The following is a 93,345-nucleotide window of genomic DNA, read 5'->3' as shown; positions in this document are numbered from 1 at the left end:
GTGTTGTACTAATGCTTTGCAGACATGTACCCACCCATCGCGCTCTTCTCGCCCATTTAACCATGTTGCTCCAATCAGAAGTAATTCCCTCAACGGCAAGCTCTCAGGCAGGGCTTCTCGCTGTTCCAATAAGGCTTTCCAGACAAAACTCCACCCGACGTGATCTTCACGTCCAATTAACCAAGTTTTCGCCAATTCGATAAGCTGAGTTGCGGTTGAACTATTAGGTTCAACTAACCGGAGAAGGTCTTGCATCACATAAGCCCATACGTGATCATCCTGTTTTCCGTGCAAGCGTCGGATTCCCAAAACTAAAACAGGATTTTGCTCCCAATCAGGCTCGACATTTTCAGGTAATAATTTTTCAGGTAATAATTTTCGCCAAACGAAATGCCAATCAGGGCGAAATAAAGATTGTTGCAACCACTCTAGGCCGATTTTGTGCCAAATATCAAAACTATTGGAGTCATGTTGTAAACAGAATTCCCACACAAAAGACCAAGTTGGGTGTTTTATGAATAAAGGATCAGGCAAGTGGGCTTCGGCCCAGGAAAACAGTTCTTCATCTTTGGGGTAGTGATCAGCAAGGTTTTGCCAACAGATAGACCATGCCTTGTAAGCAGTTCCTAAATGAGAGAGGGCTGTAGACAAAATGTTCTTATTGAATGTGCTGGTAATTTCCGGTGCGGTTGTTGCCCAGCAGGCCCAGCTAGTGGCCATATCAGCCAAATTATCTGCATCAAATATAATTGATGAATGTTTGTGCCAGTGCTTCGCACATTTTATTGCCAAATTAGGAAGTTTTATGATTCTTAACCTTTCTGTCGCCATACCTTGCACGCGTCCTGAGTACAAGCGAAGAAGTTGAGACACCAAGCCTGTGTTTTGTTCTGTTAAAGCTCGGTGAAATGTATCGACCAAATCGTTAGTGTAGGCTTCACTGTTGGCTGGTTTACGTAGAGCAAGGTACAAGGCATTTGCCAGATGCGGATGAGTAAGGCGAACTATTTGTCCTTCGTCAGCAGTTTCTAGTAAATTGAAATCGCCTTCATGATTGAGTGTATCTAGCTTTTCATGCTCCTCTTTCGTCAGCCAATCGTAGGGGGCACGCAAATACAACCTGTTTAGTGCCAAAGGGAGACATAGCGCTTTGTTTAAGTCGTTGAGTTCCACTCGTTTAGCAAAGCGTTGCGCAAAAGTTTTTAGATCACCGTGTGCAAGCTCAACTGCTAATGAGATAAACAAACCATTATCTTCGTCTGCCGCTTGATTAAATGCAGAACCTTTTAGTGGAAGCTTACCTGTACGTTTTTGATACCAAACCTCTAATTCTTCTGCTTCTTTAGCCGCAAGAGGGGCTATTTGGTAGCGATTCAGATTAAAACCTCGAAAAATCGCATCCTCTTCGAAAGAATCCGCAAATTCTGTTGGGCCACAGGTTAGGATTATTGGCCAATTTTGGTTCTCACTCTCATCGATAAACTCGCCTAAGCGGTTTAAATCAATACGGTTTCGTGCATCATGGTCATATAAGTCGTCTATGGCAATAAAATCAGGTTGGTCTTGCTTATGGGCCTCTTTAAAAGCGCGTAGAGCAGGTTCAAGTGACTCTGAATTTCCCTTTAGCCACAGAACGTTAAAGCCTTCGTGAACAAGTTGTTCAAGAGTTTGTAGAAGTAGCACACTCTTGCCTGCACCTGAACGACCACTAAGCCAGAATACTTGAACAATACTAGAGAGTTCTCTATGTGCAGCATCCTTGTATTCAAGTAAATTAGCATATAGAGAATTTAGGCGTTGGGTTTGTGCCATGTACTGATGATCTCGAAGTCGAGCTAATGTAATTTCATGCCCAACTTGCAAATTTGTGCTGGGCTCCACTTTCAGCTGGAAATCCGCTTGTGTTAGGGGTTGTCCCAATGATTTTTTTTCTAAAAGGCCTTGCTTAAAACGCTCACATATTTCGTCACGAATACGCTGTGCATCAGTGGGTGAAGGCCCCCTGCTTATGGCTCTTTCGAGAGCAAAGCGCATAAAGCCGTAAGGGTCTTTCAAATGCGGCCATACTGTAGCAATTGCACGCCACCAAGGATCAGGTTCTATGCGGGGTGATAAAAGTCGCTTTTCTGTGAGAAGTTGGCTGATGATGGAGTAGGTTTTGTGTGTTGCTGGTATATCGCTCCATTGAATATCTGAACTGCCTTGCGAGGCAACTAGGTTAAACTTTACCTTACCAAGCATATTGGGGTACTGTTCTTTTAGGAATTGGTCTACGGCTAGCACCTCTGACGCGGCATCCTTCAATGACGCAAGTGTTAAGGTTCGTTTCACTTGGATACATACTAAATGGCCATTATCATCTTGCTTGGCTACATCTGAAAGAGCTTCAAGAAAAACTCCACCAGCGATCTCTAAATCATTAGCTTGGTTGGTGAGAGATTCGACAAAGTTGGCCAGATAGAAACGCAATTGATAGTCAAAGCCAGCCAAAGCATATATCCCACCCAATGCCCTCCGTTTTTCCTGTTTCTCATACGCAGTGAGAATTGAAGTTATGGAACTCTCCGTTTCAACCATGAAAAACTCCTGTTTCCACATGAGGTATTGAAATTAGAAAATGCAGTTTCATGCCCAAACAGGGAGAGCCACATTGATGAATTGTAAATAAAGGCATATTGATGATGATTTCGCCTTGATAAAACGTCCTTGAACACAGCTAAAATATATCAGTATTAAAAGCTTATGTTAAGAGAGATAAATTCCTAGACAGATATTAATTAACGGAAGTGTTGATTGAGTAAAAGCATGATTTATCATCATTTAAGCGACTCGTTTGGTGGCCTAGATTCAGCCTTCCTATGTGCTTCTGAATCATTGAAAGTTCAAAGCGCTATTACAGACTAAAATCGTTGTACAACGATATGTTGCTAGTTAGAGCCAAGGTTAACGTACTGACCTGAGGTCAGATTGCTAGTTTATGTCAAAGCTCATTACTTTGATAACTTTTATTAGTTCACAATTGTGTTGTGTATGGAAAGTAATGATGACTCTATAATTGAGACTGCTCTGATTGTGTAGGGAATTGAAAGAAAATTTGCATGTTCTAGTGGCTATTATTACTTAAAATCGTTGTACAACGATTTGTAGCTAAGTTAAAACCGAAGCTATAGTTGTGACCCTAGGTCACAAGGATATTTCAAATTCCAACTCAAAGTTGTATTAATTTTGATTACTTTTCTGGTGTGCTTGAATAGTTAGGCCGCGATCAATTACTTTTATTCCCAATTCCCGAGGCAATTTTGGCCGAAGGCCTATATGCCTCGGTCAAATGCGAAGCATTTGTCCTAATACACAGAAAGTTCTATGAATTGATCACAATAGTAGTCTTTGATGAGCTTCGCTCTTCAAAGACATGCCATCTTGCTGCGCAAGCTGTCATGGTAAGTTTTTTATTTTTCATTCAATGATCGCTGGTTGGATCATAAGTATTTAGGCAACACTCACCCAAAGCCAACCTGTTGCTAGGTTAGCTTTAGTCTTACCAAAAACATTTGAATTATTATCAAATAGTATTCGGGCTATGCCACGACACTAACTGTCTGCATAACTGTAAGGCTTATCGGTAGTAAGTTAGCCAAACTTACTTGTTAGTCCCGCCTATCTGCGATGCCTCACCGCTAAAAGTCTATATCCAAACTGAAGGGTTATCATAAACATTGCCCAATCAGATCCAACTTTTTATTGCGACTCATCTCACTGCTGCTATAGATAGATCCCCTTGTTGATATTCAATGCTCGAATATCAGCTGCTTTAAGCAGCACAGCATTTGCACTCTCATGGGCAAGCGTCTCTTGTCCTACCATCCCCATGACAGCCCGTTTATTCTGAGACGTATCTGGCTCAGAACCGGAAGGCTAAATATTATGAGGTTTCTCTTCTCAAATCTCATTCTTGCTTTTAAGTATACGAAAATAAGTACAGAGCTCAAGTGGTTAATTTTATTGTAAAAATACTGATCTTTGTTTCTCCCTCTAACGCAGGGGATTTTGCTAAATATCAAAATAATAGGTTAGTTTTTTTATTTAAGGAGTTTAAAATTGTTATGTCTGATGGACTAATGCTTCTTAGTATCGTCAGCCACCCAAAAGGCAACTGACCTACTATCTAGCTATGTGTTTACTTTACACCATTCTTCTTTAGCTTTAGCCCTTTGAGCATCAATATACTCAGCTAGATCATTTAAGTGAATGTAATATGGCGCTTTTGCCGAGCTTCCTATTTTAAATGTAGGAATTGGCAGTTCTTCTGCTTTGGCTTTGTTCATAGCTGTACGGAGCGAACAACCAAAATACTCATCACAAATCTTGCCCAAAGGGATAATGGTTTCTTCAAATTGAGCAAGTAGCATAAATACTGTATTCATAACCTTTCCTAAATCGTTAAAGCTCTCAATGAGCCAAATCAAAACTAAGAGTTTTGTAGTCAAAGGAAAGTGCTAGACAGGTATGTTGAAGGAGGCTAATGAATCTCAGGTTATCGCAACACAATCTGGGTTACGGCCTATATGACTGGAGAAACATTCACCAAGTCGAATTTCTAAGAAATGCGTCAACTTTGGCTACGGGTTAATAGTATATCTGTATAGATGGTTATATCAACTGAATCATAGCATTACCATTTAAAATACAGTCACCAGTAAAGTGATGGGGCTTTTTATAAAACTAATAAAAACATGCTTAACTATTAATTTTTTACAGCTATAAGCTAAAGAACTGAAATTATTTTTAGCTTTTTCTAAGTGTTTTATATTTAACGTAATTGACTGCGCTGCAGCTTATTACAGTATAAATGAAACTAAAAATGTCGTTTTTTATCATATAGTTAAATTGAATCTGTAGTTGTGGGTAAGTGAGTCTGTGTGCTAATTTTAAAGGGTTATGTGTATAAATTTAGTTTTTCATAAAGCAAAAGGCTAGTTATCTGCGTGTAGCATTAGTGGTTAGGAAAGGGGGGAGTTCCTAGTCAAATATTAACTCATATTTAAGGTAAGTAGTAATGCACTCTAATTCGTTACAGAAAGACATGAATCAAACAATGCTACTCGAACTTGAGGCAGCTCTTATTGGTGAAGATAAAGCTGTGGCAATTTTAAAATCGGCTAAAGATTTTGTTGAATCTGGTGTATGTGATAACCCGTTGAAAGCGCTATTGGGACATCATTACAGAAATTCTAAAAAAGCGTTTCAAGAATACCTTATTGATAAAGCTGGTGGCAATTCAGCAAAAGTTGGGACGGCAAGAGTAAAGGCATCAATGCTAAATAAGGCCAGTGAGGCGCTAATTCCGATTAAGCATAAATTTGCTAGGTTTAACTCTCAAAGCATTTTAAAGGCGGCGGCTATAGAGCCTATAAATATTGATGAGCTTAAAAAGCTCACAGAGCTTCATGATATATATAATGCGTTAGGGGAACACTACTTTCCGGATTTAACATATCGGGACAAGGACGCTGCTTTTTCTGTTATCACACAGGATTGTCTTTCGAAAAACCATTTTGCTCGAGTTCGTGAAAAAAGAATTAAAAATTTTACTACTAAAACACATGGTAAAGCAGCTGAGAATATTATTAATGGATGGGCTAAGGTAGAGGCGCATTTCACGCTGCCAGAGGGGCTTATTACTCGCTTCATACCTAAAATGATCCATATATCACAACGCAAGTCTTGTCCCAATGGAACGAAGAAGCCGAGTGAGTTATTAGACTTAGGGAAAAACGCTGAAAAACACTTTATGACTTTAGCTAGCTATTTCATGCAACCAATGACAGTTGATGAGATTCTTGAAACCCACCATCATATGCAACTAGCGAATAACTTTTTAAGCACCGCTCAGTTCAAATCACCTAAGAAGTATTGGAGTACTAATGGTCGTGGAGATACGCCGACGGTTGAGATTTGGCGCAATATCTTGCGTAATTTTTCGACTACGTTTGTTAAGTGCGGGCTAATACAGTCAATAGAAGAATTTGATTTATCCATGCTATTGAACGGGCGTAATTTGCAGCTTTTTTATGATTACCATACTAATGGCGTCTGGGTTAATAGCCATAATGATATTATTAATCAAGCTGAGTATAACCAGCGCCGTGCTCTCAAGGTAAAGGGTATAGTAGAGTATGAATTTCTAGGCGGTGACAATCATAAGCAAGCAAAGAAATGCCTAATGAAGCTGCTGGTATTAATTAAATCTCCAAATATTTCGTTAGTCCCTTACTTACCAATGTTCTACTTTATCCCGAACTCTCCAGCTAAAACTTTACAAGAATACTGTTTTGATATTAGTAAACTGGTAAGTAAAGTGGAGGGCTTGATAACACTAGTTAATTCTAGTGGCGAGGCTAACCCTAGTGACGGGAATCGTAATATCAAATGGTTAATCGATACGAATTACCGTGCTAATAAAGGCCTTCAAGGCGGCGTTGAAGATGGGGTCATAGAATATCAAAAAATAGTTAGAAAGTTTGAAGAGTTAGCTTATGAACCATGTAGTAATGGGGACGACCGACTAAGGTATTTGTCTATTGCATTAGCGATGAGGATTGCTTTGGTTAATCCACTTAGAATTAGTAATTTTGAAGACTTAATCGCTGAACCATACAGAACAGTTGAAGAAGCTGCCAATTCTAAAGCCGCTGCTCTGATATCAAATGCCGATGGTAGTTATAGTACCTTTATTCCTTTGCCGCTCGTTAAAAATAGAGCTCACCTTGGCAAACATGCTAAAGGCATTGAAAACAAATTACCTATAGCGCTAAGCGACAAAATTAATGAGTTCATTGAGCAAAGAACGCTTCATTACCATGGTATGGACAATAGGTTATTTATCTGGAATGGCATAAACAGCCGTGGCGGCTTACGAGTTAATATGTCGGAACAGACTTATCGTGTAATTCAGTTAATATGGCCTGAACGGGACTGGATCGTAAAGGGGATTAACCCTCATGCTTTAAGGCATTTTGCTGCGACTTATTATTTATCTAAAAATCGCCAAGACTACGCTGGGTTATCAATATTATTAAATGATAAGGAAGAAACGGTACGTAGCGTCTACGCAAAGTTAGACCTTCACTCGATTCAAGAAGATATCATGAGGCATGGGGAAGCGTGCTGTAATTTCTAACATATACTCTATGGTCATAGCAAGGTGATTCTTTCAGTAATCAGAGCAAGTAAGTACTTGCTCTGTTGAAAGCTAGTTGCACGAAAAGAAACTGATTGAAAGGGTCGCTTTTCGTTTTAATAAAGCCCTACGCTACTGAGCTGATTTTTTCCTGAGTGTTATGCCTAAGCATGTGCTCGATAAGAATAACAAGCAATAGCGTACCTCTAATGTTTTGAGGCAAGCTTTCGCCCTCATCCAGCTGCGTTTTGTACCGCCAAGCAATTTTATTAGCAGCATCTTCTGCGTTCTCAGTAAAGCGTATGGGTAGTGATTCATCTCTTTTTAAAAAGGAGAGTTGGGTTCTTTTTACAAGACTGTATAGATATTCGTTTGTCTGATTCTCAGTCAATGGGAAAGGAGTTTCGGCGAATGTTATTATGTCATTAAACGCGATAACTGCATCCGACAACCAACGATTTCGGCTAATACCCGAATCTTGCACACTTTGTTCAACATACTGTAATATGAATTCTGGTACGCGTATAGTAATTCTATCTGAGTAGAGTTTGGGTACTTGCCCCTCGAGCATTTTTTTTCTGCTGCGTCGCATTTTTTATCCTTTTTTCGTTTTATAAATCGCGAGCAACAGAGACAGCGATACCCTGCGCTCACAACATATGTGATTGCACTGAATATTTCTTTAGTCTCGATTAAGATAAATAGTATGATTGAGGAGTAAGAGTTTGTAAATGGTCGCATAGCATTCTAAACAAGTGACGAATCTCTCTGCTGAAACCATTCATTCATAGATTTTTGATCGGTGACGCATTAACGTTAAATTTTAACTCCGCATCCTTGCGTCCATCTAGTGCTGTAATTACTCGAGTCTGAACCACTACATATCCCTATGTAAGTTTTCAGGATTTAGTGCTGTATAGACATTCCATAATACTTTTAAGTCTTTATGACCTGTCACTTGAGCGACCTCTTCAATACGGTAGCCTCTCTCAAATAGACGACTTGCTCCCTCTCGCCTTAAATCATGATAAGTTAGCTCTTTGATACCTAGCTTCTTTCGAACGTTGCGAAAACCTGAACCAATAGATTTTGGGTTGTAAGGGAAAATTAATTCTCCTTTTTTGGGCTGTCTAATTGCTATGCTATAGGCTTCGCCTAAAAGGGGGACTCGCATATGATTACCCTCTTTTTTGCGAGGATCTTTTCGATCTCTACACAAAATAGTTCTTGTATCGTTATCTAAATCGTCCCATTTCAGGCTGGTTACTTCGCCTAAACGCATGCAAGTTAAAATACTGAATTGAAATATATCGACAAAAGGAATATGTGCAGAGCGGTGCTCTTCTCTGATCTTTAAGCCTTGTTCAAGCGCCTCATATTCACCTTTCTTTAAACGACGTGTCCTTCTTTGGCTTTTTCCAATTAAGTTCATCTGCTCTAAAATAGGTTTCGCATCAACATAAGGCTGTTCAGTGATCTCCATACCCCAGAAAGGTTTTGCAGCTTTAAAGACTGACTTTAAATAAAAGTAGTCATGGGCAACAGTTGCAGGCTTGGCACCAGAACTTATTCGCTGATGACAATGCTCAATAACATCTGATGATTTAAGGTCATGAGCATATAGCTTAGCAATGCCGTAGCTTTTAAGCATGGTTAGGCAAGCACCCTTAGTCCGCTTTACGTTGGGTGCTATTTTTGGATCTGTTAAGTAACGATCGATAAGGTCGTTAATTTTTATGTACTCTATGGGTCTGGAAAGGCCATTTAAATCTATTTCATTAGAGCGACGTTTTCCCCACGTATCAGCACTGGCTTTTTTATCAAAAGTTTTACTTTCCTGATGTATAACTTTGCCTTTTTCTTTTACTACAACCTTGCAACGGTACTTCGTTGTTCCATCGGCGCGCTTTCGTTTTTCAACGTAATGTGAGGACATAATATTACCTATAAAATTATCTTTGCCTGACAAGCCGATTGTTCATGATCAATTGGTTGGTTTTTTATATAATAAACATTCATTGTGCAGGTGCCTTAATTCGTTCTTTACTCGGTTCCTTGGGAGACCATAGGGAGACCGAACTTGTTAAAATATCTAAATAACGTGAAGAATAATGAAAGATAACCAACCTGTTATCAAGCTTTAAATTGTTGATGTATAAGGTAAATTAATGAAAAACCCTGCGCCGCAGTCGAATACATTAGATAGAAAATTTTCCGTGGCACCCATGTTAGATTGGACTGATCGTCACTGTCGAACCTTTCACCGCAAAATGACTAAGCATGCTGTGCTTTACACTGAGATGGTGACAACCGGCGCTATATTATTTGGTAAGGGCGATTACTTACATTTTAATGAGCATGAAGGCCCAGTGGCATTGCAACTTGGTGGCTCAGATCCTGAAGCGTTGGCTAAGTGTGCAAAGTTAGCAGCAGAGCGCGGTTATCATGAAGTAAATTTAAATGTTGGCTGTCCGTCTGACCGTGTGCAAAATGGTCGTTTTGGTGCTTGTTTAATGGCTGAGCCTAAACTGGTTGCTGACTGCGTTGCTGCAATGAAGGCCGAAGTGACTATTCCTGTTACAGTTAAAACGCGCATTGGTATTGATGAGCAAGACTCGTATGAGTTTTTATGTGCTTTAATTGAAGCGAGTCATGATGTTGGTTGCGATGACTTTATTATTCATGCGCGTAAAGCGTGGTTAAATGGCTTAAGCCCAAAAGAGAATCGTGAGATCCCACCTCTGGATTACCCGCGCGTTTATCAGTTGAAGAAAGATTATCCGCAACTGCACTTAAGCTTAAATGGTGGCGTGAAAACAATTGCTGATAGTGTGGCTCACCTTGATTATGTTGATGGCATCATGATTGGTCGTGAGGCGTATAGTAATCCGTTTATTTTGTCTGAGGTCGACGAAAATATTTATGGTGATGAAGCCTTTACGCTAAGTCGTCATCAGGTTGTACGCTCGATGTATGACTATATTGAAGATGAAATGAGCAAAGGCGCTAACTTTTGGCATATTGCTCGCCATATGTTGGGGATTTTCCAAGGCCAACCTGGTGCGCGTGGTTTCAGACGCCACCTTTCAGAAAAAGGCCATGGTAAAGCGGCCGATTTATCTGTTATGGATAAAGCTTTAAGTTTTGTCCCAGAAGCCTAATCACAAAGCCTATTAAAAATAGCCTATTTAAAAGCCACATTTTGTGGCTTTTTTTGATCCTAAAATTTAGTGAAAAAGTTAATTATTTAGTCAAATTAGTTATTTTTCATTCAGTCACTAGTCAGCCTGAATCTAAATTTAATTAATCTAACTAATTGTATATAAATAATAAATTTATTTTATTCGTTAGTTGGCACAAGAATTGGAATCTCCTAGCTGTATTAACCCAATAATCAACAGGAGAGTCACATGGGTGTATTAAATCGTGTAAATGACATTATTCAGGCAAACCTTTCTGCAGCATTAGACAAAGCTGAAGATCCTGAAAAGTTACTTAATCTACTCGTGCAAGAAATGCAGGATGCCCTGACAGAATGCCGTGCAACCGCTGCAACATTTTTAACGCAAGAAAAACAAATGAAGCGTGAAATTGCAGCGAAACAAGCGAAAGTAGCAGATTGGCAAGCGAAAGCAGAAAAAGCGTTGAGTAAAGATCGTGATGATCTTGCCAAAGCAGCATTAGTTGAAAAGCAGCGTTTAACGACAGAAATCGAAGCACAACAAGCTGAAATGGATAAAGTGGCAGATTCACTCGCTAAATTGACAGAGGATTGTCAGCGTTTACAAAACAAGCTTGCAGATGCAAAAGCCAAACAGCTGACTTACATGCAAAAAGAACGCGTTGTTACAGCACGCTTAAAAGTAAAAGAGCAGCTGCATAGCAGTAAAGTTGAAGATGCATTAGCACGTTTTGACTACTTAGAGCAGCGCGTTGAAAACATTGAGTCGCAAGTGGAAGCGTATGAACTTACACAAGGTGATGCTGCAAATTCAACAGCAGCACAAATCGCAGCCCTTGAGAAAGATGAGGCTATCGATAAAGAGCTTGCAGATTTAAAAGCAACGATGAAGCAGTCGGCTTAGGAGGTTAATGATGAATACTTATCACACATCGACACGTTGGTACCGTGATCTAAGTAACAAAAAGATCTCGGGTGTGTGTAGCGGACTCGCTGCGCGCTTGGGATTCCCGGTATGGTCAACACGCTTGGTCATGATCATATTACTTATTCAAATGCCGCTGTTAATCGGCGTGGGTTATTTAGTGGCTCATTGCACTTTACCAGTGAAAGGTTACTAGGAGTAGAGCATGAAAACGTTAGCTATCATCATTTTGGCAATGTTATTACTATGCACTGATGCAGTTTCATTTGTATCCTTTGACTCATGGCAATTACCATTGTCAATTGCTGACATGAGTTGGGCTGGGCTTGAAGTCATCGGTGCAATAGTGGCAGTCATTGCCGTTGTTGCAGGTGTGGCGCTATTTACCATTGGCCTACTTGGTGCGGGTGTTGTTGCTCTGATTGGTGTTGTACTTGCGTTTTTGTTTGGCTCAGTAATGATTGCATGGCCACTTTTACTTATCGCGGCATTATGCTGGTTGATTGCCGATAACAAAAAATCGCCAGCTTAAGGTACGAATAAACTGCCTTAATACATAAAATATGCTAAATTTAGCGGGTAAGTTAATGTCTTAACAAGGATTAAAACATAATGAAACTGTGGCCCGCATTCTCTTTTCTTACCGCAAGCTTATTCTTTAGTACTTTTTCATCTGCCCATAGTGGTCATGACCACAGCGATGTTGCCGAAGTTACTGTAAGTAACGCGCAGGTACGTGAATTTTTACCAGCCAGTAAAGCAAGTGTTGCTTATTTGACCATTACTAACCCAAGTGAACACGCAGCAGTGTTAACTAAAGCAGAGCTTGATGGTTTAGGTCGTGTTGAAATTCATCAACATACTCATGTTGATGGCATGATGAAAATGGAACAGGTTTTATCATTAAAAATTGATGGTCACAGCAGTGTTGAATTTAAACCAGGTGGTTATCACTTAATGGTGTTTGAACCTGAAGAGCAGCTAAAAGCAGGGCAAGAGCGCAAACTCACGCTATATTTTAATGACGGCAATCGAGTTTTTACTCAAGCTAAAGTTGTGTCTTTACAAGAAATGTCTGAACAGGCATCACAAAAAAGTAAAGGGCACTCACATCACTAGGAGATATTATGTCTGAGCATAAAGGAAAAATAGCCAGTGCATTACTTATTATATTAATTATTTTTTACGCGATTGCTGTTTACTGGAGTAGTGAACCAGCTCGTATGGATGTTGTAAGTAAGGCTAAACAAGAAGCGCAGATGCGTGGTGAAAAGTTTGTAACAGGCTATACAACAACCACAACGTTGATCAATGTAGCAAGTACATTATTAAATAAGCCTGGCGGCTATTTATCTAACGATATGATGCCACCGAGCGTAATGATGGATAACATGCCTGCGTGGGAATATGGCGCGCTTGAAATGACCCGCGATTTAGTCTTGTCGATGCGTAAAGATTTCAGCCGTTCGCAGTCTCAATCAACTGAACACGAAGCGTTAAAAAAAGCACAACCGCAATTTAATATTAGCTCGGTAGCATGGGCATGGCCAAGTGCTGAAACTGAGTATCAAAAAGGCATTGATTTACTCGTTGTGTACCGCACTCAAATTGCCGATCAGAACGATCGTGATAGTCAATTTTATGCGCGTGCAGATAACTTACGTGGCTGGCTAAAAGAAGCAGAAAAACGTCTTGGCAGCTTGAGCCAGCGTTTAAGTGCAAGTGTTGGTCAAGATCGTTTGAATACAGATTTAGCAGGTGATACCGCGGCTCATCAAGCAACTTATGCTCCTTTACAGAACCAAGTGAAAACATCTTGGTGGCAAATTGATGATGTGTTTTATGAATCGCGTGGTGCAACGTGGGCATTACTACACTTTTTGCAAGCGGTTGAATATGATTTTGCCGATGTCTTAGAAAAGAAAAACGCTCGTGTTAGTCTGCAACAAATTATTCGTGAATTAGAGGCTACGCAAGAAACAGTGTGGAGCCCAATGATCTTAAATGGCAGTGGCTTTGGCTTTGTAGCTAACCACTCACTGGTCATGGCGAATTATATTTCTCGAGCCAATGCGGCTCTAATTGAACTTAGCGAACTTTTAGCGCAAGGATAAAATGATGAAAAAGTACTGTTTAGCAGCTGCCCTTTCAATGGCCTGTTTAGCTCCAACAGCACAAGCTGATACATTATTAGGTTTATACCTAGGTGTTGATGGTTGGCAATCAGATAACAGTGGTAGTTTTGCTCAAGATGGAAATCTACAAAGCTTTAAATTTGATGATGAAACGTTCACGAGCTACTACGCAGCACTTGAGCACCCAGTGCCGTTAATACCAAACATTAAACTAAAATACACTGAACTTGAGTTAAATGGTGATACAACACTTGATGAAACGTTTAGTTTTGGTGGTTCTGATTACGTTGTAGGCACACAAGTAGGCACTGTGAGTGATTTATCGCATGTCGACTACATTCTATACTACGAAATCTTTGATAATGATTTGGTTTCAATTGATTTAGGTGTAAATGCTAAACAATTTGATGGTGAAATTGTTGTGACTGGTACATCTCAAGAAGGTGGCCAAAACACGACTGAGCGTGTTGATTTTTCTGGTTTCGTACCTTTAGTGTATGGCCGTGCTGAAGTTGGTTTACCATTAACGGGTTTAAGCGTTTTCTTTGAAGGTAGCCTACTGGCTATCGACGATAGTAAAGTCCAAGATTACCAAGCGGGTATTGCATACGCTTTACTTGATAACTTAGCAATCGATATGGATATTAAAGCGGGTTACCGCTCAATGACGTTAGAGCTTGATGATATTGATGATATCTACACAGATTTAGATGCATCGGGCCCGTTTGCAGGTATTCAAGTTCATTTCTAATCGAATTTTTCGATTTATTTTTAGCTGGCGGCTTTACTTTAAAGCTTGCCAGCTAACTTCAAATTCATCTTCTAATGATGTTGCCAGTATTTGCTTATAAGCTTTGTTTATTGGTGATGCGATTAGCTTTCTTAACTCGTCACCAGTCTGGGTAAATTTATAGTAACTGAGTACTAAGTCATTACTTTTTGCTTTTAAAACCAAGCGTTGATTCATAAAGCTCAGTATTAGTTCTTGACCAGCTTTTAAAACCGCCGATTCGATTTCTTTTCGATACAGTAAGTTAATATCCATTAGGGTCAGAATGTCAGGAAAGCTAACAGGGGTTTTCCCTAAGTTAAATGACACCTTATTACCTTTTCTAAGTAAATCAAACAGCGAGGGTTTCTTGTAAAAGCCGAGTAAAATTAAGTGGCTGTTGTCTTTTTCGTTGAATCCACACAATGATGTACAGCGCTGAAGAGCATCAGCTTCACGTTGAGTCATGTGTTTAAGGGTTTGTAGGCTTTTAATCGAAAAGGTGCCTGGCGATACTGTTTCACCTGCTAAAATTTTTGCCCACAGCTTTTGCATTGAGGAATTAGCTGTGTCTTCACATAAACTTATAAATCGCTCTATCCAATCAAAATCGGGCTGTTGTTGACCCGTGACATCCGGGCAAAACGCCATAGCCATCGCCATGATGGTTTCAATGTTTTCTTGGCGTTTAATAAATTGAATTTCTTGGCGAGTGTGGGCGCGCTCCAATAAGCTTGCTTGCGCTTTAATCTGATAGGCTAATTGCTGCTGACCTTGTGCCGAGTAGCTATCATCGCTCGCATGGTTAATCTTAGCCGATGATGCCTTATGAATCGGGTAGCCAAGTTGATTTTCTATAATATTAGCAAGATTAACTCTCGCTTGAGCCGCTTTCACTGTCATTGGGAGCAATAGCCTTGTTTGTTGTTGCTAACTGCGCATGGGTTTTGATGTTATTGAGCGCCAGTTTAACTGTGTTGTTGAGAATATACTGGCTTAATAATGCAAGGTAGCCACCAATGATAGGAGTATTTACTTCACCTTGTAACGAGCACTCAATATTTATTTCATTACCAGCACCTGTAAATTGGATCGTTCCTTGGGCTATATGCTCTTTATTAAATAAAATATTAAAAGTAAGTTGTTCATTATTCTGTTGTGTTATTGTCATTTCGCCATCGCCGAAACGGCTTTGCCAAAATTGGTGTGCCCCAACGCCTTGGCTTGGCTCTAAAACCGTAAACTTGATGCTGGGATCTACGCTTTTCCATGGTTGCCATTTATGCCATTGATTAAAGTCACCGACTAGTTTCGCTATTTCTGAGCTGCTAGCAGTGACCTGTATTGATTTATGAACCGTATAGCGTTGAGAAAGTAATAGCCCAACGACAAGCATAACTAGCGCACTGAGAAATAGGGCTTTTAGAGTTAAAATAAAAAATTTTATCATTTTACCTCGGGCAATAGTTTTATATCTTTCATAACATTATACGTAACCTAGGCTATAATTTATCTGATATGACTATATATGTTCTGATAAATGTATCATAGTTAAGTGACTGAGAGAATTTTATGCATCACTGTAAAATGTTGGTATTTTTACTAGGGTTGCTCTAAGGAATTATTAATGGCATCAGAAAGTAACGACTTTTTGTTTAGTGACCAAGATGAGGAGCAGCTTGTTGAAGAGACTGTCTCTGAGTTTTGGGACGTATTAATAGTCGACGACGATCCTGAGATACATTCAGTGACTAAGTTAGCGCTTTCTGGCGTTGAGTTCTGGGATAAAGGCTTACGATTCCACCACGCCTATTCAGGTTCAGAAGCGCTCGAATTACTTAAAAGTAACCATTCCATTTCGGTAATTTTACTTGATGTGGTTATGGAATCAGATGATGCTGGCCTGCAAGTTGTAAAGCAGGTACGAGAGTGCCTCAATAATCACAATGTGCGGATTATTTTACGTACCGGTCAACCAGGCTATGCACCTGAAGAAAAAGTGATCCGTGAATACGATATCAACGACTACAAAACAAAAACAGAACTAACACGTAGTAAACTTATCACAGCCCTAGTAACAGCAATTCGCTCTTATGAACAAGTTTGTCAGCTCGAATTTCAAAGCCGTGCTTTAAATAATATTTTGTATGCATCTAAGGCAATTCTTGGTTTTACTGATATTAAAGCGTTTTCGATGGCGGTTATTAAGCAGCTTTCGATTATTTTAGATTGCGAACCACAAGGGCTATTGTGCGGCTCAATTGAAGATGACAATCAGGTTTATGTGCTAGGTGGCTGCGCTGAATACAATGAGTTTATAGGTCAAGGCATTGAACAACTTGATGATGGCCGTATTATCATGCAAGTCAATAACTGCCTAGCCCAAGGTGAACATCAGCATACAGATGTAGACAGTACGTATTTATTAAAAAGCAAAAACCGCCAAGCAGCTATTTACCTTGAAACTGAGCACACGCCAAGTCCTTCACAACTGCAATTTGCAGAGATATTCTTAACGAACGTCAGTGTAGGTCTTGATAATGTTCGATTATTCAACCGTTTACGTGATGCAGCTTATAAAGATGTATTAACTGGTTTATCGAATCGTAACGATTTTATGAATAAGGTGGAGCGCTATTACCAGCCGGGCAAAAATGACTTTGTCTTTTTACTAATTGATGTTTCGCAATTCTCTGATATCAACAATGGCTTAGGGCAAGAAATCGGTAATTTATTACTAAATGCAATTGTTGATAGGCTACAACAAGAATACCCTAATGCAGAGCTTATCTCGCGCATTGGTGCAGATGTTTTCGGTTTGTTGTTGGCTGCTGATAAATGCGATATTGAGTTACTTCGTGAGCATTTAAGTTTACCATTTAATGCTGGCGAGCATATTTTGCCAATCAACTTTAACATTGGCTTATGTTATCAAGGTGACTTTCAGCAAGCAGGGATCGAGACTTTAAAACTAGGTTACATTGCTTTAAACCAAGCTAAAAAACAATCTGCTGAAACGGTGGTGACTTATACCCCAGACATGGAAGAGAAAATGGCTTGGCGTTTAGGGATCATTAGACAGCTTCGTCAAGACTTCGAACAACGTAAATTAGAGGTTTGGTTTCAGCCGCAACTTGATTTAAATACTCTAGAAATCATAGGTTGTGAAGCGCTACTGCGTTGGCCATCAGGTAATGGTCAGTATATTTCACCAGCGATTTTCGTTCCGATGGCTGAAGATGCTGGTTTAATTGTTGATATAGGGCAATGGGTGCTAGAGCAAGCATGTATGCAGCAAAAGCGCCTTGAAGCAATGGGCTTTGCAATCAGTATTGCCGTAAATGTTTCAGTACCGCAGTTTAAAGTTAAAGGCTATGCTCAACAAGTAAAAGACACGCTTATTAAATACGATGTAAAACCGCAGTTTATTGAACTCGAAGTGACCGAAAGCGTGGTTATGGATGAGCTAGCTAATGTGATCACCACATTAAAAGAACTTAAAGAGTTTGGTATTGAGATTGCAATTGATGACTTTGGTACTGGCTTCTCGTCGTTAAGCTATTTGCAAAAACTACCATTAGACAGACTAAAAATTGATCGCGACTTTATCAAAGATTTACCTGGTCAAGATTGTCAGGCGATTGCTGCGTTAATTATTTCTCTTGGCGCAAGGTTAGGCTTAAAAACCATTGCAGAAGGGGTTGAAACACAAGCGCAAGCAGATTATTTAGCTCAGCTTGGCTGTGATGAAGTGCAAGGCTTCATGTACGCTAAGCCTATGCCAGAAAAAGAGTTAATTACTTACCTGCAAGCTAAGCAATAGCCAGTTCCAGTCAGTGCATACAAATTAAACAGCGCCCTCCCATGTGAAGGGCGTTTTGTTTTCTATAATAATCTATAAGACTGAGGTATAATTCGCCCCTTTGTTAGCAGAGTACACTTTATGAGCGCATTAAAAGCCGAGCGAGGCCTGTTTTCTTACCCTAAATATTGGGCTGAATGCTATGGCACGGCGCCATTTTTACCAACCACTCGTGCAGAAATGGACGCGTTAGGCTGGGATAGCTGTGACGTGATCATTGTAAGTGGTGATGCGTATGTAGATCACCCAAGCTTCGGTATGGCTGTGATTGGGCGTATGCTTGAGTCACAGGGTTTTCGTGTGGGTATTATTGCGCAGCCTGACTGGAACTCAAAAGATGCCTTTATGGCGTTAGGTAAGCCTAACTTATTCTTTGGTGTTACAGCGGGTAATATGGACTCGATGATCAACCGTTATACTGCTGAAAAGCGTATGCGTCATGATGACGCTTATACGCCGGGTAACATAGGCGGTAAACGTCCTGACCGTGCGGTAGTTGTATACAGCCAACGCTGTCGCGAAGCTTATAAAGATGTGCCACTGATCATTGGTGGTATTGAGGCGAGTTTACGCCGTATTGCTCATTATGATTATTGGCAAGAAAAAGTACGCCGTAGTGTATTGTTTGATGCTAAAGCTGACATTTTAATTTACGGTAACGCTGAGCGCCCACTTGTTGAAGTTGCCCACCGTATTGCTGCGGGTGAGTCGGTTGAGACAATTCAAGATATTCGTGGTACTGCGGTTATTCGTAAAGAACCATTACCGGGTTGGCGTGGTAGTGACTCAACTGCAATAGATAAAATCGGTAAGATTGATCCAATTCCAAACCCGTATGGCGCAGATGATGTGGGTTGTAGTAAATCTGAATTTAAAAAAGCAGGTATTGATTTAAGTGCCGAGGCGGCTAAGCCAATCACGATTCAGCCTGCTCGTCCTAAGCCATGGGAAAAGACCTACGTTAAGCTACCAGCATATGAGCAAGTAAGTGTGAATAAACCGCTTTATGCTCACGCCTCGCGTATTTTGCACCAAGAAACAAACCCAGGTTGTGCGCGTGCGTTATTTCAACGCCATGGCGACCGCTCTATTTGGGTAAATCCGCCTGCATTTCCGCTTGAAACTGAAGAAATGGATGGCGTATTTGGTTTGCCATATCAGCGTATTCCGCACCCAAGCTACGGCGATGAAAAAATCCCAGCTTATGAAATGATTAAAACCTCGGTGAACATCATGCGAGGCTGCTTTGGTGGTTGTTCTTTCTGTTCAATAACAGAACATGAAGGACGTATTATTCAAAGCCGTTCTGAGCAATCAATTATTGATGAAATTGAGCAAATTCGTGACAGAGTACCGGGCTTCACTGGGGTTATTTCTGACTTAGGCGGACCGACCGCGAATATGTATAAGTTGCGCTGTAAGAGCAAAAAGGCAGAGAGCACGTGTCGTCGTTTATCATGTGTTTATCCTGATATCTGTAAGCACATGGACACGGATCACACCCCAACGATTGAGCTTTATAAAAAAGCTCGAGATGTAAAAGGTGTGAAGAAAATCTTGATCGCGTCTGGCGTACGTTATGACTTAGCCGTAGAAGACCCTCGCTACGTAAAAGAGTTGGTTACCCATCACGTAGGCGGGTACTTAAAAATTGCCCCTGAGCACACTGAAGATGGTCCATTATCTAAGATGATGAAGCCGGGCATGGGAGCTTACGATAAGTTTAAAGAGCTATTTGATAAATACTCAAAAGAAGCGGGTAAAAAGCAGTATTTGATCCCGTATTTTATTTCTGCTCACCCAGGAACGAAAGACGAAGACATGGTGAATATGGCGCTATGGTTAAAGGCTCATGACTTTAAGCTTGATCAAGTACAAAACTTTTATCCATCGCCGATGGCCAATGCAACCACAATTTATCACACTGAGATGAACTCGCTGCGCAATATTAAGAACAATACTGAGCAAGTGCCTGTTCCAAAAGGCGCACGCCAGCGTCGCTTACACAAAGCGATTTTACGATACCACGATCCTGCTGGTTGGCCGATGATTCGTGAAGCACTAAGAAAAATGGGCAAAGCGAATTTAATTGGTAAAGGGCCGAATTGTTTGGTTCCTGAAGAAGGTCGAAACGAGAAAACTGCTAAAGGTAAGGGCGGTAAAGGCCGTGCAGCTCTGACTCGTCATACCGGTTTTAGCCAGTTTAAAAAGGCCAATACCAAACCTAGAGTAGGTAAAAATAAGCAGCGTGCAAAGTAAAAGATATAAATACGGCCCATAAAGGGCCGTTTTTATTTATACCAATTCGCTTAATTAAGTATTATTGTGAATTGGTATCAGATCAATAGCCAGGTTGCGGTGCCTAAAAAGGCAAAGATACCGACAATATCCGTTACTGTTGTCAGTACCACACTGCCGGCGAGGGCAGGGTCAATTTTCATTTTCTTAAGAATTAATGGAATGCTTGCACCTGCAATACCTGCGGCAACAAGGTTCATAAACATTGCAAAGGCCAGCACTGCGCCGAGCTTAAAGTCCCACTGCCATAGGGCAACCACACCAGCAATTAATATCGACCAAATAATGCCATTCAGTGCGCCAATTGCTAACTCCTTAAGTAATAAGAAGCGTTGGTTGGTTTGGTTGATATGACCAACCGCTATACCACGAATAACCAGAGTTAGGGTTTGGCTACCCGCAACACCCCCCATTGAAGGAACGATACCATTGAGTACCGCTAAAATAGGTAAGATTGCTAAGGTGTTTTCGAAAAAGCTTGCCACAATTGCTGCTAGCAATGCGGTTAATAAGTTAACCCCAAGCCAAATAGAGCGACGCTGCGAGCTTTTGAGTACTGGCGCAAAGGTATCTTCTTCGTCGTCAAGACCAGCAAGGCTTAGCATGCTGTGTTCAGCATCTTCACGGATTACGTCAACGATATCATCGATGGTAATACGACCAAGCAAGTGAGCGTTATCATCTACAACAGGGGCTGAAATCCAGTTGTGACGCTCGAACAGTTGCGCTACATCACTTTCATCCATAGAGATTAGGATTGACTCACAGTCTTCATCCATTAAATCACGAACAACTTTATCAGAAGGACTTGTCAGTAGCGTGGTTAACGAAAGCGCCCCTAAAAAGCAGTTATGTTTATCAACTACATATAAATCATCGGTACCCTCTGGTAACTCACCTCGTAAGCGTAAATAGCGTAAAACTACATCTAGGGTAACATCTGGACGAATGGTTACCGTATCGCTGTTCATCAGGGCACCGGCTGAGCGCTCTTGATAAGAAAGCGCTTGAGTTGCCCTTTCTCTATCTTGCGAGTCCATCGCGCTAACAACGTCTTGATATACGGTATCAGGAAGACTACGTAAAACCTCACCTAAGTCATCGTCGTCCATATCTTCTGTAGCAGCAGCAATGTGCTCAGGCTCCATCTGGGCAATAATGCCAAGACGTACATCTTCAGAGAGTTCCTCTAGAACATCACCACGGACATCTGGGTCAACCAGCTGCCAAAGCATACGACGAATTTTATGGGGAGAAGACTCAAGTAAAAGGGCTGTATCACAAGGTGCCGTTTTGGCTAACATGCCGCGCACTTGAACAAATTGACCACTATTGAGTGACTTGGTCACTTGTTTGAGTTGTTGTAGTGGGTAATCTTGTTCAAAGGCTTCTGGCATTGGCGTCCTTACAACTGAAAAAAGTTTAAATAGGCTATGCAAATACAGCATAGTTGCTTTGTAGTGTATTTGCAGAGATATCGTCGCACTGCGATAAATTTATTAAGAGTTTTGTAATTTAGAAAAGCGAGCGATATAAAAGTAGGATATTTAAAGGGAATTTTAAATATCCGAAGTAAGTTTACCGTAAACCTTGAAGTCTTAGCAAATGCTATTCTTGCTCGTGAAAGCGTTGCGCAATTAATTCGCCGATTGCCGTTAATGCAGCGTCAGCGTCAGGACCTTCGCATACAACACGAACCTCTTTTCCTTGACTACTTTCAAGGAGCATTAACGCTAACACGCTGTCGCCTTCAGCTTCTTTCTCATCTTGAAAAAGTGTAATTTTGGCATCAAATTGCAGTGCTAGTTGCGCTAAAACAGTCGCAGCGCGAGCATGTAAGCCAAGTTTGTTTTGAATTAAAAAGGTATCTTCAGCGTGCATTGTTGGTGCCTAGTTAGATATCTTGTTCGCGGTGGCGAATTTTTACATTAGCATGAGTTTTAGAAAAGCTTTCACCAATTGTTTGCGCTAAGTAAACAGAACGGTGTTGGCCTCCTGTACAACCAATTGCAATGGTTAGGTAACTGCGGTTGTTGCGCTCTAGATGTGGCAACCAAGTCTGTACAAAGGTTTGAATCTGCCAAGTGAATTTTTGCACTATGCTGTGGCTAGCTAAATAATCCCTGACAGGCTGATCGAGGCCGGTTAGTGGCTTTAAATCAGGCTCCCAGTGTGGGTTCGGTAAAAAGCGTGCATCAAAAACGTAGTCAGCTTCTTTTGGAATGCCATGCTTAAAACCAAACGACATAAACGTAATAATCAGTTTTTTATCTTTCTTACCTAAAATCTTTTCACGAATTGATTCTGCTAACTGATGAACACTCAAATCAGTGGTATCAATCATAAAGTCAGCGCGGGTGATCAGCACATCAAGCAGGATTTTTTCTTGTTTAATGGCAAGATCAAGCGGTAAAGAATCAATCGATAATGGATGCAAACGGCGAGTTTCAGAAAAGCGCTTAATTAGGGTTTGGTCATCACTATCTAGGTAGAATAGTGTTGGGTTTGCAAAACCTGGCAGGTACTCAAGAATATCATTAAACTCTTGCTGCTCTTTCGGTAAGTTACGTACGTCGATACTGACGGCAATTTTGTCATAATTATCAGAAACACTTCGCACGAGCGAAGGCAGTAGGTTGACAGGAATATTATCAACACAGTAGTAGCCTAAGTCTTCAAGAACTCGTAAAGCGACCGATTTCCCCGAGCCTGAGCGACCGCTGATAATTATTAATTCCATTTATGCCTCTGATGCAATTACTTGAAATAGTTGCTGATCGCTTGTAGCACTTCGCAACTGTTTACAAAAATCTTTATCTTTAAGTCTATCAGCAATTGTTGACAAGGTCTTCAAGTGCAACTGGCAATCGCCATCTGGTACGATGAGTGCCACAAAAATATCAACGGGACGATTGTCTATCGCATCAAAATTGATGGGAGATTCACTGACAATAATAAATGCATGAGGTTCATCAGCACCACTCATTCGACCGTGGGGAATAGCTATTCCTCGGCCGATACCTGTACTACCTAACTTTTCCCTGTTCAGAAAAGCATCTAGGATATCTTGTTGAGATAAATGAGGAAACTGCTGGTGAGCTAACTCGCTAATATACTCAAGAATTCTTTTTTTGCTATTAAAAAGGACCGCAGCTTTGCTGCAGTCCTGATTAGTAAGTGAACTAAGTTTCATAATTTAATGTCGAGCTAATTTCTCTTTATGCTTAATGACTTGGCGATCAAGTTTATCGATCAATGAGTCAATTGCTGCGTACATATCTTGATGTTCTGTAGAAGCGAACAGCTCGCCTCCGTTTACATGTAAAGTTGCTTCTGCTTTTTGGCTTAATTTTTCTACATCTAAAATGACATGAACATTATTAATATGATCAAAATGCCTTTCTAGTTTTGCGAACTTAGTGTTTACATAGTCTCTTAATGAATCAGTGACTTCTACGTGACGACCAGTTAAATTTAGTTGCATAAGCATTTTCCTTCTATGTAAAACGTCTAAATCAGACTTTTACGCTGATTAGACGGAGGTATTGCTAGAGACTCACGATATTTTGCAATTGTACGTCTAGCTACTTTAATTCCTTGCTCAGCCAATATATCTGCAATTTTGCTATCACTCAATGGTTTAACCGAGTTTTCTGCAGCAACTAACTTCTTGATTAAAGCGCGAATTGCTGTAGAAGAACACTCACCACCATTTTCGGTGCTGACATGGCTTGAGAAGAAATATTTCAACTCAAAAATTCCCCTTGGGGTATGCATATATTTTTGTGTTGTAACCCGAGAAATCGTCGATTCATGCATTTCGACCATTTCAGCGACATCGTTTAGCACCATTGGCTTCATTGCTTCTGGGCCATGTTCAAAGAAAGCTTGCTGTTGTTGCACGATACAGTTGGTCACTTTTAGTAAAGTATCGTTACGGCTTTCTAAGCTCTTAATAAACCACTTTGCTTCTTGTAAGTGAGAACGAATAAATTGGCTGTCGCTACTTGATTTAACAGAGCGAGACATCGCTGCATATTGGCTATTCACTCTAATTTTTGGCATACAATCTGGGTTTAACTCGACTACCCAGCGGCCTTTCACTTTTTTCACTGATACATCGGGTATGACGTACTCAGATTCTTCGCGTACTATGCTATCCGCAGGCTTAGGATTTAAGCTGTGAATGAGCGTCATCACTTCTTTAAGCTCGTTTTCTTTAAGCTTAGTCTTTTTCATTAAAGTGCGATAGTCGCGACTTGCTAATAATTCGATATGCTCAGATAAAACCATTTTAGTTTCAGCTAAATATGGCGTATTGGCATCGAATTGACGAAGTTGTATACACAGGCACTCTTGTAAACTTCGCGCGCCGATACCAACTGGATCGAATAACTGTATTCTTTTTAAGACAGCTTCAACTTCATCGAGTTCGATTTCTTCTTCATCATTATTTTGATTAAAGCTTTCGACAATATCTTCGCAGCTAACCGTTAAAATACCTGAGTCATCGATAGCTTCAACGATGGCAACGGCAATCGCTTCATCGGTAGGACTAAATGGTGTGAGCTGTAGTTGCCACATTAAATATTCTTGCAGTGTTTCTGTTGAAGCACCTTGGTAAATAGACTCGTCTTCAGGCATTGGCCCAGACGATGTTGATGGGGCGGCACTCATGTACTCATCCCACGTAACATCCATAGCTAAGTCATCGCTAACCGTATCCTTACTCAGAGCATCACTGCTTTCTTGCTCGAATTCGCTAGGTGCTTCGTCGGCAGACGCGCTGACTTGTACATCGTCAGACTCCGCTTTTTGCTCATTCTTACCGATGCTTTCTTCGTTGTAATCCGCTTCTTCCACTTCAAGCAGAGGATTACTATCAAGCGCTTCTTGAATTTCTTGCTGGAGATCCAATGTACTGAGCTGCAACAAGCGAATGGCTTGTTGCAGTTGTGGAGTCATTGTAAGTTGCTGGCCCATGCGCAGCTGTAATGATTGCCTCATGTATCCCTAACAATCCTTTTTAAGTTATCGGTAACGGTGAAGACACTGTTATCGATTTTTTGTCATTGTATAAGTCTAGCAGATGCTCTAGTCGGTGGCGTAATGGTTACAGCCTGAATTGCTCGCCTAGATAAACATCACGTACAGTTTGGTCAGCTAATACGTGCTCAGGTGTCCCTGATGCAATTAGCTCCCCATGAGAAACAATGTAGGCTTTTTCACAAACATCAAGGGTTTCTCGAACATTATGGTCAGTAATAAGTACACCAATACCACGATTTTTTAGGTGCTCAATAATTTTCTTTATATCTAACACCGAAATAGGATCAACACCAGCAAAAGGCTCATCTAAAAGGATAAATTTAGGATTAGCGGCTAATGCACGTGCAATTTCAACGCGGCGTCGTTCACCACCTGACAGTGCCATACCTTGGCTATCGCGAATATGTTGAATGCTAAATTCATCTAATAAGTTGTTAAGCGTCTCTTCGCGCGTTGTTTTGTTAAGATCTTTGCGGGTCTCTAATATGGCCATCAAGTTTTGGTAAACTGTTAATTTTCGAAAAATAGACGACTCTTGTGGTAGATAACCAATACCTAAGCGCGCACGGCTGTGCATTGGCAAAAGCGTGATATCGTTATCATCGATGCTTATTTTTCCTTTGTCGCTTGGTACGAGGCCTACAATCATATAGAAGGTCGTTGTTTTACCTGCACCATTTGGCCCTAACAAGCCAACAATACTGCCCGCTTCAACTTCAAGACCGACATTTTTAACCACTTGGCGGCCTTTGTAGCTTTTAGCTAAAAGCTCTGCTTTTAATGTGCTCATGGTTGGCCTTTATCGTCTTTTTTATTTTCTACAGGCACTAAAATAGTGTGTACACGATCTGTTGAGTTTTCGTCTTTTTCTGCGCTGATCAGCTGTTGAGCCATATCATAGGTAATGCTTTTTGCCGTTACTTTTTGACCCGCTTGAGTGACTTCAGCTTCGCCATTGAGTGTTAAGAAGCGTTTCGCAACATCATAACGAACTTCTTCGGCGCTGGCGCTCATCACGGTACCATCAGCTTGCTTTTCTTCGAAGTAAGCTGGTTTGCCTGTAGCGATAATTAATTCGACTGTACCTTCGGTGTCACCGCCATGTGCCTCAAGTCGCTCTGCTGTAATGCGACGATCACCATGCACGATCTCTACGTTACCTTCGAATATGCCAACGCCATCTTTTAGTTTACCGACTTGGCGATCTGAGCTAATGCTAATTTGAGCGCCTGTTTGCTCGGCAGCTGCGCCCGAAAAGGCAATCAATAAGCTTGGGATCAGGAGTAATTTCTTCAGTTTATTGGTCATAGTATATGGTTCGTGTATGGTTAGTTAACTCAACAATTTCGGCTTTTAAATCGGCTTTTAAGCCTTTACCGGTAATTTTTAAATTCGGTCCTGTTAGTGTTACAGGTTGCTTTGAAAACATCGTCATTTTATCAATGTCGACATTAATATTTTCTGCTTTTATGTCTTCGATCATACCGTTATGGGTTAAGTTTTTAGCAACTACATCCCCTTCAAAAATCAGCTGATCATTTTCGTATAAAGTAGCTTCTTTGGCTCTTACTTGCCAAACTTGCTGATCGCTATAAATAGTAAAAATAGGTTGTTCAAAAAAGGTAAACCCTAATTGTTGATACAACTCCATTTTTGCAGCTGCCACTTTATGACTAATTTTACCTTGCTCGTCATAAGCTGTTTGCTTTAGAGCAACGGCAGTGTAATCAGGTGTTGCGATGATCTCGTCTTCACTAGTTATTGTATCAGTTGACTGGTTAAAGTACGGGTACCATAACCACACCATGCAACAGACAAAAACAATACTCAGTAAAATACGGGCTATATTCATGCGCTGGTTCCATCGCTAGTTAACGGCTTGCCGTTTTCTAACATCAGTAAATCAGTTAATTCTCGCACGGCTCCAAAGCCACCCGGTAATAATGTGGTGTAATGAGCCAGCTTCTTGATAAGCGGGTGTGCATCGTTTACTGCGACAGCAAAGCCAACTTTTTCCATAACTGGTAAGTCTGGACCATCATCACCAATATAGGCAATCTGTTCATCTGTCAGCCCCAGTTTATCCTTTAACTCTTGATAAGCAATCAGCTTATCTTCTTGTCCCTGATAAATGTGCTGAACTGTTAGGCTAGTCATTCGCTGCTGAACTATTTGTGAATGGCGGCCAGTAATCACTGCCACTTCAAAGCCACTATTAATGAGTGCTTTAATACCAAAACCATCTTTAGTATTGAATGCTTTAAGCTCTTCGCCATTATTACCCAAATAAATTCGACCATCAGAAAAAACACCATCAATATCACAGATTAATAGTTTTATTTTTTGAGCACGCTGACTCACATCAGGGCTCAGGGGCTGGTATAGTTCGGCGAATGTCATTGCTTAGAGAACTCCTGCTTTTAATAAGTCTTGCATATTAAGGGCACCAATTGGTGTGTTGCTTTGATCCACCACAATTAAACCATTAATACGTTTATGCTCCATAATATTTAAAGCTTCAGCCGCAAGCATGTCAGGGCGAGCCGTTGTGCATGAACGGGTCATCACTTGGCTAATTGCCGTGTTATGGATATCGATGCGCTGTTCTAAAATACGGCGTAAGTCACCATCAGTGAATAACCCGGCTAACTTTTCATCTGCACTAATCACTGCGGTCATACCAAGGCCCTTGGCTGACATTTCAATCAATGCATCTTTGATGCTTTGGGTTTCGCTAACGATTGGCGTTGCGTCGCCTGCGTGCATCACATCATCTAATGTAAGTAATAAACGTTTACCTAAGCTGCCACCAGGGTGCGAAAGTGCAAAATCGTCGGCAGTGAAACCTCGGGTTTCTAGTAGCGCAACCGCCATTGCATCGCCCATAACCAAGGTTGCAGTGGTGCTTGCCGTTGGGGCAAGGCCTAACGGACACGCTTCTTGGCTAACTTTGATGCACACATGAACATCAGACAGTTTTGCCATTGTTGAGTCTGGGTTGCCTGTTAATGAAATCATTTTTGCGCCAATGCGCTTAATAACAGGGATAATACTGAGTACTTCGCTGGTCTCACCTGAATTTGAAATACACATCACCACATCGTCGCGGGTGATCATTCCTAAATCACCGTGGCTAGCTTCGCCAGGATGAACAAAAAATGCCGGAGTGCCAGTACTTGCAAGGGTTGCAGCAATTTTATTACCTACATGGCCAGACTTGCCCATACCAATCACAATAATACGACCTGTACATTGGAACATTAATTGGCAAGCATTATCGAAATCTTGATTTATATATTGCTCAATTTCTTGTAAAGCTTGTGCTTCAATTTCGAGTACGCGCTTACCCTGCGCGATAAAGCTAGGTTGTGTCATTAATTATCCTACTTGGCTGAAAATATAGCCCTGATATGCAATAAATGCGACTAACAGTAAGCCACCTTCTACTCTATTGATACGACGAGCACCTTTAAAGTTCAATGACATGGCAATCAATACAACGGTTGCTGCAATCATGATAAGTGCATCGCGGTTTGCCGCAGAAGGGTCAATAATTGAAGGGTTGATAATACCCGCAAGAGGTAATACGGCGAGTAAATTGAAAATATTTGAGCCAACGATATTACCAAGTGCTAAGTCGTCTTCGTTTTTTAAAACCCCTGCAATACAAGCCGCTAGCTCTGGTAAGCTGGTACCAATAGCAATTATGGTTAAGCCGATAACAAGGTCAGATAGACCAAAATATTTTGCGATATCAACGGCTGATTCAACTAAAAAGTGTGAACTGACTGGTAATAAAATCATACCGATGATTAACCAGAATATGGCTGATTTGGTACTGACATCGTTCGGAACGTCTTCACACGCTTCGCTGACAAATGGGTCATCTTGGTTTTTAGCACGCAGAGACACAATAACTAAGCCACCAATGAACACCGCAAAGGCAATCATCAATGCAATGCCTTCAGCGAACGAAAAATAGTTATCTGAGAACACATACCAAGCGGCTACTGAGATTAACAGTACCAGCGGCATTTCGCGTTTGAGTGTCATTGAAGATACTGAAAGAGGGCGCAGTAAAGCTGTGACACCAAGTACAAGTAAGATGTTAGTAATGTTAGAGCCGACCGCATTACCTACCGCAGTATCTGTTTTACCGGCAAGTGCCGCTGATGCAGATACCATCATTTCAGGGGCTGATGAGCCCATAGCAACAACGGTTAAACCAATGATTAGGGTGGGGATCCCCATATTTTTTGCCAGTGCAGCCGCCCCATAAACAAACCGATCAGCACTCCAGACGAGTGCAGCAAAGCCAATAATTAAAATGACAAAAGAAGTCACCATTGTGATACGCCAACATTACTTATACAGATGACTGCAAATAGTAACAAAAGCGAGCCTGAAAGTATAAGTAAAAGAATGGGCTGGCAAGCATAAAGCGTGCTTGGTAAGGAAACTAAATTTCAGGTGTCGTTAAGCTCTTTACAGCTAGCTTTAGAATTTATTGATAGAAAATATTACAAAATTTTACGATTTGTTTTTTCCATCTTGACTAAAAAACCCTTAAAATGGCAAAACTAGTGAAAAACGTTATGGAGAGCGACTTGTCGCAATCAATAGTAGAAATCAAGGATGTAACCTTTTCACGGGGCGATAGAATCATATATAAAAATATGAGTTTTAACATTCCGAAAGGCAAGATTACCGCTATCATGGGACCGAGCGGCATTGGTAAAACCACCATGTTACGCTTAATTGGCGGTCAGCTGAAGCCTGACTCTGGTGACATTTTATTTGAAGGCAAAAGCATTCCTAGCATGACTCGCAAGGAACTTTACGCCGCCCGTACCAAAATGAGCATGCTGTTTCAAAGCGGCGCTTTATTTACCGATATGTCAGTGTTTGACAATATCGCCTTTCCTTTGCGCGAACATACTCAGCTTAGCGAAGATTTAATCCGCCTTGTTGTTTTAATGAAATTACAAGCTGTTGGTCTGCGTGGTGCACAAGATTTAATGCCGTCTGAGCTTTCGGGTGGTATGGCTCGTCGTGCTGCTTTAGCGCGTTCAATTGCCCTTGATCCAGAACTTATCATGTATGATGAGCCTTTTGCTGGTCAAGATCCTATTTCCATGGGTGTGCTTGTTAAACTTATTAAGTCATTGAATGAGGTTTTAGGTTTATCATCACTGATCGTAACTCATGATGTAACAGAAGTTATGAGTATTGCCGACCACGTGATCATCATTGCTGATCAAGGAGTGATAGGCGAAGGGTCACCTGAGCAAATGCAAAACCATGAATCTGAGCTTGTGCAACAGTTCTTAAATGGTTTATCGGATGGCCCTGTGCCATTCCATTTCCCAGCTCCTGTGTATGATGATGAATTACTAGGAGTGCATAATGCTTGATCTATTCCAGAAGTTAGGTCACAAAACGCTAGGGCGCTTTGCCGCGCTTGGTCGTTCTACTCAAATGCTGTTTGGTGCACTCGTTAATGTGCCAAACTTTAAAAAAGGCACACCTTTACTTGTTCGCCAATTATATATGGTGGGCTCGCAATCTCTTTTGATCATCATGGTGTCAGGCCTATTTATCGGTATGGTGCTCGCTCTGCAAGGTTACACCGTATTAGTAGGCTATGGTGCTGAAGATAGCTTAGGACCCTTAGTGGCATTGAGCTTATTACGTGAGTTAGGCCCTGTAGTAACAGCATTACTGTTTGCTGGTCGCGCGGGTAGTGCGCTTACTGCTGAAATTGGGTTAATGAAAGCGACTGAACAATTATCAAGTTTAGAAATGATGGCGATCGATCCACTTAAACGCATTATTGCACCGCGCTTTTGGGCTGGTTTTATCAGTATGCCATTGCTTGCACTAATATTTTCTGCGGTTGCTATTATTGGCGCTCATTTAGTGGGGGTTGATTGGCTTGGTGTTGACTCAGGAAGCTTCTGGTCAATCATGCAAGCGCAAGTGTCGTTTCAACAAGATATTGTGAACGGCATGATTAAGAGTTTTGTATTCGCCATGATTGTGACTTGGATTGCACTTTACAAAGGCTATGACTGTGTTCCTACATCTGAGGGGATCAGTAAGGCCACAACAGAAACCGTTGTGCACTCGTCATTGGCAGTATTAGGTTTTGACTTTATTTTAACAGCGGTAATGTTTACCAGCTAATTAGGGTATTAAGATGAATTCACGGAAATTAGAAATATTAGTTGGCTTTTTTGTAGCCCTTGGTATAGCTGCATTTGCATTATTAGCATTTAAAGTTGCGAATGCTGGCATTAGTGGGAGTGGTGAAACTTACCAACTTAACGCAAAGTTTGAGAATATTGGTTCTTTAAAAGCAAGAGCGCCTATCAAAGTAGGTGGTGTGGTTGTTGGTCGAGTTGAATCTATTTTTATCCATCCAAAAGAGTTTGTGCCGGTGGTTAATATGGCGATTGATGCTAATTACTTATGTAAGTTTTCAGACACAACCTCAATCTCTATTTTAACGTCAGGTATTTTAGGTGAACAGTATTTAGGTATTAACCCTGTTATTGCCCCAGAATCTGCTGAGCAGCGTTGTATGGGCAATGAAGTGACTGTTAATGAACAAGATGCTGGCTTAGATGAGCTGTTTGGTGTTGAAAGTAAGGCTCTTGCCAATGGTGACTACATTACCGACACAAAATCAGCATTAGTTTTAGAAGAATTGATAGGTCAGTTCTTATTCAACCAAGGAAGTGAATAATTATGTTTAAGAAGTTTTTAGTATGTTTGGGCATGCTGTTGACGTTAAATGTCAATGCAGCTGATGCAAATATTGATTTAAAAGATCCTTATAAAATGGTGCGTAAAGTATCTGATCATACGTTTGCGCGTATTTCTAAAGATCAGCCTCTAATTGCGAAAGATAAAGAGCATTTACGCGTTATCGTTGAAGAAGAGCTGATGCCTTACATAGACTACAAATATGCTGCACTGCGCGTATTAGGTAATCATGTATCAAAGGTGCGCGCTATCGAAGATAAAGAAGAAAAAGCGAAAGCAATTAAAGAGTTGCAGCGCTTTATTGATGTATTTCAAAAATATTTAATCGCCACTTACGCTGGCGTGTTTACACAGTACACTAATCAAAGCGTTGAGTTCGCACCTGCGCAGCCTTTCAAAGGCCAAGATGTCGTAGTAGTGAAAACAAAAATTGTTGAGCCGGGTAAGCCAGATATTAAAATCGATTTTAAGGTACGCGAGGATCGTGATGGTGATTGGCGAGCCTATGACATGATTGCGGAAGGTATTAGCTTATTAGATGCTAAACAAAGTGAATTACAAGGTATTTTACGCCAACAAGGTATAGAATATGTGAGTGATTTATTGGAGCAGAAGAGCCAGTTGCCAGTTCAGTTCAGAGGTGAAGGTGGCAATGAGTAAAGTCGAGATTACTCAACTTGAAGAGAACCAGTTTCGAGTCAGTGGCGAACTGACTCGAAATTCAATTGGTCGTGAACGGCTTCTGAACGTTAAGCCAGATACTAAGCATAAAACATGGTATTTTGACCTTTCTGGGCTTTCTAGGGTTGACACGGCGGGCTTAGCTTGGTTAATTCACTCTTTCGCAGAATTAAAGCAGCAAGGCATTCACCTTGAACTGCAAAATAGCCCTGAGCAATTGCAAAACTTAATGCAGTTGGGTCAGGTCACAAACTTATTTGAGTGAGATTTATGGAAACGAGCCAAGTCGAAACGTTATTACGCGACGAATTAAAACTAGATGAAGTGATTGTTAAAGCAAATGGTAGCCACTACGAAGTGATTGCTGTTGGTGAGTGTTTTGATGGTTTATCTCGCGTGAAGAAGCAACAGTTGGTTTATGCTCCGTTAATGTCAACAATCTCAGACGGTACAATCCACGCTGTATCTATCAAAGCGTTCACACCGACTGAATGGAAACGCGAACAAAAATTTATTTTACCTCAATAGTCGCAGGGCCTCCTAATGGATCAATTTGTTATTCAAGGTGGCACCTCGCTGGCAGGTGAAGTCACTATTTCTGGCGCTAAAAATGCCGCTCTTCCAATTCTTTTTGCTGCGCTTTTAGGGCAGGGCAAAAGTACCTTTAGTAATGTTCCTCGTTTACGCGATATCGGCACCACAGAAGCCTTGTTAAAAACGCTGGGTGCAAATGTCGAATGGCAGCAAGACAAACTAATCATTGATGGTGCGACGGTTGATAAAACGCTTGCACCGTACGAGCTGGTAAAGCAAATGCGTGCCTCTGTGCTTGCATTAGGCCCTTTAGTTGCCCGTTTTGGCCAAGCGCAAGTATCACTGCCAGGTGGTTGTGCGATTGGTGCCCGCCCAGTTGATATCCATATTCAAGGCCTCGAGCGCATGGGCGCTATCATCAAGGTTGAAAATGGTTACATCAACGCTAAGGTTGATGGTCGCTTAAAAGGTGCTGAAATCTTTATGGAGATGGTCAGTGTTGGCGCAACAGAAAACTTACTAATGGCAGCAACGCTGGCTGATGGTAAAACTGTACTTGAAAATGCCGCTCGCGAACCTGAAATTACCGATCTTGCTAATTGCTTAATTGCGATGGGTGCGAAGATCAGCGGTGCAGGCACTAGCCGTATCGAAATTGAAGGGGTTGAGTCACTATCGGGTTGTGAGTACAGCATTCTTCCTGATCGCATTGAAACAGGTACCTTCTTGGTTGCGGCGGCAATGGCTGGCGGTGAAGTGCTTTGTAAAAATACCGACCACCATAGTCTTGATCCTGTGATTGAAAAACTACGCGCTACCAATGCCTTGGTTGAAGTCACTGATAACAGCATTTATCTTGATATGCGTGGCCGCGAATTAAAAGCAGTTAATATTAAGACTATGCCACACCCGGGTTTCCCTACCGATATGCAAGCGCAGTTTACAGCTTTAAATGTGGTAGCTAAAGGCAGTGCAACCATCACAGAAACGATTTTTGAAAACCGTTTTATGCACGTACCAGAGTTACAGCGTATGGGCGCAAACATTCGCTTAGAAGGTAATACGGCAATTTGTGGGGATACAGAAAGCCTATCAGGCGCGCAAGTGATGGCAACTGATTTACGTGCTTCAGCGAGCCTTATTTTGACAGGGATCGTTGCTCAAGGTGAGACTATTGTTGACCGCATCTATCACGTAGACCGTGGTTATCAACGCATTGAAGATAAGCTGAGTGCGCTAGGTGCTAATATCAAGCGCCGTTCAAGCTAATCGCTAAGACTTCCAAAAAAGGCCTAACACTTGTTAGGCCTTTTTTGTATCTGTATTACCTAAGTAACTACTGCTCGTCTTCGAGTTCTGCAACAGTCACCATTACTTTTAAGATTTTGCCATTGCGATATACTTCAAACTCAAGTTCTTTTCCTGGCTCTGTATTGGCCAGTTTCTCGAGTACTTGTTGTGGGTTTGCTACTGAAATACCGCCAATTTTAACTACAATATCTGTTTCTCTAATACCTGCTTTCCAGGCTGGGCCAAATGGATCAAGTTGAGAAATACGCATACCTGCAACAGGCGTAAAGTTATCGCTAACATCTTTACCTGTACTATCAATGCCGGTGCCACTAAAGCCTAAATAGCCACGTACGACACGGCCATGCTTTATTAGTTTATCCATCACATCTTTGGCAATCGAGTAAGGCACCGCAAAGAAAATACCCTGAATATCGAGATTTTCATGAGTTTTAAATTGTGCCGAGGTAATACCGACTAAGTCACCTCTTGAATTGACTAACGCGCCACCTGAGTTGCCCACGTTAATCGCAGCATCCATCTGTAATAGGCTGCTGTAAGGGCTATCGATTAAGTTTTGTTTACCCGTCGCACTGATAATACCTTGGGTAATGGTTTGACCTAAGTTAAGCGGGTTACCTATCGCTAAAACAACATCACCTACACGTGGTTTAAATTTATCGTTCACTGGAATTTTTGGCAAATGCTCAGCGCTGATCTTTAACAGTGCTAAATCTGTTTGAGTATCAAAACCAATCACTTGTACATCATAAAAACGACGGCCATCAGCGAGCGTAACAATAATGAGGTCGGCATTTTTGATTACATGGTAGTTAGTCAAGATATAGCCGTCTTGGGTCATGATCACACCAGAGCCAAGAGCTTGAACGGTGTTTTGACGTTTATAGCGCGGTTGATTGGAAATGCTTTCTGAAAAAATAGTAACAACCGACGGCGCTGCTTTTTGTACTGCATCAGCAAAGCTCATATGTTCAGAGGATATCGCTGCAGGTAAATTCATATCTGGTAACAGTGTGCTACGAAGGCTTGGGCTAAATAAAACCACTAAAAAGGCAATGCCTAAACCAGTGAAAAGCGGTGGAAGGATAAATTTTAAAAGTTTCAGCACAGTATTCTTATTATCAGTGAGCAATCCCTTAATGATGGCACAAAAAAAATAACAGCGGCAAGCACCGCTGTTATTTTTTCATGATTTATCAACTAGGTTTACTGAATAAGTACGAAAATAAGCTCCCTACCTCGTTTAACACCTAGTACGATGTTACCTTTGGTATTTTCGATGATCTTATTCATGTCGCGGATTGTTTCAACGCGTTGACGGTTCACTTGCATGATCACATCACCTTCTTCAAGGCCGACACGAGCAGCTGGAGAACGCGCTTGTACGCCGGTTACTTCAACACCCTTACCATCACTCTTCTGGGTATTTTCTAATGTCGCTCCTTGGAAAGCTGGGTGCGTTTCTTCGCCAGCAGCAGTCGTTGCTGATGCACCATCTAATGTGACATTAACGGTTTTGATTTTGCCATCTCGGTAAATGCCCAGTTTTACTTTTTTGCCTTCGCCAAGGGTAGCAATTTTACTGCGTAATTCATGGAAACCACTAATTTCAGTACCATCAACGCTAATGATTACATCACCCGCTTTGATACCCGCTTTACTTGCTGCTGTATCATCCATTACTTGCATAACGTAAGCGCCTTGTTTTACGTCTAGCTGTTGTGCTTTAGCGAGGCCTGCATCAAGTGGTCGACCTGAAATACCCAGCGAGCCACGACGCACTTCACCGTGTTCGATGATCTGGTCAACAAGGTTTTTCATCATGGTAGATGGAATGGCAAAACCAATCCCCACATTACCACCTGATGCACCTAAGATAGCGGTGTTGATACCAATCAGTTCACCATTAAGGTTCACTAAAGCGCCGCCTGAGTTGCCTTGATTGATAGCTGCATCGGTTTGAATAAAGTCTTCATAGCCCTCTATATTTAAACCGCTACGGCCAAGGGCACTGACGATACCTGATGTTACAGTGTGACTTAGACCAAATGGATTACCAATGGCAACTGCGAAGTCTCCTACACGTAATTGATCTGAATCGGCAATTTTAAGCGCTGTTAAGTCTTCAGCATCAATTTGCAGCAAGGCAATATCTGACTCTTTATCACTACCAATTTTGGTCGCGTCATATTCGCGGCCATCTTCTAAGGTCACCACCATTTTTTCGGCATCTTCGATAACATGGTTATTAGTAACCACGTACCCTTCGTCTGCATCAATGATCACACCTGAGCCTAGGCCACTAAATTCACGCTTTTGACTGCCACCACGAGGAACACCAAAAAAGTCATCAAAAGGAGTCGCACGGCGGCGAACTTCTTTAGAGCCTGACACTTGAATACTCACCACACCCGGTGTGATCTGTTCAAGCATAGGCGCGAGGGTTGGCAATTGTTGACCATTTACAGCAACAGGAAGTTTTGCCATTGAAATTGCAGGGCTTAATAATAAGCTAGAAGATAAAATAGCAGCACTGATAACAGATAATTTCATTTTCATAGTCTGGGTTTACTCCACTTCAGAGATAAAGCAAAAACTAAAAAGGGCTGCTTAAGCAGCCCTTTTCTTGGTTTAGATATAAAGCTGTTATATCTAATGACTATGGGGTCAAAAAAAAGTTCATCAAGAGGCTTTAGAATGTTCTGAAACTTTCTCTGAGCCAGTGAACAAGCCCGTTTCACCAACAACATAGTCAGCAGGCTGAGCTTCAGCACTTGAACGATCGCCTCTGCGGTCTTGTAATGAGTTTTGTAATTGCTCAGTTGTTTCTTTAGAAAAGAACGGCTCATTTGGGTGCTGTTTTTTATCAGCAAGTAGCAGTTTATTTGTTTCTTCTACATGGTTCAGTAGCTGGTCGTAGTTATCTTTCATTTTAGATACTAGCTTACCTGTGCTCGCTAGATGATCAGCTACATCTTGACGATATTGTTCAAGTGCATTGTTAGCTTGCTCGACTTGTTGTTCTAGTTCGTCTTGCTTAAATTGTTTTTTGGTTACAAAAGCACCAATGAAGAATGCTGAAATTGCAACGATGATTAGAATACCTATCCAGGTAATTGTGCCCATAAATCTACCCCTTTGGGAAAAAATAACAAAAACAAATGCTTTAAAAGCATTTATAGTCCAATCATTATTAAAATATGCTTAATTTGATTGTGAAATCATACTGCGGGCTAATATACCCTGAGATACGATGCGTGTTAATATACTGTGCAAATTTAACTGTGTTTTATTGTAACGACCTATGACTCCTTGGCAGAAATACCAACAAGATTTACAACGTGAAGACTTTGTTCATGATGCAGCGCAAGAAAATGCAGTGCGCCATTTGCAAAGACTCTATGATGACCTAACGGCAGACAAACCGGCCGCGAAGGGGTGGTTTGCCAAACTATTCTCTAAAGATAGCACGCCAAGTATAAAAGGGCTGTATTTTTGGGGCGGAGTAGGTAGAGGTAAGACCTATTTAGTTGATACGTTCTACGAAGCTTTACCTACTGATCGTAAGATGCGTGTGCACTTTCACCGTTTTATGCATCGCGTGCATGATGAGCTGAAAAAGTTAAAAAATACCAGTAATCCATTAAATGTGGTTGCAGATATCTTTAAATCAGAAACAGATATTATCTGTTTTGATGAATTTTTTGTGCAAGATATCACTGATGCAATGCTGCTAGGTGGTTTGATGGAAGCCTTATTTGAGTGCGGCATTGTGCTGGTAGCTACGTCAAACATCGTGCCTGATGAGCTGTATCGAAACGGTTTGCAACGTGCACGTTTCTTACCAGCAATTGAGTTGGTAAAAGCCAACACCGAAATTGTTAATGTAGACTCGGGGGTTGATTATCGCTTACGTACCCTTGAGCAAGCCGAAATTTTCCATAGTCCGCTTGATAAGCAAGCTGATGATAATTTATTTGAATACTTCGATAAGTTGTCACCTGAGCCGGGTGTGCTCGATAAAGAAATTGAAATTGAAGGGCGGATGATCAAAACCCGTAAAGTGTCTGACTGTATTGCTATGTTTGAGTTTAGTGAACTATGTGAAACAGCCCGCAGCCAAGTTGATTACATGGAAATAAGCCGACTTTATAACACGGTGATTTTGTCGAACGTAAAAGCTCTTGGGCAAGCCAATGATGATGCCGCACGTCGTTTTATCGCGTTAGTGGATGAATTCTACGAGCGTCATGTTACGCTGATTATCTCTGCTGAAAAGCCAATAACCGAGCTATATAGCGAAGGTAACTTAAATTTTGAATTTAAGCGCTGTATTAGCCGACTACAAGAAATGCAATCGTTAGAATACTTAGCAAAAGAGCATTTAGCGTAGTAGAGCTGTCAGCTTTCAGCCGAACGGTGTTGAATGTAAGGCGCGCCAAGCAAGCGTGACGCCTACGATTGATGTAGGCGTGAAATTTATTTCGCGCGCACTTAGCTGATAGCCGATTTTCTCGAATAAAAAACAACCATCATATAGCAATGTGGTTCAAGTGCTGGTATACTCCCGCGTCTGCCACGTTGCGTTCTATTGCCAGATATTAGTTTAGCCTCTAATTGATGGCTCAAAGTCTTAAACTCGAAGGGGTTAAAGCATTCAACTTAGAGCGGTAATTAATAATAATTACCTGTGGTTTTAATTAAAAAACATTGGATTTTAATAAATGAAAACGTTTGTTGCTAAGCCAGAAACAGTAAAACGTGACTGGTACGTAGTTGACGCTGAAGGTAAAACTTTAGGTCGCATCGCTACTGAAATCGCTCGTCGCCTACGCGGTAAGCATAAAGCTGAATACACTCCTCACGTAGATACTGGTGATTACATCATCGTTATCAACGCTGAGAAAGTTACTGTTACTGGTAATAAAGCAAAAGACAAAATGTACCACGCACACACTGGTTTCCCAGGTGGTCTTAAGTCTACTACTTTCGACAAGCTTCAAGCTGCAAAGCCTGAAATGATCATCGAAAAAGCTGTTAAAGGCATGTTGCCACGTGGTCCTTTAGGCCGCGCAATGTACCGTAAACTTAAAGTTTACTCAGGTACTGAGCACAACCATGCTGCACAACAGCCTCAGGTTCTAGACATTTAAGGAGCACTATCATGGCAAATCAATACTACGGTACAGGTCGTCGTAAAAGTTCAAGTGCTCGCGTATTCTTACGCCCAGGCACTGGTAACATCGTAATCAACAAGCGCTCTCTAGAAGAGTACTTCGGTCGTGAGACTGCTCGCATGGTTGTTCGTCAAGCACTAGAGCACGTAGAAATGACTGAAAAGTTTGACCTACACATCACTGTTTCAGGTGGTGGTACAACTGGTCAAGCTGGTGCTATCCGTCACGGTATCACTCGTGCACTTATGGAGTTTGACGAGTCTCTACGTCCTACACTTCGTAAAGCAGGTTTCGTTACACGTGATGCACGTAAAGTTGAGCGTAAGAAAGTGGGTCTTAAGAAAGCACGTAAGCGTCCACAATTCTCAAAACGTTAATATTTACGTTTATCAGAATACCAAAAACCCAGCTTCGGCTGGGTTTTTTGTTTTTGGAGCTGTCAGCTTTCAGACGTCAGTTTTTAGCAGATCGAGAGGGGGTTCCATTATTTATGCTTTTAAACAACAATAGCTTTACATTCATTTCTCGGGTTTTAAGCTTTTGATAGCTGAAGTACAAAAACCTACCTTTTTTCGTTCGATATTTAACCGCTGTTAATAATTAGTGCGTATTACAGTAAAAAAACTTCAAGATTTAGCAAAATTAGCTTAAATCCATCAGTTAATTGATGAAATTTTTTGCTACAATTGGGGGGCAAGTAATGTGAGTGAGTTCAACAACAGCTAATGCAGAATTCTGTTTCCTCTTAGTGAGGTTGATCTTGGTCAGTATATTGTTTTTTTATATGCGTTATCATAACCAGCGGCTTCATACTCGAGCTAACCTAAATTAATAATTCATTAAATAGGGTTTATTCGAGCATGAGACTGTGAATAACCTTGTTTTAATCAAGGGTTTTAATTATGATCGCGTCTATTTTGAAATTTCTAAAAATTAACCTGCTGTAACTGATGTTCTCAATATGGCAAGTGTTGGGAATCATAGTGGAGATAAGTGGATGAGCAATGCGCCTGTAGACAATGGCCGACGTCGCTTTTTAACCATAGCTACCTCTGTTGTTGGTGGTGTTGGTGCGGCTGGGGCTGCTGTTCCTTTTATTGCGTCTTGGAATCCAAGTGAGCGAGCTAAATCTGCGGGTGCGCCTGTAGAAGTAGATATCAGCAAGCTTGAGCCAGGACAATTAATACGTGTTGAGTGGCGAGGAAAACCTGTTTGGGTTATTAATCGTACACCAAGAATGCTTGAACAGATGAAAGAACATGAAGGTCAACTTCGTGATCCTGCGTCTGAAGAGCCTCAACAACCTGAATCATCAACCAATGAATATCGTTCGCAACGTCCTGAGATCTTCGTTGCTGTTGGTATTTGTACGCACTTAGGTTGTTCTCCTAGCTTCCTACAAGGTGGCTTTGGTGAGAAAGTAGAGGGCACAGATGACGGTTTCTTCTGTCCGTGTCACGGTTCTAAATTTGATATGGCTGGTCGTGTATTCCAATCTGTACCTGCACCATTAAATCTAGAAATTCCTCCGTATACCTTCCTTGATGACACGACTATTCTAGTCGGTGAAGAAAAAGGAGTGGCGTAATGTTTGGTAAAATTATTGGTTGGATCGACGATCGTATTCCAATGACACGTGTTTGGAACATGCATATTGCACAGTATCCAGCACCAAAAAACTTTAACTTCTGGTACTTCTTTGGCTCTCTAGCCATGTTAGTACTTGTTAACCAAATCGTAACTGGTATCTGGTTAACAATGAACTTCGTACCATCTGCTGAAGGTGCTTTCGCATCGGTAGAATACATCATGCGTGATGTTGAATACGGTTGGTTACTTCGTTACCTTCACTCAACAGGTGCATCAGCGTTCTTTATCGTTGTATACCTGCACATGTTCCGTGGCATGATCTACGGTTCTTACCAAAAACCACGTGAATTACTGTGGTTATTCGGTATGTTCATCTTCTTAGCGCTTATGGCTGAAGCTTTCATGGGTTACTTACTTCCTTGGGGACAAATGTCTTTCTGGGGTGCACAGGTAATCATTTCACTATTCGGTGCGATTCCGGTTATTGGTGATGATTTAACGCTTTGGATCCGTGGTGACTACGTAATTTCTGGTGCTACGCTTAACCGCTTCTTTGCACTACACGTAATTGCATTACCTTTAGTAATCGTTATCTTAGTATTCTTACACATTGTTGCACTACACGAAGTGGGTTCAAACAACCCAGATGGTGTTGAAATCAAGCGTAAGAAAGGCACTGTAGCTGAAGAAGATAAGCCTAAATTCAAATTCCACGAGTATTACACCAACAAGAAAGACATTGTTGATGCAATCCCGTTCCACCCTTACTACACAGTAAAAGATATTGTGGGTGTGGTTGGTTTCTTAATCTTATTCTGTTGGGTTGTATTCTTTATGCCTGCGATGAATGGTTTCTTCTTAGAAGCGCCAAACTTCGAAGCAGCTAACCCTCTGAAAACACCAGAGCACATTTTCCCAGTTTGGTACTTTACGCCATTCTACGCAATCCTACGTGCAATCCCTAACAAGTTAATGGGGGTTGTGGCGATGGGTGCATCTATCGTAGTGCTTGCGTTACTACCTTGGATTGACCGTGGTTCGGTTCGCTCTATTCGTTATCGTTGTGGCTTACACAAGTTAAACATCGCACAATTCGTGGTAACTTTCGTTATCTTGGGTTGGGTTGGTGCTACACCACAAACTGATTTCAAAACGCTGTTATCGCAAATCACGACTGTGACATACTTCATGTTCTTCGTATTGTTATTTGTTTACAGCAAGAATGAGAAAACTAAGCCATTACCAACGAGGTTGACGAAATGATGAAAAAGCTAATTATCGGTTTATTCGCATTGTTGCCATCGTTGACAATGGCAGCAGGTCCTTCGGTTCCTTTAATGGATGCGAACATTGACCTTAAAGATAACGCATCTTTACAGCGCGGTGCTAAATTGTTCATGAACTACTGTCTTGGTTGTCACCAAATGCAGTATCAACGTTATGAGCGTACGTTCCGCGATATCGGTATTCCTACTGAGATTGGTCAAGAGCAACTAATTTTTGATGGCTCAAAAGTAGGTAGCCACATCAAAAATGCGATTGATAAAGATGACGCAGCTAAATGGTTTGGCGCAGCGCCACCGGATCTTACGCTTGTAGCGCGAGTTCGTGGTACTGACTGGATCTATACTTACCTGAAGTCATTCTATAAAGATGAATCTCGTCCGTTTGGCGTAAACAACGTTGTTTTCCCATCGGTAGGTATGCCACACGTTCTTCAAGAACTACAAGGCTTACCAACACCAATCACTGAAGAAGTGGAAGAACATGGTCACACAGTGACTAAAGTTGTTGGCGTTGAGACAGATGGTTCTGGTGAAATGAGTGTTGACGAGTACGATCGTGCTGCTCGTGACTTAACTAACTTCTTAGCTTACGTTGGCGAGCCGTCACGTTTAGAGTCAGAAGCGTTAGGTCTAAAGGTAATTGGTTTCCTAGTGATTCTATTTATCTTGGCATTCATGCTGAAGAAAGAATACTGGAGAGATGTTCACTAATCCTGGGCATTTTGAAAGGTAGTTTTGTGATAGGGGCTTAAGCCCCTATTGCTGTTTTTGTAATATAATGGAGGTAGGCATGGCCGTAGCTGCCAATAAGCGCCCTGTAATGACCCTGTTTTCTGGTGCTAACTGTATGTATAGCCATCAAGTACGTATCGTACTTGCTGAAAAAGGTGTAAGTGTTGACATTCACCTGGCTGAAAAGGATAACCTGCCAGAAGCACTTCATGAGATTAACCCTTACGGTACAGTACCAACACTGATCGATCGTGAGCTTGGTTTATATCAGGCAAACATCATCATGGAATACCTTGATGAACGTTTCCCTCATCCTCCACTAATGCCAGTTTATCCGGTTATGCGTGGCCGTAGTCGTCTGATGATGCATCGTATCGACACGGATTGGTATAGCCTAGCTAACAAAATCACTAGCGGTAGCAGCGAAGCTGCGCAAGCACGTAAAGAGCTGACAGAAGCGTTACTTGCAATTGCACCAATCTTCTCTGAAGCACCTTACTTCATGAGCGAAGAGTTCAGCTTAGTTGATTGTTACTTAGCACCACTACTTTGGCGTTTACCTGAGCTTGGCATTGAGCTTAATGGTGCAGGCGCGAAAGAGCTTAAAGAATACATGTTGCGTTTATTTGAGCGTGAATCATTCCAAGCTTCACTAACTGAAGCAGAGCGTGAGATCCGTTTATAATGACGCCTAATCGTCCTTATTTACTACGCGCTTTCTTTGATTGGATTGTTGATAATCAGTGCACACCACACTTAGTGGTTAACGCTGATTTTCCTGCTGTACAAGTACCAACACAGTTTGTGCAAGACGGTCAGATCGTTTTGAACATTAGCCCATCAGCGGTAACACAATTTGCAATGGACAACCAACAGCTTAGCTTTAATGCGCGCTTTGGTGGCCAACCAATGCAAGTGTACGTACCTATGGGTGCTGTGCTCGCAATTTATGCACGTGAGAATGGTGAAGGGACTGTATTTACTGCAGAAGAATTCATCGAGGACGAAGACGATTTTGCTCCGGTATTAGAAAGTGTTGAAACACCTGACGATATTACGCCAGATGATGAACCACCTGCTAAACCAGAGAAGAAAAAAGGTGCTCACTTACGAGTGATTAAGTAACCTTAGTCAGACAAAAGAAAACCCGCTATTTAGCGGGTTTTTTATTATTAATTAACTATTTAGCGTTACAGATATTCAAACACTTTAATAACACGTTCAACGCCTGATACGTTACGTGCTACATCAACCGCCAAATTCGCTTCAGAATCGCTCACTAAGCCCATTAAAAAGACTTCGCCATTCTCTGTTACTACTTTGATGTTATTGCTACTGATGCTTTCTGTGGTGAGCAATTGCGTTTTCACTTTAGAAGTTAACCAAGAGTCGTGCGTTTGCGTACTCATACCAATATTTGAACCAATGCGAATTTGGTTGTGGATTTTACGAATGCCATCAACGCCTTCAATAGCGCGTTGTGCTTCGTCTTTCATTTCTGGGTTAGCAACTTGGCCAATCATAAGCACAATGCCATTAACGCTAATGACGTTAACGTTGGCAAATTTATGTAGTCGCTCATTTTCGCTAATAGCGATAGAGCTTTTAATTTCGATGTTGTTATCGTCGATTTGTGAACCGATTGTGCGGCGATCATTCGCGGCAGTTACAGCGCCCGCTGTACCGGCGACAACGGCAGCTGCACAGCCTTGCAGCAATAAAACGGTACTAATAACAATTAAAGACTGTTTAAACATTAATTTTCTTCCTGTGGGAATAAGGTTAAATCGATAAGTTCACTGAGGCAGTGCAAATTCACTAAATGCGACTCAACGATACGGCTTGGGCGCTTTGATGGCACACGAATTTCAACGTCATTTGGGCCAAGTAAGCCAACTAATTCACCACCGTCATCACCAACAAGCACAATCACTTTCATATCACGAGTCAGTGCCGCTTCAACTGCTGAGATAATTTGCTTTTCATTACCATTGACTGCAATTGCTAATAAAAGGTCGCCTTGCTGAGCAAATGCACGAATTTGTCGTGCAAAGGTTTCGTGCTCATCGTTATTGGCTGCTGCGCCTAAGTTAACTTGATCTTGTGCAAGCGCAACTGCGGGTAGGCAAGGGCGCTCGGTTTCATAAAAGTTAATTAATAGCCCTGCCATGTGCTGTGCCAACATATGACAGCTAGGAGTGCCACAACATAGCAGCTTATTGCCGTTAATGAGGCTTTGTGCAATGGTGAATGCTGCTGATTCAAGTGCGCTTGGCAGTACTTCACCTGCCGCTATTTGAACTTGAATATTTTCAGTAAAGATTTTTTTTATCGTTTCTTGCATAACCTACCAAATTAAGCCGACGCCAAACGGCGTTAGTAAACATTTTTAAACCAGTTTAGGGTGCTGTTAAGCTCACCTGTTATAGCGACATAATCTATCCGCATAGACTGGTTTGAGATTTTTTTCTCGGCAAGATAATGGCTAATCGTGCGCCTTAATCGTTGCTGCTTTTGTTTGCTGAGCGCATAGTTTGCGCCACCACGCAAGGCGTTTTTTCTAAATTTTACTTCTACAAATACCAGCGTTTGCCCGTCACGCATTATTAGGTCTAGCTCACCGTATTTACATAAGTAATTGCGTTCAATGGCTTTTAAACCATGTTGTATTAAATATTGTTCAGCCTGTTTTTCGTAATACAGGCCTTTTTCGCGGCTATTTTGCCATAATTGCTTAAACCAAGACATAGCTTCATCCTTGAGCTATTACTACGTTTTAAAAAGATTATTCAGCAGCGTTAATTCCAAAGGCAGATTGCATAAATAATGGAATTGGTTGCTCAGTCGCTAAATCAACCGCAATAATTTGTTTATTCTTGTACTGTGCCCAATCTAAAGTGCGCGTAACATAGCCATTGCTGGCAATGCTCAGTTGACCACTGATACCACTAAAGCGTTTACCTTGCACCATGCTTAATTGCTTCACATCACCTAGCATACTGGCTGCATCGAATGCCATGGCAAATAAGCGCTGGCTTATATCTGCGTTTTCTGGCCATAAACTTTCGTATTGCTGGCGTAAATTGTGTTGTTGAATTTGACCATCAAGCATCCAAGGTAGTTCCGTAAAATAAAGGCCATCTAAATCGCCTTTGTCGGTTCTATCGATTTGCTTACTGTGGCTTTTTGAGCTGGCATAAAGCGGAATACGCTCAGCAAAAGTACTTACGTTTACGTCTAAATAGGGCTTGATTAAACGCGTTTCAGTAGCATCACCTAAAATATAAATCACATCAATATCGCTGCGCGAGCGAGTTTCACTTTCAACTTCTTGCTTGAATAACGATTTGGCAACTTTAATACGCTCTTTGCTTTGGTCTACTTCAAGTAAGCCAGTGATTGTTTTCGGCATGTCGTCTTTACCAGAGTAAAGCCCAATTTGAGGTTTAACTTCGCTGTAGCGTTGCCACTGCGTATTGAAGTATTCAACTAGGCGTTGGCCGTTACTATTATTTGGTGCTAGCAGCATCGGCTTTTGATAGCCCGCTGTTAAAAATCGCTCCAGTGCTTGCTGAACTTCATGTTCAGGACTTAAAGCAAAGAAAAAGTGCTGCTGTGAAATTCGCTCACCATCAAAGGTGTTTAAATGCATCACTGGGTAATCAACTAGTGTTTGAGCGTTGGTTAGCTTTTCGATATTAGTTTTTAATAAAGGGCCGATAACAAAATCAGCATTAAATTCGCTGAGTTTAAGTGTAATTTCAGCGGCTGATAGCGACTCATCAATAAATAATGTTTGTTCTAATGATTTTCCATCTAAGGCAGCAAGCACACCTGCTTTTAGTGCATCACCTAATCGCTCATTGGCGCCTGATTGAGGGAGTAGTACTGCGAGGCGGTTTACATTTAAAGGTTCAATTTGTACTAGCTCTGTTACCTTTTTAGGCAGCACCTCAGCTGCTGGGTGACCCGGGTAGCGACGCAGCCAGTTGTTCATTGCTTGATGAAGCTCAACAGGCGCACCTAAATACACTTGATGATAAAGCGCTAAATTGACCCAACCTTGTTGCACCACAGAGCCACGATTAAAACGCTCAAGTGCGTACGATGAAAGCTGGGTTAGGCTTTGCCATAAATCTTTGTTTAGATTGGCAACGATAAAATTGTTTTCGCTGCTAAGTGTTGATGCTTTAAAAAAGAAAGGCATTGCCCGTTTTGGCATACCTTGCGATGCATAAACGCGCGCAGTTAAATATTGGTGCCATGCTTGATGTTCAGGCTGGCTTAACTGCGGCTCGAGCTGCTGTAACTGAGCTAAAGCTAAATCACTTTTGCCTTGATGCTCTTGTGCAAGAGCAATGTAAAGTTTGTTTTGAATTTGGTCTACACTTGGGGTCGCTTCTAGTTCAAGGCAGACTTTTTCTAGTAGTGCCCAGCGCTCCTCACTGATAGCCGCATCACGCGCAGTGTATAAAAGCTGTATTTTATCTGCGCCTTGACGATTTAGCGCTGCTTGGTACATAGATTGTGCGTCGGTTAGCTGTGATAGGGCAATACTCGATTGGCCCGATTGATTTTCTGCACTATTTCGAGGTTTTTCGGTTGTGCTACAAGCCGATAACCCTGACAATACAATTAATAGACTAACAAGTTTAAGTCGCACAATGATTTCCCGATACGTTAACGCGATTTGCTTATATTACTGACTGACGCAGGAGACCTCAATGTTAAATGAGGACAATTCAGATAAAATCGGCACTCTTTACATTGTTGCCACGCCTATTGGTAACTTTGATGACATCAGCCAGCGTGCCATCCAAACCCTATCTGAGGTTGACTTAATAGCCGCTGAAGATACTCGTCACACAGGAAAGTTGTTAAGCCATTTTAATATCAAAGCAAAAACCTTTGCTTTACATGACCATAATGAGAAACAAAAAGCGCAACAAATTGTAGATTGGTTAGAGCAAGGAATGAATATTGCGCTGGTATCTGACGCCGGCACGCCACTTATTAGCGACCCAGGTTATGCGGTGGTTAATTTATGCCGTGAACAAGGCGCGCACGTCACGCCGGTGCCGGGGGCATGTGCTGCAATTACCGCGGTGTGTTGTTCTGGTTTACCAACAGATCGTTTTCAGTTTATTGGTTTTACACCTGCAAAGAGTAAAGCAAGGCAGACCTTTTTCATTGAAGCGGTAAACTCAGGCATTACTAGCATTATGTATGAAAGCACCCACCGTATCATGGCGAGCCTTGATGATTTAGAAATAGCACTTGGTGCAGAGCAGCCAGTGGTGTTCGCCAAAGAGCTCACCAAAACCTTCGAAACCTTTTTCAATGGCACGGTTGCCGAGTTAAAACAGTTTTTAACGGATGATCCCACTAAGCAGCGCGGTGAAATCGTATTGATGTTACCGGGTAAAGCGAAGCAAAGTGACGATATTCCAGAAGATGCGCGCCGTATGCTCGGTTTACTTGAAGCCGAAATGCCACTGAAAAAAGCCTGTGGTGTTGTGGCTGAGTATTTTGGTTTGAAGAAAAATGCACTTTATAAAGCAATTATTGACGAAAAAGACTAATTCTTTACTGCATAGACGTGCGCGCTCAGGTATACTGCGCGCCGAGTCAGCCGAGATAATCGCTGCCTGCAACGAAAATGCGCAGGGGGAGGAAAGTCCGGGCTCCACAGGGCAGGGTGCCAGCTAACGGCTGGGGGGCGCGAGCCTACGACAAGTGCAGCAGAGAGGAGACCGCCAACTTCGGTTGGTAAGGGTGAAAGGGTGCGGTAAGAGCGCACCGGGCCACTGGTAACAGTTGGTTGCAAGGTAAACTCCACCCGGAGCAAGACCAAATAGGGTTCTATCATTTTAAATAATGAACGCGTGGCCCACGTGAGAACCGGGTAGGTTGCTTGAGCCATAGAGCAATTTATGGCCTAGACGAATGATTATCCACGACAGAACCCGGCTTATTGGCTGACTCACCAAATCATATTAAAGCCCGTAGTGAATGCTACGGGCTTTTTTCTTTCTATATCTTTACGTAATTAAGAAAACCCACTCCGCGCATACAAAACAGCGGCTTATTGGCTGACTCACCAAATTTAAAGAAAGCCCACAGTGAAAACTGTGGGCTTTTTGCTTTTTGAGCGGAGAAAAACCACTCCGCTCAATATTCAAAATGAATCATCATTCTTTGCTCTTTAATCTCGATTGCCCCTTTAAGTTGTTTAACCATTCTCTGCAATCTAGGAATATTTCTTAGGCTTACTAAGAAAGTCACTCATTATCATAACGGCTTGTTCTTCATATCCTTTAAGTCTGATTTACTTTTGCTTAAAGGATTGAAAGTGAGTGTTATTGAGGGCAGTACTAAGGAATTTGGCAATACGACTATTCTACTTCATAGCTTGGGTTCTTCTTGTTATAGAATCGAATGGTATAGCCGGATGACGGGCGCATCGACGAGTTTAGCGAGGCTCACGCAAGGCAAGTACGTTGTTATTCGTAAATGGGCGCAAGTTAAAAATATGGCCGATGTTTCGAGTGAATTTAGTAGTCGAAATAGTGCGTTGATACACTTTTTAAATAACGTTGATATTGTTAAATCCCATGATGACTGGATCAGTGCCGCTAAGCAGCATTGTCTAAATTTGTTTGTTGAAAATGAAGGGCTAAAACCAGTTACTAAAGCGAGTTTCCCTAAACCGAGGTTGCAAGGAGCAATAAGGAAAAGAAGTTGTTGTGAAATCGAAATTGGGTGAAAGGGAAATTGCTCAGGGCTTACTATTGCAGCTAGTTGGTAACCAGGCCGAAATTCAATTAACTAACTCAAAAAAGAAATATTTTTCAAATCAAGTGTATATAAGGTAGGTATTAAGCTGGTAGTTTAACTACCAGCTAATAAAACTTGAACTACAACCAAATCTTTTGTAACTCTGGCCATTGCTTTTCAAATTGTGCACTGGGTTTTGCTTTAAAGTCGCTGCGCACGAATTGGTTCATCTTACCTTCTACATAGGCGAGTAAGAAGTTGGCTAGGGTGCTTTCGTCTGACTGAAATGCTTTACCTTCGCGCAGTTTGCGCTCGCGTAGCACTTGCTTGAACTGAGTTTCTAGCTTTTCAAATAAGCCTTGTACACGCTCACGTAAACGCTCTTGCTCACCTTGTAAGGCATCACCGGTCAAAATGCGGGTAATGCCCGGGTTTTTCTCGGCGAAGGCTAACAATAACAGCAAAATATTGTAGACACGTGTTTGGCTTTCTTTCTCATTTTCTAAAATGAGGTTAATGCGTGATAACAGGGTATCTTCAATAAACTCGATTAGGCCCTCAAACATCCGTGCTTTACTCGGAAAATGACGATATAACGCAGCTTCAGACACACCTACCTCAGCCGCGAGCTTTGCGGTGGTGATACGTTGACCTGGGCTGGTTTCTAACATTTGTGCGAGTGCTTGCAGAATCTGCTCTTTGCGATTACTTCTTTTTGTCGCAGGCATGACCATTCCTTTCTTATAATTTATTACTTGCGCTGTTGGGAGTCAGACAAGCCATTTTTTGTGCAAATGAGTGGCTTATGTTAATGTTTTATTCAGTTTCTTTCCAGCATTTTTACAAACGCTTGGCAAGCTCAGTCATTACGCTCATGGCTAAATCTTTTTTACTTCCCATTGCTAAATCTAGCTGCTCATTGTGCCAGAAGAGTGTTAAAGCATTATGATCAGAATTAAAGCCAAGGCCTTCTTTTGATACGTCATTTGCGCAGATCATATCGAGATTTTTGTTCTTTAACTTACCTTGTGCATAGCTTGCAACATCTTGAGTTTCTGCCGCAAAGCCAACGGTATAAGGGCGGTTTTCTCTAAGTGTTGCGACATTAGCGATGACATCTGGGTTCTTAACTAAAGTAAGGGTTAGTTCATCGCCTTGCTTTTTCATCTTTTGCTCATGAATTGCAGCTGCACGGTAATCAGCCACTGCTGCACAGCCGATAAAAGCATCCGATTGCGCGGCCAGTTCCATTGAGGCGGTAAGTAATTGCTCAGCACTTTCTATATTAGTAAGCAGGGCATTAGCAGGTGCTTTAATTGTTACGGGGCCTGAAATCAGATTTACCTTTGCACCTAGCGCAAGTGCAGCTTCTGCAAGGGCATAACCCATTTTGCCTGAGCTGTGGTTAGAGATATAACGAACCGGGTCGAGGGCTTCTCGGGTTGGTCCTGCAGTAATCGTGATGGTTTTGCCTGCAAGTAATGGCTCTACTTCAGGTTGTGTACAAAGCGCGACTAACTCATGAGGCTCTAACATGCGTCCTGCGCCTACATCACCACAGGCTTGCTCGCCTTTACCTGGGCCCCAAATAGCCACGCCACGCTCATTAAGTGTGGCAAGGTTTGCTTGTGTAGCAGGGTGGGCATACATTTGTTGGTTCATGGCAGGTGCAACCGCCACTTTTGCAGGGGTAGCCAGTAGTAGGGTCGTCAGTAAGTCATCTGCAATACCCATGGCCATTTTCGCTAAAATATTACTGGTTGCAGGGGCGACTAAAATAAGGTCTGCCCATTTGGCAAATTCGATATGACCCATTGCGGCTTCTGCTGCTGGGTCGAGTAATGAATCAGAAACAATCTCACCGCTTACCGCTTGCATTGTTAAAGGAGTAATAAAGTGTTTGGCTGAGTCGGTCATGACGACTTTTACTTCACAGCCTTGATCTTTTAAACGGCGAACAAGTTCTGCGCATTTATAGGCTGCAATACCACCACTCATACCTAACAGGATTTTTTTATTTACTGATTTTGTCATTACGTGAAATTTAACCTTTGTCGATATGGGCTAACGATAGCAAATCTTTACCGATAGCATGAAGTTTTCTTTTCTACAGACAGGAAAAAACTAAATTTTATAGTACAGTTTAATATATGGAATAGTTGTTTTAAGGATGAAGCAATGCCATTAACCGATTTACCTTTATCAGCAAGGCCGCGGGAGAAGTTACTTGCCCAAGGTGCCAAAGCACTCTCAGATGCAGAGTTATTAGCAATATTCTTACGAACCGGTGTGCCGGGCATGAATGCCATTGAACTGGCTGAGCATCTGCTCGATATTAATAGTACGCTGCATGACTTATTTAATGCATCTGAACAAGAGTTTTGCGCTCAAAAGGGTTTAGGGGCTGCTAAGTATGTGCAGCTTCAAGCAGTGCTTGAATTAAGCCGGCGCTATATGCTTGAGCAATGTAAGCGCGAGGCGTTATTTACTTCGCCACAAGCCGTGTATGACTATTTAACTATTCAGTTACGTGGCTTACAGCAGGAAGTATTTATGGTGCTGTACTTAGATAGTCAAAACCAGTTGATTAAAGACGAAGTACTTTTTTACGGCACTATTAATGCCGCGTCTGTGTACCCCCGTGAAGTGGTTAAAGCAGCGCTGCGTAATAATGCGGCGGCACTAATACTTGCTCATAACCACCCAAGTGGAGTTGCTGAACCTAGTCAGGCCGATAAATTGATCACCACTAAATTGCAGCAAGCTTTAGCCTTAGTCGATATAAATGTGCTGGATCACATCATAGTGGGTGGTGAAAATTGTGTTTCGTTTGCCGAAAGAGGGCTTATATAGAGCCAACTGTATTAGAGAGTGTGTTAAAAATGAGCAGTTTAGGGCGATTTTAGAAATTAGTTTAATTTAAATGCAGTTTTTACTTTCCCTAAGGGCATTCGATCTTTATAATTAGCCGCTATCAAATTTACACATGAGCTGATTGGATAAGATCTGTTACTTGATCTTTGCCTGTATAAGCTGTATAAAGAGCGCCCTTCGATTTATCCCGGGGCACAAATACTGGCCTAAGGGAAAATTAAGCTCGAGCGAAGTTATTGGAGATATATAGACATGTCTAAAGTATGTCAAGTTACAGGTAAGCGTCCAGCGGTTGGTAATCACCGTTCACACGCGAGAAACGCGACTAAACGTCGTTTCCTACCTAACCTACAAACTCACCGTTTTTGGGTTGAAAGTGAAAAACGTTTTGTAACACTACGCACTACTACTAAAGGTATGCGTATTATCGATAAAAAAGGCATCGACGCGGTTCTTACAGAAATCCGTGCTCGTGGCGAAAAAGTTTAAGGAACTGAATCATGCGCGATAAGATCCGTTTAGTTTCAACTGCTGGTACTGGTTTTTTCTACACTACCGACAAGAACAAGCGTAACATGCCTGAAAAAATGGAAATCAAAAAATACGATCCTAAAGCTCGTAAACACGTGATTTTCAAAGAAGCTAAAATCAAGTAATTTTAGTTTTCAGAATATCAAAAACCCAGCCTCGGCTGGGTTTTTTGTTTTTAGCGTTTAGAAAATCTTAATAGGGCACAATAATCTAGCTTGGCTTGCTGTTTTATCTTGCTTAATTATCAATCTAAGCGTAAAATGCGCGCTCATTTCGGCTTATTAAATTTAATTCCTTGCCTTAAACCGACTGGCCGAAACGGTAGAAGGCTCTATTAACCGTAAGGAATATCCATGCGTCATTACGAAATCGTATTCATGGTTCACCCTGATCAGAGTGAGCAAGTACCTGGTATGATCGAACGTTATACTGGTTCTATCACTGAAGCTGGTGGTACTATCCACCGTCTTGAAGACTGGGGCCGTCGTCAATTGGCTTACCCAATCGACAAGCTTCACAAAGCTCATTATGTTCTTATGAACGTTGAAGCACCTACTGAAGTAATCAGCGAGCTAGAAACTACTTTCCGCTACAACGATGCAGTGCTTCGTAACTTAGTTATGCGTACTAAAGACGCTGTAACTGAAGCATCTCCTCTTGCGAAAGAAGAGAAGAAAGAAGCACCAGCTGCTTAATCGTTTTGAGTTCAAGCATGGCGCTTGCAGTTGAGACAAAAAGATGAGCCAACCGCTTAATCCTTATATGAATCAGCTGACACTATCTGGGGTTGTTTGTAAAACACCTAAATATAGTCAAAGCCCTGCTGGTATACCGCATTGTATTTTTGTTCTTGAACATAAATCGATGCAAGTTGAAGCAGACCTTAACCGTAATAGTTATGTCAGGCTTCAAGTTGTTGCCAGCGGCACGCCAATGCAACAACAAACTCAACAATTGCACGTTGGGCAACAAGTGCAAGTGACGGGGTTTTTAAACCGTCACGAGGGCCGAAACGGCTTAAGCCAATTGGTCTTGCATGCTCAACATATAGAAAGAATTTTTTGAGGAATTTTACTCATGGCACGTTATTTCAGACGTCGTAAGTTCTGCCGCTTCAAAGCGGAAGGCGTACAACAAATCGATTATAAAGATCTAGCTACTCTTAGAAACTATGTTACAGAAAGTGGCAAAATCGTACCTAGCCGTATCACAGGTACTAGCGCTAAATATCAGCGTCAGCTAGCAACTGCTATCAAGCGTGCTCGCTACTTAGCCCTTCTTCCATACACTGACTTACATAAGTAAGCAGCGGATTAACAGTTTTTAAAAGGTGTAGAGACATGCAAGTTATTCTACTAGACAAGATCGCAAACCTAGGTGGCCTAGGTGACCAGGTTGTAGTTAAATCTGGCTTCGCACGTAACTTCCTTTTCCCACAAGGTAAGGCAGTTCCTGCAACTAAAGCTAACATCGAAACTTTCGAAGCACGTCGTGCTGATTTAGAAGCTAAGATCGCTGAAGATCTAGCTGCTGCTCAAGCTCGCGCTGACAAGTTAGAAGCATTAGCTGAAGTTACACTAGTTTCTAAAGCTGGTGACGAAGGCAAGTTATTCGGTTCTATCGGTACTCGCGACATCGCTGAAGCTATTTCAGCTGTTGGCGTTGAAGTTGCTAAATCAGAAGTTCGTTTACCTCTAGGTACTATCCGTGAGACTGGCGAATTTGACGTAGCAATCGCGGTACACTCAGACGTATCGGCTACTATCAAAGTAATCGTTATCGCTGAAGCTTAATAGCAATATTAAGTAAAAAAAGCCGCACTTAGGTGCGGCTTTTTTGTGCCTGAAATTTATAAATTGTAGCATTTTGTACCGCTATTGCTTCTTCAGTTATCATCCAATAGTATTGGTTTCTATATTTTAAACAGATAAATACCAATCCTATAATCTTACCTATTTCACAAACATACGTTCTTTTTTCTTAATTTTATTTTTCTTATTAGTATAATCGAATGAGTAAAAGTAAATTGGTTAAAATTGACACTGACAACGCTGTCATTTATATTGTGCTGGTTAAAAAGTATTAAGGGGTTGAGGTTGAAAAGTGCATTAGTACCACATGGAATAGGTAAACAAACAGGATTTACATTAGTAGAAATTCTTATCGTGATCGCTATTTTAGGGATTCTGTATAGCGTAGCACTGCCTGCTTACACTGAGCACATGCAACGTAGTCGCCGTGCTGATATTCAACAAGAGTTACTGCAATACAGCGCCAGTCTTGAACGAATTTATTCACGAAATGGCGGCTACCCCAATGCATTTGCAACTCAAAATACTGACTATTACACCCTTACTTACACAGCAACAGATAAAGTATCAGGTGCTGTAAGCGATTTTAAAAATCGTGGCTACAGTTTAAAAGCCGCTCCTAAATCGGGTTCGGCGCAAGCGAGTGATCGCTGTGGTGACTTAACCGTTAAACATGATGGTAGTTATAGCGCTTCATTTAGTGATTGCTGGGAGTAACACAATTGCGTCGAATTGCAGGGTTTACCTTAATTGAGTTAATGGTTGTGCTGAGTGTTATTGGCATTATGGCAGCCCTTGCTTTCCCGTCTTTTAGTCAGCAAATTTTGCAAGATCGCGTCGTAACTACTGCAAATCAATTAAATAGTGCTTATAAATTTGCACGCAGTGAAGCGGTCAAACGCGACAAACCTATTAACCTAGTTGTTAGTAATAATAGTTGGCAAGTGACCCTCAACGAGGGCGGCGTAGACACGGTTTTAAAAGAATTTTCGGTCACAAAAAGCGGCGTTGCCGTCAATTTAGTCGCATTGGCCATTAGTGCCAGTGGCGAAGTTGATAAACAAGCTGAAATTTTAGTGAAAGATGAGCACACAAATACCACTGATTACGTGATGTGTGTGCTTAAAAGTGGCCAAAACTGGTTAGTAGAAAATTCACAGCGAGGATGTGCATGAATAAGCAGGCAGGCTTTTCATTATTAGAAGTGATGATTTCAGTGGTGATCGCTGGCATCGCATTATTAGGCTTGGCGGCAGCGCAGCTAAAATCGCTGCAATATGCAACCAATAGTTTTGATTACACTGTGTCACTTATTCAAGGGCAAAACACCATTGAGCGTTTGTGGCCGCGTATTTGTGAAATTCAAAAAACCAATACCGCACTTTTTCAAGACGCGATATTTAGAGCTTCGCTCGCGCCACAAGTGAGTGATTATCAGCTGACGATCCCAGCTACTTACAGTGATGACATGCAAATTAATGTGGCTTGGGTTGATAAACGCATGACAGACAATGCAGAAAATCAAATTAGTCTAAATGCCAGTTTTCCTGATTTAACGGCGGTGTGCTCATGAATAAACGCGTTCAGGGTTTTACCTTAGTTGAACTGATGGTGGCATTGGCAGCTGGCGCTTTTTTATTAGCGGGAGTGAGCTTGTCTTACTCGGCGATTAAAAGCACGATTGAGGTGAGTAAAGAGCTTGAAAACGCTCAAGAAGTGATTCGCTATACCAGTAAAGTATTCCACCGCAGCATAAAGCAGACACAACTAACACCGACCATCAGTGCAGATAAAAGCACGATTACCATTACTCAACCTAGCGGGGTGATTGCTTGTGATGGCTCTGCGACAACTGCGCAGGTAGTTGAAGTATATAGCTTAAATGGTAGCAACTTAATGTGTTCACTCGATGGTGCTGCCTCAGAGCGATTACTGACAGGAATCGAAGCTTTGTCATTTGATATCGCCGGTGAGCTTGTCACAGTCACTGTAAAGCCAAATGATTTACCAGCTCAGTTCGGTAATGGTATTAACATTGATATTGCCTTAACTAATGCAATATTAGTCAAAGCATACGGAGCTGGCAGTGTATAACAAGCAAAATGGTTTTACCCTAATTACAGTGTTGATCTTGACCAGTATGGCTAGCATAGTGGTGCTTAGTTCGCTACGTGAAAACGTTGTTCAAGAACGTTTAAGTGGCAACTTTCAAAAGAAATTAAACAGCCGCTTAATGGCTGAAAAAGGTGTGTTTGAACAAGCTAAGTTACTGCAACAAACCTTGAATGATGAAGGTGTATTAGCGGTTGAAGATTTGATCAGTAAAACCAGTAACGCATCGGGCTCTGGTGTTATTGCTGATGATGCCATTTTTAATGCCAGTTTAAGTCAAAACGCTGCTGGTGAGCTTGAAATTGCAAGCTTGGGGCAACGATTTGATGGTGACGCGCAAAGTAACTTAGTCGCCCGTTTTGCAGTACAAGGTGCGAAAGGTAGTTCTGTTTTCACTAATGCGATGGTGGGCTGTAAGGGAGTCGATTTATCGGGCAGTGGTAGTATCGACAGCTATGATTCGAGTAAAGGCAGCTACGAAGAAACAAAGTCGAATGATGGTGATGTTTCAACCATTGCTGGCGATTCAGATGTAGTGCTATCGGGTCATTCACCGATAAAGGGCGATGTAAAAGCGACCGGAGTTATTTACTTAAATGGCTCATCACCAATTATTGGTAATATCCATTCGAACTCCGGTGTTTATATCTCTCCTGGCAGTGGCTTACGTGTAGACGGTAATGTCTATACCCGTGGTTATTATACCCATCGTGGCGGGACTGTTTCGGGGGTTGTGCGAGCCAATGGTGATGCAAAAATGCAGTGGTCAACATTCATCACGAATAGCCAAGGCGAAGCGTTGGATATTATGTATGGCGGTTCAGGCGATTTTAAAGATACCAGCAATAACCAGCAAGATGGTGTGCATTATAGTGATCGTAAATTTAACGTGAACCCGAATGTTGAACCGGTAACTGTAGCCGATCCAGCTGCACCTGATTATGACCCTACAAACCCAGACACCAGTTGCGACCCGTTAATTTTGCCAGAGAAAATGACGGGCATCACAGACCAAGTGAGTAGTTACAGTTCTGTCTCGATTGGTCCTACGCAACAATTTAAACTTAATACTGAAAAAGGCTATTTTAGTAGCGGTAGCCAAGTTATTATGCCAAGCCTTGCTGATGTTTTCTTGTTTAACTCTAAAGCACAGAACCAAGCTAATGGTAGCAATAGCAAAGAGTATATTTTTGCTCTTGATAGACTCAAAATGACCAGTGACGGCAAAATGGAAGTGTCTGGTGGTGATGTTATTTTATTGATTGATGGTGACTTTTCGATGGCGGGGAGCACAACACTGACTATTAAAAAAGACAGTAGTTTAACTGTGTTATTAACCGGAAAAGTCAATATTGGCGCAGGCGCAAAAGTTATTACTGAGCAAGAAGGATTAACTACTAGTGGTCATCCGTCGTTATCATTCTACTCATCATTTAATGGTGTAAATGGCGTGCAATTTAGCGGTGCTGCGAATTTATATGCGGCTATTTATGCCCCTTTGACAACGGTGAAGCTATCGGGAAGTGGTGAGCTGTTTGGTAGTGTACGTGGCTCTACAATTACCGCAACAGGGGGCAGTGGTGCTCACTATGATGCGGGTTTATTACAAGTACAAAATGGCGGCACGCCTGCTTCTTCGGCACATATCGTATTTTTAGGTTGGAGCTACAAAACCGCAGAAACAACTGAAGAAGAAAGCGAAGCATCACCTGCCGAATAACGCAAATCCCCAAATAAAATTGTGTAAGCTCAATTATTTGTAGCTTACACAAAAAAATTTAATTTCATTTAAACCTTTTGAATCCCTCCTTACGTCTAATACACTAAATTCACAACAATAATCATAAAGGACAACATCCAGGATGTTGATAGATGCAGAACAAGCGTTCGCCCAGCAAAGTGAGCATGCCTTGATAGAGCGCGTAAAAAGCGGTGATCAAGCAGCCTATGCAACACTTTATGAGTTGCATGTGAAGCGGGTTTATAGCCTTTGTTTGCGATTACTTGCAGACAAAGAGCACGCCGAAGATGCAACACAAGAAGTGTTTGTACAGTTGTGGCACAAAATCGCGAACTTTGATGGACGCTCACAATTTTCGACTTGGTTACACAGTGTTACTAGCAATATTGCGATTAGCTACATTCGCAAACATAAAAGCTGGTTTCAAAAAGTAGTGAGTTTTGAACAAAGCGGTATGGATGAGCAAAGCGCAGCAGATTGCGACGGCTTTAACGGCCTTGACAAATTAGTACTGAGACTACCTGAGCGAGCACGTATGGTGTTTGTACTTCATGCAATTGAAGGCTATCGCCATGAAGAGATAGCAAGCATGCTTGATATGGCAGTCGGTTCAAGTAAATCGCAATTTCACCGTGCAAGGCAGTTATTAAAAGAGTGGTATGAAAATGAGTAAGCCAGAATTTGAACAATTTTTAAATGACTCGCTTAACCATAAGCAAGATATTAGCCCAGACAAAGATCTCTGGCCCGGTGTTGAGCGAGCAATTGCAACAGGGCAACCAGAGCAAACTGAGAAGCCAAACCATGGCTGGAATAAACTCGCTGCAGTTGCCGCTTGTTGTATTGCCGCACTATTGACCGTACAGCTTTTTGTTGGCCAAGGTGAGCCAAATAGCATGATGGCAATGAGCGATTATTTTACTAAGCAAAAGCAAGGCTTGTTGGTGCAGTATCAAAATCAACCTGCGTTAACCGATAACTGGCAGCAGCAACTAAAAGAGTTAGAAGAAGCCGAAAGTGCCATTAAGCAAGCACTTGAGAATGAACCGGAAAACCCTGCTTTATTACAAATGCTGTCGCAGGTTTATCAGCAACAACTGGACTTAATTAACAAGGTGCATGCACCGAAGTGGCAAACGATTTAGGAGTGACAATTATGAAATTACTAGCCTTAACTTTAGGATTACTGCCACTGATGGCAATGGCAGGACAAACCATTAATGAACAAATTGATGTACCTGCAAATAAACGCATTTTTATTGAAAACCAACGTGGTGATGTACGCATTGAAGGGTGGGATAAACCACAACTTAAAATCGAAGGTGAGCTTGACGATAAAGCACAAGGCTATCGTTTAGAGGTTGAAGGCAGCCGTGTTGAATTTATCGTAAAAATGCCGCGTAACTTAGGTGGCTGGAATAGTGGTGACGGTTCTCGTTTAACCATTTACATGCCAAAAAGCAGTGAGCTTGAATTTGCTGGGGTGAATGTCACAGTTAGTGCTAAAGAGCTTGAAGCGGGCGCAGAGATTGATACCGTCAACGGTGATATCACAGTGCAAGATATTCGCGGCAACATGAGCTTTGAAACGGTTAATGGTGATGTGAATGCTCATGATTTAAGCGGTGATATTCGCTTTGAAACCGTTAATGGTGAAATTAACGATAAAAACTCACAAGGTGCTTTACGCTTTACTGCGGTGAATGGCGACATTAAGTCAAAAACCAAAGCACAAGATGTGCGTCTTGAAAACGTAAACGGTGATATCGACTTTGCTTTTGATGCAATTAAAAAGCTGCGCATTAATACCGTAAATGGTGAAGCAGAAGTACACATCAATAAGCTGCTAGCAGATGCCAATATTCGTTTTGAATCAGTCAGTGGTGATGCAGAATTTTATTTCCCAGCTGATGTATCGGCAACGTTTGAGATTGAAGCTCACGCTAACGGTAAAATCGTTAATGAGCTTAGTGATGACAGAGCAACGAAGGCGAAATACGGCCCATCTAGCGACTTAGAATTTAGTATTAACGGTGGGGATGCTGATATAGAAATGGATACCATTAGCGGACGCATTGAACTTCGTAAACAGAAATAAAGATTGCAGTTCACTCAATTACAATATTTCACTCAATTACAATAAAGCGGGAAGACTTCCCGCTCATACCAATCGTGTTAAGTTGTTGGTCTTAAATAGCGACAGATAAATGAAGTGATAACAAGGCAGAAATTTTGACATGTAGTTACTCTACTTTAGACATTTCTAACGCAGTTAGCGCTTTATTTAGCACGCTAGATTGACCAAATATTTAAGTCGATTGGTATTAACTATTTGCAGAGCCTTAGCAAGTAGATAGAATAGAGCCATTCAATTTTAGTTTTGTGATGTTATGGCCAAACCAGATAAGCAAGTCGATACGTTAAAAGTCCCTCCCCATTCAATTGAAGCTGAGCAATCTGTTTTAGGTGGTTTAATGCTTGATAATCAAGCGTTTGACCGTGTTGCTGAGTTAGTGGTTGCGCAGGATTTTTATACCCGCACCCATAAGCTGATTTTTGAAGCGATGGTGAATCTTGCTGAAGGGGGTGATCCAATCGATTTGATCACTATTTCTGAGAGCTTAGAGAAAAACAATCAGTTAAGTAGTGTTGGTGGTTTTGCCTACCTTGCTGAAATTGCCAAGAACACGCCAAGTGCAGCGAACATTGATGCTTACGCGAATATCGTACGAGAGCGTGCTGTTATTCGTGAAATGATTGGTGTTGCAAACGAAATTGCAGAAGCTGGCTTTAGCCCCGAGGGGCGTACTAGTCATGACCTGCTCGATTTTGCTGAAAGTAAAGTATTCAAAATTGCTGAGCAGCGTAGTAAAAGCACTGAAGGTCCACAAAACTTACACAGTATCTTAGAAAAAACCGTTGATAAGATTGAAGAGCTTTATCAGTCGCCACAAGATGGTGTGACAGGTGTAAGTACCGGCTATACCGATCTGGATAAAATGACGGCGGGTATGCAGCCTTCTGACCTTATCATTGTGGCAGCACGTCCATCGATGGGTAAAACAACCTTTGCGATGAACTTAGCCGAACACGCCGCTATGACCCAAGATAAGCCTGTACTTATTTACTCATTAGAGATGCCTTCAGAGCAAATCATGATGAGGATGCTGGCATCGCTAGGTCGTATTAACCAAACTAAGGTGCGTACCGGTCAGCTAGATGATGACGATTGGGCGCGTCTGTCGTCAACCATGGGCTTGTTGATGGAAAAAGGTAAAATGTATGTCGATGATGCATCAGGCCTTACACCAACAGATGTGCGTTCGCGTGCACGTCGTATTGCCCGCGACCATGGCGGTATTAGTATGATCATGGTCGATTACTTGCAGCTAATGCGTGTGCCAAGCTTGTCGGATAACCGTACCTTAGAGATTGCTGAAATCTCTCGTTCATTAAAAGCACTGGCAAAAGAACTGCAGTGTCCGGTTATTGCACTATCGCAGCTTAACCGTACCCTAGAGCAACGTGCCGATAAACGCCCAATCAACTCCGACTTACGTGAATCAGGCTCAATCGAGCAGGATGCCGACTTAATCATGTTTATTTACCGTGATGAAGTGTATAACGAAGACAGTGCAGAAAAAGGCGTGGCCGAAATCATCATAGGTAAGCAACGTAACGGTCCAATCGGTAAAGTACGTTTAACCTTCCAAGGTCAATTCTCGCGTTTTGATAACTACGCGGGTCCAGCTATGGACGACGAATACTAATGCGCTTAGCCATTGCCGAAATCAACCTAAAAGCACTTGCTCATAATTTAGCACAAGTGAAGCGCTTTGCGCCTGGTTGCAAAGTAATGGCAGTGCTTAAAGCCAACGCCTATGGCCATGGCTTAGTAAAAATTGCCCAATACCTTAATGATGCGGATGCTTTTGCGGTTGCGCGAATAGACGAAGCGTTAGCGCTACGTGCAGGTGGACTGACAAAACCGATTGTATTGCTTGAAGGTTTTTTTCATAAAGATGATTTACCTATCTTGCTTGCCAATAACTTTCAAACCATTATTCATGATGAAAATCAGCTCGCAACGCTTGAAAAAACAAGCCTTGATGCACCAATTGCATGCTGGTTAAAGGTGAATACTGGGATGCATCGACTGGGTATTGCACCATCGCAATTTGAGTCTTTCTACAGTCGCTTAAAAGCAAGCCCAAATGCCCGTGATGACATTAAGTTAATGACGCATTTCTCGTGCGCCGATGACATCAATGATGAAAAGACCGCTCAGCAAATTGCCTTATTTAATTCATTGGCAGATGGCAAAAGTGAGCAGCATTGCCTTGCAAACTCTGCTGGTATTATTGCTTGGCCAAAAGGTCATGGTGAGTGGGTGCGTCCTGGCTTGATGCTTTATGGCGTATCGCCAATGCTTAATGGTGTAGGGCAGCAGCACGGACTGGAGCCTGTTATGCGTTTGACTACGCGAGTTATCGCGATACGCGATGTCGATGCCGATCAGTGTGTTGGCTATGGCGGACGCTGGCATAGCGATAAACCGACTAAGCTTGCGGTGGTTGCGATGGGCTATGGGGATGGTTATCCACGCCATGCCGAGCAGGGCACACCTGTGGTTATCAAATCACAACGCTATGGTATTGTTGGCAGTGTGGCGATGGACATGATCACGGTGGATATTGGTGATAACCGCGACAACATAAAAGTGGGTGATGAGGTGATCATGTGGGGGCCAGAGCTTCCCGTTGAAGAGATTGCCCAGTGCGCAACAACTATTCCTTACGAATTACTCTGTAATATCACCCCACGAGTCAGCTACGAGTATCAAGAGTAACTTTGTTACTCTTTAATAAAATACACGTCACTGAAACCCATTCGTGCGAATTCTTGGTCACGAAAGTTACGTACTGCTGCAGAGCCTTTTGAAGTCATTTCGACTTGCTGTTCCATCTTTAAGTAATTAGTTAAATCAATGCCTTCAGCCGCTGCGATCGCATGGTACATATCGCGGTATTTATCTTTTGCAAAATTGATTTCGCGAGGCTGGTTTTTAAATTTGTAAGTGATGCGGCGTGCCATAATGAATCCTCAATGTTTATCGGGGCTGATTTTACACTAAAAAATAACCATAGCCATGACTTGTTAGTACAAGCGGGTTACAATGCAATACTTTTTAAAGACTCGGTAACTCATAATGAAACTTTCAGTAGAGATCAGTAAGTACCCACTACATCAAGACTACATTCCGTTTATCAAAGGTTTTATTGACCGTGTAAACAGTTATGAAGGGCTTAAAGTGATCACCAACACCCTATCTACTCAGATTTTTGGTGACTATGATTTAGTGATGTCTGTACTTAATACTGAAATCAAACGTTCTTATGAAGAGTTTGGTAAAGCTATTTTCGTCTGTAAATTCTTACATGGTGACTTGTCGCCTAGCGAAGACTAAAGCCTACAGTAGCGCGTGTTATGGAATTTTTAAACGAAACCTTCTCAGGCTTTACTGCCATGTCGCATTGGGAATATATTGCCGTTGCTTTATCGGTGGCGTATTTGCTGTTAGCGATTAAAGAAAGCTTATGGTGTTGGCCTGCCGCGTTTGTAAGCACCTTTATTTATACCGTAATGTACTGGAATGGCGCACTGTTGATGGAGTCGCTCCTGAATTTTTACTACATGTATATGGCGGTATATGGTTGGGTCGTTTGGCGCAGGGGCATGGACAATAAAGATCATCTGCCCATTATTTCATGGTCGTTAAAGCGCCATGCGGTGATTTTGCTTGCCACCTCACTGGCCTCAGTTGCCATTGGTTTTGTGATGACCAATTACACTCACGCTGATTTTGCTTATCTAGACAGCTTTACCACCTGTTTTGCGGTGGTGACAACCTACCTTGTTGCCAAGAAGGTGCTGGAAAACTGGTTGTACTGGATTGTAATTGATGCAGCATCTATGTATCTGTACTTTGAAAAAGGGTATTACCCAACCTTAGTACTTTTCGTGTTTTACACCATTATGGCCGCATGGGGCTTTAAAACTTGGTATGAAGAATACGAGCAGCATCAGGCTAAGCCGCTTGCACAGCTATAGATGAAAACTGAGCAACAAATTCACGCGCTTTTTACGCGCTTCAACTCACGTTTAGTTATCACCTCAATCAGTCCACTGGTTGAGGGGTTAAGCAATGATAACTACCTAGTAAAAACAGCAAGCCAAGATTTTTTGGTTAAGCACTATCGCGACCACTGGCCGGCGATTGGTCTTGCAGCGCAAGCGCATTTTGCAAAGCAAAGCTGCTGCCCAGCCCCACTTTGGTTAGAACAAGCAACCGACACGGCTATTTTCGAATACGTGGCAGGTAGTATTGCCAGCGGTGAATTTTGTAGTAGCTTATTGCCCGACTTAGTTAATTTACACCGTTACCCTGTGCTAACTGAGCCGATGAATATTGCTTATGAAATTAACTACTACCAGCAAACAGCGCGATACCAGCAACACACAGAGCTAATTAAGCAGTCACTGGCTTATATTGATAGTGCACCTAAAGACATGGGCTTTTGTCATAATGATTTAGTGAAAGAAAATATCATTGTGAATGAGACGGGTATGTTTTTAATCGACTTTGAATATGCCAAAAGCAACGATGTTTACTTTGACTTAGCTGCGCTGGTGGTGAGCTTTGCGTTAAATGATGAGCAGCAACTGGCGTTACTTAAACATTACCAAGCGTTAGTGTGCGAACATCACGAGTTTTACTTATCAGTTGAAAAGCTCGCGGCATTTCATGCGCTGTTTTTACTTTTATGTATTTGTTGGTATGAACAACGTGGTGCGATGGATAAAGTGGCGCCACTGCTAACACAGCTTAACCACTTCATAGAAAAAGCTAAAAATTAAAGACCGCCAATTCGCTCAGCAAGTTCTTTATATTTTTTTACATCTTCTTGTTCAAACAAAGGCTCCCCTTTGTCATCTTGTGATTTCGAGATCAGTAAATGTTCGCGAGCAAGGCGCTTTACGCGTTCAACTTTTACACCCAAAAATTCCGCGACTTGCTCTGTAGACATTAAACTCATGATCAAATTCCCCTTACATGGCAATACTGCCACCTTGTTATTAATTTTATTAAGTATACGTTAATACCTTGGTTCTGCACGAAAGTGAAGTGTTTTAATGCAAATTGCTGAATTTGTGTGCATATAAAGGCCTTGATGCTAGCATTTAGCGCAAGATGCCATTATCATTGCCGGGTTGTCATGCTGATATCGCGAGTCAGTATTGATAACGACAAATGTGCTCTCGTGGTGAAATGGATATCACGTGGCCCTCCGGAGGCTAAGTTGCAGGTTCGATCCCTGCCGAGAGCGCCATTTGCTCTTCACTTTAATATCTTCTAAGCTCGATTTATTCCTTCAGCAATCTCAAAAAGCTAATGACTTATCAACCTATCGCCTGTGGCGACTACGATAAATATGAATTATGGTGCATGCATAACTCTTTATTACGCATTACCTTAGAATCTGGTGAGCAGTTAGAAGGTAAGGCAAAGACCTTGAAGATACTCAACTCCGGTGGCGAGCACCTGATTTTGGCAACAAAAAAAGGCGAACATGCCGTCCGCCTTGATTTAATTAAAATGGTTGTCGAGCTATAGCCATTTTTTATTTTTAAAGTAAATGCCAATCCCAACGGTTAGCACCACCAAGAAAATAATAAACAAGCTAAATGCGTAAGGGCTTTCAGTGCCCGGAATACCGCCTACGTTTACACCTAATAAGCCTGTTAAGAAGCCAAGTGGTAAAAACAGTGCAGCAACCACCGACATCACATACATGCGCTGATTTAGTTGCTCAGATACTTGGCTAGTAATTGCTTGTTGAATAATTTGCGCGCGTTCAATTGAGCTATCTAGCTCTTCTAAATAACGGATCAACATATTAGTTGTTTCGTTTAAGCGTGCCTTATCGTCTTCATCTAACCACTTATACTTGTTGTTTAACAAAGTAATAAGTGCTTCTTTTTGTGGCCGTAGATAACGTTTTAACGCGATTGTCTGGCGGCGAATTTGTGCTAATGATTGATGATCAAAGCCTTTGTTTGGTTCATCAATTTCATCTTCAAATCCATCGAGTGTGTCATCTAAATTGTCGATAACAGCTTGCATACGCGAGGTTAGGTTTTGCGCTAATTGGCACACTAACTCAGAAATTGTGCAAGGACCATTGCTGCCATCGAACGATTCAACAATATCTTGCACCGATAATAAACGGCGCTTACGTGTTGTGACCACAATGTTTTCGTTAATAAACAAGCGTAGCGAGACCATGTCTTCTGGACTTTGCGCTGGGTTTAAGTTAACTCCACGTAAAAACAGCATATTACCATTAGTGACTTTACTTAAACGCGGGCGTGTTTCATCGGCAATCAGCGACTCAAGTTCGTAATCAGTTAATAAATTACTTTGCTCAAGCCATTCAACGGCTTCAGCTTGACTGTAGTCCATGTGCACCCAAAGTTTTCCGTGTTCGGGTTGCCAATTTTGCAGCTCAGTACTATTTTCAATAGCACGTGCGCCGCCTTGTTCGTCTAAGATTAAGACATGAAGTAACCCATTGATCATATTGAACTCTCGTTTTACAAATAGTGCGATATAGTTGAGTATATACATTAGTATAGTCAAGACTATATTAATGAAATCGATTTATCGAGGGGATAAATATATTTCGTTGGTGTTTCTAGCTCTGTAGCGTATAAGACACTTTTTTATAGAGGGCACATTAATGAGCGCAAAAATTATTGTTGGCTGGCGAGAGTGGCTTGGCCTGCCTGAACTGGGAATAGAAAAAATCAAAGCAAAAGTTGATACCGGAGCGAGAACTTCATGTATTCATGCTTTTGACATTGAGGAATTTTCAGAAAATGGCGAAGCATGGGTGAAATTTACTACCCATCCTCTACAAGACGATGTAGAAACAACGGTAGAGTGTCGCGCCAAAGTAGTTGAGCGTAAGTATGTGACCAGTTCAAGCGGTCAGCGTGAGCTACGCTACTTTATTGAAACAAAATTAGTCGCAGGAACCCAAAGCTGGCCTGTAAGGGTGACTTTAAGTAACCGTTCAACAATGAAGTTTAGAATGTTGTTAGGGCGTACAGCAATGGAAAATCGCATAGTCGTTGATCCGGCTTTATCTCATTTATTATAGGAAAAGGACTTATCACACGTTGTTACGTGTATGAGTTTATCAGTTAAGGTTTTTAACTATGAAACTTGGTATTTTATCTCGCAACCAAAATTTATATTCAACACGTCGCTTAATTGAAGCAGCAGAGCAACGTGGTCACGAAGTGAAAGTAATTGATGCACTTCGTTGTTATATGAACATCAATTCAGAGCAGCCTGAAATCCATTACCGCGGTGAAAATTTAAAAGATTTTGACGCTATCGTACCGCGTATTGGTTCATCAGTGACCTTTTATGGCTGTGCGGTATTACGTCAGTTTGAAATGATGGGGGTATTCCCTGTCAATGAATCAGTGGCGATCACTCGCTCGCGCGATAAGTTACGTTCATTACAGCTACTTTCACGTAAAGGTGTGGGTATGCCAGTAACAGGCTTTGCAAGTAAACCTGATGATGTAAAAGATTTATTAAGCATGGTGGGTGGCACACCAGTGGTTATTAAGCTACTTGAAGGTACCCAAGGTATTGGTGTGGTATTAGCTGAAACACGTAAAGCAGCAGAAAGCGTAATTGAAGCGTTTATGGGCTTAAAAGCCAATATTATGGTGCAAGAGTACATCAAAGAAGCGGGCGGTGCGGACATTCGCTGTTTTGTATTAGGCGATAAAGTAATTGCTGCGATGAAGCGTCAAGCGCAAGAAGGTGAATTCCGCTCTAATTTACACCGAGGTGGTAGTGCGACATTGGTTCGTATTACTCCAGAAGAAAGAAGAACAGCGGTTGCAGCTGCTAAAGCGATGGGTTTAAACGTAGCGGGTGTTGATTTACTTCGCTCTGCACGTGGTCCATTGGTGATGGAGGTTAACTCATCACCTGGTCTTGAAGGTATTGAAGTTGCAACCGGCAAAGACATTGCAGGCATGATTGTTGAGTTTATTGAAAAAACAGCGGCATCAAAAAGAACTGCAACGCGTGGTAAAGGTTAAGCCTTTACCCATAGGAAAATAAGCGCTCTATTAAAAGGAAAAGTGCGTGGCTAAGGTTAAGAAAAATACACCGTTTTCAATTTTAGGCGATACGGTTGGTGTTGGCGAACGTAAAACATTTGCGATTGAAGCTGCCAAGCTTTACACCCACTCGCCGTTAAATATTCCAATTGAAGTCGTCAATGGTGTGCAGCAAGGGCCTGTATTAATGGTATGTGCTGCAATTCACGGTGATGAGCTCAATGGTGTTGAGGTTGTTAGGCAGTTGCTTGCTAAAATCGATCCGGAGCAATTGCGCGGTACTATTATTGCGGTACCGATTGTGAATGTGTTTGGCTTTATTCACAAGTCACGCTATTTACCAGACCGCCGTGACATGAACCGCAGTTTTCCGGGCTCAACACGAGGCTCGTTAGCAGGGCGAATGGCGAATGCGTTTTTTACTCAGGTGGCAATGCATTGTACGCATATTATTGATTTGCACACAGGTGCAATTCACCGAACTAACTTGCCACAAATTCGTGCCAATTTGAGCGACCCTGCAACGGCGGCTATGGCAAAAGCGTTTGGTACTCCAGCGGTGATTGACGCGTCACTTCGTAATGGCTCATTGCGCAGTGAAGCGGCCAATTTAGGAATACCCGTTATTACCTATGAAGCCGGCGAAGCGCTACGCTTTGACCCAATAGCCATTGCAGCTGGTGTGCAAGGTGTTGACTATGTCATGCGCCATTTAAAAATGGTGCGTGGCAAGCGTGCTAAAAAGCTACCAGAGCCGATTATTGCAAGCTCGACGAGTTGGGTACGCGCTGAAGTTGACGGTATTGTTCGTGCACAAGTGTCACTCGGTGAGCGAGTAATGAAAGGGCAGGTTCTAGCTTATATTAGCAGCCCTCTTGGTGATGCTGAGCTTGAGTTACTAGCGCCGCGCAGCGGTATTGTCATTGGTCAACAAACCATGCCGCTGGTAAACGAGGGGGATGCCGTGTTCCATCTTGCTTACTTTGCTCACGCAAACAGCTTAGTTGAACAACAGCTCGAAAACTTTATTGATGAAATAAGTGATATTGAAGACGAGTTAAAAACCGCAGAATTAAATAACTAATACCCTATTCTGTAATTCAAAAAGCCAAACTACCTGTTTGGCTTTTTTGTATCCGCCTGCCCCCATCTAATACTTGACCTTAGAGCAAGTACAAGGTTTATAGTTTTTTTACTTACTTAATTGTCGTAAGAATGACTAAAGGATCAAAGATGAAAATTTTTCTATTTTATACAGGCTTATGCACGCTTGCTATTTCACTTACGCACGGCTTTTTTACTGAGCAAAGTGTTGTTCACATTGTGTTATTTCACCCTTTAGTCATTTTATTTAGTTTTATATTAATCGCCTATGGAAGCAGAAAAAAAACACCTCTTTAGCAAGCATCTCGTTAACTTTAAGTCGTTACTTTTTTGGACCTAAAATACGTTTTATGGTTGGCGCTTTGGTTGCCGTAGGTGGGTTTTTTAGGACCATCACAGGGCGGGTAACAAAGATGTTGTTTGGGTAAATCACTTTGTGACCATCAACGTGTTCAAGTACCACGTTCATTAGTCCCATTTCGATAATGCGGCCTTCTAAGAAGTTTGCACCATCAATTACTCTCACCCAAAAGCCAACGCGGCAGTCGTTTTGAATAAACATCAACAAGAAGGCTGTTAGGTTACTTAGTAACGACCAGGCTGCAAAAAGCGCGACACCTAGCATGGCAAAAATGGATGAGCCAAGTACTAGTAAGCCGCGTAGCTCTATACCCCAAAAAACCAATACTAAACACAGCATGACAATGGCAAGAATGATATTGAGCAACAGCTCAGCACGGTATTCACGATGCGGATCAGCTTTGCCTTTAATTGCTTTTAACAGCAGTTTTTTGGTGGTTTTACGAAGCAGCGGGTAAAGCAAAACTGCGATGACAGTCACGATTAAATGATATTGCTCGTTAAAGAATTCGACGAAGTCCAAAAGGGTTCCTAAATTAATATTTTACGTTTCGATTTTAGCTTTTTAGCTAAACAATAACACTACTTTAAAAGGTATTTTTAACCGTTACTAGCCACTGCACAGAGTCGATATCATCATCTTGCTTGTTAATTGGTGCGGCAATATCTAGGTGAATTACCGTACCGGCATTGGCACGGCTTGGCGCTAAGCGAAGGCCCACTCCCACATTTTGCAGCACGTTACCGTTATCGCCATTATCTTTGTTGTTATACCAAGCTCTACCAATATCATAAAACGCGGCACCACCCACTTTAAACAATTGCAGTAAGTCATATTCCCAGTAGTAGCGCTTCTCTAAAGTCACTAAAAAGCTGCGGTCGCCTACTTGGTAGTCAAGCGGGTATCCACGCAGGCCATTCTCCCCACCAATCGTGAGTTGCTTATCAGCAGTGAGATTATCTGCATATTGTAGGCGGGCTTTGGCATACCAGCTTTGTCTTAGTGTGGTATTGAGGTAATACTGTAACTGCGTGCTGGCAAACAGGTTTTCGACGTCATCGGTTTCTTCATTCCAGTAGCCATCAAGGTCTGCTTTAAAGCGCCACAATTGGTTGTCTCCAGAGTAATGCGCCTTTGATAAAGATAACGAATAAATAGTACGGCTGGCATCGTCGCTAAAGTCTTTACTCGAATAACCGAGTAAGGCGTGGATATTCCAACCAAGGTTTAAATCTTCAGTACGGTAGATGCTATCGAAATTTCTTACCTTAACGTAGTGATCTTCAAACCATTGACCACTAACGTAAGGGTAACTCAGCGTTCTATCTTCAGCGATAGGTAAATTCGTTAATGATATGGCCTTGAAAGTATCTTTACGATTTTCTACCCCGAGTTTGATACGCTGAGTCCAGCTATTGCCAAGTTGTGATGAGTGACCAAAGTAAGCACGGTTTAAAATGGTCTTTTGCTCAAATTCGCTAACTACATCGCCGCGATAGTAAAGTGACTCTCGGCGTTGATCAGAGTAACTTGTCACACCGTAGCTGTAGGGCGTATCAATCGAGAAAAACGGATAGCTTACATCGAGATAATGACGTTTACCGTCATCGTTGTCTGAATATTCTAAACGGCCTTGATAACGGCTAGAGAATATATGTGGATCGTCATACACAAATAGGTAACCTGTGCGATCAGCATCACGGGTGCGGCTAAATGACACTCGTTTACCCCAGCCTAAAAAGTTTGACTCGCGAAAGCCGATACTCGACTCATTCTCACCGCCGCTACGGCTAAAGCTTATTTCTGGTAATAAAGTCCACAGATCGCGCGTAATTACTTTTACATGGACGTTGCCATCACAATCGAGCTTTGCGTTGATACGTGCATCATATAAATAGCCTTGTTTACGCAGTAACCGCTCTGACTCTAGTAATTTACGTGGATTGTAAACATCACCTTCTTCGAACAATAAAACGCTGTGTATTACCTCTGGCTCAGTCGTCATGTGAGCGCGATTGGCAAACCGGAATAAAAAGTTATTTTCTTCTTCTAGCTCAGTGTTAAAGACGTTTAGCTGTTCAAGTTCAATGGCGACTATTTTACGGTTATTAGCAGTATCGGGGAGGGGGTTGTCTGTATCGAGTTGGCGGCGTAAGTTATTATCTTGCGATTTAAGCGTGCGCTGGTTTTGACAATAATTATTATCGTCAGTGAATTGCTGTTCTGCATGAACATTGGCTGCTATGCAGATTGGTAATAGTGTTATTAGCCTAGCAACAAAGTGCGACTGCTTAAATCCCATTTACACCCTTAGTTGAGTATGTCCTGTGCAACTACTACATACTAAGCGTGGAAAAAAGTCTAGCTTATTATTGTAATTGCATGACTAAATATTGATAAAGTTGCGGTAAAACTGCACTTGCCTCAATGCCTTCAGCATTAATCCAAATACTTTCACTGTAATGTTCAAAGTTTAGATTAAAACTATGATCTGTAAAGTGAAAGCGTAATTGATGACGATCAGCGCCAGCATCAAAGTCGGCGGTTGTTATTGCTGGAGCGTGTAAGAAAAGGGTTGCCCAAAGTTCAAAGTCTTCGTCGTGTGGAAGCTCACTTGACGTTATGAGAATGATTTCATGCTCAGCATCATAGCTTAGTTCAGTCATAGCAGTCCTAATTAGCGGCAAGATAGTCGCGAATGGTATTTAAAAACGGTTCGCCGTACTTATTGAGCTTAGTGAAACCAACACCTGATACCTTCAAAAACTCACTGTCATTGGTTGGCATGAGCTGCGCCATTTCAGCGAGAGTTTTATCATTGAATACCACATAAGGTGGTACGTCATCAGCATCTGCCAACTCTTTACGTAAGGCACGTAATTTTGCAAACAGCTTTTTATCGTAATTAAACTGAGCAAGTTTATCTTGGTAAACGTGCTTAGCTTGTAGGCGAGGTTCAGCAAGTTGCAGTGCATACTCACTTTTAAGCACCGCACGGGCGGCTTCGGTTAAGCGTAATGAAGAGCCTTGGGTAATATCTTGGCTTAATAACCCTTGATGGATAAGCTGCCTTAAAATACTTAGCCAGAACTCCACACTATGCTCTTTTCCTATGCCATAGGTGCTTAGCTGGTGGTGATTGTTATCACGAATACGGCTAGTGTTTGCGCCGCGCAGTAACTCAACAATATAGCCAATACCAAAACGTTGTTCTGCACGATACACACACGAGAGAGCTTGTTGTGCGACAAGTGTGCCATCAAAGCTAGTCGGTGGGTTTAAGCAAATATCACAGTTACCACAGGTTTCGCGCTTATATTCACTAAAGTAATTTAGCAAAATTTGTCTGCGGCATGTTTGTGCTTCGGCAAAGCTGGCCATAGCATTAAAGCGTTGCTCTTCAACACGACGCCGTTGCTCGTCTTCAATATCTTCAAAAAAGCGGCGTACGCGACCAATATCGGCCGGATCAAAATACATTATTGCTTCTGCAGCCAGACCATCACGACCTGCACGACCGGTCTCTTGGTAGTAAGCCTCAATGCTTTTTGGAATATCGTAATGCACCACAAAACGTACGTTTGGTTTATTAATCCCCATGCCAAAGGCAACGGTCGCAACCACAATTTGAATATCGTCACGGGCAAAGCCCGATTGCACAAATTGGCGTTGTTCATTGCTCATACCTGCATGGTAGGCGGCGGCATTAAACCCTGCGTCAGCAAGTTTTTCGGCTACATCATCAACCCGTTTTCGGCTGGTGCAATAAATAATGCCGCTTTGATTTTGCTGCTCTTTTAAATATCGAAGCAGCTGTACCATAGGTTTGAATTTTTCTTCTATGGTGTAACGAATGTTAGGTCTATCGAAGCTACCAGTGTGCACGTAAGGGTGGTTAAGCTGAAGCTGTTCAATAATATCGTAACGAGTTGCTTTATCTGCCGTTGCTGTAAGGGCCATCATGGGCACGTGCATAAAGCGTTGCTTTAACTCGTTGAGCCGACAGTAATGCGGCCTAAAGTCATGCCCCCAATGCGAGACACAGTGAGCTTCATCAATAGCAAAAAGTGCGAGTTTAAGATGACTCAAGCGCTCTAAAAATTCGTGTTGTAATACTTTTTCTGGTGCAACATATAACAGCTTAATTTGGCCGTAGTGTAATTGTTGATAGACAGCTTGTTGCTCTTCAAAAGGCAGGCTGTTATTGATGTAGGCCGCTTGCACGCCGAGCGCTCTTAGTTGGGCAACTTGGTCTTGCATCAAGGATATAAGCGGCGAGATAACCACAGTAACACCATCGAGGATCAAAGCGGGTACTTGATAGCATAATGATTTGCCTCCACCCGTTGGTAGAAGTACAAGCGAGTCTTGGCCGTCTAGCGCTGCGGCTATAATCGCTTCTTGGCCATCACGAAAGTCCTTGTAACCAAACACTTGTTTGAGTACGGCTTGTGGTGATCGAACGGGTGTGTTGGACATTGCGGTATTGGTATTCATCGCCGAGCATTTTAGTGGTTTTTTATAGCGATGTCTTTAGCAATATACCCAAACTATCTCAAAATGCAGAATTCAGCGTTTCACAGGAGATTAATGTCACGGCGTTACTTTGCAACAATGGCAGTCCCTTTTAAGAAGTAAATACATGGGCTTATTTAGCGTGTTTTGGTTGCGTCACTGTTTAGGGGGCGTAAAATAGCGCTTTTAAACTATAAAGCCAAACTTATGCCTACCAACATTGAGCAGCGAAAAGGTGTCATTTTCGCTTGTTTAGCCTTTTTTATGTGGGGTCTTGCACCCATTTATTTTAAATTTCTTCAGCAGGTTTCTGCTTTTGAGATCTTAATGCACCGTGTTATTTGGTCGGTGTTATTTTTACTTCTTATTATTGCAGCTCGTCATCAATGGCAGCGTATTCGAATTGTGCTTGGGCAACCTAAATTACTTTTGATGTTGGTAATAACAGCAAGTTTACTTGGCTTTAACTGGGGGTTATTTATTTGGGCGGTGAACAATAATCACATGCTCGATGCTAGTTTAGGTTATTACATCAACCCACTACTAAATGTGTTGCTTGGTATGTTGTTTTTAGGTGAGCGGCTGCGTAAATGGCAAGGCGTTGCTGTAGGCCTCGCGCTTTGTGGTGTGCTGCTTCAATTAGTGAGCTTTGGATCATTTCCTGTGGTTGCTTTTTCGCTAGCTGGCTCGTTTGCTATTTATGGTCTTTTACGCAAAAAGCTGCCGATTGAATCATTACCAGGGTTATTGCTCGAAGCACTTATTTTATTACCTGTTGCACTTATTTACTGGTGGTTTATGGCGCCTTCGCCAAGCTCTGATTTAACTGCAAATGATTGGCATATTAACGTGTTACTGATAAGTGCAGGAGTGGTGACAACTTTACCACTGTTGTGTTTTACCGGTGCAGCAAAACGCCTTCAGTACAGCACATTAGGCTTTTTTCAGTACATTGGTCCAAGTTTAATGTTTATGCTTGCCGTGGCTTTTTATGGTGAGGTATTTGATGCTGAGCGTGTGGTGACCTTTGCTTGTATTTGGAGCGCTTTGGCGTTATTCAGTTGGGATTCGTACCGCCAAAGTCGTAAGCAACGCAAAGCGAAATTAGAGGCAGTGACTAAGCCTGTATAGGCTTAGCTTATTAGTTTGTTGCGCCCAGACTCTTTTGCTTGATAAAGCTTTAGATCGGCCTGTTTTATTAGTTCATCTAAACTATAAATAGGCCCATTATGAAAACCAATCGACAGCGTAAACTTGATACGGTCTTTGCTAAATTCAGGGCTGTGCTTTTCAACAAATAAGCGGAATTTTTCTAAACGCTGTAACGATTCATGTCGGTCTTGATCAGCAAAATATACTGCAAACTCTTCACCACCAAAGCGGCCAACTAAATTATTTTTAAAATACTTTGCCATACATTGCGATAGGCCTTTAAGCACTTCATCACCGGCATCATGACCATAGTTATCATTTATTGATTTAAAGTGGTCAATATCGATCATAGCTAAAGAGACAGAGTTTTCTGCCAGTTTTGCAGCTTTGAGGTGGCTGTTTGCTTCACCAAAGAAATAGCGGCGATTAGGCAGCTTAGTGAGGTAATCAGTGTTTGCTTGTAAACGAATCGTTTTAATGTTTTCAAGCATGTCGACGTTTTGACTTAGCCGGCAATAGAATTCTTCATTATTAAATGGCTTGCGAAGGTAATCGTCTGCACCAGATTTTAAAAAGCGCGTTGATAAGTGCAGAGTATCGAGTGCAGAAATGCCGATTATGGCTTTTTCATCATTGGAATATAAACGACGAATTTCAACACAAAGCTCATCCCCATTCATGTTTGGCATTTCGTTATCGGTAATGATCACCGATATTTTTGGGTTTTCAGCCAGTACTTTTAAAGCGTCGACACCATCAACAGCTTCAATGGTTTGGTATTTGTGACGAGTTAATAAGTTACAAATGTGGTGGCGAGTTGCCGCTGAATCATCAACGACAAGAACTTGCACTTGTTCATTTCGAGGCAAGCGAGCGAGTTGTTTTTCCAGATACTGATAAGCTTGTTTATTTTCTTTAGTAATGTAGTCAATTATTGGGTGCTTTTCGACAATATTACGCGTTGTCTCATCTAGGTTTCCCGTCATGACAATTGTGGGAATATCAGAGGCGATAGTAAAAGGAATTGCTTCGCCTTTTGGTGCATCAGGTAGAATAAAGTCTACTACCGAGCAAAAATAAGAGTGCTCTTCAACTAACTTTTTTGCTTCAGCCAACGAGCCTGCAATATCGGCTTCATAACCAACTTTTTGCGCGATATGCTTTTGCACTCGCGCAATCGTTGGCGTATCTTCAATTATTAATATTCTTCTAGTCACGGTTTGCCTTGTTATAACTTTTTGGCGAAGCAATAGTTACTACAAGTTTTAACCTTAAAAGCCTAAAAAAGCAAATCGTTATAAGCTGTCTGACTCAGAATAATATTCAACGCTTTGTGTTGTTGGGTTTGCAATACGGGAACGTCCAAACAATGTATGAAATTTCGTTTTGCAAGTGGTTTGCTTTAGGTATTTGACCCAAGCACGTTCAATTGCATTGGTCGCGTCAAGATTGCCGGTGACAACTTGTACAAATTGAGTTTGAAATTCATTTTGTGGTTCTAGGGTTTTGTTGTATAAACCCTTTAGAACAACACCATGCTGCTCGAGAATGTCGGCTTCTAGCAAAGTGAAGTGACCACTACGACCAAAACCGCGTGGGAAATTTTGATCATCATAGAATTGACGTTGGCTTGCAAATGCCTGACGAAGTGATGAAATGTCATTGCTCATGGCTTTATCCTCATGCCCTAATTTCTTGCTGGAGTATGGATCAAGTTGTCGATTTTATTAAACAAATTATTTTTATCGTAAGGGTAAAAAATGGATATCGATTTATTGAAGACTTTTGTTGAAGTGGTCCGTACGCGCCATTTCGGTAAGGCAGCTGAAAATTTATATATTACACAGTCTGCGGTGAGTTTTCGGATCCGACAATTAGAGCAAGGTTTAGGCGTTAACTTATTTATTCGCCAACGTAACAACATACAGTTAACGGCGCCTGGTGAGCGATTACTGCCACATGCACAAATGATCATTACGGGTATGCAGCGCGCAAAAGTTGATGTGGCACTTGCAGATAATATGCATAAGCAAATTAGCTTAGCAGGAACACCTAATATTTGGGATGCATTTTTACAGTTTGGTATTACTAATATTGTTTCTGCTATGCCGGGTGTGTCGTTAGTTGCTGAAGTCAAAGCACAACAAGAGAGTACTCGCTTATTACTGGAACGTACTCTAGATTTAGCTGTGTTATTCGATCCCCCTAAAGTAGATGAACTGGTTGTACAGCGAATTTGTGAGCTACCTATTATTCCAGTGAGCGCGTTTGAAACAGCAAATAGTGAAAACTTTTTCGATAATCAATATGTCTATGTTGATTGGGGTACCACCTTTTCTTTATGGCATGCTCGTGAGTTTAACGGCCACGCCCCTCCATATTTTAGAACCAGTACGGGCCGTATTGCGCTTGATTTAATTTTGAAGTGCGGCGGCAGTGCCTTTATTCCTCAGTTATTAGTTGAAGAGCAGCTTAAATCTGGTGAGCTTTATCATGTTGAAGATGTTGCGCATACATCGCGTGATGTGTTTGTTGCTTACCACAGAGACAACGAGCAAACCCCTCTGTTAGAGAAGTTAGTCACTTTATTAACTGAGCTCCAAATAAAAGCTTAAAATTAATTTAATTTAGCTTTCATAAAAATTTAATTTTACAACAGTGAGTTACGTTTTTATTTCAAAATTAATTACATTTTATGAAGCTAAATTGACGCTTTTATTTCAACTGTCATCTTTCTGTCATTTTTTACTGTCACACTGCGCGCATTGAAACACAACATGTGTTTTTTGTTGCGATTATTGAGGAAACGACATGAAATTTGCAAAGTCTAGCTTATTCCTAGCTTTATTTGGTGGTTTATCTTTTTCTGCACTAGCTGATGTAGATGTATATGGTAAAGCAAACGTGACTGTTCAATCATCAGATGATGGCGAAGGGTCTTTCACTGAAATTAAAAGCAATAACTCACGTTTTGGCTTAAAAGGTTCAGAAAAAATTTCTGAAGGCTTAGAAGCGGTTTATAAATTTGAGTTTGGTGTAGACGTATCTGACGCTGATTCAAAAGGCGACAATGACGATAACATCACTGCGCGTAATCAATACGTGGGTGTGAAAGGTAGCTTTGGTCAAGTTGTTATCGGTCGTAACGATACAGCAATGAAGCAGTCTCAAGGTAAAGTTGATTTATTCAATGACCTTGAAGGCGATATCAAGAACGTATTTAAAGGCGAAAACCGTTTAGGCGACACGATTTCTTATGCTTCTAAAGACTTCAGTGGCTTCAAAGTATTAGCAACTTATGTAGCTGAAGATGATGTAGACGCTGATAACGGTTACTCTGTAGCGTTAACTTACGGCGATGCAAAACTTAAAGAAAGCAAACTTTATGCATCAGTTGCAGCTGACAGCGAAGTAAAAGGTTACGACATTGTTCGTGCAACAGTACAAGGTAAATTAGGTGACTTCAAACTAGGTGCTATGTACCAAACACAAGAAAAAGTGGATGGTAGCGCAGAAGCTGATGGTTACTTAGTAAATGCTGCTTACCAAATGAATAGCAACACATTCAAAGTACAGTACCAAGTAATTGACTTTGATGAAGGCGATAAGAAAACAGCTATTTCTGCAGGTGTTGATCACAAGCTAAACAAAAACACCAAGGTATTTGGTTTCTACTCAACGTTTGATACAGACAATCAAGTTGACCAAGATTACCTAGGTGTTGGTATTGAATACAAATTCTAAGTGAACACTCCCTTACTTGTGAGCCCAGCTAATTAGCTGGGCTTTTTTTGTTGAACAACAAAATTATACTGAAGTTAGCTTTAAGCTTGTGCGTAGTTTGATTTGCCTGCAAGCCAGCGTTGAATCAATTTATCGGTAAGTTCTGGGTAGTCATTCAATATTTTGAAAGCGATGGGTCTGACATGATTGAGTGTTTGTTTATCGCGGTTTAGGTCGGCGATTTTGAATTCAGCTAAGCCTGTTTGTTTGGTGCCAAGTACTTCACCTGGGCCACGGATTTCGAGATCTCGCTCAGCAATCACAAAGCCATCATTACTTTCACGCAGCACACCTAAGCGTTTTTGCGCTGTAGCTGATAATGGCGCATGATAAAGTAAAACACAGTGTGATGCCGTTGCCCCACGACCAACACGGCCGCGTAGCTGGTGAAGTTGTGCAAGCCCTAACCGTTCAGGGTTTTCAATAATAATAAGGCTCGCATTAGGCACATCAACACCCACTTCAATCACGGTTGTGGCAACCAGTACATGAATATTACCTGCTTTAAACTCACTCATAATGGCTTGCTTTTCGGCGGCTTTCATCCGGCCATGCACCAAGCCAACGTTTAGCTCTGGCAGTGCTGCTTTTAATTGCTCGGCGCTATCCTCGGCGGCTTGGCATTGCAGCACTTCAGATTCATCAATCAGGGTGCAAACCCAATACACTTGACGACCTTGCTCTGAGCATGCTGTTCTCACACGTTGAATAATTTCGTCTCGGCGTGCATCTGGAATCGCCACCGTTGTGATAGGCGTTCTACCGGGTGGTAACTCATCAATCACTGAGGTTTCTAAATCAGCGTAGGCTGTCATTGCTAAGGTTCGCGGGATAGGGGTTGCAGTCATAACTAATTGGTGTGGGTAGCAATCACCAAAGCGACCTTTTTCACGCAGTGATAAACGCTGATGAACACCAAAGCGGTGTTGCTCATCTATGATAATTAAAACGAGATTATTAAACTCAACCTGTTCTTGGAATAATGCATGGGTGCCAACAATCATTTGTGCTTCCCCAGAGGCGATTTTCTCCAAAGTCGCTGCACGCTCTTTACCTTTACTTTTGCCACCTAACCAAGCGACTTCAACACCGAGTTGATTAAACCATTGGCTAAAGTTGATGCCATGTTGCTCTGATAAAATCTCTGTTGGTGCCATTAGCGCTACTTGATAGCCTTCGCTGATAGCACTGAGCGCACTGAGCGCTGCAACTAAGGTTTTACCAGAGCCTACATCGCCTTGTACTAGGCGCATCATCGGAAACGGGTGTTGTAAGTCACCTTTGATTTCTGCCACTACACGACTTTGTGCGTTAGTTGGGCTAAAGGCTAAATTAGCTAAAAACTGTTGCTCAAGTTGGTTATGCGGCTTTAAAGCAACCGCTTTTACCGTTTGCCCTTTTTGACGTAGCTTTAAAAGGCTTAAGTTTTGCGCAAGCAGCTCTTCAAACACTAGCCGTTGCTGGGCAGGGTGCATACCTTGTTCAAGGGCAGTTAAATCAATATCGTTTTGTGGGCGATGTAAGGTCATGAGCGCATCGGCTAAACGCATTCCGTTCGGCTGAAACTGTTCTGGCAGCAACTCTTCTACAGGGTATTTAGTTAATAGCGCAAGCGCTTGATCGCTAAGCGCACGAATAGATAACTGTTTAAGTCCTTCGGTAACAGGATAAACCGGCGTAAGCGTGGTATTCGTTGGTTGCTCAGAAGGGGTATCCGATAAGCTGTATTCAGGGTGTGTCATTTCAAAGCCAACACGACCACGGCGGATCTCACCAAAGCAGCGAATGATTTTACCTGTACCTAAGGCATTTTTTTGAGCCGCGCTAAAGTTAAAAAACCTGAGCGTTAAACGGCCCGTGCCATCATTTACTTGGCAAACCAGCATGCGTCTTTTACCAAAGGTAATTTGGCTGGTTTCAATAGTGGCTTCAACACTAACATGGCTATGCGGTTGCAGCTCGCAGATGGGATGAATACGAGTGCGGTCTTCATAGCGGTGAGGTAAATGAAACAGCATGTCTTGCACCGTATGAATATTTAGCTTAGCAAGGCGCTCGGCCATTTTTGGGCCGACGCCTTTTAATTCTGTAATTGGGTATAACGCTAAGCTAGGATGACTCAAAGGTGACTCAAATTATTAATTAGTAGACTGTTTTTCAGTTTACTTGCACTCGTTAGTGGCTTCAAGCGGTTGCGTGTGTTTTAAAATGTTCCAGAACGTTTCATCAGCAACAATTTCACCATTTTCATCCAGCTCAGGGTACGGCAGCTCTTTTTCGCGGCATTGTTCAGCAATGATAGGGTGACAGCCTTCAAACAAAATACGATGCTTAACTTTCGCATCAAGCATATCGCGGTTATAAAGACCTGCTTCTTCACGTTGGCGCTGTGCTTCAAATAAAATAAGTGCCGCTGCAACAGATACATTAAGAGATTGCACCATTCCTTGCATTGGGATGATGATGTTTTTATCAGCATGAGCGAGGGCACGCGGCGAAATACCATCACGTTCTTGACCAACAATAACAGCTGTCGGTTTGGTGTAATCAATTTCACGAAAGTCGACTGCGTCGTCGCTGAGGTGAGTTGCTAAAATTTGTACATCAGGATTTTGCGCACGCATCATGGCTACGGCTTCATCGATATTGCGATGCAAGTGAGTTTCGAGCCAGTTTTTACTACCACCTGAAGTATTGTTAGTTAACCATTTTTGATTCTCTGGCCATACAGCATGAACATGATGGCAGCCTGTCGCGTCAGCAGTGCGGGCAATGGCCGATAAATTATGATGCTTATGTACTTCTTCTAAACAAACCGTTAGGTCCGTTTGGCGGCGGTCTAACACGCGCTTAACACGCTCAAAGCGAGTTGTATCCATAGTTGTGTGCTCGTTGACGGATTCTAATTGGCGCTGATTATACCCTAGGGAACAACAGCACGGCTAATTGGGTTTTGTAATGAGATCAGCGTTTCTGTTGATTGAATAGCTTCGATGGCTTGTATTTTGTTAATTAACACATCTTGTAGATGATCAATTGAGCGTGCCATCACTTTGATAAATATACTGTAATTACCCGTGGTGTAATAGGCTTCTACGACTTCTTCTAGCTCTTTTAAATGCAGTAACGTTTGTGGGTAATCACGGGCATTGTTGAGGTTAATACCAATAAAACAGCAAACATCGTAACCAAGCTGTTTGGCATCAATACTGACTTGGGTGCCTGTAATAATTCCCGCTTGTTTCATCTTTTCGACTCGAACATGAATAGTTCCGGCACTTACTGCAAAGCGTTTAGCAAGTTCTGCATACGCTGTTCGCGCATTTTCCATTAACGCGTTAAGGATGTTTTTATCGAGATTATCGATTTGATAATTTTCCATGGTATTTATTAGTGTTAATTATTGAATCAGTAAAATTTATAGCATTATTTTTATGAAAATTTCAATGTTAAGTTCTTTTTGTTGCGGGTTATTGAAAATTATCTTTGTTTAGTTGAGGATTGTTTTAACAAGAGGGGCCAAGCAGCGGGTTTCTCTAATCAAGCAAGTAACAATAACTGGGAATGAGGCCAATTATTATGAGTTCACACTACCTGCAGCAACAGCAGCAAATTAGTAAAGTAAAACAGTTTTTTTCAAGCCAATTAGAACAACAATTAGGATTAGTTGAGGTACAAGCGCCGATCTTGGCAAAAGTAGGCGATGGTATTCAAGATAACTTAAGCGGTACTGAAAATGCTGTATCGGTAGCAGTGAAAACAATTCCGGGTAGCCAATTTGAAGTAGTGCACTCTTTAGCTAAATGGAAACGCAAAACCTTGGCTGATTACGATTTTTCGGTAGGTGAGGGGCTCTATACGCATATGAAGGCGCTTCGCCCAGATGAAGAATCTTTAAGCCCAATTCACTCGGTGTATGTTGACCAATGGGATTGGGAAAAAGTAATTTGCGAGAGTACTGAGCGCACCTTAGACAAGCTAAAAGAAACCGTAACATCACTTTATCAGGCTATTAAAGCAACCGAACGCTTTGTATCAAGCGAGTTTGGTTTAACGCCATTTTTGCCAGAGCAAATCACCTTTGTACACAGTGAACAGTTACGTCAGATGTATCCTGACTTTACTGCAAAACAACGTGAAAAAGCGGTAGCACAAGAATACGGTGCGGTATTTTTAATTGGTATAGGCGGCACACTTGCCGATGGCAAAATTCATGACGTACGAGCACCGGATTATGACGATTGGTCAACCCAAACCTGCAGTAAATTTGCAGGCTTAAACGGTGATATTTTAGTTTGGAACCCGGTGCTAGAAGATGCCTTTGAAATCTCTTCAATGGGCATTCGTGTAAGTCCTGATGCATTAGCTACACAATTAGCGATTACAGGCGACCAAGCTCGTTTAGAGTTTGATTGGCATAAACAGCTACTTGCGAAGCAGTTCCCGCAAACAATTGGTGGTGGGATTGGTCAATCACGACTCGCTATGTTGCTGTTACAAAAACAGCATATCGGGCAAGTACAAGTAGGTGTTTGGCCTGAAAAGCTAAAACAGCAAGTGGAAGGAATTCTCTAAGTTAAGATTAATGACCCTGGTAAAAAGAGGCTTAAAGCCTCTTTTTTATTAACTGGTTTTAAACTCCACCTCAACCTTGTTCTCTTCAAGCTTAACCTTGCAAGGGGGGTACTTACGGTTTGTACGTAGCACTTTTTCAAAAATATGTATTTCTACCCCTGAGTGCAATGTTTTGTTAACGACTAATTGCGCATCTTCAAGTAAATCATGCAAATGATGCTCTAAACTTGATAGTTTTTTCTCAAGCATTTCAGCTTGCTCGCAATAGTGCATTTGTGTGGCCCCTATTTTGGCCAGAAGAGTTTTTTTCTTTTCTGCATCTTTTACTAAATCCGCTTTTTCGATAGCCGCTTGTAAGGTATCAAGTTGCGAATCTGTTTGTGCTAAATCTTTGAAGCATTGGTCTGTTTGTGCTGTTACATCAGCACCTGAAGCCGCTAAGTTAATCACCATCTTCGCGCCTGATTCATTGCCAATTTCGCCAGCAATAACTATTTGAGCATCTAAAATTTCACCGCCAAATAGTTTTCCTTGGGGGTTATCTTCTTGGCCGACTTGCAACAATTTAGTGGCTTTCATTACACAATGGCTGGCTTGTCGGTCGATGAGGATATTGTTTGCTTCAAGGTAGCTGTATTGACCATGTGATAAGTGAATGTCGCCTTGGCTGATGATATTACATGATAACTTTTTATCTTCGAGTTGGTGGCCAATTACGCCTTGTTTTATGGTGATATCACCAGCTGCAGATAAATGACCAGACTCTACAGTGCCCATAACTGTTATATCGCCTTTGGCATTAATACGCATTCCCGGCTCAACATTATGAGTTACAATGACGCTACCTTCAAAATCTACATGGCCGGTTTTTACGTTGACATCGGCAATGGTAAAAATATCATCAACACGCATGCCATTCGCGATATCTACTGGAACACCTGCAATGGCTGAAATAAGTTCAAGCGGATTATTTTTAGATATTTCGGTACCTTCACCAGCAACTAGAGTGTTACTTTCACCAGGCTTGGCTGGTAATACATCACCAGTAACAGTAAAGCCTTCTTTACCCGGAGTCGCAGGGATTTGCTTGATAAGTAATACGCCGGGTTCGACACTGGCAAGCTTGCCAAAATCACGCATATCGACAGTACCATCTTCACGCAATTTGGGTTTTTTTAAGCGATCTTTGAGCGTTTCAACTTGAGAAACTAGTTTTGATGGTTGGCCATCGATAGGTAAGCGACCTTTTGCTAGCACGCCTTTAGCGACTTCTCCTGCTGGTAACTCAAACTGTTGTTGTAATAGCTGTTCCAAGAAAGCTTGTTTGTACCCGCGAGCAACGCCCGCTCTGATAAGCTCCTTTTTAGCTTCATCAAGCGTCATAACTTTGCCGCCTTCAGCAAGAGTAAGTTCGCCTGTAGCAAGCATTTTATCATCGCTTAGGGTTACAACTAGGCTCGCATCATGTTTAGAGGCAACAACAAGCATGCGCTCGTTAGAGTCACTTTTGAAGAATTTATTGATAGCTTCATGATCCACTCTGCATTCGCAAAATGGTGACTTTTCTAATGCTTCGATAATAAACGCAGCACTAGGAGGCGAGTTTTCATGAACATCTAATAAAACGTTGCCGTTGTGAGCGAGCTTAAACACGTGGAGATCCTTTTTGACTACATTAGCTAAAGGTTTTATTTGTTATAACAACAGAGTGCTAGAGATTTGCTAATGAGTCAAGAATTTCGGGTGAGGGAAGTAATAACTTTTTCTAAAAAAGTGCCAGCAACTTTGTGTTGCTGGCAGGGCTGATTAGTTTGTTGAAGGTAGCTCCATGATACCGTCAATCTCAACTTGCACGCCTTTTGGTAACGCACGTACGCCAATTGCGGCACGTGCTGGGTATGGCTGCTTAAAGTACTGACTCATTACTTCGTTGACAATCGCAAAGTTAGATAAGTCAGTTAGAAAGATATTTACTTTCACCATGTCTTGAATTTGGCCGCCGGCAGCTTGGCAAACAGCCGTTAGGTTTTTGAATACTTGGTGAGTTTGCTCAGTGAAGTCTTCAGAGATCACTTCCATTGTTTCTGGTACAAGTGGAATTTGACCTGATAAATAAACAGCCGTGCCTACTTTAACTGCTTGGCTGTAAGTACCGATAGCTGCAGGCGCATTATCAGTAGAAATAAAAGATTTGTTCATGATTATCCTTGTTACTTTTTACGATAGACTCTTTGCACATCAGGCATAACGCGAATGCGGCGCATAATGTTAGCAACATGAACGCGGTTTTTAACCGTGATGCCTAAATCTATCATGTATAAATTACTTTCTTTTTCGTCAGTCGCTATTTCAACAATATTGGCTTGGGTTGAGGCAACAACATTGGTTAATTTAGCCAGCGCACCTTGGTGATTAATAATCTCAATACGAAGGGCCGCAATATATTCTTTCTCTGGGTTATCGTCCCATTTTACAACGAGGTATTTTGAGCGCTCTTTTTCCCAACCACGAATATTTTTACATTCTTGGCGGTGAACCGTAAGGCCTTTACCTTGGCTGATATAAGCTGTAATAGCATCCCCCGGGACTGGGCGGCAGCATTTAGAGTAATTAACTAACATGCCTTCAGTACCTATGATGGTCGCTTTTGCTTTTTGTGCTAGGTCGTCTAGGTCGTCTGCATCAACTTGCATCAAGCGTTTTGCAATAAGCACACTCATAAGATTACCTGAGCCTATTTCGACTAGTAGCTCAAGGACGGTATTTAGTTCATGCTCTTGAAGTACACGGCGAATGTTTTCATCTGGAATATCATCCAGTTTGGTTTCACCAAGTGCTGAGTCTAGTAAACGTCGACCGAGCAGCATGGCTTCTTCATGCTGTTGGCTCTTAAGGTAATTGCGAATACCTAAACGTGCTTTACCTGTTACAACGAAGTTTAACCAAGTTGCATTAGGGTGTGCTCCAGAGCTGGTGATGATTTCGACCGTTTGCCCTGTATCAAGCGCTTTGCTGAGTGGGTGAGGTTTACGGTTAACGCGTGCCCCCACACAGGTATTTCCTACATCAGTATGAACTGCATAAGCAAAGTCGACTGCTGTCGCACCCATTGGTAGCTCAACGATACGGCCATCTGGCGTGAAAACATAGATCTCTTCAGGGAATAGCTCTGTTTTAACGTTTTCAACAAACTCAAAAGACGAACCAGCGCTTTGCTGAAGTTCGAGTAAGCTTTGCATCCATTGGCGAGCACGTTGTTGTGCTGTGTGGCCTGCGCTATCACCGGCTTTTTTATACATCCAGTGAGCAGCAACCCCTTTATCTGCCATATGATCCATATCGTGGGTACGAATTTGAATCTCAACAGGAATACCATGAGGGCCAACTAATGAGGTATGAAGCGACTGATAGCCGTTAGTTTTTGGTACAGCAATATAATCTTTAAAGCGAGTTTCGATTGGCTTGTAAAGGTTATGCGCAACACCTAATACGCGATAACAGGTATCCATATTATCAACATTGATACGAAACGCGTAGATATCCATCACTTCGTTAAACGAAAGCTCTTTATTAAGCATTTTTTTGTAAATGCTATAAAGGTGTTTTTCGCGGCCAGATATAGTTGCTTCGATGCCAGACTCTTCTAAACGTGCTTCAATTTCAGTTTTAATATTACTGATAACTTCTTTACGGTTACCACGTGCTTTGACTACTTCTGATCTTAATGCGCGATGACGCATCGGGTATAACGCTTGAAAGCCTAAATCTTCTAATTCATTTTTAATATCGTGAATACCAAGGCGGTTCGCAATTGGTGCGTAAATCTCTAGGGTTTCACGGGCAATGCGACGGCGTTTGTCAGGGCGCAGTGCGCCTAAAGTACGCATGTTGTGAGTACGGTCAGCCAATTTAATTAAGATCACGCGAATATCTTGCGTCATCGCCATGATCATTTTGCGGTAGTTTTCGGCTTGGAATTCTTTTTTATCTTTAAAGCTGAGTTTATCTAGCTTACTCACCCCTTCAACAAGCTCGGCAACGGTGTCGCCAAAAATTTCAGCTAAGTCTTGTTGGCTAAAGTCAGTGTCTTCAATCACGTCATGCATCAGGGCAGCCATCAGTGTTTCATGGTCTAAGTGCATGCCGGCAAGTATTTGTGTCACTTCGACAGGGTGGGTGATATAAGGCTCGCCACTTGAGCGTGTTTGGCCTTCGTGGGCTTCGCGAGCGACCACGTATGCTTTTTGTACCAGCTCAATCTCAGCGGGTGGTAAGTATTCGGATATTTTCTTTTTGAGGCCTTCGAATAGATACAAAGTCACACTCCAATGCGCAAATGAAGTAAATCGGTAACGGTATGAATAGAATATACGATGAAAAGAAGGGCTTGCCAACGGCTAGTGTAGAAATACTAGCCGTATAGCTAAATCAAAGCGGGGAGCTTGATTACTGGTTGCCACCTACGATAGCAGCCACAGCAGCCATTTCTGCTGCTTCTTGATGTTGTTGTTCTTCACGATCAATTAAGTCCATAGAAGAGCTATCTACTAACCCTTTCTCAATTTCACGTAAAGCAATAACCGTTGGTTTGTCATTTTCAGCATCAACGAGTGGATCTTTACCACCAACCGCGATTTGGCGGGCACGACGAGCCGCAACTAAAATTAAGTCAAAACGATTACCAATTGCATCTACTGCATCTTCAACAGTTACGCGAGCCATCTTAGCACTCCAAATAAATTCTTAAGCAAAGGCGTAGTTTACTGTACCAAGTTAAATTCGCCAATAGCTTGTGGTTAATTTTTATCTTATTCTTAAAAAGTATTACTTAAGTAAGTTCTCTAATAACGCCTGATGGCGCACAGTTTGGCTTTTTAACGATAAACGTTTAGCCATAACGATCGTTTCGATTTCTGTAAGTGCAGTATCAAAGTCATCGTTAACAACAACATAATCATACTCATTATAGTGTGATGTTTCTGATTGTGCTTTTGCCATTCTTCCTGCGATTACCTCAGCAGAGTCTTGACCACGGTTATTTAAGCGTGATTCAAGTTCTTCTTTTGATGGTGGAAGAATAAAGATAGTCTCAACATCATCAACTAATTTGCGGATTTGCTGAGCACCTTGCCAATCGATATCTAAAAATACGTCAATACCTGCTTCAAGTTGACTTTCGATTGCTTGCTTAGACGTACCATAGTAGTTATCAAACACTTGCGCCCATTCAAAAAAGTCATTTTTCTCAATTAGCGTTTTGAACTCATCAACAGAAACAAAGTGATAGTGCACACCGTTTTCTTCACCCGGACGAGGTGAGCGAGTGGTGTGCGAAACCGATACCTTCATATCGCTGTGTTTCTTTAGTAAAGCACCAATTAAGCTTGATTTACCAGCCCCCGATGGAGCTGACAAGATAAATAAATTTCCGCGAGTTTGCGCCATGATCTGTCTCTAATAAAAAATAAACAGGCTCGGACTATCGCTAATCCAAGCCTTTAATTGAACTATTGTACTTTATTTCGCTAAAAGTGCTCAAGTTTGCCTGCTTTTAGACTTTTCAAAAACAAAAGACCCAGCAGGTGCTGGGTCTTATAAAAAACTGTAAAGCGTGCTTACTCAATATTCTGAATTTGTTCGCGCATTTGCTCGATTAACACTTTTAGTTCTACCGCAGCGTTTGTGATGTCACTGTTGATAGACTTTGACGCTAATGTGTTTGCTTCACGGTTAAACTCTTGCATCATAAAGTCTAGGCGTCGGCCACATGCGCCGCCTTTAGTTAAGATTTTTTTGGTTTCTTTAACATGCGACTTTAAGCGGTCAAGTTCTTCAGCAACATCTTGCTTTTGCGCAAGGTAAATAAGCTCTTGCTCAAGGCGAGACTCATCGATGTCTGTTTTTAGTTCTTCTAGCTTTTGGTTTAGTTTTTCGCGCTGCCATTTAGCGATTTCTGGTAAGTGGCCTTCAACAATAGTTACTTGCTCTAAAATTGCATCAAGGCGAGTTGCTATCATTTCTTGTAAGTTTGCACCTTCATCGCCGCGGGCTTGTTTAAAATCTTCAATCACTTCATCGAAGCCTGCAATTAGCGCAGTGTTTACGCTATCCATATCGAGCTCTTCGGCTTCCATCACGCCAGGCCAACGTAAAATATCAACTGGGTTGATGTCACCATTGCTTTGGTTTTGCACCCATTGTGCGCTTTTAATTAATTGTTCAGCGAGTGATTCGTTAATCGTTAACTCACCAACATGCGCTGGATTTGCAGCAAACTTTAAGAAAACTTCAACTTTACCGCGTTGTAAATGTTTACGTAAACGCTCACGAATAACCGGTTCCATGCCACGAAATTGCTCAGGTGCGCGGATAAAAGTTTCAAGGTAACGTTGGTTTACTGAACGAATTTCCCAAGTGCCAGTGCCCCATTCGCCTTTAATTTCGCGGCGCGCATAAGCTGTCATGCTGTGGATCATGGATGATTTCCTAGTGTTATTAAATTTACAAAGTTGACTGATTATACCGAATCAGCTTTTAACCTCTAGCGTAAATTTTCTGAAATGTGCTTTTCTGATGCAGTTAATTATGTAAATGAACATGGCATCTAGCACCACATCGACTTATAATGTGGCAAATTCAGAATTAAGGGGATCGTTAATGCGTCCAAGCGAAAGAACACCTAACCAAATTAGACCGGTTACATTCACACGTAATTACACTATGCATGCTGAAGGGTCAGTATTAGTAGAGTTTGGAAATACTAAAGTTTTGTGTACAGCAACTGTTGAAGCTGGTGTACCACGCTTTATGAAAGGCCAAGGTAAAGGTTGGGTTACGGCTGAATACGGTATGTTACCTCGTTCAACACATACTCGTAATGGTCGTGAAGCATCGCGCGGTAAGCAAGGCGGTCGTACTATGGAAATTCAACGCTTAATCGCACGTGCACTTCGTGCTGCGGTTGACTTAAAGGCGTTAGGTGAAAACACCATTACTATCGATTGTGATGTAATTCAAGCAGATGGCGGTACACGTACGGCATCAATCAGTGGTGCATGTGTTGCATTAGTTGATGCGCTTACTTACATGCGTAGTAAAGGTATGATCAATTCAAACCCACTTAAGCATATGATTGCGGCAATTTCAGTTGGTGTATATAAAGGTCAACCAATTAGTGACCTTGAGTACCTAGAAGATTCTGAAGCCGAAACAGATATGAACGTGATCTTGACCGAAACTGGCAAAATCATCGAAATCCAAGGCACAGCTGAAGGCGAACCTTTCTCATTCGACGAACTTGATGAGCTACTTACATTAGCTAAGCACTCAATTCGTGAAATTATCGACGTTCAAAAGCAAGCATTAGCTTGATAAAGAAGTAGGTTTATTAGTTATGAAAGATTATCAAAAAGAGTTTATTGAATTCGCACTTGAAAAGCAGGTGCTTAAATTTGGTGAGTTTACTTTAAAGTCTGGCCGCACTAGTCCTTACTTTTTCAATGCTGGTTTATTCAATACCGGTCGTGACCTTGCACGCTTGGGTCGCTTTTACGCTGCAGCACTTGAAGATGCGGGCATTGATTACGATGTATTATTCGGCCCTGCTTATAAAGGTATTCCAATCGCAACAACAACAGCGGTTGCTTTAGCAGATCATCACGACAAAGATGTACCATATTGTTTTAACCGTAAAGAGAAAAAAGCACACGGTGAAGGTGGTACATTAGTAGGTTCTGAACTTAAAGGTAAGATCATGTTAGTTGATGACGTGATCACTGCAGGTACAGCTATTCGTGAGTCTATGGAAATCATTGCAGATAATGGTGCGGACTTAAGTGGTGTTTTAATTGCACTTGACCGCCAAGAGAAAGGTAAAGCTAAGTTATCTGCTATTCAAGAAGTCGAGCGAGACTTTGGCACTAAAGTTATCTCTATTGTAAAACTAGCTGACTTAATTAGTTACCTAGAAGCCAAAGGTACAATGGATGAGCATTTAGCTGCAGTAAAAGCATACCGTGATCAATACGGCATTGCTTAACACCTAAAATGCGAACAATTTAAAGGCCCAGCTATATTGCTGGGCCTTTTTGTTTTTAGAGTCTTGTACTTTTATGGCCTTAAATACGGTTAAAAAGTTACTGAAGCGTTAATAAAGTTTCTCTTTTGTGGTGTTTAGACTAAAAAGGATACAAAAGGCAGTTTTTTTAAAGTTTTCTCAAAAAAGTGCTTGCGTTAATTCGCTGCATCCCTATAATGCGCATCCACCGACACGGCGGACTGCTTACAAAAAAGCAAAACGATGAGTTGGTTGAGTCAAGTAAG

Annotated in this window: 102 protein-coding genes, 1 tRNA gene and 1 other RNA gene; 59 read left to right on the top strand and 45 right to left on the bottom strand. The window is 41.8% G+C overall.

The features are described 5' to 3' along the window. A partial coding sequence (locus CWC02_RS03715) for a P-loop NTPase (RefSeq protein ID WP_502705394.1) occupies positions 1 to 2,577 on the bottom strand: 2,577 nt, incomplete at its 3' end. A gap of 1,592 nt (positions 2,578 to 4,169) precedes the next feature. Continuing rightward, a complete protein-coding gene (locus CWC02_RS03710; protein ID WP_138616444.1) occupies positions 4,170 to 4,424 on the bottom strand; it encodes a pyocin activator PrtN family protein in 255 nt (84 codons plus the stop codon). 632 nt (positions 4,425 to 5,056) lie between these two features. On the opposite strand from CWC02_RS03710, the gene CWC02_RS03705 reads away from it, so the two are divergent. After that, a complete protein-coding gene (locus tag CWC02_RS03705; protein WP_138616442.1) occupies positions 5,057 to 7,180 on the top strand; it encodes a hypothetical protein in 2,124 nt (707 codons plus the stop codon). 127 nt (positions 7,181 to 7,307) lie between these two features. Here CWC02_RS03705 and CWC02_RS03700 read toward each other — a convergent pair whose 3' ends face one another. Continuing rightward, positions 7,308 to 7,772, bottom strand: coding sequence for a hypothetical protein (locus CWC02_RS03700; protein WP_138616440.1), 465 nt, complete (start codon positions 7,770 to 7,772; stop codon positions 7,308 to 7,310). A gap of 285 nt (positions 7,773 to 8,057) precedes the next feature. Continuing rightward, complete coding sequence (locus CWC02_RS03695; protein ID WP_349304102.1) at positions 8,058 to 9,149, bottom strand: site-specific integrase; 1,092 nt, start codon at positions 9,147 to 9,149, stop codon at positions 8,058 to 8,060. A 199-nt stretch (positions 9,150 to 9,348) separates the two neighbouring features. Here CWC02_RS03695 and dusA point away from each other — a divergent pair, with 199 nt between their 5' ends. The 7 genes from dusA (at position 9,349) to CWC02_RS03660 (ending at position 14,172) form a co-directional block, all read left to right on the top strand. Beyond that, complete coding sequence (gene dusA / locus CWC02_RS03690; protein WP_138616438.1) at positions 9,349 to 10,341, top strand: tRNA dihydrouridine(20/20a) synthase DusA; 993 nt, start codon at positions 9,349 to 9,351, stop codon at positions 10,339 to 10,341. A gap of 249 nt (positions 10,342 to 10,590) precedes the next feature. Next, the gene (locus CWC02_RS03685; protein WP_138616436.1) at positions 10,591 to 11,265 is read left to right on the top strand and encodes a PspA/IM30 family protein; all 675 of its coding nucleotides are present in this window, start codon (positions 10,591 to 10,593) and stop codon (positions 11,263 to 11,265) included. 10 nt (positions 11,266 to 11,275) lie between these two features. Further along, positions 11,276 to 11,482 carry a PspC domain-containing protein gene (locus CWC02_RS03680; RefSeq protein ID WP_054554145.1) on the top strand — a complete coding sequence of 69 codons (207 nt, stop codon included), beginning with the start codon at positions 11,276 to 11,278 and terminating at the stop codon, positions 11,480 to 11,482. Between the two features lie 9 nt (positions 11,483 to 11,491). After that, complete coding sequence (locus CWC02_RS03675; RefSeq protein ID WP_054554146.1) at positions 11,492 to 11,818, top strand: hypothetical protein; 327 nt, start codon at positions 11,492 to 11,494, stop codon at positions 11,816 to 11,818. An 80-nt stretch (positions 11,819 to 11,898) separates the two neighbouring features. Then, complete coding sequence (locus CWC02_RS03670) at positions 11,899 to 12,405, top strand: copper chaperone PCu(A)C (RefSeq protein WP_138601921.1); 507 nt, start codon at positions 11,899 to 11,901, stop codon at positions 12,403 to 12,405. An 8-nt stretch (positions 12,406 to 12,413) separates the two neighbouring features. Next, positions 12,414 to 13,400 carry a DUF2333 family protein gene (locus CWC02_RS03665; RefSeq protein WP_054554148.1) on the top strand — a complete coding sequence of 329 codons (987 nt, stop codon included), beginning with the start codon at positions 12,414 to 12,416 and terminating at the stop codon, positions 13,398 to 13,400. A 4-nt stretch (positions 13,401 to 13,404) separates the two neighbouring features. Continuing rightward, complete coding sequence (locus CWC02_RS03660) at positions 13,405 to 14,172, top strand: TIGR04219 family outer membrane beta-barrel protein (protein ID WP_138601926.1); 768 nt, start codon at positions 13,405 to 13,407, stop codon at positions 14,170 to 14,172. 33 nt (positions 14,173 to 14,205) lie between these two features. Here the strand turns inward: CWC02_RS03660 and CWC02_RS03655 are convergent, their stop codons facing one another. Both CWC02_RS03655 and CWC02_RS03650 read right to left on the bottom strand, forming a co-directional pair. Then, complete coding sequence (locus CWC02_RS03655; RefSeq protein ID WP_138601923.1) at positions 14,206 to 15,093, bottom strand: TIGR03899 family protein; 888 nt, start codon at positions 15,091 to 15,093, stop codon at positions 14,206 to 14,208. Beyond that, a complete protein-coding gene (locus CWC02_RS03650) occupies positions 15,062 to 15,640 on the bottom strand; it encodes an SRPBCC family protein (protein WP_138616434.1) in 579 nt (192 codons plus the stop codon). Before CWC02_RS03650 ends, CWC02_RS03655 begins: the two co-directional genes overlap by 32 nt. A 177-nt stretch (positions 15,641 to 15,817) precedes the next feature. On the opposite strand from CWC02_RS03650, the gene CWC02_RS03645 reads away from it, so the two are divergent. Both CWC02_RS03645 and CWC02_RS03640 read left to right on the top strand, forming a co-directional pair. Next, positions 15,818 to 18,013, top strand: coding sequence for a bifunctional diguanylate cyclase/phosphodiesterase (locus CWC02_RS03645; RefSeq protein ID WP_054554152.1), 2,196 nt, complete (start codon positions 15,818 to 15,820; stop codon positions 18,011 to 18,013). 120 nt (positions 18,014 to 18,133) lie between these two features. Next, complete coding sequence (locus tag CWC02_RS03640) at positions 18,134 to 20,311, top strand: YgiQ family radical SAM protein (protein WP_054554153.1); 2,178 nt, start codon at positions 18,134 to 18,136, stop codon at positions 20,309 to 20,311. A gap of 77 nt (positions 20,312 to 20,388) precedes the next feature. On the opposite strand, the gene mgtE is transcribed toward CWC02_RS03640, so the two are convergent. The 12 genes from mgtE to CWC02_RS03580 form a co-directional block, all read right to left on the bottom strand. Continuing rightward, a complete protein-coding gene (gene mgtE / locus CWC02_RS03635; RefSeq protein WP_138601996.1) occupies positions 20,389 to 21,747 on the bottom strand; it encodes a magnesium transporter in 1,359 nt (452 codons plus the stop codon). A gap of 211 nt (positions 21,748 to 21,958) precedes the next feature. Further along, complete coding sequence (locus tag CWC02_RS03630) at positions 21,959 to 22,231, bottom strand: HPr family phosphocarrier protein (protein WP_054554155.1); 273 nt, start codon at positions 22,229 to 22,231, stop codon at positions 21,959 to 21,961. Between the two features lie 13 nt (positions 22,232 to 22,244). After that, positions 22,245 to 23,090 carry an RNase adapter RapZ gene (gene rapZ, locus CWC02_RS03625; RefSeq protein ID WP_138601999.1) on the bottom strand — a complete coding sequence of 282 codons (846 nt, stop codon included), beginning with the start codon at positions 23,088 to 23,090 and terminating at the stop codon, positions 22,245 to 22,247. Next, entirely contained in the window at positions 23,091 to 23,543 is a 453-nt protein-coding gene (gene ptsN, locus CWC02_RS03620) for a PTS IIA-like nitrogen regulatory protein PtsN (RefSeq protein ID WP_054554157.1), read from the bottom strand. Positions 23,544 to 23,546: 3 nt separating this feature from the next. Then, positions 23,547 to 23,834 carry a ribosome hibernation promoting factor gene (gene hpf / locus CWC02_RS03615; protein WP_054554158.1) on the bottom strand — a complete coding sequence of 96 codons (288 nt, stop codon included), beginning with the start codon at positions 23,832 to 23,834 and terminating at the stop codon, positions 23,547 to 23,549. A 26-nt stretch (positions 23,835 to 23,860) separates the two neighbouring features. Further along, positions 23,861 to 25,357: an RNA polymerase factor sigma-54 gene (locus CWC02_RS03610; protein ID WP_054554159.1), complete on the bottom strand. Its 1,497-nt coding sequence runs from the start codon at positions 25,355 to 25,357 to the stop codon at positions 23,861 to 23,863. A gap of 106 nt (positions 25,358 to 25,463) precedes the next feature. Beyond that, positions 25,464 to 26,189: an LPS export ABC transporter ATP-binding protein gene (lptB, locus tag CWC02_RS03605; protein WP_054554160.1), complete on the bottom strand. Its 726-nt coding sequence runs from the start codon at positions 26,187 to 26,189 to the stop codon at positions 25,464 to 25,466. Continuing rightward, a complete protein-coding gene (lptA, locus tag CWC02_RS03600; protein WP_054554161.1) occupies positions 26,186 to 26,707 on the bottom strand; it encodes a lipopolysaccharide transport periplasmic protein LptA in 522 nt (173 codons plus the stop codon). The genes lptB and lptA overlap by 4 nt, the downstream gene beginning before the upstream one ends. Further along, complete coding sequence (gene lptC / locus CWC02_RS03595; RefSeq protein WP_054554162.1) at positions 26,697 to 27,251, bottom strand: LPS export ABC transporter periplasmic protein LptC; 555 nt, start codon at positions 27,249 to 27,251, stop codon at positions 26,697 to 26,699. The genes lptA and lptC overlap by 11 nt, the downstream gene beginning before the upstream one ends. Continuing rightward, the gene (gene kdsC / locus CWC02_RS03590) at positions 27,248 to 27,799 is read right to left on the bottom strand and encodes a 3-deoxy-manno-octulosonate-8-phosphatase KdsC (RefSeq protein WP_138602001.1); all 552 of its coding nucleotides are present in this window, start codon (positions 27,797 to 27,799) and stop codon (positions 27,248 to 27,250) included. Before kdsC ends, lptC begins: the two co-directional genes overlap by 4 nt. A gap of 3 nt (positions 27,800 to 27,802) precedes the next feature. After that, positions 27,803 to 28,774 carry a KpsF/GutQ family sugar-phosphate isomerase gene (locus CWC02_RS03585; RefSeq protein ID WP_138616433.1) on the bottom strand — a complete coding sequence of 324 codons (972 nt, stop codon included), beginning with the start codon at positions 28,772 to 28,774 and terminating at the stop codon, positions 27,803 to 27,805. A 3-nt stretch (positions 28,775 to 28,777) separates the two neighbouring features. Further along, complete coding sequence (locus CWC02_RS03580; protein ID WP_138616432.1) at positions 28,778 to 29,746, bottom strand: calcium/sodium antiporter; 969 nt, start codon at positions 29,744 to 29,746, stop codon at positions 28,778 to 28,780. A gap of 248 nt (positions 29,747 to 29,994) precedes the next feature. Between CWC02_RS03580 and CWC02_RS03575 the strand changes: the two genes are divergently transcribed. From CWC02_RS03575 to murA, 7 genes are read left to right on the top strand one after another with little or no spacing between them, the layout of a single operon-like run. Further along, on the top strand, positions 29,995 to 30,813 hold the full coding sequence (locus tag CWC02_RS03575; protein WP_138616448.1) for an ATP-binding cassette domain-containing protein: 819 nt from the start codon (positions 29,995 to 29,997) through the stop codon (positions 30,811 to 30,813). After that, positions 30,806 to 31,585 carry a lipid asymmetry maintenance ABC transporter permease subunit MlaE gene (mlaE, locus tag CWC02_RS03570; protein ID WP_054554167.1) on the top strand — a complete coding sequence of 260 codons (780 nt, stop codon included), beginning with the start codon at positions 30,806 to 30,808 and terminating at the stop codon, positions 31,583 to 31,585. Before CWC02_RS03575 ends, mlaE begins: the two co-directional genes overlap by 8 nt. 13 nt (positions 31,586 to 31,598) lie before the next feature. Beyond that, positions 31,599 to 32,147 (top strand): outer membrane lipid asymmetry maintenance protein MlaD, encoded by a 549-nt coding sequence (gene mlaD, locus CWC02_RS03565; RefSeq protein ID WP_054554168.1) that lies wholly within the window; start codon positions 31,599 to 31,601, stop codon positions 32,145 to 32,147. A gap of 32 nt (positions 32,148 to 32,179) precedes the next feature. Further along, positions 32,180 to 32,827 carry an MlaC/ttg2D family ABC transporter substrate-binding protein gene (locus CWC02_RS03560; RefSeq protein ID WP_371352324.1) on the top strand — a complete coding sequence of 216 codons (648 nt, stop codon included), beginning with the start codon at positions 32,180 to 32,182 and terminating at the stop codon, positions 32,825 to 32,827. Next, positions 32,820 to 33,113 (top strand): STAS domain-containing protein, encoded by a 294-nt coding sequence (locus CWC02_RS03555; protein ID WP_054554170.1) that lies wholly within the window; start codon positions 32,820 to 32,822, stop codon positions 33,111 to 33,113. The genes CWC02_RS03560 and CWC02_RS03555 overlap by 8 nt, the downstream gene beginning before the upstream one ends. Before the next feature lie 5 nt (positions 33,114 to 33,118). Further along, positions 33,119 to 33,376, top strand: coding sequence for a BolA family protein (locus CWC02_RS03550; RefSeq protein ID WP_054554171.1), 258 nt, complete (start codon positions 33,119 to 33,121; stop codon positions 33,374 to 33,376). A 15-nt stretch (positions 33,377 to 33,391) separates the two neighbouring features. Next, complete coding sequence (gene murA, locus CWC02_RS03545; protein ID WP_138602006.1) at positions 33,392 to 34,651, top strand: UDP-N-acetylglucosamine 1-carboxyvinyltransferase; 1,260 nt, start codon at positions 33,392 to 33,394, stop codon at positions 34,649 to 34,651. Positions 34,652 to 34,718: 67 nt separating this feature from the next. Here the strand turns inward: murA and CWC02_RS03540 are convergent, their stop codons facing one another. The 3 genes from CWC02_RS03540 to CWC02_RS03530 form a co-directional block, all read right to left on the bottom strand. Further along, entirely contained in the window at positions 34,719 to 35,801 is a 1,083-nt protein-coding gene (locus CWC02_RS03540; protein WP_138602008.1) for a trypsin-like peptidase domain-containing protein, read from the bottom strand. A gap of 98 nt (positions 35,802 to 35,899) precedes the next feature. Then, positions 35,900 to 37,252, bottom strand: coding sequence for a Do family serine endopeptidase (locus tag CWC02_RS03535; protein ID WP_138602010.1), 1,353 nt, complete (start codon positions 37,250 to 37,252; stop codon positions 35,900 to 35,902). A gap of 123 nt (positions 37,253 to 37,375) precedes the next feature. Continuing rightward, positions 37,376 to 37,819, bottom strand: coding sequence for a Z-ring associated ZapG family protein (locus tag CWC02_RS03530; RefSeq protein ID WP_055020791.1), 444 nt, complete (start codon positions 37,817 to 37,819; stop codon positions 37,376 to 37,378). Positions 37,820 to 37,997: 178 nt separating this feature from the next. On the opposite strand from CWC02_RS03530, the gene zapE reads away from it, so the two are divergent. The 8 genes from zapE (at position 37,998) to CWC02_RS03490 (ending at position 44,603) form a co-directional block, all read left to right on the top strand. Beyond that, positions 37,998 to 39,086 carry a cell division protein ZapE gene (zapE, locus tag CWC02_RS03525; RefSeq protein WP_138616430.1) on the top strand — a complete coding sequence of 363 codons (1,089 nt, stop codon included), beginning with the start codon at positions 37,998 to 38,000 and terminating at the stop codon, positions 39,084 to 39,086. 331 nt (positions 39,087 to 39,417) lie between these two features. Then, the gene (gene rplM / locus CWC02_RS03520; RefSeq protein WP_054554177.1) at positions 39,418 to 39,846 is read left to right on the top strand and encodes a 50S ribosomal protein L13; all 429 of its coding nucleotides are present in this window, start codon (positions 39,418 to 39,420) and stop codon (positions 39,844 to 39,846) included. An 8-nt stretch (positions 39,847 to 39,854) separates the two neighbouring features. Continuing rightward, positions 39,855 to 40,247, top strand: coding sequence for a 30S ribosomal protein S9 (rpsI, locus tag CWC02_RS03515; protein WP_095209788.1), 393 nt, complete (start codon positions 39,855 to 39,857; stop codon positions 40,245 to 40,247). 620 nt (positions 40,248 to 40,867) lie between these two features. Then, a complete protein-coding gene (petA, locus tag CWC02_RS03510) occupies positions 40,868 to 41,458 on the top strand; it encodes a ubiquinol-cytochrome c reductase iron-sulfur subunit (protein ID WP_054554178.1) in 591 nt (196 codons plus the stop codon). Continuing rightward, positions 41,458 to 42,723, top strand: coding sequence for a cytochrome b (locus CWC02_RS03505; RefSeq protein ID WP_054554179.1), 1,266 nt, complete (start codon positions 41,458 to 41,460; stop codon positions 42,721 to 42,723). The genes petA and CWC02_RS03505 overlap by 1 nt, the downstream gene beginning before the upstream one ends. Then, positions 42,720 to 43,457 (top strand): cytochrome c1, encoded by a 738-nt coding sequence (locus tag CWC02_RS03500; protein WP_054554180.1) that lies wholly within the window; start codon positions 42,720 to 42,722, stop codon positions 43,455 to 43,457. Before CWC02_RS03505 ends, CWC02_RS03500 begins: the two co-directional genes overlap by 4 nt. Positions 43,458 to 43,536: 79 nt before the next feature. After that, positions 43,537 to 44,163, top strand: a complete 627-nt coding sequence (gene sspA, locus CWC02_RS03495) for a stringent starvation protein SspA (RefSeq protein WP_054554181.1) — start codon at positions 43,537 to 43,539, stop codon at positions 44,161 to 44,163. Next, positions 44,163 to 44,603 carry a ClpXP protease specificity-enhancing factor gene (locus tag CWC02_RS03490; RefSeq protein WP_054554182.1) on the top strand — a complete coding sequence of 147 codons (441 nt, stop codon included), beginning with the start codon at positions 44,163 to 44,165 and terminating at the stop codon, positions 44,601 to 44,603. The genes sspA and CWC02_RS03490 overlap by 1 nt, the downstream gene beginning before the upstream one ends. A gap of 65 nt (positions 44,604 to 44,668) precedes the next feature. Here the strand turns inward: CWC02_RS03490 and dolP are convergent, their stop codons facing one another. From dolP to CWC02_RS03470, 4 genes are read right to left on the bottom strand one after another with little or no spacing between them, the layout of a single operon-like run. Then, complete coding sequence (dolP, locus tag CWC02_RS03485; RefSeq protein ID WP_138616428.1) at positions 44,669 to 45,235, bottom strand: division/outer membrane stress-associated lipid-binding lipoprotein; 567 nt, start codon at positions 45,233 to 45,235, stop codon at positions 44,669 to 44,671. Continuing rightward, the gene (locus CWC02_RS03480; protein ID WP_138602022.1) at positions 45,235 to 45,822 is read right to left on the bottom strand and encodes an SIS domain-containing protein; all 588 of its coding nucleotides are present in this window, start codon (positions 45,820 to 45,822) and stop codon (positions 45,235 to 45,237) included. Before CWC02_RS03480 ends, dolP begins: the two co-directional genes overlap by 1 nt. 32 nt (positions 45,823 to 45,854) lie before the next feature. After that, positions 45,855 to 46,226 carry a YraN family protein gene (locus tag CWC02_RS03475; RefSeq protein WP_138602020.1) on the bottom strand — a complete coding sequence of 124 codons (372 nt, stop codon included), beginning with the start codon at positions 46,224 to 46,226 and terminating at the stop codon, positions 45,855 to 45,857. Between the two features lie 37 nt (positions 46,227 to 46,263). Then, on the bottom strand, positions 46,264 to 48,141 hold the full coding sequence (locus CWC02_RS03470; protein ID WP_054554186.1) for a penicillin-binding protein activator: 1,878 nt from the start codon (positions 48,139 to 48,141) through the stop codon (positions 46,264 to 46,266). A gap of 61 nt (positions 48,142 to 48,202) precedes the next feature. Between CWC02_RS03470 and rsmI the strand changes: the two genes are divergently transcribed. From rsmI to CWC02_RS03455, 3 genes are all read left to right on the top strand, one after another. Continuing rightward, a complete protein-coding gene (rsmI, locus tag CWC02_RS03465) occupies positions 48,203 to 49,060 on the top strand; it encodes a 16S rRNA (cytidine(1402)-2'-O)-methyltransferase (protein WP_138616426.1) in 858 nt (285 codons plus the stop codon). A 42-nt stretch (positions 49,061 to 49,102) separates the two neighbouring features. After that, an RNA gene (rnpB, locus tag CWC02_RS03460) (RNase P RNA component class A) lies at positions 49,103 to 49,468 on the top strand. 362 nt (positions 49,469 to 49,830) lie between these two features. Further along, entirely contained in the window at positions 49,831 to 50,244 is a 414-nt protein-coding gene (locus CWC02_RS03455; RefSeq protein WP_249364076.1) for a hypothetical protein, read from the top strand. Positions 50,245 to 50,395: 151 nt separating this feature from the next. On the opposite strand, the gene slmA is transcribed toward CWC02_RS03455, so the two are convergent. Both slmA and coaBC read right to left on the bottom strand, forming a co-directional pair. Further along, complete coding sequence (slmA, locus tag CWC02_RS03450; protein ID WP_054554189.1) at positions 50,396 to 50,983, bottom strand: nucleoid occlusion factor SlmA; 588 nt, start codon at positions 50,981 to 50,983, stop codon at positions 50,396 to 50,398. A 112-nt stretch (positions 50,984 to 51,095) separates the two neighbouring features. Next, a complete protein-coding gene (gene coaBC / locus CWC02_RS03445; protein WP_138616424.1) occupies positions 51,096 to 52,289 on the bottom strand; it encodes a bifunctional phosphopantothenoylcysteine decarboxylase/phosphopantothenate--cysteine ligase CoaBC in 1,194 nt (397 codons plus the stop codon). A 144-nt stretch (positions 52,290 to 52,433) separates the two neighbouring features. On the opposite strand from coaBC, the gene radC reads away from it, so the two are divergent. The 17 genes from radC to alr all read left to right on the top strand — a co-directional run bounded on the left by radC (position 52,434) and on the right by alr (position 64,173). Next, entirely contained in the window at positions 52,434 to 53,108 is a 675-nt protein-coding gene (radC, locus tag CWC02_RS03440) for a RadC family protein (RefSeq protein WP_138601269.1), read from the top strand. Between the two features lie 273 nt (positions 53,109 to 53,381). Next, positions 53,382 to 53,618 carry a 50S ribosomal protein L28 gene (rpmB, locus tag CWC02_RS03435; protein WP_036973115.1) on the top strand — a complete coding sequence of 79 codons (237 nt, stop codon included), beginning with the start codon at positions 53,382 to 53,384 and terminating at the stop codon, positions 53,616 to 53,618. An 11-nt stretch (positions 53,619 to 53,629) separates the two neighbouring features. Beyond that, on the top strand, positions 53,630 to 53,785 hold the full coding sequence (gene rpmG / locus CWC02_RS03430) for a 50S ribosomal protein L33 (protein ID WP_022946036.1): 156 nt from the start codon (positions 53,630 to 53,632) through the stop codon (positions 53,783 to 53,785). A gap of 228 nt (positions 53,786 to 54,013) precedes the next feature. Continuing rightward, complete coding sequence (gene rpsF, locus CWC02_RS03425) at positions 54,014 to 54,355, top strand: 30S ribosomal protein S6 (protein ID WP_036973113.1); 342 nt, start codon at positions 54,014 to 54,016, stop codon at positions 54,353 to 54,355. A gap of 67 nt (positions 54,356 to 54,422) precedes the next feature. Further along, positions 54,423 to 54,725, top strand: coding sequence for a primosomal replication protein N (gene priB, locus CWC02_RS03420; RefSeq protein WP_036973732.1), 303 nt, complete (start codon positions 54,423 to 54,425; stop codon positions 54,723 to 54,725). A gap of 12 nt (positions 54,726 to 54,737) precedes the next feature. Next, on the top strand, positions 54,738 to 54,965 hold the full coding sequence (rpsR, locus tag CWC02_RS03415; protein ID WP_002962753.1) for a 30S ribosomal protein S18: 228 nt from the start codon (positions 54,738 to 54,740) through the stop codon (positions 54,963 to 54,965). A 35-nt stretch (positions 54,966 to 55,000) separates the two neighbouring features. Beyond that, a complete protein-coding gene (gene rplI / locus CWC02_RS03410; RefSeq protein WP_054554192.1) occupies positions 55,001 to 55,453 on the top strand; it encodes a 50S ribosomal protein L9 in 453 nt (150 codons plus the stop codon). 303 nt (positions 55,454 to 55,756) lie between these two features. After that, entirely contained in the window at positions 55,757 to 56,188 is a 432-nt protein-coding gene (locus CWC02_RS03405; RefSeq protein ID WP_222938086.1) for a type IV pilin protein, read from the top strand. A gap of 5 nt (positions 56,189 to 56,193) precedes the next feature. Then, positions 56,194 to 56,646, top strand: coding sequence for a GspH/FimT family pseudopilin (locus CWC02_RS03400; RefSeq protein WP_054554194.1), 453 nt, complete (start codon positions 56,194 to 56,196; stop codon positions 56,644 to 56,646). Further along, entirely contained in the window at positions 56,643 to 57,044 is a 402-nt protein-coding gene (locus CWC02_RS03395; RefSeq protein WP_054554195.1) for a type IV pilus modification PilV family protein, read from the top strand. Before CWC02_RS03400 ends, CWC02_RS03395 begins: the two co-directional genes overlap by 4 nt. Further along, positions 57,041 to 57,565: a prepilin-type N-terminal cleavage/methylation domain-containing protein gene (locus tag CWC02_RS03390; RefSeq protein ID WP_138616422.1), complete on the top strand. Its 525-nt coding sequence runs from the start codon at positions 57,041 to 57,043 to the stop codon at positions 57,563 to 57,565. The genes CWC02_RS03395 and CWC02_RS03390 overlap by 4 nt, the downstream gene beginning before the upstream one ends. After that, positions 57,558 to 59,303 carry a DUF7305 domain-containing protein gene (locus tag CWC02_RS03385; RefSeq protein WP_249364075.1) on the top strand — a complete coding sequence of 582 codons (1,746 nt, stop codon included), beginning with the start codon at positions 57,558 to 57,560 and terminating at the stop codon, positions 59,301 to 59,303. Before CWC02_RS03390 ends, CWC02_RS03385 begins: the two co-directional genes overlap by 8 nt. Positions 59,304 to 59,445: 142 nt before the next feature. Continuing rightward, a complete protein-coding gene (locus CWC02_RS03380) occupies positions 59,446 to 59,997 on the top strand; it encodes an RNA polymerase sigma factor (protein ID WP_054554197.1) in 552 nt (183 codons plus the stop codon). Continuing rightward, positions 59,984 to 60,469 (top strand): hypothetical protein, encoded by a 486-nt coding sequence (locus CWC02_RS03375; RefSeq protein ID WP_082389308.1) that lies wholly within the window; start codon positions 59,984 to 59,986, stop codon positions 60,467 to 60,469. The genes CWC02_RS03380 and CWC02_RS03375 overlap by 14 nt, the downstream gene beginning before the upstream one ends. Before the next feature lie 11 nt (positions 60,470 to 60,480). Then, positions 60,481 to 61,422: a DUF4097 family beta strand repeat-containing protein gene (locus CWC02_RS03370; RefSeq protein ID WP_138601277.1), complete on the top strand. Its 942-nt coding sequence runs from the start codon at positions 60,481 to 60,483 to the stop codon at positions 61,420 to 61,422. 292 nt (positions 61,423 to 61,714) lie between these two features. After that, positions 61,715 to 63,094 carry a replicative DNA helicase gene (gene dnaB, locus CWC02_RS03365; protein WP_054554199.1) on the top strand — a complete coding sequence of 460 codons (1,380 nt, stop codon included), beginning with the start codon at positions 61,715 to 61,717 and terminating at the stop codon, positions 63,092 to 63,094. Next, the gene (alr, locus tag CWC02_RS03360) at positions 63,094 to 64,173 is read left to right on the top strand and encodes an alanine racemase (protein WP_138616420.1); all 1,080 of its coding nucleotides are present in this window, start codon (positions 63,094 to 63,096) and stop codon (positions 64,171 to 64,173) included. The genes dnaB and alr overlap by 1 nt, the downstream gene beginning before the upstream one ends. Positions 64,174 to 64,178: 5 nt before the next feature. Here alr and CWC02_RS03355 read toward each other — a convergent pair whose 3' ends face one another. After that, on the bottom strand, positions 64,179 to 64,418 hold the full coding sequence (locus CWC02_RS03355) for a DUF2960 domain-containing protein (protein ID WP_054554201.1): 240 nt from the start codon (positions 64,416 to 64,418) through the stop codon (positions 64,179 to 64,181). A gap of 115 nt (positions 64,419 to 64,533) precedes the next feature. Here CWC02_RS03355 and CWC02_RS03350 point away from each other — a divergent pair, with 115 nt between their 5' ends. The 3 genes from CWC02_RS03350 to CWC02_RS03340 are packed head-to-tail and all read left to right on the top strand — an operon-like array spanning position 64,534 to position 66,242. Beyond that, positions 64,534 to 64,791: a YkoF family thiamine/hydroxymethylpyrimidine-binding protein gene (locus tag CWC02_RS03350; RefSeq protein WP_054563401.1), complete on the top strand. Its 258-nt coding sequence runs from the start codon at positions 64,534 to 64,536 to the stop codon at positions 64,789 to 64,791. Positions 64,792 to 64,811: 20 nt separating this feature from the next. Next, positions 64,812 to 65,435: a nicotinamide riboside transporter PnuC gene (pnuC, locus tag CWC02_RS03345; protein ID WP_138616418.1), complete on the top strand. Its 624-nt coding sequence runs from the start codon at positions 64,812 to 64,814 to the stop codon at positions 65,433 to 65,435. Then, positions 65,436 to 66,242, top strand: a complete 807-nt coding sequence (locus CWC02_RS03340; RefSeq protein WP_054554204.1) for a phosphotransferase family protein — start codon at positions 65,436 to 65,438, stop codon at positions 66,240 to 66,242. It begins immediately after the preceding gene. Here the strand turns inward: CWC02_RS03340 and CWC02_RS03335 are convergent. Continuing rightward, positions 66,239 to 66,421, bottom strand: a complete 183-nt coding sequence (locus CWC02_RS03335) for a helix-turn-helix domain-containing protein (protein ID WP_054554205.1) — start codon at positions 66,419 to 66,421, stop codon at positions 66,239 to 66,241. The two genes, CWC02_RS03340 and CWC02_RS03335, sit on opposite strands and share 4 nt — an antisense overlap. Before the next feature lie 219 nt (positions 66,422 to 66,640). On the opposite strand from CWC02_RS03335, the gene CWC02_RS03330 reads away from it, so the two are divergent. Together CWC02_RS03330 and CWC02_RS03325 are read left to right on the top strand one after the other, a co-directional pair. Further along, positions 66,641 to 66,715 (top strand) — tRNA-Arg (locus CWC02_RS03330). 62 nt (positions 66,716 to 66,777) lie between these two features. Beyond that, positions 66,778 to 66,999 (top strand): Rho-binding antiterminator, encoded by a 222-nt coding sequence (locus CWC02_RS03325; RefSeq protein WP_138616416.1) that lies wholly within the window; start codon positions 66,778 to 66,780, stop codon positions 66,997 to 66,999. On the opposite strand, the gene zntB is transcribed toward CWC02_RS03325, so the two are convergent. Further along, positions 66,994 to 67,965: a zinc transporter ZntB gene (zntB, locus tag CWC02_RS03320; RefSeq protein ID WP_054554207.1), complete on the bottom strand. Its 972-nt coding sequence runs from the start codon at positions 67,963 to 67,965 to the stop codon at positions 66,994 to 66,996. The genes CWC02_RS03325 and zntB overlap by 6 nt on opposite strands. Before the next feature lie 160 nt (positions 67,966 to 68,125). Here zntB and CWC02_RS03315 point away from each other — a divergent pair, with 160 nt between their 5' ends. Genes CWC02_RS03315 through CWC02_RS03305 form a run of 3 tightly spaced genes read left to right on the top strand, consistent with a single transcriptional unit; the run spans position 68,126 to position 70,617 of the window. Next, complete coding sequence (locus CWC02_RS03315; RefSeq protein WP_054554208.1) at positions 68,126 to 68,548, top strand: ATP-dependent zinc protease family protein; 423 nt, start codon at positions 68,126 to 68,128, stop codon at positions 68,546 to 68,548. A gap of 58 nt (positions 68,549 to 68,606) precedes the next feature. Then, positions 68,607 to 69,512, top strand: a complete 906-nt coding sequence (gene rimK, locus CWC02_RS03310) for a 30S ribosomal protein S6--L-glutamate ligase (RefSeq protein WP_054554209.1) — start codon at positions 68,607 to 68,609, stop codon at positions 69,510 to 69,512. A gap of 46 nt (positions 69,513 to 69,558) precedes the next feature. Then, entirely contained in the window at positions 69,559 to 70,617 is a 1,059-nt protein-coding gene (locus CWC02_RS03305; RefSeq protein WP_138601134.1) for a succinylglutamate desuccinylase/aspartoacylase family protein, read from the top strand. A 342-nt stretch (positions 70,618 to 70,959) separates the two neighbouring features. Here the strand turns inward: CWC02_RS03305 and CWC02_RS03295 are convergent, their stop codons facing one another. From CWC02_RS03295 to recQ, 4 genes are all read right to left on the bottom strand, one after another. Continuing rightward, on the bottom strand, positions 70,960 to 71,520 hold the full coding sequence (locus CWC02_RS03295) for a mechanosensitive ion channel domain-containing protein (RefSeq protein WP_095209703.1): 561 nt from the start codon (positions 71,518 to 71,520) through the stop codon (positions 70,960 to 70,962). A gap of 64 nt (positions 71,521 to 71,584) precedes the next feature. Then, the gene (locus tag CWC02_RS03290; protein WP_138616411.1) at positions 71,585 to 73,300 is read right to left on the bottom strand and encodes a BamA/TamA family outer membrane protein; all 1,716 of its coding nucleotides are present in this window, start codon (positions 73,298 to 73,300) and stop codon (positions 71,585 to 71,587) included. A 67-nt stretch (positions 73,301 to 73,367) separates the two neighbouring features. Beyond that, positions 73,368 to 73,664: a DUF3630 family protein gene (locus CWC02_RS03285; protein WP_138601126.1), complete on the bottom strand. Its 297-nt coding sequence runs from the start codon at positions 73,662 to 73,664 to the stop codon at positions 73,368 to 73,370. A gap of 7 nt (positions 73,665 to 73,671) precedes the next feature. Then, on the bottom strand, positions 73,672 to 75,495 hold the full coding sequence (recQ, locus tag CWC02_RS03280) for a DNA helicase RecQ (RefSeq protein ID WP_138601124.1): 1,824 nt from the start codon (positions 75,493 to 75,495) through the stop codon (positions 73,672 to 73,674). Between the two features lie 225 nt (positions 75,496 to 75,720). On the opposite strand from recQ, the gene rarD reads away from it, so the two are divergent. Further along, positions 75,721 to 76,644: an EamA family transporter RarD gene (rarD, locus tag CWC02_RS03275; RefSeq protein WP_054554213.1), complete on the top strand. Its 924-nt coding sequence runs from the start codon at positions 75,721 to 75,723 to the stop codon at positions 76,642 to 76,644. A 2-nt stretch (positions 76,645 to 76,646) separates the two neighbouring features. Here rarD and CWC02_RS03270 read toward each other — a convergent pair whose 3' ends face one another. Further along, positions 76,647 to 77,882 (bottom strand): GGDEF domain-containing response regulator, encoded by a 1,236-nt coding sequence (locus CWC02_RS03270; RefSeq protein WP_054554214.1) that lies wholly within the window; start codon positions 77,880 to 77,882, stop codon positions 76,647 to 76,649. Between the two features lie 78 nt (positions 77,883 to 77,960). Further along, entirely contained in the window at positions 77,961 to 78,335 is a 375-nt protein-coding gene (locus tag CWC02_RS03265) for a MaoP family protein (protein ID WP_138616409.1), read from the bottom strand. A gap of 90 nt (positions 78,336 to 78,425) precedes the next feature. Here CWC02_RS03265 and CWC02_RS03260 point away from each other — a divergent pair, with 90 nt between their 5' ends. Both CWC02_RS03260 and CWC02_RS03255 read left to right on the top strand, forming a co-directional pair. After that, positions 78,426 to 79,280, top strand: coding sequence for a LysR family transcriptional regulator (locus tag CWC02_RS03260; RefSeq protein ID WP_054554216.1), 855 nt, complete (start codon positions 78,426 to 78,428; stop codon positions 79,278 to 79,280). 196 nt (positions 79,281 to 79,476) lie between these two features. After that, complete coding sequence (locus CWC02_RS03255; protein ID WP_138601117.1) at positions 79,477 to 80,409, top strand: porin; 933 nt, start codon at positions 79,477 to 79,479, stop codon at positions 80,407 to 80,409. An 80-nt stretch (positions 80,410 to 80,489) separates the two neighbouring features. Here CWC02_RS03255 and recG read toward each other — a convergent pair whose 3' ends face one another. Genes recG through asnC form a run of 3 tightly spaced genes read right to left on the bottom strand, consistent with a single transcriptional unit; the run spans position 80,490 to position 83,830 of the window. Next, positions 80,490 to 82,571, bottom strand: coding sequence for an ATP-dependent DNA helicase RecG (gene recG / locus CWC02_RS03250; protein ID WP_138616407.1), 2,082 nt, complete (start codon positions 82,569 to 82,571; stop codon positions 80,490 to 80,492). Positions 82,572 to 82,610: 39 nt separating this feature from the next. Next, positions 82,611 to 83,327, bottom strand: a complete 717-nt coding sequence (gene trmH, locus CWC02_RS03245) for a tRNA (guanosine(18)-2'-O)-methyltransferase TrmH (protein ID WP_054554219.1) — start codon at positions 83,325 to 83,327, stop codon at positions 82,611 to 82,613. Between the two features lie 44 nt (positions 83,328 to 83,371). After that, the gene (asnC, locus tag CWC02_RS03240; RefSeq protein WP_054554220.1) at positions 83,372 to 83,830 is read right to left on the bottom strand and encodes a transcriptional regulator AsnC; all 459 of its coding nucleotides are present in this window, start codon (positions 83,828 to 83,830) and stop codon (positions 83,372 to 83,374) included. Positions 83,831 to 84,027: 197 nt separating this feature from the next. Between asnC and asnA the strand changes: the two genes are divergently transcribed. Further along, on the top strand, positions 84,028 to 85,023 hold the full coding sequence (gene asnA / locus CWC02_RS03235; RefSeq protein WP_138616405.1) for an aspartate--ammonia ligase: 996 nt from the start codon (positions 84,028 to 84,030) through the stop codon (positions 85,021 to 85,023). 48 nt (positions 85,024 to 85,071) lie between these two features. Here asnA and CWC02_RS03230 read toward each other — a convergent pair whose 3' ends face one another. From CWC02_RS03230 to CWC02_RS03205, 6 genes are all read right to left on the bottom strand, one after another. Next, positions 85,072 to 86,676 carry a flagellar assembly protein A gene (locus tag CWC02_RS03230; protein WP_054554222.1) on the bottom strand — a complete coding sequence of 535 codons (1,605 nt, stop codon included), beginning with the start codon at positions 86,674 to 86,676 and terminating at the stop codon, positions 85,072 to 85,074. A gap of 153 nt (positions 86,677 to 86,829) precedes the next feature. Continuing rightward, positions 86,830 to 87,222 (bottom strand): deaminase RidA, encoded by a 393-nt coding sequence (ridA, locus tag CWC02_RS03225; protein WP_054554223.1) that lies wholly within the window; start codon positions 87,220 to 87,222, stop codon positions 86,830 to 86,832. Between the two features lie 11 nt (positions 87,223 to 87,233). After that, positions 87,234 to 89,339 carry a bifunctional GTP diphosphokinase/guanosine-3',5'-bis pyrophosphate 3'-pyrophosphohydrolase gene (gene spoT / locus CWC02_RS03220; RefSeq protein WP_138616403.1) on the bottom strand — a complete coding sequence of 702 codons (2,106 nt, stop codon included), beginning with the start codon at positions 89,337 to 89,339 and terminating at the stop codon, positions 87,234 to 87,236. Between the two features lie 130 nt (positions 89,340 to 89,469). Continuing rightward, positions 89,470 to 89,745: a DNA-directed RNA polymerase subunit omega gene (gene rpoZ, locus CWC02_RS03215; protein WP_054554225.1), complete on the bottom strand. Its 276-nt coding sequence runs from the start codon at positions 89,743 to 89,745 to the stop codon at positions 89,470 to 89,472. 102 nt (positions 89,746 to 89,847) lie between these two features. After that, entirely contained in the window at positions 89,848 to 90,468 is a 621-nt protein-coding gene (gene gmk / locus CWC02_RS03210; RefSeq protein WP_138616401.1) for a guanylate kinase, read from the bottom strand. 170 nt (positions 90,469 to 90,638) lie between these two features. Further along, a complete protein-coding gene (locus tag CWC02_RS03205) occupies positions 90,639 to 91,499 on the bottom strand; it encodes a YicC/YloC family endoribonuclease (RefSeq protein ID WP_138601109.1) in 861 nt (286 codons plus the stop codon). Positions 91,500 to 91,680: 181 nt separating this feature from the next. Here CWC02_RS03205 and rph point away from each other — a divergent pair, with 181 nt between their 5' ends. Both rph and pyrE read left to right on the top strand, forming a co-directional pair. Continuing rightward, positions 91,681 to 92,394, top strand: a complete 714-nt coding sequence (gene rph, locus CWC02_RS03200; RefSeq protein ID WP_054554228.1) for a ribonuclease PH — start codon at positions 91,681 to 91,683, stop codon at positions 92,392 to 92,394. A 22-nt stretch (positions 92,395 to 92,416) separates the two neighbouring features. Next, positions 92,417 to 93,061, top strand: coding sequence for an orotate phosphoribosyltransferase (pyrE, locus tag CWC02_RS03195; protein WP_138616399.1), 645 nt, complete (start codon positions 92,417 to 92,419; stop codon positions 93,059 to 93,061). Positions 93,062 to 93,345: the final 284 nt, after the last annotated feature.

The sequence above is a fragment of the Pseudoalteromonas sp. S2721 genome, from assembly GCF_005887425.1.
Classification (GTDB): Bacteria; Pseudomonadota; Gammaproteobacteria; order Enterobacterales; family Alteromonadaceae; genus Pseudoalteromonas; species Pseudoalteromonas simplex.
The sequence above is the reverse complement of the archived record's forward strand: the minus strand, read 5'-3'. Positions and strand labels throughout refer to the sequence as shown.

Excerpts from the sequence above, each read along its gene's own strand:
- CWC02_RS03710 (WP_138616444.1), bottom strand. The coding sequence starts at position 4,424 with ATGAATACAGTATTTATGCTACTTGCTCAATTTGAAGAAACCATTATC.
- CWC02_RS03705 (WP_138616442.1), top strand. The coding sequence starts at position 5,057 with ATGCACTCTAATTCGTTACAGAAAGACATGAATCAAACAATGCTACTC.
- CWC02_RS03700 (WP_138616440.1), bottom strand. The coding sequence starts at position 7,772 with ATGCGACGCAGCAGAAAAAAAATGCTCGAGGGGCAAGTACCCAAACTC.
- dusA (WP_138616438.1), top strand. The coding sequence starts at position 9,349 with ATGAAAAACCCTGCGCCGCAGTCGAATACATTAGATAGAAAATTTTCC.
- CWC02_RS03685 (WP_138616436.1), top strand. The coding sequence starts at position 10,591 with ATGGGTGTATTAAATCGTGTAAATGACATTATTCAGGCAAACCTTTCT.
- CWC02_RS03680 (WP_054554145.1), top strand. The coding sequence starts at position 11,276 with ATGAATACTTATCACACATCGACACGTTGGTACCGTGATCTAAGTAAC.
- CWC02_RS03675 (WP_054554146.1), top strand. The coding sequence starts at position 11,492 with ATGAAAACGTTAGCTATCATCATTTTGGCAATGTTATTACTATGCACT.
- CWC02_RS03670 (WP_138601921.1), top strand. The coding sequence starts at position 11,899 with ATGAAACTGTGGCCCGCATTCTCTTTTCTTACCGCAAGCTTATTCTTT.
- CWC02_RS03665 (WP_054554148.1), top strand. The coding sequence starts at position 12,414 with ATGTCTGAGCATAAAGGAAAAATAGCCAGTGCATTACTTATTATATTA.
- CWC02_RS03660 (WP_138601926.1), top strand. The coding sequence starts at position 13,405 with ATGAAAAAGTACTGTTTAGCAGCTGCCCTTTCAATGGCCTGTTTAGCT.
- CWC02_RS03655 (WP_138601923.1), bottom strand. The coding sequence starts at position 15,093 with ATGACAGTGAAAGCGGCTCAAGCGAGAGTTAATCTTGCTAATATTATA.
- CWC02_RS03650 (WP_138616434.1), bottom strand. The coding sequence starts at position 15,640 with ATGATAAAATTTTTTATTTTAACTCTAAAAGCCCTATTTCTCAGTGCG.
- CWC02_RS03645 (WP_054554152.1), top strand. The coding sequence starts at position 15,818 with ATGGCATCAGAAAGTAACGACTTTTTGTTTAGTGACCAAGATGAGGAG.
- CWC02_RS03640 (WP_054554153.1), top strand. The coding sequence starts at position 18,134 with ATGAGCGCATTAAAAGCCGAGCGAGGCCTGTTTTCTTACCCTAAATAT.
- mgtE (WP_138601996.1), bottom strand. The coding sequence starts at position 21,747 with ATGCCAGAAGCCTTTGAACAAGATTACCCACTACAACAACTCAAACAA.
- CWC02_RS03630 (WP_054554155.1), bottom strand. The coding sequence starts at position 22,231 with ATGCACGCTGAAGATACCTTTTTAATTCAAAACAAACTTGGCTTACAT.
- rapZ (WP_138601999.1), bottom strand. The coding sequence starts at position 23,090 with ATGGAATTAATAATTATCAGCGGTCGCTCAGGCTCGGGGAAATCGGTC.
- ptsN (WP_054554157.1), bottom strand. The coding sequence starts at position 23,543 with ATGAAACTTAGTTCACTTACTAATCAGGACTGCAGCAAAGCTGCGGTC.
- hpf (WP_054554158.1), bottom strand. The coding sequence starts at position 23,834 with ATGCAACTAAATTTAACTGGTCGTCACGTAGAAGTCACTGATTCATTA.
- CWC02_RS03610 (WP_054554159.1), bottom strand. The coding sequence starts at position 25,357 with ATGAGGCAATCATTACAGCTGCGCATGGGCCAGCAACTTACAATGACT.
- lptB (WP_054554160.1), bottom strand. The coding sequence starts at position 26,189 with ATGAGCACATTAAAAGCAGAGCTTTTAGCTAAAAGCTACAAAGGCCGC.
- lptA (WP_054554161.1), bottom strand. The coding sequence starts at position 26,707 with ATGACCAATAAACTGAAGAAATTACTCCTGATCCCAAGCTTATTGATT.
- lptC (WP_054554162.1), bottom strand. The coding sequence starts at position 27,251 with ATGAATATAGCCCGTATTTTACTGAGTATTGTTTTTGTCTGTTGCATG.
- kdsC (WP_138602001.1), bottom strand. The coding sequence starts at position 27,799 with ATGACATTCGCCGAACTATACCAGCCCCTGAGCCCTGATGTGAGTCAG.
- CWC02_RS03585 (WP_138616433.1), bottom strand. The coding sequence starts at position 28,774 with ATGACACAACCTAGCTTTATCGCGCAGGGTAAGCGCGTACTCGAAATT.
- CWC02_RS03580 (WP_138616432.1), bottom strand. The coding sequence starts at position 29,746 with ATGGTGACTTCTTTTGTCATTTTAATTATTGGCTTTGCTGCACTCGTC.
- CWC02_RS03575 (WP_138616448.1), top strand. The coding sequence starts at position 29,995 with ATGGAGAGCGACTTGTCGCAATCAATAGTAGAAATCAAGGATGTAACC.
- mlaE (WP_054554167.1), top strand. The coding sequence starts at position 30,806 with ATGCTTGATCTATTCCAGAAGTTAGGTCACAAAACGCTAGGGCGCTTT.
- mlaD (WP_054554168.1), top strand. The coding sequence starts at position 31,599 with ATGAATTCACGGAAATTAGAAATATTAGTTGGCTTTTTTGTAGCCCTT.
- CWC02_RS03560 (WP_371352324.1), top strand. The coding sequence starts at position 32,180 with ATGCTGTTGACGTTAAATGTCAATGCAGCTGATGCAAATATTGATTTA.
- CWC02_RS03555 (WP_054554170.1), top strand. The coding sequence starts at position 32,820 with ATGAGTAAAGTCGAGATTACTCAACTTGAAGAGAACCAGTTTCGAGTC.
- CWC02_RS03550 (WP_054554171.1), top strand. The coding sequence starts at position 33,119 with ATGGAAACGAGCCAAGTCGAAACGTTATTACGCGACGAATTAAAACTA.
- murA (WP_138602006.1), top strand. The coding sequence starts at position 33,392 with ATGGATCAATTTGTTATTCAAGGTGGCACCTCGCTGGCAGGTGAAGTC.
- CWC02_RS03535 (WP_138602010.1), bottom strand. The coding sequence starts at position 37,252 with ATGAAAATGAAATTATCTGTTATCAGTGCTGCTATTTTATCTTCTAGC.
- CWC02_RS03530 (WP_055020791.1), bottom strand. The coding sequence starts at position 37,819 with ATGGGCACAATTACCTGGATAGGTATTCTAATCATCGTTGCAATTTCA.
- zapE (WP_138616430.1), top strand. The coding sequence starts at position 37,998 with ATGACTCCTTGGCAGAAATACCAACAAGATTTACAACGTGAAGACTTT.
- rplM (WP_054554177.1), top strand. The coding sequence starts at position 39,418 with ATGAAAACGTTTGTTGCTAAGCCAGAAACAGTAAAACGTGACTGGTAC.
- petA (WP_054554178.1), top strand. The coding sequence starts at position 40,868 with ATGAGCAATGCGCCTGTAGACAATGGCCGACGTCGCTTTTTAACCATA.
- CWC02_RS03505 (WP_054554179.1), top strand. The coding sequence starts at position 41,458 with ATGTTTGGTAAAATTATTGGTTGGATCGACGATCGTATTCCAATGACA.
- CWC02_RS03500 (WP_054554180.1), top strand. The coding sequence starts at position 42,720 with ATGATGAAAAAGCTAATTATCGGTTTATTCGCATTGTTGCCATCGTTG.
- sspA (WP_054554181.1), top strand. The coding sequence starts at position 43,537 with ATGGCCGTAGCTGCCAATAAGCGCCCTGTAATGACCCTGTTTTCTGGT.
- CWC02_RS03490 (WP_054554182.1), top strand. The coding sequence starts at position 44,163 with ATGACGCCTAATCGTCCTTATTTACTACGCGCTTTCTTTGATTGGATT.
- dolP (WP_138616428.1), bottom strand. The coding sequence starts at position 45,235 with ATGTTTAAACAGTCTTTAATTGTTATTAGTACCGTTTTATTGCTGCAA.
- CWC02_RS03480 (WP_138602022.1), bottom strand. The coding sequence starts at position 45,822 with ATGCAAGAAACGATAAAAAAAATCTTTACTGAAAATATTCAAGTTCAA.
- CWC02_RS03475 (WP_138602020.1), bottom strand. The coding sequence starts at position 46,226 with ATGTCTTGGTTTAAGCAATTATGGCAAAATAGCCGCGAAAAAGGCCTG.
- rsmI (WP_138616426.1), top strand. The coding sequence starts at position 48,203 with ATGTTAAATGAGGACAATTCAGATAAAATCGGCACTCTTTACATTGTT.
- slmA (WP_054554189.1), bottom strand. The coding sequence starts at position 50,983 with ATGCCTGCGACAAAAAGAAGTAATCGCAAAGAGCAGATTCTGCAAGCA.
- coaBC (WP_138616424.1), bottom strand. The coding sequence starts at position 52,289 with ATGACAAAATCAGTAAATAAAAAAATCCTGTTAGGTATGAGTGGTGGT.
- radC (WP_138601269.1), top strand. The coding sequence starts at position 52,434 with ATGCCATTAACCGATTTACCTTTATCAGCAAGGCCGCGGGAGAAGTTA.
- rpmB (WP_036973115.1), top strand. The coding sequence starts at position 53,382 with ATGTCTAAAGTATGTCAAGTTACAGGTAAGCGTCCAGCGGTTGGTAAT.
- rpmG (WP_022946036.1), top strand. The coding sequence starts at position 53,630 with ATGCGCGATAAGATCCGTTTAGTTTCAACTGCTGGTACTGGTTTTTTC.
- rpsF (WP_036973113.1), top strand. The coding sequence starts at position 54,014 with ATGCGTCATTACGAAATCGTATTCATGGTTCACCCTGATCAGAGTGAG.
- priB (WP_036973732.1), top strand. The coding sequence starts at position 54,423 with ATGAATCAGCTGACACTATCTGGGGTTGTTTGTAAAACACCTAAATAT.
- rpsR (WP_002962753.1), top strand. The coding sequence starts at position 54,738 with ATGGCACGTTATTTCAGACGTCGTAAGTTCTGCCGCTTCAAAGCGGAA.
- rplI (WP_054554192.1), top strand. The coding sequence starts at position 55,001 with ATGCAAGTTATTCTACTAGACAAGATCGCAAACCTAGGTGGCCTAGGT.
- CWC02_RS03395 (WP_054554195.1), top strand. The coding sequence starts at position 56,643 with ATGAATAAGCAGGCAGGCTTTTCATTATTAGAAGTGATGATTTCAGTG.
- CWC02_RS03390 (WP_138616422.1), top strand. The coding sequence starts at position 57,041 with ATGAATAAACGCGTTCAGGGTTTTACCTTAGTTGAACTGATGGTGGCA.
- CWC02_RS03380 (WP_054554197.1), top strand. The coding sequence starts at position 59,446 with ATGTTGATAGATGCAGAACAAGCGTTCGCCCAGCAAAGTGAGCATGCC.
- CWC02_RS03375 (WP_082389308.1), top strand. The coding sequence starts at position 59,984 with ATGAAAATGAGTAAGCCAGAATTTGAACAATTTTTAAATGACTCGCTT.
- CWC02_RS03370 (WP_138601277.1), top strand. The coding sequence starts at position 60,481 with ATGAAATTACTAGCCTTAACTTTAGGATTACTGCCACTGATGGCAATG.
- dnaB (WP_054554199.1), top strand. The coding sequence starts at position 61,715 with ATGGCCAAACCAGATAAGCAAGTCGATACGTTAAAAGTCCCTCCCCAT.
- alr (WP_138616420.1), top strand. The coding sequence starts at position 63,094 with ATGCGCTTAGCCATTGCCGAAATCAACCTAAAAGCACTTGCTCATAAT.
- CWC02_RS03355 (WP_054554201.1), bottom strand. The coding sequence starts at position 64,418 with ATGGCACGCCGCATCACTTACAAATTTAAAAACCAGCCTCGCGAAATC.
- CWC02_RS03350 (WP_054563401.1), top strand. The coding sequence starts at position 64,534 with ATGAAACTTTCAGTAGAGATCAGTAAGTACCCACTACATCAAGACTAC.
- pnuC (WP_138616418.1), top strand. The coding sequence starts at position 64,812 with ATGGAATTTTTAAACGAAACCTTCTCAGGCTTTACTGCCATGTCGCAT.
- CWC02_RS03340 (WP_054554204.1), top strand. The coding sequence starts at position 65,436 with ATGAAAACTGAGCAACAAATTCACGCGCTTTTTACGCGCTTCAACTCA.
- CWC02_RS03335 (WP_054554205.1), bottom strand. The coding sequence starts at position 66,421 with ATGAGTTTAATGTCTACAGAGCAAGTCGCGGAATTTTTGGGTGTAAAA.
- CWC02_RS03325 (WP_138616416.1), top strand. The coding sequence starts at position 66,778 with ATGACTTATCAACCTATCGCCTGTGGCGACTACGATAAATATGAATTA.
- zntB (WP_054554207.1), bottom strand. The coding sequence starts at position 67,965 with ATGATCAATGGGTTACTTCATGTCTTAATCTTAGACGAACAAGGCGGC.
- CWC02_RS03315 (WP_054554208.1), top strand. The coding sequence starts at position 68,126 with ATGAGCGCAAAAATTATTGTTGGCTGGCGAGAGTGGCTTGGCCTGCCT.
- rimK (WP_054554209.1), top strand. The coding sequence starts at position 68,607 with ATGAAACTTGGTATTTTATCTCGCAACCAAAATTTATATTCAACACGT.
- CWC02_RS03290 (WP_138616411.1), bottom strand. The coding sequence starts at position 73,300 with ATGGGATTTAAGCAGTCGCACTTTGTTGCTAGGCTAATAACACTATTA.
- CWC02_RS03285 (WP_138601126.1), bottom strand. The coding sequence starts at position 73,664 with ATGACTGAACTAAGCTATGATGCTGAGCATGAAATCATTCTCATAACG.
- recQ (WP_138601124.1), bottom strand. The coding sequence starts at position 75,495 with ATGAATACCAATACCGCAATGTCCAACACACCCGTTCGATCACCACAA.
- rarD (WP_054554213.1), top strand. The coding sequence starts at position 75,721 with ATGCCTACCAACATTGAGCAGCGAAAAGGTGTCATTTTCGCTTGTTTA.
- CWC02_RS03265 (WP_138616409.1), bottom strand. The coding sequence starts at position 78,335 with ATGAGCAATGACATTTCATCACTTCGTCAGGCATTTGCAAGCCAACGT.
- CWC02_RS03260 (WP_054554216.1), top strand. The coding sequence starts at position 78,426 with ATGGATATCGATTTATTGAAGACTTTTGTTGAAGTGGTCCGTACGCGC.
- CWC02_RS03255 (WP_138601117.1), top strand. The coding sequence starts at position 79,477 with ATGAAATTTGCAAAGTCTAGCTTATTCCTAGCTTTATTTGGTGGTTTA.
- trmH (WP_054554219.1), bottom strand. The coding sequence starts at position 83,327 with ATGGATACAACTCGCTTTGAGCGTGTTAAGCGCGTGTTAGACCGCCGC.
- asnC (WP_054554220.1), bottom strand. The coding sequence starts at position 83,830 with ATGGAAAATTATCAAATCGATAATCTCGATAAAAACATCCTTAACGCG.
- asnA (WP_138616405.1), top strand. The coding sequence starts at position 84,028 with ATGAGTTCACACTACCTGCAGCAACAGCAGCAAATTAGTAAAGTAAAA.
- ridA (WP_054554223.1), bottom strand. The coding sequence starts at position 87,222 with ATGAACAAATCTTTTATTTCTACTGATAATGCGCCTGCAGCTATCGGT.
- rpoZ (WP_054554225.1), bottom strand. The coding sequence starts at position 89,745 with ATGGCTCGCGTAACTGTTGAAGATGCAGTAGATGCAATTGGTAATCGT.
- gmk (WP_138616401.1), bottom strand. The coding sequence starts at position 90,468 with ATGGCGCAAACTCGCGGAAATTTATTTATCTTGTCAGCTCCATCGGGG.
- CWC02_RS03205 (WP_138601109.1), bottom strand. The coding sequence starts at position 91,499 with ATGATCCACAGCATGACAGCTTATGCGCGCCGCGAAATTAAAGGCGAA.
- rph (WP_054554228.1), top strand. The coding sequence starts at position 91,681 with ATGCGTCCAAGCGAAAGAACACCTAACCAAATTAGACCGGTTACATTC.
- pyrE (WP_138616399.1), top strand. The coding sequence starts at position 92,417 with ATGAAAGATTATCAAAAAGAGTTTATTGAATTCGCACTTGAAAAGCAG.